Below are 115,343 nucleotides of genomic sequence, written 5' to 3' on the forward strand. Positions count from 1 at the left end.
CTTGAAATGCAAAACGCCACGGCTGGATCAGCCGTGGCGTTTTCGTTTGCAGCGCGGGTGACGCTCAGAGCAGCGTGAAGCTCTGCTCCTTCACGTTGTCCGAATCCAGGCCGACGTAGACCTTGAACTCGCCCGGCTCCGAGGCGTAGCGCAGCTGGCTGTCGTAGAAGCGCAGGTCTTCCTCGCGGATCGGGAACTGCACCACCTTCGACTCGCCCGGCTTGAGCAGGATCTTCTCGAAGCCCTTGAGCTCCTTGACCGGACGGCTGATGGAGGCGGCGACGTCGCGCAGGTAGAGCTGCACGGTGGTCTCGCCAGCGACCTTGCCGGTGTTCTTCACGGTAACGCTGGCGGTGAGCTGGTCACCCTTCTTCAGCCTGCTGGCCGACAGCTTCACGTCCGAGACACTGAAGTCGGTGTAGCTCAGGCCATAGCCGAAGGGGTACAGCGGGCCGTTCTCCGAGTCGAAGTAGCGCGAGGTGTACTTGTTCGGGTGCTCGTGGTCGAACGGACGGCCGGTGTTCAGGTGGTTGTAGTAGATCGGCACCTGGCCCACCGAGCGCGGGAAGGTCATGGTCAGCTTGCCCGACGGGTTGTAGTCGCCGAACAGCACATCGGCGATGGCGTTGCCGCCTTCGGTACCGCTGAACCAGGTTTCCAGCACGGCGTCGGCGTTGGCACTTTCCCAGCGCAGGTCCATCGGTCGGCCGTTCATCAGCACCAGCACCAGCGGCTTGCCGGTGGCCTTGAGGGCCTTGAGCAGCTCGATCTGGCTCTGCGCGATGTGCAGATTGGTCTTGCTCGACGCTTCGTGGGCCATGCCCTGGGATTCGCCGACCACCGCCACCACCACGTCCGCCTGCTTCGCCTTCTCGACGGCTTCGTCGATCATGGCCTGCGGGCTGCGCGAGTCGACCTTGACGTCTTCGCTGTATTCGTTGAGGTATTTGACGATCTGCGGATCGTCGGTGACGTTGGCGCCCTTGGCGTAGAGCAGCGCAGCGTGGCCACGGGTGGCGGTGCCCATGCCTTCGAGCACGGTCACGGCCTGGAAGGCCTTGCCGGCGGCGGACCAGCTGCCCATGACGTCGCGCTTGCTGTCGGCCAGCGGGCCGATCAGGACGATCACGCCGTCACGCTTGAGCGGCAGCACGCCGCCTTCGTTCTTCAGCAGGACCATGCCCTTGCGCGCGATCTCACGGGCGTCGGCGCGGTGCAGACGGTCCTCGGCGTCGGTGTCCACCGGGTCCTGGCCCTGCAGGTAGCGGTACGGGTCCTGGAACAGGCCCATGTCCCACTTGGCGGCGAGCACGTCACGGCAGGCACGGTCGATCTCGTCCTGGCTGATCAGCCCAGCCTTGAGCAGCTCGGGCATGTGCTTGCCGTAGAGGTCGTCGTTCATGTTCATTTCGACGCCGGCGTTGATCGCCGCCTGGGTGGCGTCGCGCTCGGTGGCGGCCACGCCGTGCTTGATCAGCTCCAGCACCGCGCCGTGGTCGCTCAGGGTCAGGCCCTTGTAGCCCCACTGCTTGCGCAGCAAGTCCTGCAGCAGCCACTTGTTGGCAGTGGCCGGCACGCCGTTGATGCTGTTGAGCGAAACCATCACCGCGCCGGCGCCGGCGTCGATGGCCGCGCGGTACGGCGGCAGGTAGTCCTGGAACATGCGCTGCGGGCTCATGTCCACGGTGTTGTAGTCGCGGCCGCCTTCGCCGGCGCCGTACAGGGCGAAGTGCTTGACCCCGGCCATGATGGTTTCCGGCTGGTTCAGGCCCTTGCCCTGGTAACCCTTGACCACCGCGGCGGCGACCTTGCTGGTCAGCCAGGCGTCTTCGCCGAAGCCTTCGGAGACCCGGCCCCAACGCGGATCGCGGGCGATGTCGACGGTGGGCGAATAGGTCAGGTTGAGGCCATCGGCGCTGGCCTCGATGGCCGAGACGCGGGCGCTGCGCTCGATGGCGGCCAGGTCCCAGCTCGCCGCCAGGCCCAGGCCGATGGGGAATACGGTGCGGTGGCCGTGAACCACGTCATAGGCGAAGAACAGCGGAATCTTCAGCCGGCTCTTCATCGCCGCATCCTGCAGGTCGCGGATGCCCGGCCGGACCACGGTGTTGAACACCGCGCCGGTGGTGCCCTCGGCGATTTCCTTCAGCAGTACCGGCTTGGGATGATCCGGGCCGACGCTGACCAGGCGCAGCTGGCCGATCTTCTCTTCCAGCGTCATGCGCTGCATCAGGCTGTCGAGGAAGGCTTCCTTGGACTGCCCGGCCAGCGGCACGGCGGGAGCGGCGTCAGGCGCCTGGGCGGCGGAAAGCGAAGCGCTGCCAAGGCCCAGCAGGAGGCCGAGCCAGCAGATACGGCTGATTGGAGTTCTTTTCATATGGGTACTCAGCGACCTGCGCGAGGCGCCGGGCCACTGTGGATTGTTATCGAGGGTCGTCGAAGGGACGGGGATTCCGGCTGCTCCCCCGGGTGTAGCGGCCGGCGCCTTTCGAACGCGGCACATAAGGTCGTCGCGCCGGAGGCGGAAGTCAATCACCGAACGGCTGGAAAACCTCGGGCAGATGCGCCAAAGCCTGGGTTCAATGGTCGCGATTGCGCGCGTTGAACTCCATTTCCTCGAGCATGGCTTCGCGCAGGGCGCGCTCTTCGTCCCACTCTTCCTCGGCGGGCGTGGGCTCGGGGGCCGGTGGCGGCGGAACGGGCTCCGGCTGCGCTTCGACGGATTCCTCGGACTCGACCTCGGGCAGCGCATGAACGCCGCTGAAATCGGCGTCCACCCCGCTGTCCTCGTCGTCGCTCGGCGGACGGTCGATCAGGTCGTCGAAGTCGGTCTTCAGGCCCTGCTCCATCTCGTCCAGCTCGGCGAGCAGGCTGCGGAAGCTGGTTTCCTCCTTCGGCTCTTCCGGCGGCGCAGGCTCCGGCTCCTCACCAGCATCGCGCACGGCCTGGTCCGCCAGGGCCTGCAGGGACGGCGGCACGTAGTCCTCGTCGTATTCCTCGGGGCTCGGCAGGCTGGCCACCGGCGCCATGTCCTCGAGGATCGGCTGTGGCTCGGGCTCCATCAGTTTCAGCTCGGCCAGCGGCGGCAGGTCTTCCAGGCTTTTCAGGTTGAAGTAGTCGAGGAAAGTGCGGGTGGTGGCGAGCATCGCCGGGCGGCCGGGGACTTCGCGGTAGCCGACGATGCGGATCCACTCGCGCTCCATCAGCGTCTTGACGATCTGGGTGTTCACCGCGACGCCACGGATTTCCTCGATCTCGCCACGGGTGATGGGCTGGCGGTAGGCGATCAGCGCCAAGGTCTCCAGCAGCGCACGGGAGTAGCGCTGCGGACGCTCCTCCCAGAGCCGGCCGACCCAGGAGGCGAACTTCTCGCGCACCTGCAGGCGGTAGCCGGTGGCGACCTCCTTGAGCTCGAAGGCCCGCCCGGAGCAGGACAGGCTCAGCACCGCCAGCGCATCGCGGAACTGCTGCGGCTCGGGGCGCTCGGCCTCCTCGAACAGCTCGCCGAGGCGCTCCAGCGACATGGGCTTGCCGGCAGCCAGGAGGATGCCTTCGAGCAGGGTCGCCAGTTCTTGCGGGTCGGAGAGATTCATCGGGGGCTCGGGTCAGGGTGAGAGGTCGGCTGGACAGCAATCGTCGTTCAGGCGGGAAAGCTACTCAAAGCGCGGCGCCAGGGCAACGCTGGCGGCTCAGAACAGGCTCTCTTCAGGATCGGCCTCAGGATCGGCTGCGGGGGCGTCGCCAGGCTCGGCACCTTCGGGCTCATCGAAGTGGCCATCCTCGAAGGTCAGCTCGGCCGGCGCTTCTTCGCGGGGTTCGAAGACGTCCTCGTCGCCCTCTTCCAGCCCTTCTTCCGCCACTTCGCCGAAGCGCGCAGCGCCTTCCTGCACTTCCGTTCGGGCACGGACGTGGATGGGGGCAAAGGCTTCGTTCTGCACCAGTTCCACCAGCTGTTCCTTGACCAGCTCCAGCACCGCCATGAAGGTCACCACCACGCCGAGCTTGCCTTCCTCGACGCGGAACAGCGAAATGAAGGGCACGAAGCCCTCGCCCTTCAGGCGTTCGAGAATCTCGGTCATGCGCTCGCGGGTGGAGAGCATCTCGCGGGTGACCTGGTGGCTTTCGAACAGGTCGGCGCGGCGCAGCACCTCGGCCATGCACAGCATCAGCTCCTGCATGTCCACTTCCGGCAGCAGCCGCCGCGCACGCGCATCCGGCGCGGCGACGGTGGGTACCACGTAGTCGCGGCCCAGGCGCGGCAGCTCGTCGAGGTCCTCGGCGGCCTTCTTGAAGCGCTCGTATTCCTGCAGGCGGCGGATCAGCTCGGCGCGCGGGTCTTCCTCTTCTTCCTCAGCCTCCGCCGAGCGCGGCAGCAGCATGCGCGACTTGATCTCGGCGAGCATGGCGGCCATCACCAGGTACTCGGCGGCCAGCTCCAGGCGCACCGACTTCATCAGCTCGACATAGCCCATGTACTGGCGGGTGATCTCCGCCACGGGGATGTCGAGGATGTTGATGTTCTGCTTGCGGATCAGGTAGAGCAGCAGGTCCAGCGGGCCTTCGAAGGCTTCGAGGAAGACCTCCAGGGCGTCCGGCGGGATGTACAGGTCCTGCGGCATCTCCGTCAGGGCCTCGCCGTAGACGAGCGCCAGCTGCACCGGAATCTGGTATTCAGGGGCGGCGGAAGGGGCTTCCGGCTCGGTCAGGTCACTCATCGGCCACTCGTCAGGGGCTGGGGTTCGAAGGCGGCATTATCCCTGCTTTTGCCGGCGGCGGGAGGGGCTTTTGGCGGATTTGCGCGCGCTACCCCTTTACCTGCGCGTAGGAGCGGACTCCGTCCGCGATGGACCCGCATCGCGCCGGATGCCGCTCGCGGACAAAGTCCGCTCCTACAAGATCAGCCCTGGCTGCGCGCCCCGCTCCTCAAGCGGGAGAGGGGACCGTTCGGTGCAGGATGAAACCACAGTGTCAGTCGGCACAATCTGCCCCCTCTCCCTCAGGGAGAGGGTTGGGGTGAGGGCAAGCACGAGCACCAATGGTCGGACAGCGACCGTCAGCGGTACGACAACCCCATGGCATGCCGCACCTCCGCCAGCGTCTCCCGCGCCGCCTCGCGGGCGCGCTCGGCGCCTTCGGCGAGGATGCTGCGCACCAGCTCGGGGTTGTCCTCGTAGTCCAGTGCGCGCTCCTGGATCGGCGCCAGTTCCTGGAGGATCGATTCGATCAGCGGTCGCTTGCAGTCCAGGCAGCCGATCCCGGCGCTGCGGCAACCTTCCTGCACCCACTGGCGGCAGCCGTCGTCGGAGTAGATCAGGTGCCACTGCCACACCGGGCAACGCTCCGGGTCGCCCGGATCGCGGCGGTGTACGCGCGCCGGGTCGGTGGGCATGCGCGCGATCTTTTCCTCGATCTCCGCCGGGCTGTCGCGCAGGGCGATGGCGTTGTGGTGCGACTTGGACATCTTCTGCCCATCCAGCCCCGGCATCTTCGGCGCGTGGCTGATCAGCGTCTGCGGCTCGGGCAGGAGCATGCGGCTGCTGCCTTCGAGGTAGCCGAACAGCCGGTCGCGGTCGCCCAGGGTCAGGCTCTGCTGCTCCATGAGCAGCGCGCGGGCGGTTTCCAGCGCAGCGGCGTCGCCCTGCTCCTGCCAGGCACGGCGCAGGTTGCTGTAGAGCTTGCCGGTCTTCTTGCCCAGGCGGGCGATGGCGGTCTGCGCACGGTCTTCGAAGTCCACCTCGCCGCCGTACAGGTGGTTGAAGCGGCGGGCGATCTCGCGGGTGAATTCGACGTGGGCGAACTGGTCCGAGCCCACCGGCACCAGGCCGGCACGGTAGATCAGGATGTCCGCCGCCTGCAGTAACGGATAGCCGAGGAATCCGAAGGTATCGAGGTCCTTGTGGACCATTCTCTCCTGCAGTTCCTTGTAGGTCGGCACGCGCTCCAGCCAGGACAGCGGGCAGATCATCGACAGCAGCAGGTGCAGCTCGGCGTGCTCGGGGACCTGGGACTGGATGAACAGCGTCGCCGCGCTGGGGCTGACGCCCACCGCCAGCCAGTCGATGGCCATGTCACGCACGTGCTGGCGGATGCTCGCGGTCTCGTCGTACTCGGTGGTCAGGGCGTGCCAGTCGACGATGGAGAAGTAGCACTCGTACTCGTGCTGCAGTTTCACCCAGTTCTGCAGCACACCGTGGTAATGCCCCAGGTGCAGGCGCCCGGTGGGGCGCATGCCGGACAGCACACGGCGCAGGGATTCGACGCTGGTCAAGCGGTCAACCTCGCGGCTTCGGCGATGGAACGAGGGAGTATAGCCAGCACGCCGGGAGCGTTCAGGCGTTGACCAGGAAGGGTTCCGGGTCGCCGCAGCCGACGCGCACCACCACCGGGTCCTCGTCGGTCAGGGCGATCACCGTGGAGGCCTCGCCGCCACCGAAACCGCCGTCGATGATCAGGTCCACCGCGTGCTCCAGCAGGTCGCGCATCTCGTAGGGGTCATTCAGCGGCTCGCTCTGGCCGGGCAGGATCAGGCTCACGCTCATCAGCGGCTCACCCAGCTCTTCCAGCAGCGCCAGGGCGATCGGGCAGGCCGGCACGCGCAGGCCGATGGTGCGGCGCTTGGGGTGCAGCAGCATGCGCGGCACTTCGCGGGTGGCGTTGAGGATGAAGGTGTAGGGGCCGGGCGTGTGCGCCTTGAGCAGGCGGAACAGGCCGGTGTCGACCTTGGCGTAGAGGCCCAGCTCGGACAGGTCGCGGCAGACCAGGGTGAAGTTGTGCTTGTCGTCCAGCCGGCGAATGTGACGGATGCGCTCCACCGCCGACTTCTCGCCGATGCGGCAGCCCAGGGCGTAGGAGGAGTCGGTGGGATAGGCGATCACGCCACCCTGGCGGATGATCTCCACGGCCTGCTTGATCAGGCGCGCCTGGGGATTTTCCGGGTGGATCTGAAAGAACTGGCTCATGGCGTCTCCTGGGTCCCAAGGGCGTTCTCGGCGCTGGCGAAGCGCGGCCAGAGTGGCGGCAGGTCTTCCGGAACGCTCCGGTAGAGGCCCAGCTCCGACCAGTCGCTGGGGCCGTGGAAATCGCTGCCGGCGGTGACCATCAGGCCGAATTCGCGGGCGAGGATGCTCAGCACACCGACCTGCTCGGCCGGTTGCGGGCCATTGCAGACTTCCAGCGCGTGGCCGCCGGCGGCGAGGAAGTCGGCCACCAGCTTGCGCCGCTTGGTGCGGGTGAAATCGTACTGGTAGGGATGCGCCAGGCTGATCCAGGCGCCCGCCGCGCGCAGCGTGCCGACCGCGTCGGCGAGGCTCGGCCAGTGCTGCTTGACGTCGCCCAGCTTGCCGGCGCCCAGCCACTTGCGGAAGGCCTCGCCACGGTCCTTGACATGCCCCTGGCGCAGCAGGAATTCGGCGAAGTGTGGGCGCGCCGGAGCGTTCTCGCTGTCGCCCAGCTCGGCCTGGATCGCCCGCGCGCCCTCGAAGGCGCCGGGCATGCCCTTGGCTTCGAGGCGCCGGCCGATCTCTTCGGCGCGGGTCCAGCGGGCGCGGTGCAGGTCATCCAGCGCCTTCACCAGCGGCTCGGCAGTGGCATCGAAGCCATAACCCAGCACGTGGATGGTCGCCCCGCCCCAGGTGCAGGACACTTCGACACCATCCACCAGTTCCATGCCCAGCGCCTGGGCGGCGCGGCGCGCCTCGGGCAGGCCATCGAGGGTGTCGTGGTCGGTCAGCGCCAGCACGCGCACGCCGCGCCCGTGGGCGCGCTCGACCAGGGCCGTCGGGCTGAGCTGTCCGTCGGACGCGGTGCTGTGGCAGTGCAGGTCGACTCGCATGGGGCTTCCAGGGGCAATACAGGGATAACGTTCTGTATAGACGTTTCTGTGCCAACGCTCCCGCGGCAACGGGTTGAAACCATGATCTGCCGCAGCGTTGGGCGGATGACGCTTTCAGTTCATCCACAGCTTGGTATTATGCCGGCTCTACTGGGCTGTGGCTGCCGTAATGAAGCAATTCATCGATTTCATTCCCCTGATTCTCTTCTTCATCGTCTACAAGCTCGATCCGCGCAACGTCGAACTCGCTGGCCAGAGCTTCTCGCTCGGCGGCATCTACAGCGCCACGGCCGTGCTGATCGCCGCCTCGGTGGTGGTCTACGGCGCCCTGCTGATCAAGCAGCGCGAGCTCGACAAGGGCCAGTGGGTGACCCTGGCCGCCTGCCTGGTATTCGGCGGCATGACCCTGGCCTTCCACAGCGAAACCTTCCTCAAGTGGAAGGCGCCGGTGGTGAACTGGCTGTTCGCCCTGGCCTTCGCCGGCAGCCACTTCATCGGTGGCCAGCCGCTGATCCAGCGGATCATGGGCCACGCGGTGCACCTCTCCGATTCCCTCTGGGCGAAGCTGAACATCGCCTGGGTGCTGTTCTTCCTGATCTGCGGCTGTGTCCAGCTGTTCGTCGCCTTCACCTTCCAGGACTACTGGGTGGACTTCAAGGTGTTCGGCAGCCTGGGCATGACCCTGCTGTTCCTGATCGGCCAGGGCGTGTTCCTGGCCCGCCACATGCACGATGAGCCTACCGGCGAAAAACCCAAGGACTGACATGCTCTACGCGATCATTGCCCGTGATATCACCGCCTCCCAAGAACGCCGCCTGGCCGCCCGCCCCGCGCATATCGCCCGCCTGGAGCAGTTGAAGGAAGAAGGCCGCCTGGTGCTGGCCGGCCCGCACCCGGCCATCGACAGCAACGATCCGGGCGCCGCCGGCTTCACCGGCAGCCTGATCGTCGCCGAATTCGACTCCCTGGCCGCGGCGCAAGCCTGGGCCGACGCCGACCCGTACCGCGCCGCCGGCGTCTATGCCGACGTCGTGGTCAAGCCGTTCAAGAAAGTCCTGCCGTAACCAACGCCACCGTCGCCACCCCGGAGCACGGAAGCGGGGGATGCGCAGTCGAAACGCCGGCCCGCCAGGGCCGGCGCTGGATCATCGAACAAGGAATCGCGATGCATCGTCTGCCCCTGCTGCTCTGTCTCCTCCTGCCGCTGGCCGCCCTGGCCGAAGAACCCGGCGCGGAACCAACCCCGTCGGCACTGTCCAACCCTGAGCCCGGCGCGCTGCCCGACAATGCCCCGAGCAACGAGGCCGATGCCGTACAGGAAGCCGACGAGCGCATCCGCGCGCTGGAAAGCCGGCTGGCGGACAGCGAACAGCAGCGCCAGGCCCTGGCCGCGCAGCTGGCCGCACCACCCGCCGTTGCGGACAACAGCCAGGACGAAGCCCGCATCACCCGCCTGACCCAGGAAAACCAGCGGCTCAAGCTGCAGCTGCGCGAGGCCCAGGCCAACCAGCCCGCGCGCCTGCTCAGCGAACAGCAGACCTGGTACGTGGCTGGCGCCGGTACCGCGCTGCTGGCCTTCCTGCTCGGCATGCTGGGCCGCGGCCGGCGACGTTCGCGGCGCGAATGGATCAACTGAAAGAAGCGTCTTCATGAGTGAACTGCTGCTGATCGACGACGATGTCGAACTCTGCGAACTGCTGAGCACCTGGCTGGCCCAGGAAGGCTTCAGCATCCGCGCCGCCCACGATGGCGCCCAGGCCCGCGCCGCCCTGGCCAGCCGTGCGCCGGACGCGGTGGTGCTCGATGTCATGCTGCCCGACGGCAGCGGCCTGGAACTGCTCAAGGCCCTGCGCAGCAACCACCCGGACCTGCCGGTGCTGATGCTCTCCGCCCGCGGAGAGCCGCTGGACCGCATCCTTGGCCTGGAACTGGGCGCCGACGACTACCTGGCCAAGCCCTGCGATCCCCGCGAGCTGACCGCCCGCCTGCGCGCCGTGCTGCGCCGCAGCCACCCGGCGCAGCCGGCGGCGCAGCTGGAGCTGGGCGACCTGGCGCTGAACCTGTCGCGTGGCGTGGTCAGCGTCGGCGCCGAAGAGATCAGCCTGACCCTGTCCGAGAGCCGCATCCTCGAGGCGCTGCTGCGCCAACCGGGCGAACCGCTGGACAAGCAGGCCCTGGCGCAGCTGGCGCTGGGCCGCAAGCTGACCCTCTACGACCGCAGCCTGGACATGCACGTCAGCAACCTGCGCAAGAAGCTCGGCGGCCACCCCGACGGCCGCCCGCGCATCCTCGCCCTGCGCGGACGGGGCTATTTCTACGCGCCCTGAGGCAGGCGGCGGGCCGCTCTGGCACGGGCTTCGTAAAGTTTCCAGCAGGGCTTCACGTAATCTTTACCGAAGCTTTACGTGGCCCTGACCGCCCTTGACCTTGCCATCCCTAGACTGGGCTCATCCGGTAACGACCGGTCCCTGAAAGGAGAAACACCATGCGCAAGACCCTGACCGCCCTGCTGATCGCTGCCGCCCTGCCGACCGTCGCGCTGGCGGCCACTCCGGCGCCGACCGACGCTCCGCCGCCCGCCCCGTTCATGAAAGACCATGGCCCGGGCATGCATGGCCCGCGTGGCGAACACGGCGGCCCGTTCCGCGATCTGAACCTGACCCAGGACCAGCGCCAGCAAGTCGGCAAGCTGATGGGCGACTCGATGAAGGATCGCCGCGCGATCACCGAGAAGTACTGGAACAAGCTGCCCGAGTCCGACCGCAAGGCCATGCAGGAAGAACTCAAGGCCAACCGCGAGAAGTCCGAGGCCAGCATCCGCGGCATCCTCACTCCGGAACAGCAGAAGAAGTTCGACGAGCTGAAGAAGCAGCGTGAACAGCGCAAGGCCGAGTGGGCGGAATTCCAGACCTGGAAGGCCCAGAAAGACGGCACCAAGACCAACTGATCGCTCCAGCAAGTGCAGGCGCCGGGTTATCCCGGCGTCTTGCCGTTGGGCCCTGACAACGGATAGACCATGCGGCTGAACAGGAAGACCATGCGCTCACTCTTCTGGCGGATCCTCGCCGCCTTCTGGCTCGCCCTGCTGCTGGTGGCCGGACTGTCGATCCTGCTGGGCCGCGCCCTGAACCAGGACACCTGGGTGATCGCCCGTTATCCCGGCCTGCATGACATCGCCAAGCAATGGACCCTGCTCTACGAGACCCAGGGCCCGGCCGCCGCGCAACAGCTGCTGGAAAGCCGCCGGCAGCAATACGAACTCTCGGTACAGGTGCTCGACGAGACCGGCCAGCGCCTGGTCAACGGCACCTACCTGCCGCGCCCACCGCGTCCGCGCGACAACAATTTCGACCGCCAGGACCTGCCCCGCTTCCCCTGGCGCCAGCTGAGCCAGGAATACACCAGCAGCCGCACCGACCAGACCTACCTGTTCATCTACCGTATTCCGCACCCGACGCTGCAGGCCTGGCACCGCAGCAGCCTGCTCTGGCCGCTCAGCGCGCTGGGCATCGCCCTGGTGGTGCTGACCGTGTTCAGCCTGCTGCTGACGCTGTCCATCACCCGCCCGCTGAACCGCCTGCGCCGCGCCGTGCACGACCTCGGCCAGACCAGTTATCAACAGGACAGCCTCGCCCGCCTCGCCCGCCGCGGCGACGAACTGGGCGTGCTGGCCCGCGACTTCAACCGCATGGGCGCGCGCCTGCAAGGATTGATCGGCAGCCAGCGCCAATTGCTGCGCGACGTTTCCCACGAGCTGCGCTCACCGCTGGCCCGGCTGAAAATTGCCCTGGCCCTGGCCGAACGCGCCAGCCCCGAGCAGCGCGCCGCCATGTGGCCGCGCCTGGAGCAGGAATGCGACCGCCTGGAAGCACTGATCAGCGAAATCCTCGCCCTCGCCCGCCTCGATGCCGACCCCGGCCCGACCAGCCGCATCGACCTGCTGCCGCTGTTCGAACGCCTGCGCAACGACGCGCACCTGCTGCACCCGGAACAGAACATCCAGCTCGACGTCGCGCCGCAGCTGGCCGTCGACGGCTGGCCCGACATGCTCGAACGCGCCCTCGACAACCTGCTGCGCAACGCCTCGCGCTTCAACCCGGCCGAACAGCCGCTGGAAGTCCAGGCTCGTATCCACGACGAACGCCTGCACATCAGTATCCGTGACCACGGCCCCGGCATCGGCGAGGAACACCTGGCGCAACTGGGCGAACCCTTCTTCCGCGCGCCCAACCAGAACAGCCCCGGCCATGGCCTGGGCCTGGCCATCGCCCGCCGCGCCATCGAGCGTCATCACGGACGGCTGCGCCTGAGCAACCATCCCGACGGCGGTTTCCTGGCCAGCATCGACCTGCCGCTGCGCCGCCAGCCCGCCTGAACCGCGCGTACCTTCGGAGAGCCACCATGAGCCTTCCCGCCTTCGCTACCCCGATCCCCGCCCTGCAACGGCCGCTGCCGCCAGCCGCCCTGCTGCGCAGCGAACCCCGTGACGATCCGCAGTACCTGGTGCTGGCGGTGGAACTGGCGCGCCTTGCCGCGCAGTGGCGCAAGCGCTGGCCCGGCCTGCGCCTGAGCCTGCCGCAGAGCGGCACCTGGCCGCTGGAAAGCTGGCCGGATGCGCTGGGCGATGCACTGGATGCTGTGCTGGAAGCGGCGCTGAAGCGCCAACCGTACGCGGTACTGGAACTGTCGCTCGGTTCAGCGCACGGTGAGTTGCGCCTGGACCTGCAGGGCCATGACCCGCGAGCGCGGGCCTGGCTGCCGGCAGCCCTGCCGCCGGCGCGAAGACTGGTTGCCTGGCAGGGCGGCCAGCTGATCTGGCATGCCCCGCGGCTGAACCATCATGGCGGCGCCTGGAAAGTGCGCCTGGAACTGCCGCTCAGCCCCGCCAGGCGCTGACGAACTCGGCCGGCTCCAGCGGCGCCGGGCGGCGCAGCTCGCCGACCGGCGTGCCGAGGTAGATGAAACCGACGATGCGCTCGTTCGCGGCAAGGCCCAGGCCTTCGCGCACCAGCGGATCGAACGCCATGGCGCCGGTGCGCCACATCGCTCCCAACCCTTCTACGTAAGCCGCCTGGACGATGCCGTGGGCGGCGCAACCGGCGGCCAGCCACTGCTCGATCTCAGGCACCTTGGGGTGCTCCTGCAGGCGCGCCACGGCCACCACCAGCAGCGGCGCACGCAGCGGCATGGCGCGGGCCTTGTCCAGCGCCTCGGGCTTGCCGTCCGGCTCGTTGGCCGCCACGGCGCGGGCGAACAACTCACCCAGCTCCTTGCGCGCTTCGCCTGCCACGGTAATGAAACGCCAGGGGCGCAGTTGGCCATGATCCGGCGCACGCAGCGCCGAGCGGAACAGGCGGTCCAGTTGCTCGGCGGACGGTGCCGGCTCGCTCAGACGGGCGTGGGACACACGGTTGAGCAACGCGTCGAGAGCCTCCATGGGCTGCCTCCAGTCAATCTCGAAAGCCGCCATTGTAGACGCAAAGGGTTCGCATTTGCCCGGGAAACACAGTGCTCTCCCTCGCTGCCCTTCTTGTAAAGGGGAACGGCGTCACGCGGTTTACTCTCGGCAGGCGGCAGGTAAAATGGCCGATTCCCAGTAGATTCAGACCTCAGCGCATGGCCCTGCCGACACTACGCACCCTCGGATTCATCATCGGCATCTTCGTGATCACGCTGGCGGTCGCCATGCTGGTGCCCATGGCCACGCTGCTCTACTACGGCCGTGCCAACGAACTGCACCCGTTCATCTGGTCGGCGATCATCACCTTCACCTGCGGGCTGGGCATGGTCATTCCCGGCCGCCCGGAGCACGTGCACCTGCGCCCGCGGGACATGTACATGCTCACCGTGTCGAGCTGGGTGATCGTCTGCTTCTTCTCTTCCCTGCCCTTCATGTTCGCCCGGCACATCAGCTTCACCGATGCGATCTTCGAGAGCATGTCAGGCATCACCGCCACCGGCTCGACCATCCTCAGCGGGCTGGACAAGATGTCCCCGGGCATCCTCATCTGGCGCTCGCTGCTGCACTGGCTGGGTGGCATCGGCTTCATCGCCATGGCGGTGGCGATCCTGCCGATGCTGCGCATCGGCGGCATGCGCCTGTTCCAGACCGAATCCTCGGACCGTTCCGACAAGGTCATGCCGCGCTCACACATGGTGGCCAAGTACATAGTCGGGGTGTACGTCAGCATCACCATCCTCGGCACCCTGGCCTTCTGGTGGGCCGGCATGGGCCTGTTCGACTCGCTCAACCACGCCATGTCGGCGATCTCCACCGGCGGCTTCTCCACCTCCGACCAGTCCCTGGCCAAGTGGCACCAGCCGGCCGTGCACTGGGTCGCGGTGGTGGTGATGATCCTGGGCAGCATCCCCTTCGTGCTCTACGTCTCGACCCTGCGCGGCAACCGCAGGGCGCTGCTGCGCGACCATCAGGTGCACGGCTTCCTCGGCCTGCTGCTGTTCACCTGGCTGGTGATGGGCACCTGGTACTCGGTGACCTCCAGCCTGCCCTGGCTGGACGCCTTCCGCATCGTCGCGGTGAACGTCACCTCGGTGGTCACCACCACCGGCTTCGCCCTGGGCGACTACAGCCTGTGGGGGCACTTCTCGATCATGCTGTTCTTCTACCTGGGCTTCATCGGCGGCTGCTCCGGCTCCACCGCCGGCGGCATCAAGATCTTCCGCTTCCAGGTGGCCTACACCCTGCTGCGCGCCAGCCTGTACCAGCTGATCCACCCGCGCGCGGTGATCCGCCAGAGCTACAACGGCCACCGGCTGGACGAGGAGATCGTGCGCTCGATCCTGACCTTCTCGTTCTTCTTCGGCGCCACCGTCGGCGGCCTGGCCCTGGGCCTGTCGTTCCTCGGCCTGGACTGGATGACCTCACTCACCGGCGCGGCCAGCACCGTGGCCGGCGTCGGCCCAGGCATGGGACCGATCATCGGCCCCTCGGGCAACTTCGCCTCGCTGCCGGACGCCGCCAAGTGGCTGCTGTGCGGCGGCATGCTGCTGGGCCGCCTGGAGATCATCACCGTGCTGGTGCTGTTCACCCCGGCTTTCTGGCGGCACTGATCGTCCCACGGCCAAGCGACGTATGAGTCACTGGCCGGCTCGAGGCTCGAGACAATCCATCGCGGACAAAGTCCGCTCCTACGCACGGCAATTGGTGCCGAGCTTACTCCTGCAAAAACCTCGCGGCAGCCGGCTGGTGTAGGAGCGGACTCCGTCCGCGATCGGCATCCGGCGAGCAGCGGATGAATCACAATTCTTCGCGGTACTCGCCGGGCGTCTTGCCGAACCAGCGGCGGAACGCGCGGAAGAAGTTGCTCGGCTCGGAGAACCCCAGCAGGTAGGCGATTTCCAGCAGCGTCATGCGCGGCGTGGCGAGGTACTGCTGGGCCAGCTCGCGGCGGGTGTCGTCGAGCAGTTGCTGGTAGCTGGTGCCCTCCTCCTGCAGGCGCCGCTGCAGGGTGCGCTCGGACAGGTTGAGCGCCTGCGCCACGCTTTCGCGCTTGGGCTCGCCCTGGGGCAGCAGGCGGCACAGCACCTGGCGGGTCTGGTGGCTGAAGCGGCTGCTGACGAAGCGCGCCAGGTATTCCCCGGCGAAGCGGTCGTGCAGGCGCGCCAGTTCCTCGTTGGCGGTGGGCAGCGGCGCGGCCATGTCCTCGTGGGAAAACAGCATCGCGCAGTCGGCGTGGCCGAAGCTCAGCGGCGCCTGGAACAGCTCGCGGTAAGGCTCCACGTCCTGTGGCGGGTCGCCGGCCAGGCGCACTTCCAGCGGCCGGATGGCCCGTCCGGTGATCCAGCGCAGCATGGCGATCAGGCTGGCGATCGAGCACTCGGCACTCTGCCGCGGCACCGGCAGGCGGTCGCCATGCACCACGATGCGGAACAGGCAGCCTTCGGGCAGGCGGCGGAAGCTCAGGTCGGCGCCCTCGGCGATGATCCGCTGGTAGCGCTCCAGGCGCTCGAAGCCCTCGCCCAGGTTGCGGCTGGACATCAGCGCATAACCCACCACAGGGAACGCCGGGGTGTGCACGCGGGCGATGTTCAGGCCGATCGCCGGGTTGCCGGACAGCTCCACGGCGCGGCTCCACAGGCGGCTGAGCGAATCCTGGGGGAAGCGCGCGTCGGGGTCATCGAGGGCGGCGAAATCCAGTCCCAGTTCGCTGAACAGCCGGCGGCCATCGAGGCCTTCCAGCTCCAGCGACTGGACGATTCCACGCACCCAGCTCGACAGGGTTGTACGCTCAGGCATGCATATTCTTCTGGTTATGGTGGCGATCCGCGCCGACCGCTTCGACGCGGGCGGCGCAGGGGGATACTAAACTGGTCCCCCATGACATCCGCAAGTCCGAGGGCGCCAGCCTACACTGGCGCCATCACAACAACAGGAGGTGCGCCATGAGCACCCAGACCGCCGATCGATTCCAGAGCTTCGCCGAGTTCTACCCGTATTACCTGCAGGAACACAGCAACGCCGTGTGTCGCCGCCTGCACTACGTGGGCAGCCTGCTGGTGCTGTCGATCCTCGCCTACGCCATTTTCAGCGGCCACCTGCTGTGGCTGCTGGCCATTCCGCTGGCCGGCTACGGCTTCGCCTGGGTCGGCCACTTCGTGTTCGAGAAGAACCGCCCCGCCACCTTCAAGTACCCGCTGTGGTCGCTGATGGGCGACTGGGTGATGCTCAAGGATGCCTTCACCGGGCGCATTCGTTTCTGACGTAGGGCGCTTCTGACGTAGCGTCCTGTCAGCGCGCGGCGTTGCGCTGCGTCGTGCGCTCGAAGAGGATCGCCTGCACCTCGCCACCCGCATGCTGCGCCACCCGCCGCCAAGTGGCCGGCACGTCGGGAATCTCCTGGTCGTTATAGCGGCTCATCACCAGCCACACGCGCCCATCATCCCGCGGCAGGTCCGCCAGGCGATCGACGAAGGCGTGCTGACGGTCGTCGATCAGCGAGCCGAAGCCGTAGCGCCCCGGCCGCCCCGAGCTGCCATCCGCCGCCGGCGCGGTGTACAGCAGCGGCTCCTGCCCGGTGCGGTTGTAGTAGCGGAAGGTCAGGTACCAGAGGATATCGTCCACCACCACCCGATCGCCGGCGCGGTAATGGGCGTTGACGAAATTCGCCATGCCGTCGAACTGCTCGTCCGGGTCGACCGCGATGGCCCGCTCGACCCCGATGCTTTGCAAGCCCAGCAGCGTGACCAACAGCAACGCCCCCAGCGCCCGCCGCTCCTCCAGCAGGCGATCCAGCGCCAGCGCCAGCAGCAGCGGCAAGGCCAGGGCGAAGGCGGTGAGATAGCGCTCGACGAACACCGGGGAAATGAACGACACGCCGTACAGCAACAGCAGCGGCAGGCCGCTATACAGCGCCAGCAGCAGGCCGCCGTGCTGGCGGCTGCGATCTGCGCGCAGCACCAGCCCAGCCGCCGCAACCAGTAGCAGCGGCAGGCCCAGCAGCACCGGCCAGGGCAAATCGTTGCCATCGGACTGCGCCAGCCACTGCCAGAGCATCGACGGCAGCGAGCGCGCATCCACCGGCGGCTGCCAGCCGACATCGCCACCGGCTTCGAGCACCGCCATGTGGCGGATCAGCTGCAGCAGCCCCGGCAACCAGGGCAGGAACAGCACGGCGATGGCCAGGTTGGCCAGCCACCAGTCGCGGCGCCACAGCGGGCGGCTGGGCAGTGTCGCCAGCCAGAGCCACTGCACCAGGGCGCCGAACAGGCTGAAATAGTGGGTATAGAAGGCTGCCGTCATCAGCCCGAGGTAGGCCAGCAGATACCGTCGCCGCCCCGTCTCCAGCCAGTAGAGCAAGGCCAGGGTCGCCGCCAGCAGCCAGCAACCGAGCAGCGAGTACATGCGCACTTCCTGGCTGTAGCGCACCGCCGTGGGCAGCAGCGCCAGCAACAGCACGGCGAGCAGGGTGGCCCGTGGCGAAGCGAGGCGCCACACCAGCCAGCCGCCGAGGAATACCGCGAGCGTACCGAACACCGCGCTGAACGAGCGCAGCGCGAGAACGCCCTCGCCCACTCCCTGGACCCACAGGTGCAGGAGCAGGAAGTACAGCGGCGGGTGCACGTCCCGGGCCGCATGCTGCCAGAGCTGCCACGGCGAATAGCGGGCGAGGAACAGGCTGGAGGTCTCGTCACCCCACAGCACAGCATCGGCCAGGCCATACAGGCGCAGGCACAGGGCGAGCGCCAGCAGCGGCAGGAACCACCACTGGCGCAACAGGGCAGGCAGATTCGGCGACTCGCGGGACAGCATCACACCCTCGCAGGACAGCGTTGCGTGCCGCAGAGTGTAAGCCAGCCTTGAGCGGATCAGTGACGGATCAGCAGTTCCCGTGCCCGCGCCTGCTCCTCGGGCGCCAGTTCGCCGAACAGCTCGACCTCACCGGCAATCAGCGCACCCACCGGCACGCCGTCACGGTAAAGCACCCTGTTGCCGCTCAGCGCCGGCACCTTGCGCCCCGGCAGCAGCGTGCCGACGAGATTGAGCGGATCGACCGCCGAGACCACCAGCCACTCCCCGTTCGCCTCGCGGCGGCGTACCTCGCGCAGCAGGCCGACGGCTTCGGGCAGGGCGAACTGCTCGCCGGTCAGACCGGCGACGAACCGCCCGCCGCGGATTTCCCCGCGCGCTTCCAGGCGATGGTAGACCCGCAGCAGGTCGCGCCAGGGCGGCAGCCAGTCGGCCTCGCGGTCCAGCAGGCGCCAGCAGACCACGCCATAGCGGCGCAGCAAGGTCATCGCCACATGTTCAAGGACCTCCGCTGGCAGGCGTGCGCCCGGTTCCAGCGTGGCGCGGCGCAGCAGCGCCCAGCGTCCGGCGTCGGCCATGCCGAACAGCGGCGTGCGCGAGCGCCGTGACGGCTGCCGCCTGGCCGCCGGCATCAGCAGCGCGCGCAGGCCGGCGAAACTGTCGGCGTTCACCCGCCCCGCCGCCACCAGCTCGCCGAGCACGCTTTCCAGCTCGGTGCGCAGCAGGTGGCTGTCGCTGGCCAGTTCTTCGAAGAAACTGGCGCCGTGCTGCTGGAGCACCTCCAGCACCTTGCCGGCCTTGGCGGACAGCTCGGTATCCGCCTGCCCCGGGCTCAAGACGCTCCAGTGCGCCAACTGCGCGCGTGGCAACAGCACGATCGGCGTGCTCTTCAGCGGGCCGCCGCGACCCTTGCCAGCGCTGCGGCCCGGCAGGCGCGTCCAGACGATGCGGCCGGCGCGGCAGAGGTCGTCCAGCCAGTTGATCCCGTAGTCGGCCACGCGGCCGGGCAGGATGTCGCTTTCCCAGGCGCTGGCGGCTGCCTGGAAACCTTCCAGCTGGCTGAGCACGCCGGCCAGTGACTCGGCGCCGCGCACCCGCGATGCCGCGGAAACGCGCTGCCAGTCGAACAGGAAACGCATGAAATCCGCCCGCGCCACCGGCTCGATCTCCCGGCGCAGGCGCTTGACCGTGTAGCGGTGGATGCGCGCCAGCAGGTGCCGCTCGCACCACTCCTCCTCGCTCGCCCCTGGCGTGAAGCGACCACGCAGGACGTAGCCCTCGCGCTCCAGGTTGGCCAGGGCGACAGCGGCATCGCCGGTGGACAAGCCCAGGTCCTCGGCCAGCTCGCGCAACAGCCGCGGGCCGAAGCCGGTCAGGCGCGCGCGCACCAGTTCGACTTGCGCTTCGTCCGCCGCACAGGGCTCGCGCAACGCCGGAGGCAGGTCCAGCAGCGGCTTCATCACGACCTGCGGATGCAGCGCCAGCCATTGGCTGAGCCGTTCGGCTGCCACCCACACGGCGCCTGCCTGAAGCTCCAGCCGCGTCGCGCGGCCCGCCCTGGCCAGCGACTTGAGCAGCAAGGGCCAACCTTCGTTGCCTTGCGCTTCGCTGTCGCGCAGGCCGCCCAGGGCGCACAGTGCCTCATGCATTTCGTCGGCATCGCGGGCTTCCGGCCAGGCCTCGGCGCGCACCGCGGCGATGGCTTCGGCATCCAGCGCGCCGAGGTCGTCGGCGCTTTCCGGGTCGGTCCAGCGGCGGCTCTGCACGGCCTGGGTGCGGCGCTCCTCCAGCGGTGCGTCGTCGAGGAAGGCATACGGGCTGGCGGACAGCACCTCCGCCGCCAGCGGCGAAGGCGCCGGCAGGTCGCGCGCCAGCAGGGTCACCTCGCCGTTTTCCATGCGCCGCAGCAGGTCGAGCCAGCCTTCGCTGTCCATGGCCTCGTGCAGGCAGTCGTCAAGGGTCTGCGCCACCAGCGGGTGATCGGGAATCTCGCGCTCGCCGACGAGGTTCTCCAGGCACGCGACCTGGTCGGGGAACACCGCGGCCAGCAGGTCTTCGCTGCGCATGCGCTGCAGCTGCGGCGCCACCTTGCGGCCGCCGGCAAAGCGCGGCAGGGCCAGCGCGGTGGTGGCGTTCCAGCGCCAGCGCACGCCGAACAGCGGCGCGTCGAGCAGCGCCTGGATCAGCACGTGCTCGGCGCTGTTGGAGTGCAGGTAGCGCCAGACCTCGTCCAGCGCGAAGCTGTGGCTGGTGGACAGCGAAAGGATGATCGCGTCCTCGGTGGCAGCGGCCTGCAGCTCGAAGTTGAAGGTGCGACAGAAGCGCTTGCGCAGCGCCAGGCCCCAGGCGCGGTTGATGCGGCTGCCGTAGGGCGAATGGATGACCAGCTGCATGCCGCCGGATTCGTCGAAGAAGCGTTCGAGGATCAGCGTGTCCTGCGTCGGCAGCGCACCCAGGGCGTGGCGCGCGCGGGCCAGGTATTCCACCAGTTGCCGCGCCGCCGCATCGCTCAGCCCGAGGCTGCCGACCAGCCAGTCGATGGCGCGGGCCAGGGGCTGCGGGTCGTTCTCGCCTTGGGCCAGCAGCTCGTCCAGCTGCCCGCGCAGGCGCGCCACGCTGATCGACAACTCGTCGCTGCGCCCAGGCGCCTCGCCGAGCCAGAAGGGAATATTCGGCGGCTGGCCCTGGGCGTCCTCGACGCGCACCCGCCCCGGCTCCACGCGCAGGATGCGGTAGGAAATATTGCCCAGCTGGAACACGTCGCCCGCCAGGCTTTCCACCGCGAAGTCCTCGTTCACCGTACCCACCGACAGGCCCTGGGGCTCCAGCAGCACGGCGTAGTCGCCGGTGTCGGGGATGGTCCCGCCGGAAGTCACCGCGGTGAGCCTGGCGCCACGGCGCCCGCGCAGGCGCTGGTGCACGGCGTCGCGATGCAGGTAGGCGCCGCGCTGGCCATTGCTGCCGGCATAGCCCTCGGCCAGGGTGCGCAGCACGCTGTCGAACTGTTCACGGCTCAGCCCGGCGTAGGGCGAGGCTGTGGTGAACAGCTCGAACAGCGCATCTTCCTGCCATTCGCGGCAGGCCACTTCGGCGACCATCGCCTGGGCCAGCACGTCCAGCGGCGCGCGGGGAATGCTCAGCGTATCCAGCTCGTTGCGCCGCACGCTGTCGAGCAGCGCCACGCACTCGCTCAGGTCATCCCGCGAGGTGGGGAACAGACGGCCCTTGGGCGTACCGCCGACGCTGTGCCCGGAGCGGCCGACGCGCTGCAGGAAGGCGGCGATGGAGCGCGGCGAGCCGATCTGGCAGACCAGGTCGACGTCGCCGATATCGATGCCCAGCTCCAGCGAAGCGGTAGCCACCAGCACTTTCAGCTGCCCGGCCTTGAGCCGCTGTTCGGCACCCAGGCGCAGCTCCCTGGACAGGCTGCCATGGTGCGCCGCCACCCAGCCGGCGCCCAGGCGCTCGGCCAGGTGGCGGGTGACCCGTTCGGAGAGTCGCCGGGTATTGACGAACACCAGGGTGGTGCGGTGCTCGCCGGCCAGTTCGGCGAGGCGGTCGTAGAGCTTGTCCCAGACATCGTGGGACATCACCGCCTCCAGCGGCGCCGCCGGGACCTCCAGGTTCAGGTCGCGCTGGCGACTGTAGCCGATGTCGACGATGCGGCAGGCCGGGCGCCGGCCCACCAGGAAGGCGGCCACCGCCTCGATGGGCTTCTGCGTGGCAGACAGGCCGATGCGCACCAGCGGCGCCTCGCACAGCGCCTGTAGGCGCTCCAGCGACAAGGCCAGGTGGCTGCCACGCTTGCCCGCCGCCAGCGCATGGATCTCGTCGACGATCACGCTGCGGGCGCCGGCCAGCATGGCGCGTCCGGAGTCCGAGCCGAGCAGCACGTGGAGCGATTCCGGCGTGGTCACCAGGATGTGCGGCACCTGGCGGCGCATCGCCTGGCGCTCGCGCTGGCTGGTGTCGCCGGTGCGCACGGCGGTGCGGATGTCCACCTGCGGCAGGCCCATGTCGCGCAACGCCTCGCGGATGCCGGCCAGGGGTTCCTCGAGGTTGATGCGGATGTCGTTGGACAGCGCCTTGAGCGGCGACACGTAGACTACGGTGGTGCGGTCCGGCAGCGCGCCGCCGTTCGCCAGTCCTTCCCGGACCAGCGCATCGATGGCGGCCAGGAAGGCCGTCAGGGTCTTGCCCGAGCCGGTGGGCGCCGCCACCAGCGTCGACTCGCCAGCCTGGATCGCCGGCCAGGCCTGCACCTGCGCCGGCGTCGGGGCCGCGAAGTGGGCGCGGAACCAGCCGGCCACCGCCGGGTGGAAGGCGGACAGCCGATCGGCTGGCGGGGCGCGGGAGGGGGTTCGCGAAGCAGTCATGCCGACCAATATGGTGCTGCGCGAACGCCGTCACAAGGGCCGCTGATCGCGCCTCGCCGCGGGCCGCGCCAGCCGTTACGCTGCACTCCTCCAGCAGCGGACGGACAACCGATGAGCGAGCGTGATCGCGATTACTACTGGCAACAGGTCAGGCAGCAGAACCAGCAGAAGCCCCCCGAAGACCCGCAGCGGAATTGGCGGATGCTGGTGAAGCCATTGCTGTGGTTGCTCATCCCCCTGCTGATCCTCGCCGCTGGCACCGCCCTGTGGCGCCAGCCGACCAGCCAGCTGTGGCTGCACGAGCGCTGGGTAGTGCTGCAGGCGCGCCTGGGTCTCGCCCCTGCCGGCGTCGCCCCGGCGCCGCCGGCTTCGCCCTACAGCGACAGCCCGCGCAAGCTGGCGGAATGCATCAAGCCGGGGAATGTGATCGACGATGAAGTGCGCGCCTGCGTGAAAGGCTATCGGCCCAGGACCTGGTGACGGAACCGGCACTGTCAACTCCTGGCGGAAGCCTTGGAGGGCGGCGAAGCTCCGCCTCTCGGCAGCGGGACAGGAGGCCGCCGGGCAGGCCTGAACAGCGCAGAAGAGCCGCTCCGCACACGCGCACAATCCGCTGAGCGGGCACGAAACCGCAGCACCTCCCGACACGCCCATCCAATACGCCTGCCGCACATCTGTCCGATATTCCGAAGCCAATGACCGGCAGCGGCCAGGCGCCGCTCCTAGACTGGCTCCATTCCCGCCAGCCGCCGGAACCACCCGCGGAGGACAAGATGAATTACCTGCTTTCCCTGGCCATCGGCATCGCCGTGGGCCTCGCCTACCACTTCCTCGACTTCCGCTCACCGGCGCCGCCGCTGGTGGCGCTGGTCGGCCTGCTGGGCATGCAGATCGGCGAGAACGCCCTGCCGCTGCTGACCCGTTGGCTGCACTGATCACCTCTCCCACTTCTGCCAAGGACCCGTGCCATGAAAGCCCTGCAATTCGACCGCACCGGCGACCTCGCCGCCCTGCGCTTCACCGAGATCGCCGATCCGCTGCCCGCCGCCGACGAAGTGCTGGTGGAAGTCCATGCCGCCGGCCTGAACCCCAGCGACGTGAAGAACGTCCTCGGCCGCTTCCCCTACACCACCCTGCCCCGCGTGCCCGGTCGCGATTTCGCCGGCACGGTGGTCAAGGGTCCTGCCGAGCTGCTGGGCAGATCCGTCTGGGGGACCGGCAAAGGCCTGGGCTTCACCCGCGACGGCAGCCATGCCCAGCTGATGAGCGTGCCGGTGGGAGGCGTGGCGCTGATGCCCGAGCGCCTGAGCTTCGCCCAGGCCGCCAGCTGTGGCGTGCCCTTCACCACCGCCTGGGACGCGCTGGAGCGCAGCCAGGTGGGTACCGGCACCCGCCTGCTGGTGATCGGCTCCGGCGCCGTCGGCGCGGCGGCGATTTCCCTGGCCAAGGCCCGTGGCGCCCAGGTGCTGGGCGCGGTGCGTCGCGCCGAATCGCAGGTCGAACTGCAGGCCCAGGGCGTGCCGAGCATCCTGCTGGGCAGCGCCGAAACCCTGGCGGCGCAAGTGGAGGAACATTTTGCCGGCGGCGCCGAGGTGATCTTCGACACCACCGGATTCTGGCTGCCGGCGGCGGTGGCGGCCCTGGCCACCTTCGGCCGCATCGCCATCATCGCCGCGCCGGTGGACGGCCACGTGCAGCTACCGGCCCTGGCGCTGTACCGCCGTGGCGGTTCGGTGGTGGGGGTGAACTCGCTGCTGTACGACACCATTGCCTGCGCCGCCATGCTGCGCCAGTTCGGCCAGTGGTTCGACGACGGCAGGCTGCCGCTGCCGACCGGCCTGCGTGAAGTACCGCTGAGCGAAGGGGTGCAGCGCTATCACGAGATCAACGAGGGCAGCAGCGAGAAGATCATTCTCGTGCCCTGAGGGTGATTTCCGGGGACTGAAGAGCCCCTCACCCCAGCCCTCTCCCCGAGGGAGAGGGAGCTGTCCGCAGTTGGCCGGGGAGCTTTTCATCATCCTGAGGCCACTGAGAACTTGCTTTGCCGAACGCCGAACTCCAGCTATCGCGACAATCTGCCCCCTCCCCCAAATGGAGAGGGAGTCGTCCGTAGCAGGACGACATGAGCGCCATCAACCTTGAACCGCTGGAAGTGCTGCCGGCGAGCACTGAGCCCAATCCATCACACCGATCAGCCCCCTCTCCCCCCGGGAGAGGGTTGGGGTGAGGGCGATGCCCCACACCAACGGCAGGGCGAGACCTCGATCTACCCCACCACCTGCATCGGCCCCCGCCGCGCGCCGCCCTGCGCCTGCTCCAGCGCCAGGCAGTGGTCGAGGAACATGCGCATGTAGCCGTAGCTCTTGCAGATCGCCTCGCGCAGGGCCAGCACCCGTGGCACCGGCAGTTGCGGGCCGCAGAGGGTGCAGATGATCTCCAGGGCTTCCCAGGGGTGATCGTCGTCGTAGCGGGCGTGCATCTTCAGCCAGCGCATGGCGTCCTTGCGGGTGCCGGCCGGCAGGGTGCGTTCGTAGGTGTCGGTGGAGCAGACCAACGCCGACCAGTCGCCGGTGGCGCCTTCGATGGCGTAGTTGGTCGCCGCCATGGCCAGCGCCAGTTCCTCGGTGGCGCAGCTGTGCCAGCACCAGTGGCCCAGGGCATGCAGTTCGGCGGGCACCAGTTGGGCCTTGAGCTCAGCCAGGGTCACGCCATAGGCCGCGGCCCAGCGGACCCAGTAGTCGGCGTGGTTGAGCTCGACGCGGATGTTGCGCATCAGCCAGCGCCGCGCCATGTCTTCACCGGGGCTGCGACCGAAGCGGGTCTTGAGCAGATTGTGGGACATGTACAGGGGGAACTGCTCGACCACCTGCCAGCCGCCGATGAGGAAGGCGCGCATCGTCTGGCGACTCAGCTGGCCGTCGCGCATTCGCCCGTAGAGCGGATGCCCGACCACCGCCAGGCGGCTGGTCTCGCACTCCTGCACCAGGCGCTGCGCCCAGTGCGGGTAACTGGAAAGCTCCTTGAGCGGCCCACTGCGAACAAAGCTGTCGTTCATCCTGGACTCCGTTGCTGGTCGATCCATGCAAGCACCGGTAACTCTGGGCTCAGGTTAGACCCGTCCTGGCCCGCCGTCACCGTCCGGAGGTTGTGTCCGCCCCAACGGTCGCGAAAGCCGCCTCGCGCAGGAAATTCCGGTTGAACGGTTGCGGCCGCGCCAGGCCGTAGCCCTGGGCATAGTCGATGCCGATCTCGCGCAGCACTTCGAGGATTTCCTGGCTCTCGACGAACTCCGCCACGGTGCGCTTGCCCATCACGTGGCCGATCTGGTTGATCACCTGGACCATGGCGCGGTCGATGGGGTCCTCGAGCATGTCCTTGATGAAGCTGCCGTCGATCTTCAGGTAGTCCACCGGCAGGTGCTTGAGGTAGACGAAGGACGACATGCCGGCGCAGAAATCGTCCAGGGAGAAGCGGTAGCCCAGCGCCTTGAGTTCCTGGATGAAGCGCGTGGCGTTGACCAGGTTGGCGATGGCGCTGGTTTCGGTGATCTCGAAGCACACGCTGGCCGGCTCGATGCCGTAGCGCGGCTGCACCTCGCGGAGGAAGTCGAGGAAGGTGTCGTCGCCGATGGTCGCACCGGAGAGGTTGATGGCGCAGGTGTGGATCGGTTCATAGCCGCCGTCGGCGCGGCGCATGGCGAGGGTCTCGAAGGCATGGGTAACCACCCAGCGATCGATTTCCGGCATCAGCCCGTAGCGTTCGGCAGCGGGAATGAAGTTGATCGGCGCCACCAGGCGCCCGCACTCGTCGTTCAGGCGCAGCAGCAGTTCGACATGGGCGCCTTCCATGGCACGTTCGTCGACCGGGAAGATCGACTGCGCGTAGAGGCAGAAGCGCTGTTCCTCCAGGGCCAGGCGGATGCGCTGGACCCAGGCCATCTCGCCGACCCGGTTGGACAGCTCGGTGTCGTCCGGGCGGAACACCTGGGCGCGGTTGCGGCCCTTTTCCTTGGCCATGTAGCAGGCCATGTCGGCGCAGCGCAGCGCTTCCTCCACCGATACCAGCAGCGCGGAAATATGCACCACGCCGATGCTCACGGTGATGTTGAAGCCGCGTCCTTCCCACATGAAATGCAGGGCCTGGACGGTCAGGCGGATGCGCTCGGCGATCTGCACCGCCAGGTCCGGTGGGCAGTTCTCCAGGAGGATGCCGAATTCGTCGCCGCCCAGCCGTGCCAGGGTGTCACCCTCGCGCAGGCACTGCTGCAGCACCGAGCAGACCTGGCGCAGCAATTCGTCGCCGGCGGCATGGCCGCAGGTGTCGTTGACCAGCTTGAACTGGTCCAGGTCCAGGTACATCAGCGAGTGCTGGCCCTGGGTATCCATCGAGCTTTCCAGCGCATGCTTCAAGCGGAATTCGAACTCGCGGCGGTTGGTCAGGCCGGTGAGCGCGTCGTGGGTCGCCTGCCAGGACAGGCTGGCCATGTACTGGCGCTCGCGGGTCATGTCGTGGAGCACCAGTACCACCCCGGCAACCCGTCCTTCGGCGTGGATCGGCGTGGCCACCAGGGTCACCGCCACGCTGGTGCCATCCAGGCGCTGGATCAGCTTGCTGGTCTCGCTGCCGCCCTCCACCTCGCCGCGCAGGATCTGTCCCACCAGCGGCAGGCCCTCCTCCTGGGAGGTCTCGTCGAGCACCCGCAGCAGCGAGCGCAACGGCAGGCCGACGGCCATGGAGTTGTCCCAGCCGATCAGGCGTTCGGCAGCCGGGTTGAAATAGGCGATGCACTCGTACTCGTCGAGGGTCACCACGCCGTCGCCGATGGCCGCCAGGGTGGTCTGCGCGCGCTCCTTCTCGGTGTCCAGGGCGCTTTCGAAGGCGCGTTGCTGGTGCAGCAGCTTGCGCGTGCGCCACACCGCCAGGAGGATCAGCGACAGGCCGATCAGCCCGTTGGCCACCAGCAGCACCCACATGAGCATCCGCGAGCCCTGGCCGAGGGCGGCGGAGAAGGCCATGGCGGCGGGCGTGACGCCGTCGTTGATGGCCTGGATGCGGCTGTCCCAGTAGCTGACGTCGCCGGCACGGACGTCATCGACGCGGATCTTCGCGTGCATCTCGTCGGCCAGCTGCTCGAGCTGGTCGAGGTAGGCGTCGCCGACGATCCACTTCTTCACCGCTTCGTCGAAGTAGCTGTACTCGTGGAAGTAGCGGTACAGCCAGATCAGCGCTCCGACGTCGTCAGGGTGGTTGCCGCCCTGCAGCGCGCCGGCGCGGGCCAGCCCCAGGTCGGGCTCGGCCAGGTCGAGGGCGGCGCGGAAGGTACGGTCGCCCTGGGGAATGGCCATGGCCGTGCGGTAGCGCTCGTAGTCCTCGGCGTCGCGGCTCTGGCTGTAGATCCGCAGGTAGTGGATGGCGTCCTTCTGGCCCTTGGACCAGAGGCTTTCGCCGCCGACGTAGGCGCGCACTCCGGACAGGATGTACAGGCTGCCGCCGCCGATCAGCGCCTGCAGCAGTACCACGACCATGAATGGCCAGACCAGTTTCAGCAGGCGCGTGGTACGCCGGGTCGGCAACAGTCCCATTGCATCCATAACCGGTATCGGAATCCTTCTCAATGTCCCTGGCAGCCGTTCCACGTGGGGACTTCATCTGTCAGGCCACCCCTTCTTAACTTCTAGCCGATCGCTGGAATTCCTCAAACCGCCGAGCATGACGCTTGGTCGGCTGGCGATGCGCCAGCCGGCAGAAAACGGCTAGCAAAGTGCCTGGATACACCTTTCGTCGGCATCCGTCGCGAGGGGCGCTCGCCGACCGTTAGTGGCCTTGCGACAGCAACGGCCATGTGCCATACCTGATGACGTCGTGCAAATTGCAACCAGACGGGATCAGCCCGATCGGCGCCGCCAGACAGGCGCCTCGGCACCTCAGGAAAACGGCCATGGATGAGCGTCCACCCCGCAATCCCCCCTCGCATCCGCAAGCGCTCAGCGAAGCCATCGAGCAACTCGAACGGCAACTGCAACAGCTCAAGCAGGGCGATGCCGAGGTCGCGGCGCTGGTCGCTGCCGCCCTGCCGGCCAGCGAGCCGCCGCACGTGCTGCCCTTCCCCCGGCGGCGCGAACGGCCGATGGGCGAAGGCGCCGGCAACGCGGTGCTGATGGACTATCTCTACGGCATCGACAGCACCCTGCGCTCGCTGCTGCCGGACGGCCCCACCGACCAGCTGTTCCGCTACGCCAGCTCCGCCCCGGCTTCCCGCGCATTGCGCTCGCGACGGCAATTGCTCGCCCGCGAGATCGACCGCAGTTGCGAGCTGCTCAACGGCCACGCCCGCATCCTCTGCCTGGGCAGCGGCCACCTGCGCGAGGCCGAACTGGCGCGCTCGCTGCGCCACGGCCACTACCGCGACTTCATCGCCCTCGATGCCCAGGAGCAATCGCTGCGCACGGTGGAGTCCTGCTATGCGGCGATGGGCATCCGCACCGAGCTGTGCAGCCTGGACGAGCTGTTCTACGGCCGTGCCGACCTCTGCCACTTCGACCTGATCTACTCCGCCGGCCTGTTCGAGGTGCTGGACGACCACGACGCCCGCGACCTGACGCGCAACCTGTTCGCCCGCCTGCTGCCCGGCGGGCGCCTGCTGATGGGCAACTTCCTGCCCGGCGTGCCGGAGATCAGCTACCTGGAGCGCCTGCTCGACTGGCGCCCGCACTACCGCAGCGACGCGGCGCTGCTCGACCTGCTGCTGGGGATTCCCTACAACGACATCGGCGGCGCGCGGGTCTTCCACGACCTGGGCGATTGCGTGGGCTTCCTCGAAATCACCCGCTACGGCTGATCAGCCCTGCTGCAGGTGACCGTAGAGGCGCGCGTAGAGACCGCCCTCGGCGATCAGTTGCTGGTGGTCGCCGTCCTCGGCGATGCGCCCGCCGTCGAACACCAGCACGCGGTCGGCCTGTTTCACCGCGGACAGGCGGTGGGCGATGATCAGCGTGGTACGGCCTTCGAGGAAACGCTCCAGGGCCTGGTGCAGCGCGTATTCGGTGGCGGCGTCGAGGGCGGAAGTCGCCTCGTCGAGGATCACCACCTTCGGCTCGGCGAGCACCATGCGGGCGATTGCCAGGCGCTGCCGCTGGCCGCCGGAAAGACGCACGCCGGAGCGCCCGACCACGCTGTCCAGCCCCTGCGGCAGGGCGCGGATGGTGTCCGCCAGCTGCGCCACTTCCAGCGCGCGCCAGCAGGCTTCGTCAGCGCGCTCGCGGCCCATGGTCAGGTTGGCGCGCACGGTGTCGTTGAACAGCGCCGGATGCTGCAGCACCACGGCGACATGCTCGCGCACGCAATCCAGGCCGATCTCTTCCAGCGCCGCGCCGCCGTAGCGGATGCTGCCCGCCTGCGGCTGGTAGAGCCCCAGCAGGAGTTGCACCAGGGTGCTCTTGCCGCCGCCACTGGCGCCGACGATGGCGACCTTCTCGCCGGGAGCGATGTCCAGGTCGAGGCCATCCAGCACGCGTTCGTCGCGGTAGGCGAAGCTCAGGTCGCGCACCTGGATGCCGACGCTGGTCTGCCCGGCGAAGGGATCGCGGCGATGCTCGTAATGCGGCTCGTCGGCACGCGCCAGCAGCTCGTTGATACGGGTCAGCGCGCCACCGGCGGCGTAATAGGCGTACTGCAGGCTGAGCAGTTGTTCCACCGGGCCGATCATGAACCACAGGTAGCTGAACACCGCCAGCATCTGGCCGATGGACAGGTCGGAGAACAGCACGGTGAGCATCGCCGCGGCGCGGAACAGGTCGATGCCGAACTGGAACAGCAGCCCGCTGGCGCGCCCGGCGGCGTCGCTCTTCCACTGCGAGGCGACGGCGTAGTCGCGCACCTCGCGGGCCCGCACGCCGAGGCGGCCGAGGAAGAAGCCCTGGCGGTTGCCGGCGCGCACTTCCTGGATGGCTTCCAGGGTCTCGGTCAGCGCCTGGGTGAAGCGCGAGGTGCTGTCGTTCTCCAGTTTCTTCAGGTGCTTGACGCGCTTGCCCAGCTGCACCGTGGCGAAGATCACCAGCGGGTTGAACAGCAGGATCAGCAGCGCCAGCTGCCAGTGCATCCAGATCAGGATGCCGGCGGTGCCGCAGAGGGTCAGCAGCGCCACCAGGAAGCGGCTCAGGGTATCGCCGACGAACTTGTCGAGGGTGTCGAGATCGGTCACCAGGTGCGCGCTCACCGAGCCGCCGCCGAGGGTTTCGTACTCGCCCAGGGCGATGCGTTTCAGGCGTTCGATCAGGCGCAGGCGGATGCGGTACACCACGTCCTTGGACAGCCGCGCGAACAGCCTGGCCTGCAGCACGTTGAACACCAGCGCGCAGCTGCGCAGCACCAGGGTCACGGCCAGCATCAGGCCGATGTAGCCGACGGGCTTGTGCCAGTCAGCGGGTAGCCAGTGGTTCATCACCTGCAGGGCGGCGTCGCCCTTGCCCAGCAGCACTTCGTCCACCAGCAGCGGCAGCAGCAGCGGGATCGGTACGCTGCAGGCGGTGGCCAGGACAGCAACGAGATTGGCGAGGAACAGGGCCTTGCGGTGGCGGAAGGCGAGCCGGCGAATTTCCGCCCAGCTCAGGCGGTCAGCGGCCAGCTCAGGCATGCCGCCCGCGCTCCAGCCAGCGTTCCAGCAGCGGCGCGAGTTCGTCCAGCGGCTGGTAGCCGTTGGTCAGCAGGGCCAGTTGGCCGTCGCGCTCGGCCAGCAGCGTGGGGAAGCCGGCGATGCCCAGGTCGCGGGCCCAGGAAAAGTCGGCCAGGGTCGCCAGGTGGTTGTCCTGGCTGTCGAAGGCTTCGGCGAATTCGATGCGCGGCAGGCCGACGCGTTCGGCCAGCTCGGTGAGCACGCTGGCCTGGGTGACGTCGCGGCCCTCGGCGTAGAAGGCACGCTGGATTTCGCCGAGCAGCGCCCAGGCGCAGTCCTCGTCCAGGCGGCGCGCAGTGACGATGGCGCGGCAGGCCGGTTCGGTGTCGTAGACGAAGCCGTCGGGCAGCGCATCCTCGAAGCGGAACGGCTGGCCGGTGGCGCGGTGCACAGCCTCCCAGTGCTCGAGGATGTAGCGTTTGGTGGTCGGCTCCAGTGCAGCGCCCTGCCCCGTGCGCAGGCCGCCCATCACCAGCGCCAGCGGCACCCCCGCGGCGCGGGCCTGCTCAACCAGCGCCTGGGCCACCGGGGCGAACCCCCAGCACCAGGAGCACATCGGGTCCATCACGTAGAGCAGGCGGCTGGTCATGGATCAGTTCTCCGCGCGGGGATCACGGCCAATGGGGTGTGGCTGGTTGCGCTCGCGTGCCAGCTCGATCTGCTTCTGCCGCTCTCGGGCGCTGGCGCGGGTCTTCTCCGACAGCGAGTCCCAGCAATGCGGGCAACTGATGCCCGGTGCGTAGTGCTCGGAGGTGCGATCCTCGACGGAGATCGGGTTGCGGCAGGCATGGCACTGATCGTAGTCGCCCTCGGTGAGGTCATGGCGCACGGTCACGCGGTTGTCGAACACGAAGCAGTCGCCGCGCCAGAGGGTTTCGGCCTCGGGCACTTCTTCCAGGTACTTGAGGATGCCGCCCTTGAGGTGGAAGACCTCTTCGAAGCCTTCGCTGAGCATGTAGCTCGAGGCCTTCTCGCAGCGGATACCGCCGGTGCAGAACATCGCGACCTTCTTGTGTTTGGCCGGGTCGTAGTGCTCGCGGATGTAGTCGGGGAATTCGCGGAACGACTTGGTCTTCGGGTCGATGGCGCCCTCGAAGGTGCCGATGGCCACTTCGTAGTCGTTGCGGGTGTCGATCAGCAGCACTTCCGGATCGGAGATCAGTGCGTTCCAGTCCTGGGGTTCGACGTAAGTGCCGACCTGGGCGTTGGGGTCCACGCCCGGCACGCCGAGGGTGACGATTTCCTTCTTCAGCTTGACCTTGGTGCGGTAGAAGGGTTGCTCGTCGCAGTAGGACTCCTTGTGGTCGACATCGGCCAGGCGCGGATCATTGCGCAGCCAGGCCAGCAGGCCGTCGATGCCGGCGCGGGTGCCGGAGACGGTGCCGTTGATGCCTTCCTCGGCGAGCAGCAGGGTGCCCTTGACGCCGTTGTCCAGCAGGGTCTGCAGCAGGGGTTCGCGCAGGGCGACGTAGTCGGGCAGGGAGACGAACTTGTACAACGCCGCGACGACGATTCTTTCGGTGGTCATGCATCACTCCAGTGGTCGCCCGCGTAAAGGGCGGACCGGGTTCTTTGGATCGACAGCTGAAACGACAGCTGAATCAGAAGCTGAAAATGACAGCGCCGGCAGAAGCCGGCGCTGGGTGTCGCATTCTACACGGAGCGGGACCAGGCCCGCACGCGCTTGGTCAGCTCGCCGATCAGTGCAGATCGTGCTTGCTGCCACCCCGGCAGGTCGGCGAATCCGGCGCCTGTCCCTGCTGCGCCCACTCCTCGGGGGTGTAGGTGTGCAGGGCCAGGGCGTGGAACTGGCCCATGAGGTCGCCGAGGGTGGCATAGACCTTCTGGTGCCGCTTCACCGCGTTCAACCCGGCGAACGCCGGGCTGACGATCACGGCCTTGTAGTGCGTTTCCTGCCCGCGGCTGTGCATGTGGCTCTCGTCCAGCACGTCGAGGTGCTGGGGCTCGAGGGCGCCCAGGGCGGTTTGGATTCGGTCACGCATGCTCATGGCGGGTCTCTGTGCGGTTCAATGAAATCAGGGCTTCTTGGCCGGAGCGGCCGGGGCCTTCACGCCCAGTTCCTTGTCCATGTCGGCCATCAGCTTGTTCACCGGCTCCACCGCGGTCTGCAGTTTGGCCTGGGTCAGCTGGGCGGATTCGGCGGTCAGGCGCGGCATCTTTTCCAGCACCTTGCGGCCCAGCGGGGACGCGTAGAAGTCGTTCAGCTGCTTGAGCTCGGACTCGCTGAAGTTGCTGGTGTAGAGCTTGACCAGCTCGGGCTTGAGCTTGTCCCAACCCACCGCGCGATCCAGTTCGGCATTGGCCTTGGCCTGGTAGCGGTCGAGCACAGCCTTCTTGCTGTCCGGCGCCTTGGCCTGGGCGAAGCGCTGGGCAAGCATCTGCTGGACTTGCGCGTAGACCGGCACGGTCAGCTTGTCGGCATGCACCTGCTTGAGGAATTTCTCCGCCTCGGCGTTGGCGTCGGCCAGAGCCACGGAGCTGAAGCCGACCAGAAGAGCGGCAGTGCAGAGGGAACGAAGAACGGTCATGGGGCGGTCCTGTCAGTCTGAAGGGTGTCCGGGTGGGACCCGCCATTCTGCGCCTAAGTTCGGAATGCGCTCAAGAGACTGCCAAATGGCCGGGAAGTGACGGGCTTCTCTTGTCGGACAGTTCCCGAAGCGGCATGCTGCGGCGCGTTGCCACATGGATGTGACCGATGAACTCCCTCTCCCACCCGCCGACGTCCGTCGCCGCGCCGCCCCTGTGCGATGCGCGCGGCCGCCTGAACGCCGCGGCGGTGGGCTGGTCGACACGGCCGCAGACGGTCTGCCGGCTGTCCGGCAACGCCGGCCGGCGCAAGCGCTGGAATCACTGGTGCATCAACGCGCCGGGCTGGATGCTCTCGATCACCATCGCCGACCTCGACTACCTGGGCTACGGCGCCGTGTATTTCCTCGACCTGGAAACCGGCCAGTCGGTGCACCGCACCCAGTTCAGCCCCTTCGGCCTGGGCTGCCACCTGCCGGACATGCCCAACCAGAGCCATCGCTTCGAGCACGGTCAGCTGTGCCTGGGCTTCGACGAGCAGCCCGGCCAGCTGCGCATCACCGCCTGCGCGCCGAACCTGGGCGGCCAGCCGCTGAACCTGTCCCTGGAGGTGCAGCGCCCGGCGCACCTGGAGTCGGTCAACCTGGTGGTGCCCATGGACGGCAAGTGCTTTCACGCCTGCAGCCGGCAGATGGGCCTGCCGATCAGCGGCAGCCTGAGACTGGGCCACAAGACCTACCGCTGCAGCGAGGGGCAGAGCTTCGCCGCGCTGGACTTCGGCCGTGGCGTCTGGCCCTTCCGGACCCGCTGGACCCGCGCCGCCTTCGCCGCACCCGGCGGCATCGCCGGCAACTTCGGCGCCGGCTGGACGGAAAACAGTCCCCTCAGCGAGAACGCGCTGTGGTTCGGCGGCGAGCTGCAGGCACTGGATGGCCCTGTGGATATCCGCCAGGTGCCGCACGATCCGCTCTCGCCCTGGCAACTGCGCGGCAGCGATGAGCGCGTCGAGCTCACCTTCACCCCGCGCAAGCTGCACCGTGCCTGTCCGCGCCTGGGCCCACTGTTCGCCGAGACCAGCCAGTGGTTCGGCCACTTCGACGGCGCCCTGCGCAGTGCCGAGGGCGACCTGGTGCCCGTCACCGGCGCGCTCGGCTGGATCGGCGCCACGCACGCCCGCTGGTGATGGCTTTCAGTTGACCTGCAAGCGCTCTATCACGGCCATTGAGCCAGAGCGGAACCCGGAAGCGCCGTAGCGGCCTAAACTGGCCGAGACCCTTTTCCGGAGACCGCACCATGAGCCGCACCGAAACCGACAGCCTCGGCCCCATCGAAGTCCCCGAGGACGCCTACTGGGGCGCGCTGACCCAGCGCTCGCTGGAGAACTTCGCCATCGGCGGGCAGCGCATGCCGCTGGCCGTGGTCCACGCCCTGGCGCTGATCAAGAAGGCCGCCGCGCGGGTCAACGCGCAGCTGGGCGAACTGCCGGAGAACATCACCAGCCTGATCGAGGAAGCCGCCGACGAAGTGCTGGCGGGCGAGCACGACGACCAGTTCCCGCTGGTGGTCTGGCAGACCGGCAGCGGCACCCAGAGCAACATGAACGTCAACGAGGTGATCGCCGGGCGCGCCAACGAGATCGCCGGCAACGGCCGTGGCGGCAAGAAGCCGGTGCACCCCAACGACCACGTCAACCGCGCGCAGAGTTCCAACGACAGCTTCCCCACCGCCATGCACATCGCCGCCGTGCAGGCGGTGCAGAACGACCTGCTGCCGGCCATCGCCGAACTCAGCGGCGGCCTCGCCCAGCAGGCCGCGCGCCATGCCAACCTGGTGAAGACCGGGCGCACCCACCTGATGGACGCCACCCCGGTCACCTTCGGCCAGGAACTCTCGGCCTTCGTCGCCCAACTGGACTATGCCGAACGCGCCCTGCGGGCGGCGCTGCCGGCGGTCTACGAACTGGCCCAGGGCGGCACCGCCGTGGGCACCGGGCTGAATGCGCCGAAGGAATTCGCCGAGGCCATCGCCGCCGAACTGGCCGACCTTTCCGGCCTGCCCTTCGTCTCCGCGCCGAACAAGTTCGCCGCCCTCGCCGGCCACGAACCGCTGGTGACCCTCGCCGGCGCCCTGAAGACCCTCGCCGTGGCGCTGATGAAGATCGCCAACGACCTGCGCCTGCTCGGTTCAGGTCCCCGCGCGGGCTTCGCCGAGGTGAAGCTGCCGGCCAACGAGCCGGGCTCCTCGATCATGCCCGGCAAGGTCAACCCGACCCAGTGCGAGGCGCTGTCGATGCTCGCCTGCCAGGTCTTCGGCAACGACGCCGCGATCACCTTCGCCGCCAGCCAGGGCCACCTGCAGCTCAACGTCTACAAGCCGGTGATCATCCACAACCTGCTGGAATCCGCGCGCCTGCTGGCCGACGGCTGCCGCAACTTCAATACCCACTGCATCGCCGGCATGCAGCCGGACGCAGCGAAGATGCGCGAGCACCTGGATCGCGGCCTGATGCTGGTGACCGCGCTGAACCCGCACATCGGCTACGACAAGGCCGCCGAGATCGCCAAGAAGGCCTACGGCGAAGGCAAGACCCTGCGCGAAGCCGCGCTGGAACTGGGCTATCTGACCGACGCCGAGTTCGACCAGTGGGTGCGTCCGGAAACCATGCTGGAGGCCGGGCAGAATGGTTGAAGCGGCCAAGCATGGCGCCACGCCCCTGGAGGGCGACGGCAAGCGCGTGCTGCTGGTGCTGGGCTCGCCCAAGCCCGGCGGCTTCTGCCATGCGCTGGCCGAAGCCTACGCCAACGGCGCCCGCGCCAAGGGCCACGTGGTGCACACGCTCAAGCTCGGCGAGATGAACTTCGACCCGGTGCTGCGCGGTGGCTACGAACAGAGCCAGGGCCTGGAGCCGGACGTGCTCGAAGCCCAGCGACAGATCCACTGGGCGCAGCACCTGGTGTTTGTCTACCCGATCTGGTGGGGCGGCCTGCCGGCGCTGCTGCAGGGCTTCTTCGACCGCGTGCTGCAGCCGGGCTTCGCCTTCCGCTACCGCTCGGTGGAGTCCCGCGAGTTCGAGCCGCTGCTGGGCGGGCGCAGCGCCGACCTGCTGGTCAGCCACGACCAGACCCACTGGCACTACCGCCTGCGCCAGGGGGCCCCGGCCCATCGGCAGATGACCCGCTGCATCCTCGCGCCCTGCGGCATCGCCCTGCACCACCTGGAGGAATTCAGCCCGCTGCGCGGCTCCGCCGAGGAACAGCGCCAGGCCTGGCTGCGGCGGGCGGAGCAATTGGGGACACAAGTCTGAAGAACAGTTCGCCCTTGTAGGAGCGAGCTTGCTCGCGAACCGACCCAGCGCAGAAGCCGCCGGGAAATCCGTTCGCGAGCAAGCTCGCTCCTACACGAAGAGAAAAAGCCGATCCGCTGGAGGTCGCTGGGTGGGCACTTCTCCATGTCGCCACCTTCAGAACATTCCACGCCCCAGCCAGAATCCACCTACTCCGCGTCCCCAAGCGACTTCCCTAGCATGCGCAGGCCCGAATTACGGGTCTCTTCTTGCCCCTGGAGGCAGCATGCTTCGCAAACTCTCCGCCGAAATGATCGGCACGTTCTGGCTGGTGTTCGGTGGTTGCGGCAGCGCCATCTTCGCCGCCCACGCCATCGGCGTGCTGGGTGTCTCCCTGGCCTTCGGCCTGACCGTGGTAACCATGGCCTACGCCATCGGGCCGATCTCCGGTTGCCACCTGAACCCCGCTGTCAGCCTCGGCCTGTGGGCCGGCGGTCGCTTCAACGGCCGTGACCTGATCCCCTACATCATCGCCCAGTGCATCGGCGGCATCCTCGCTGGTGGCGCGCTGTACCTGATCGCCACCGGCAAGTCCGGCTTCGATCCGCTGGCGGGCTTTGCCGCCAACGGTTATGCCGAAGGTTCGCCCAATGGCTACAACCTGCAGTCGGCGCTGATGATCGAGGTCCTGCTGACCGCGTTCTTCCTGTTCGTGATCATGGGCGCCACCGATATCCGCGCGCCGATCGGCTTCGCTCCGCTGGCCATCGGCCTGACCCTGGCGCTGATCCACCTGATCAGCATCCCGGTCACCAACACCTCGGTGAACCCGGCACGCAGCCTGGGCGTGGCGATCTTCGCCGACCCGCTGTTCATGAAGCAGCTCTGGCTGTTCTGGGTCGGCCCGCTGGTGGGCGGCGTGATCGGTGCGCTGGTCTATCGCCTGGTGCGTCCGGCCAACGCCTGAGTCCATCGCTGAACTGAAAACGGGCGCCCTATGGCGCCCGTTTTCGTTGGTGCTCGACCCGAGCCTCCGTCTCTGCAGGAGCGAGCCTGCTCGCGAACCCGCCCAGCTTCCGAGCTGCCGGGTAACTCGTTCGCGAGCAAGCTCGCTCCTACACGCCGGCCTGATCGTAGGGCGCATAACGCCAGCGGCGTTATCCGCCGTCGGCCGATCTTCGAGGAGACCCCGGCGGATAAAGCGTGCCGCTTTATGCGCCCTACAGGGCTGCCGGCATCGGCTCAGAAGTACTGGGTCAGACTGAACTTGGCGTTGCGGCCCTGGCTGTACACGCTGTCGCCGGCCAGTGCCGGGTGGTAGTCGCGGTTGAACAGGTTGTCCACGGTGAAGTTCAGCTCGGTGTTCTCCAGGCCCAGGCGGCGCGGCTTCCAGCTGGCGAACACGCGGTGGGTGTCGTAGCTGTCGTTGACCGTCTGGTCCCAGAAGATGTCGCCGACGCTGGTGCCCATGCCGCCGGAATACTTGTCGCTGGGCAGGCGGTCGGTCTTGCGGACGAACTCGCCCTGCCAGCCGATCTGCGCATCCCAGGACGGGATCTTGGTGCCCAGGGTGGCGACCCACTTGGCCGGCGGCACGTCGCGCGCCCACACGTTCGGACCCCAGGGGTTGCTGTAGGCGCCGTCGTGCTTGCCGGTCACCCAGGAGTACGACAGCCCGCCGAACAGCCAGGGGCTGTCGTAGAAGCTCTCGATCTCGAAGCCCTTGTAGGTCACGCCCGGCAGGTTGCGGTAGTTGGACAGCGGCAGGTAGTCGCCGCAGCTGCCGGAGATGGTGCCGTTGTCGATGGCCTGCTGCTCGCAGCCGACGCTGCGGGTGCGGAAGATTTCGTCCTTGATCTTGTTCTGGAACAGCGTGGTGCGCACCTGCAGGTTGTCGCCGTTGATGAACAGGTCCGGCAGGTTGACCAGCGAACCGAAGCGCAGCGCGTGGATGCGCTCGGGGTCGAGGTCGCGGCTGGTGGCGCTGACCGTGCTGCTGTTCTGCACCTCGTACATCTCGTCGATCACCGGCGCACGCCAGGTGCGGCTGTAGTCGGCGAAGAAGCCCAGGCGCTCGGTGGCGGTCCAGAACAGCGACAGGCGCGGCGACCAGCCGCTGTAGGTCTGCGAGCTGTAGTCGTGGCCCTGGGCGACGTTGTTGTAGATCGGCGCGTCGTTGTCCTTGCCCTGGTTGCGCACCTGGTCGAAGCGCAGCGACGGGGTGATGGTCACGCTGCCCAGGGTCAGCGCGTCCTGGAGGTAGGCGCTGTTGGTGTTCTGCTTGCCGCTGGGCATGAAGGTCGGCTGGAAGTGCCCGTAGTTGTAGCGCGCGGTGTTGTAGGTGGAACCGGGGATGAACATGTCGGTGGTGCGGGTGTGGCGGTGGAACTGCGTGCCCACGGTGAAGGCATGCTGCACCGGACCGGTGTCGAACAGGCTGGTGTTGCGCAGCTCCAGCACCTTGTCCTTGTAGTCGGTGTCCATCTTGCGGCCACCGGTGGCGACCTGGAAGAAGGCGTCCGGATTGCGCTCGTCGGTCTGGTCGATGTGCGACTCGGAGTACTGCACCATCAGGTCGATCAACGGGTTATCCACAGGGTGGTATTCGTACTTGCCCGACCAGGTGGTGTCAGTGGTGTCGCGGTGCGCCAGCAGGCGCTTGAGCGCGGCCTCGTAGCCGTAGCGGTCGATGCTCGACTGGGTCGGCGGCGTCGGGTAGGAGGCCGAGGAGAACGGCGTCCAGCGGGTGCTGTGGGAGCGGCTGTAGGCCAGGCTGATGTCGTTGTCGAGGTTGGGGTGCAGGTTCAGCTTGAACAGCCCGGCGTCCAGGTCCTGGGCGCTGTTGGGCAGACGGCTGGGGTTGATCGGGTAGTTGTTGTTCGGATCGGGAATGTGCCCGGCGAGCTTGATGTCGCGGCCATCGCGGGTGGTCAGGTAGGCCAGGGCGTCGACCTTGCGATCCTCGGTGCGGCCATAGACCGCGCCGCTGTAGATCTGCTGCTGGTCGTTGGAGTGGTAGCCGTACTTGAGCATGGCGCCGACGTTCTGGTCGTCACGCAGCATGTCCGGGGCGTCCTTGGTCTCCATGTGCACGGTGCCGCCGAAGCCGCCGTTGCCGTTGAAGACCGAGTGCGGGCCCTTCTCCACCTCGATGCGCTTGATCAGCTCCGGCTCGATGAACACGGTGCCCTGCTGGTAGCGCTCGAAGCCGCTCTTGGGTGCGCCGTCGAGGGTGAAGGGCACGTCCTCGGCATCGCCCAGGCCCCAGATGTTGACGGTCTGCCCGCCCGGCTTGGGCGAGCCGCCCATGGTCACGCCGGGCAGGGTCTGCAGCAGGCTGGGAATGTTGTCGGCCTGGATGCGCTCGATGTCCTTGCGCGTCAGGGTCGAACGGCCGACGTTGCTGGAATCCACCGACAGGCCGCTGCCGACGATGGTCTGCGAGTCCAGTTCGATGGCGTTGTCGCTGAACTTGTCGACCTTGCCCGAACGGCGCACGACGAAGCCGTCGCCCGCCTCCACCAACTCCAGGGACGAACCCTTGAGCAGTTGCTCCAGCGCTTCACGCACGCTGTAGCGGCCGCTCACCGCCGGTGCCTTGAGGCCGTCCAGCTGGGACGCGTCGTAGAGCACCTGCACGCCGGCCTGCTGCGACAGACTGCCGATGGACTCGCTGAGCGGCTGCGCCGGCAGGTTCACCTGCCAGTCGGCGGCGCGACTGTACTCGGCCATCATCAGGCTGCCGAGCAGCACGGCGCAGCCCAGCGGACGCGCGAACGGGAAGTTGAAACGAGACTGCATGCAAGGCCCTCCCCAGGGTCGAAAAGCGCTGCGCGTTTCGCAGCGAATGACGGGGAAGACCCTCATTCGAGAAAAACCCACACCTGCAAATAAAAATATTTCTCAAAAAGACGTGAGAGCCAGATCTCCTGCCCGAAATCCGTGCTGACGCTTCCCCCTCACCCCAGCCCTCTCCCTCAGGGAGAGGGAGCAGGTCGTGCCGGCTGATACCCAGGTTTCAACCTGCTCCGATCCATCCCCTCTTCCTTCGGAGCGGGGCGCGTAGCCAGGTTTGAGTAAGGGGCTCTTGTAGGAGCGGACTCCGTCCGCGATGGCTTCCGGCGCGTTGCGGACCTATCGCGGACGGAGTCCGCTCCTACGAATGGGCGAGCCATGGGAGATACCTGTAGGAGCGAGGGGCGATCAGCGCGGCAGGATCACCGCGCTGCCATCGGCCTTGCGCTGCACGCGCACATCCAGCAGCACCGGCAGGGCCGCGAGGAAGTCGTCCGGGCGGGCCAGGCGCACGTTGCCGGAGATCGGCTTCTGTGCCAGGCGCTCGTCGCCCAGGCGGATGGGTGCGGCGCGGTATTGCGACAGCTCGTCCACCAGCGCGCCCAGCGGCTGGTTGTGGAAGGCGAGCATGCCGTCGCGCCAGCCGGCGATGGAGGCGATCGGTACACGCTCGACCTGCGCCGTCCCTGCCCCGGCGAGCAGCTGCGCACGGTCGCCGGCAAGCAGGGTCTGCTCGCTCGGTGCAGCGATCTGCGCCTGCAACGCCACCTTGCCGTGGCGCACGGCAACGGTCAGCGCGCCGTCCTCGCGGTGCACGTCGAAGCCGGTGCCAAGGACCCGCACCCGGCTGTCGCCAGCGGTCACACGGAAGGGTCGGTCGGCGTCGTGGGTCACTTCGAAATAGGCCTCGCCGCGCAGCAACTGCACATCGCGGAAGCCGCTGGAGTAATCCACCCGCAGCGCCGAATCCGCCGCCAGGAATACCCGCGTGCCATCGACCAGCGTCACCTCGCGCTGCTCGCCCGGCGCCGTGGTTTGCACCTGTTGCGGATCGGCCAGGCGGCCGCCGCTGAAGTCATTGGCCAGCAGCAACGCCGCGCAGAACACGCTGGCCGCAGCGAGCCCGCGCCAGGGCAGGTTGGAGCGGCGACGCGGCGCAAGAGCCGGCCGGCGCACCTGGTCGAGATCGCTCCACAGCTGTTCGATCTCGCGGAAGGCGGATGCGTGCGCCGGGTCTTCCGCCAGCCAGTCGGCGAAGGCCTGGCGCTCGCGCGTATCCCAGGAGCCCGCGCGCTGGCGGCTGAACCACTTGGCGGCCAGTTCGTCGATCACCTGCTGGCGCTCCTCTTGCGGCGTCATGCTTCGCCCTCTCCCTGAACGTGCCGCTTGCAGTGCAACAGCGCACTGGCGACGTGCTTCTCCACCATGCTCAGTGAAATCCCCATGCGCCGCGCTACTTCGGGCTGCGAAAGTCCGTCGAACTTGTGCAGGACGAAGGCCTCGCGGCGCCGTGGCGGCAGGCTGTCGAGCGCCTGGGAAAGCTGTCGAAGATAACGTTGTCGCTCGAACTGCACCACGGGTTCGCCCCCTTCGGCGGCCGGTTGCTGGTCGGTGTCGCCGGACTCTTCAGGCTCACTGGCGAAGCGCCGGGAGCGCTGCCAGTGATCGCGCAGCAGGTTGCGCGCGATCTGGAAGAGGAAGGCGCGCGGCTGCTCCACCTGCTGCCGCGAAGAGGACTTCAGCCACTGGGCGAAGGCGTCCTGGGCCAGGTCGGCGGCGTCCGCCGAACTGCCCAGCTGCTTGCGCAGGAAGCGCAGCAGTTCGCCATGGAAGGAGCGATAGGCCTGGGATACCGAACGGGAAAAGCGCTCATCCATCGACGCACGCCTCCCGGCGTCGCCGCCCTGCCCCACGCTTGCCCACTGCCACATCGCCCCCTGACCGAGGCACGGGGCCATCGGCAACTATCGAATTACACAAATGATAATACATATCATTTGCGAATTTGAAGCCGCATGAGCGCAGGGATAGCAAAAGGCCGCCTTGCGGCGGCCCTGGGTTGACTCAGACGTTGGCGATGCGCGCCCTTCTCGCCCGGTAACTGCGCAGCAGCGAAGGCGCCAGCGCGGTGAGCGCCGAACCGCTGACGACCAGCAAGGCACCGACGTAGGCCAGGCCATTGAGGTCTCCGGGCAGCACGAACTCCGGCCACAGCGAGGCCGCGAGGGCCACCGAAGCGAAGGTCACCAGCGGGGTGATCGCCAGGGTCGCGCTGACCCGCGAAGCCTCCCAGTGCGCCAGTGCCTCGGCGAAGGCGCCGTAGGCCACCAGGGTGTTCAGGCAGCAGGCCAGCAGCAGCCAGCCCTGCAGCGGCGACAGGTCCAGCGCCTCAAGCGGATGAGCCCAGGGCGTGAGCAGTGCGCCGCAGCCCAGGTAGATCACCATCATCACCTGCACCGAGGTCCACTGGGTCAGCAGTTGCTTCTGCGCCAGGCCGTAGAAGGTCCAGATGAAGGCGGCGAAGACCACGATCAGCACGCCGGTGGTGTATTCGCCGAAGGAGCCGAACAGCTCGGCCAGGCGCTGGTTGAAGAACAGCCCGAAGCCGCAGATCAACACGGCGAGGCCCAGCGCCTGGCCGACGCTGAAGCTCTCCTTGAAGACGAACAGGCTGCCCAGCAGCAGCAGGATCGGCGCGATCTGGATCACCAGTTGCGTGGTGCCCGGCGTGAGCAGGCGCAGGCCGATCAGGTAGCAGACGTAGTTGCCGGTCAGCCCCAGGATGGCCACCAGCACCAGGCCCTTGCCGCGCTTGCCCAGCGGCGCAAAGCGCGGCAGCTGGCGGGTGAAACCCAGGTAGATGAGCAGCAGGCCACCGGACACCACCAGGCGAAACCAGGTGACGGTGATCGGGTCCATGACCTTCAGGACTTCCTTGAGCTTGATCGGCAGGATGCCCCAGAGGACGGCGGTGACCAGGGCCAGGAACAGGCCGAACTGCCAGCGGCCGGATGAAACGTGCATGAGTGCCTCGACGCGTGTGCGGTCCGCCATGCTAAGTCATGGCGGGTTCGCCCCATAGGAACAGTTGCGCGGGGCAACTGTTCCGGTCGTCCGTCGACAACGCCGCGTCGCTGGCAGTCAGATCAGGGTGGAGAGGCGCAGCAACCACCAGATCAGGATGATCAGCTGGACGAAGAAGGCGGCGAAGCGAACCCACACCGCCAGTGCCGAGGTGCTGATCAGGTGCACCACCGACTGGACGATGCGCGCCACCAGCAGGGTTGGCGCCAGCGGGTCGGTGATCAGCGTCTGCTGGGTGACCATGGCGTAGAGCAGCACGGCGCAGAACAGCGGCACATTCTCCACGCAGTTGGCGTGGGCACGGGCCAGGCGCTGGCCGAAGGCGCCGGGGGTGTTGCTGCCGTCAGCGGCGAAGGCGTTGACTCTCATGCGGCCGGCCATCACCAGCAGGCCGCGCTGGTTGACCAGCAGGATCACCAGCAGCACGGTCCAGGCGACCAGGCCGAGCAGTGCGAAAGCAGAGGGACTCAGGGACATGCGGGACTCCGTTCTCTTGTTGGTTTGAGCGGAGTCTAGGGGAAGTAGAGCAATTGCTCTAGCGGGGATTTCCACCCGCTCGGAGCATGAGGTTTCGTAGGAGCGGACTCCGTCCGCGAGGTGCCACCGGCCAGCTCGGGACCGCCGGAAATCGATCGCGGACGAAGTCCGCTCCTACGCGCGCCGGTAGGGTCTGCGCCAATACCTGGCCTGCTTTTGTAGGAGCGAGCTTGCTCGCGAACCCGCCCAGCTTCGGAGCCGACTGGAAATTCGTTCGCGAGCAAGCTCGCTCCTACAGGGGCCACCCCGGCACATACCCGAAACGAAAACGGGCAGCCCGTCGCCGGACTGCCCGCCCTCTTCCAGCGCCGCACTCACAGCTTGGCGATGGAGACCTCGGTGGATTTCACGAAGGCGATCACTTCGCTGCCGATAGCCAGCTCCAGCTCCTTCACGGAACGGGTGGTGATCACCGAGGTGACGATGCCGGCGGCGGTCTGCACGTCGATTTCCGACAGCACGTCGCCTTCGACGATTTCCTTGATGGTGCCTTTGAACTGGTTGCGGACGTTGATGGCTTTGATGGTCATGGCGTAGCTCCTTGGGAGAATGGGGTCTTCACGAACGTTGGATCAGAGCGCCCAGCGCAGTTGCGTGGGCAGTGGGGAAACCGGTTCCGGCTCGGGCGGCTGGGCCGGCAGCGAGAGCACGCGTTCGAGCACTTCGGCTTCCAGCGCGGCCAGGCGTGCCGAACCACGGGCGCGCGGCCGGTGCAGTTCGACGTTGAGGTCCAGGCCGATCTCGCCGTCCTCGATGAGGATCACCCGGTCGGCGATGGCCACGGCCTCGGCGACGTCGTGGGTGACCAGCAGCACGGTGAAGCCATGCTGCTGCCAGAGGTTCTCGATCAGCTGCTGCATCTCGATGCGGGTCAGCGCATCCAGCGCGCCCAGCGGCTCGTCGAGCAGCAGCAGACGCGGCTGGTGAATCAGTGCGCGGGCCAGGGCCACGCGCTGCTTCTGCCCGCCGGACAGACCCGCCGGCCATTCGTTGGCGCGGTCGGACAGGCCCACCGCCGCCAGCGCTTCCAGCGCCTTGGGACGCCAGTCGCCTTTCAGGCCCAGGCCGACGTTGTCGATCACCCGCTTCCACGGCAGCAGCCGCGAGTCCTGGAACATCAGGCGGGTTTCCTCGCGGGCGCTTTCCAGCGGCGCGGAGCCGGCCAGCAGCTGGCCGTCGCTGGCCTCGTCGAGCCCGGCCAACAGGCGCAGCAGGGTGCTCTTGCCGCAACCGCTGCGGCCGACGATGGCGACGAACTGGCCGGCGGGAATCCGCAGGTCGATGCCCTTGAGCACCTCGCGTTCGCCGAAGCGTTTGCGCACGTTCTCCAGCGCCAGCGGGATGCCTTTCTTGAGTTGTTGCGGTAACTGATTGACTGCGTTCATGCCGCACCTCCCTTGACCTGGTAGGCCGGGTGCCAGCGCAGCCAGATGCGTTCCAGGCCGCGGGCGGCGAGGTCGGCCAGCTTGCCGAGCACGGCGTAGAGCAGGATCGCCAGCACTACCACGTCGGTCTGCAGGAACTCCCGGGCGTTCATCGCCAGGTAGCCGATGCCGGAGTTGGCGGAAATGGTCTCGGCGACGATCAGAGTCAGCCACATGAAGCCCAGGGCAAAGCGCACGCCCACCAGGATCGAGGGCAGCGCGCCGGGCAGGATCACCTGGCGGAACAGCGCGAAACCGGAGAGGCCATAGCTGCGCGACATTTCCAGCAGGCCCGGATCGATGTTGCGGATGCCGTGGTAGGTGTTGAGGTAGATCGGGAACAGCGTGCCGAGGGCGACCAGGAAGATCTTCGCCGACTCGTCGATGCCGAACCACAGGATCACCAGCGGGATCAGCGCCAGGTGCGGCACGTTGCGGATCATCTGCACGGAACTGTCGAGGAAGCGCTCGCCCCACTTCGACAGGCCGGTGATCAGGCCCAGCACCAGGCCGATGCTGCCGCCGATGACGAAACCGACGGCGGCGCGCCAGGTGCTGATCGCCAGGTGCTGCCAGAGCTCGCCGCTGACCACCAGGTGGTAGCCGGCCTCGGCCACCGCGCTGGGCGCCGGCAGGATGCGGCTGGACAGCCAGCCGAACTCCACCGCCAGCTGCCAGATGACCACCAGCCCCACCGGCAGGGCCCAGGGCGCGAGGCGCTGGGCAAGGTTGTTGGAAACACTCATCTCTTCTCTCCGGATTCTTCGTCGCTACGTAGGGCGCATAACGCGCCAGCGTTATCCGCCATGGCGGATGAAGCGTTCCGCTTCATGCGCCCTACGGCTATCAGCTCGCCGAGGCAGCCTTGGGCAGGATGTCGTTGGCGACCATCTCGCCGAACGGGCTGACGTAGCCACGCGCCTGCGGCTGCTGGGGCTGGGCCAGGTCCAGGTGCGGGAAGAGCAGTTCGGCCACCCGGTAGGACTCTTCCAGGTGCGGGTAGCCGGAGAAGATGAAGGTGTCGATGCCCAGGTCCGCGTACTCCTTCACGCGAGCCGCCACGGTCGGGCCGTCGCCCACCAGCGCGGTACCGGCGCCGCCGCGCACCAGGCCGACGCCGGCCCAGAGGTTGGGGCTGACTTCCAGCTTGTCCTTGCTGCCGCCGTGCAGGGCGGCCATGCGTTGCTGGCCGACGGAGTCGAAGCGCGCCAGCGAAGCCTGGGCGCGGTCGATGGTGTCCTGGTCCAGGTGGGAGATCAGGCGGTCAGCGGCCTGCCAGGCTTCGTCGTTGGTCTCGCGGACGATCACGTGCAGGCGGATGCCGAAGCGCACGCTGCGACCCTGCTTGGCGGCCTTCTCGCGCACCTGGGCGATCTTCTCGGCGACGGCGGCCGGCGGCTCGCCCCAGGTCAGGTACAGCTCGACCTGTTCGGCGGCGAGGTCCTGGGCGGCGTCGGAGGAGCCACCGAAATACAGCGGCGGACGCGGCTGCTGGATCGGCGGATAGAGCAGCTTGGCACCCTTCACCTGCAGGTGCTTGCCGTCGTAGTCGACGGTCTCGCCTTCCAGCACGCGGCGCCAGATACGGGTGAACTCCACCGACGCTTCGTAGCGCTCGGCGTGGCTCAGGTGCAGGCCGTCGCCGGCCAGTTCGTCCGGGTCGCCGCCGGTCACCAGGTTGAACAGCGCACGGCCATTGGACAGGCGATCAAGGGTGGCGGCCTGGCGGGCGGCCACGGTCGGGGAAATGATGCCCGGGCGCAGGGCGACCAGGAACTTCAGGCGCTGGGTCACCGGGATCAGCGAGGCGGCGACCAGCCAGGAGTCCTCGCAGGAGCGGCCGGTGGGGATCAGCACGCCGCCGAAACCGAGACGGTCGGCAGCCTGGGCGACCTGTTGCAGATAACCGTGGTCCACGGCGCGGGCGCCTTCGGCGGTGCCCAGGTAGTGGCCGTCGCCGTGGGTCGGCAGGAACCAGAAGATGTTCAGACTCATCGCAGTAACTCCAGATAAGCGCGCCGGCGTGGCGTAGCCGCGCGATGATGGGATTCGGGTGTACGTCGTGCTGCTGTTCTTCGTAGGAGCGGACTCCGTCCGCGATGTGCCACCGGCCAGCTCGGAGCTGTCGGAAATCGATCGCGGACGAAGTCCGCTCCTACGCGAGGTTCATTGGGCGGTAGCGACCTTGGCCGGCGCCGTCCACACCACGTCCTTGATGCTCAGCTGCTTGGGAATCAGCTTCAGCTGGGTGAAGGTGTCGGCGATCTTCTGCTGCGCGGCGGTGACTTCCGGGGTGATCGGCTGGGCACCGTAGCCCTGGCGTTTCACCGCGGTGAAGGTGATGTCCGCCGGCAGGCCGAGCAGCGGCGCGACCTGGTCGGTGACCTGCTGCGGGTTCTGCTGCGACCACTCGCCCACCGAGCGCACTTCGTCGATCAGGGTGGTGATCACCTGCGGGTGGTTGTTCGCATAGGGGCGGGTCGCCAGGTAGAACTGGTGGTTATCCACAAGGCCGCTGCCATCCACCAGGGTGCGGGCGGAGAGCTGCTTCTCGGCGGCGGCCTGGTACGGGTCCCAGATCACCCAGGCATCCACGCTGCCGCGCTCGAAGGCGGCGCGGGCGTCGGCCGGCGGCAGGTACACGGGCTGGATGTCGCTGTATTTCAGGCCGGCCTTCTCCAGGGCGCGCACCAGCAGGTAGTGCACGTTGGAGCCCTTGTTCAGGGCGACCTTCTTGCCCTTGAGCTCGGCGACGGATTTGATCGGCGAATCTTTCGGCAGGAGGATCGCCTCGCTGGTCGGCGCCGGCGGTTCGTGAGCGACGTAGACCAGATCGGCACCAGCGGCCTGGGCGAACACCGGCGGGGTTTCGCCGGTGACGCCGAAGTCGATGCTGCCGACATTCAGGCCTTCGAGCAGCTGCGGGCCGCCGGGGAATTCGGTCCATTGCACCTTGACGCCCTGCTCGGCCAGGCGCTTCTCCAGCGTGCCACGGGCCTTGAGCAGCACCAGGGTGCCGTACTTCTGGTAGCCGATACGCAGGGTACCGGGTTGTTCGTCTGCCTGGGCGTTGTAGGACAGGGCTGCGATCAGCAGGGCCGCCAGTCCACTACGCAAAGTGAGGGTCCGCATGGGAGTGCTCCTTTATCGAGTGTGCTTGCCGGACCTGCGGTCCCGTTGTCGGGACGGTGAGGGCCTTTCATGTTGTTCAAGAGTCGCCACCTGCCCGATCGGGGCTCAGCCTGCGCTCTTGCTTTTACCTGTAGCTTGCAGCCTGTCGCCTGCAGCCGCTCTTCTTCAAATGCTCCAGCGGGCGTTGATCAGCCGTTCGTTGAGCAGGTTCGGGTCGATGGGTTTCGGTCGGCGCGCGAGGGCGCCGTGGAACTGTTCCAGGGATTCCAGCAGTCGATGTTCGAGGGTCGACTCCAGGCGCGCCGGGGTATTGCCCTCGGGGTATTGCACCTGGCTCTCCTCGGCGAACACACCGTGCAGGGTTTCCTGGGCCTTCAACGCGGCGAGGACCGGCTTGAGCGCGTAGTCCACCGCCAGCATGTGAGCGTTGCTGCCGCCGGTGGCCAGGGGCAGCACCACCTTGTGCGCCAGCGCCCGCTCCGGCAGCAGGTCGAGGATGACCTTCAGCGCACCGGCGATGGACGCCTTGTACACCGGGGTGGAAATCACCAGGCCGTCGGCGCGCAGCACCTGTTCGATCAGCTCGACCACCCGCGGGCTGTCGAAGCGCGCATGCAGCAGGTCTTCCGCCGGGAAGTCGTGCACGCTGTAGGAGCGCACCTCGGCGCCGTGGGCGTGCAGCCAGCTCCGCGCGATGTCCAGCAGGACACCGGAGCGGGAACGCTGGCTGGGGCTGCCGGCAAGGGTGACTACATACATCTGCACATTTCCTTATAACGATCAGGACGCTTCTGATAGCGACCTGCTAACCAATGTGCATAGACCTTAACAGCCCTTCGTATATTCCAATAAATGGTATTTATTCATTTAGTTATGCGATTTGGTTTTTACTGTAGGAGCGAGCTTGCTCGCGAACCTTTTCAGGCGGGGCTCGTAGGATGGGTGGAGCGCAGCGATACCCATGCTGCCAGCCGGCGCGCTCGGATCGATGGGTATCGCTACGCTCCACGCCATCCTACGCAGAGCGAAGGCTCAAATGACGTGGGACTGGTGCAGCTCGGTCAGCGCTTCGCCGCGCAGGAAGGCCAGCTCCACGGCGCGACGGTCACGCGGGCGCGGCAGCGGCACGGGGAATTCGCGGCGCAGGCGGCTGGGTGTGCCGCCCAGCAGCAGGACGCGATCGCTGAGGTAGAAGGCTTCGTCGAGGTCGTGGGTGACCAGCAGGATGCTGATGTCGTATTCCAGCGCCAGTTGCTGGATCAGGTCCTGCAGGCGGATGCGGGTGAAGGCGTCCACCGCGCTGAAGGGCTCATCCAGCAGCAGCACCTGCGGCCGGCCATAGAGGCCACGGGCGATGGCCGCGCGTTGGGCCATGCCACCGGAGAGCTGCTTGGGCAGCAGCTCGCCCTTGCCTTCCAGCCCCACGTCGCGCAACAGGTGCTCGATGCGCTGGTCGTCGGCCAGCCAGCCGTCGGCGAAGCCGATGTTCTGTGCGACGGTCAGCCAGGGCAGCAGGCGCGGCTCCTGGAACACCACGCCGATGCCACCGCCGCCCCGACCGCTGTCACCATCCGGGCCGAAGCCGAGCAGCGGGTTGCGCTCCAGCGAGCCGGCGAACTCATCGTCCAGCCCGGCGGCAATGCGCAGCAGGGTACTTTTTCCACAACCACTGGGACCCAGCAGGCTGACCACTTCGCCCGGCGCCAGGCTCAGGCTGACGTCGTCCAGCACGCGCACGCCGGAGAAGCTCTTGCGGATATCGCGCAGTTGCAGCAAGGCGCTCATGGAGCCTCTCCCAGGAAGGTATCGCGCCAGGCCAGCGCACGCTGCTCCAGCGCCTTGAGCAGGCTGTCGCTGAGCTTGCCGAGCACCGCCAGCACCAGGATGGCGGCAATGACGATGTCCGGACGCGAGGTCTCCCGGCCGTCGCTGAGCAGGTAGCCCAGGCCACGGGTGGCGGCGATCAGTTCGGCGGCGACGAGGAACATCCAGCTCAGGCTCAGCGCGCCGCGCAGACCGGTGAACAGGCTCGGCAGCGCCGCCGGCAGGAGGATGCGCCGCACCAGAGCGAAGGGCGACAGGTGATACAGCCGGCCCAGTTCCACCCACTTGCGGTCGACGTTGCGCACGCCAGCCACCAGCGACAGGTAAACGGGGAAGAAGGCGCCAAGGGCGATCAGCACGATCTTCGGGGTTTCGTCGATGCCCAGCCAGAGCAGCAGCAAGGGCACCCAGGCCAGGCTGGGAATGGCCCGCAGCGCCTGGAAGGTAGGCTCCAGATAAGCCTCGGCGCGCTGGCTGAGGCCGACCCAGGTGCCGATCAGCACCGCGGCCGCCGCGCCGATGAAGAAGCCGGCGGCGACCCGCGCCAGGCTCGCGGCAACATGCTTCCAGAGCTCGCCCTGAGCCAGTTGCCAGAGCGTCAGCGCGACACTGCTGGGCGCCGGCATCTGATGTTCGGCCAACCAGCCGACGCGCACTGACAACTCCAGCGCGCCGCACAGCAACAGCGGCACCAGCCAGGCGCGCCAGCTCAGCCGTGGCCAGCGCAGTTTCACTGTGCGGCGCTGGCGGGCCAGACGCAGGCTCTGGGTGGGCATGGATTATTGCTCCGCCTTGGCAACAGCACCGGCCTTGCCCATCACTTCACCGGCCAGTTGCGGCGCGATCAGCTGATCGACCACGGCGGTGACATCGGTCCCCGGACGCACCAGTTGCTCGTCCAGCAGGATCGGCGCGGCGGCCTTCAGCGCGGCAACCTGCTCGGCTCCCGGCAGCGGCTTGCTGAAGTCGGTGCGCGAGAGTTGCAACTTCGCCACTTCCAGCGGCAGCTTGGCTTCCTCAGCGAGCAGCTTGGCGGTTTCTTCCGGGTGCGCCACGGCCCACTGGCGCGCCTCTTCATAGGCGGCGATGACCTGCTTGATCAGCTCCGGCTGCTCCTTCTCGAATTTCTCGGTGACGCTGAGTACGCCGTAGCTGTTGAAGTCGACGTTGCGGTAAAGCAGACGCGAGCCGGCCTGCAGCTCGCTGGCGGCCATGTGCGGATCGAGGCCGGCCCAGGCGTCCACCCTGCCCTGCTCCAGCGCGGCGCGGCCGTCCGGATGCTGCAGGTGGACGATCTCTACGTCGTTCTTGTCCAGCCCGGCCTGTTGCAGGCTGCGCAGCAGGAACAGGTAGGGGTCGGTGCCCTTGGTGGCGGCGATCTTCTTGCCCTTGAGGTCCGCAACGGACTTCAGCGGCGAATCCTTGGGCACCACCAGCGCGGTCCACTCCGGGCGGCTGGCGATGTACACGGTCTTCAGCGGGCTGCCGTTGGCGCGGCTGAGCACGGCAGCCAACCCCGCCGTGGAGGCAAAGTCGGTGCTGCCGGCATTGAGGTATTCCAGCGAGCGGTTGCTGCCCTGGCTGAACACCCAGCGCACCTGCGTGCCCTGCGGCTTGAGGGCTTTTTCGAGATAGCCGAAATGCTTGAGTACCAGGCTGGTGGGCGCGTAGTAGGCGTAGTCCAGGCGCACTTCTTTCGGTGCGTCTGCGGCTTGGGCGGGGCTGTTGTAGGCGCCGATCGGCAGGCTCGCGAGAAGAGCGACGGCCAGGCTGCGGCGCCAGGTGGAATGACCCATGGTCGTTCTCCTTGGCGTGGGCTTGCGTCTTCTTCCCGTTTGGCGGGCAAGTCAGGACAGGGATACAGCGAATAAAAAAGCGCGGCGTGGTCCGCGCATGAAGGATAAAAAATGGGCCGGCGAACCGGCCCTATTTCCGCTCGAGGTTTGCTCGTGCAGTGACTCCCCGGATGGGGGGCGGAGAGTCACTTGTTGGGTTGAGGAGTCAGTCGCAGGTAGGGCTTGATGGCGCGATAGCCCTTGGGGAAACGCTGCTTGATCTCTTCCTCGTCCTTGAGCGAGGGCACGATCACCACGTCGTCGCCGTCCTGCCAGTTGCCGGGCGTGGCGACCTTGTGGTTGTCGGTGAGCTGCAGCGAGTCGATGACGCGCAGGATCTCGTTGAAGTTGCGCCCGGTGCTCGCCGGGTAGGTGATGGTCAGGCGCACCTTCTTGTTCGGGTCGATGACGAACAGCGAACGCACGGTGAGGGTGTCATTGGCGTTCGGGTGGATCAGGTCGTACAGCTCGGAGACCTTGCGGTCGGCGTCGGCGATGATCGGGAAGTTGACCACGGTGTTCTGGGTCTCGTTGATGTCGTCGATCCACTTCACGTGGGAGTCCACCGGGTCGACGGACAGCGCGATGACCTTCACGCCCTTGGCGGCGAACTGGTCCTTGAGCTTGGCGGTCAGGCCCAGCTCGGTGGTGCACACCGGGGTGAAGTCGGCCGGGTGGGAGAACAGCACGCCCCAGCTGTTGCCCAGCCATTCATGGAAACGGATGCGGCCTTCGCTGGATTCCTGTTCGAAGTCGGGGGCGATGTCGCCGAGTCGCAAGCTCATGGGGTCTCTCCTTGTTCGTGTTGGTAGCCACTATGCACAAGGTCTTTACGCATTAAAAAGAATATATTTTGATTTTCTTATAACCAAAAACAACAATCTTTCTTGACCCTGTTCGACGACGACCGTCGCCGGACACTGAGCATAGACAAGCTTCAGCCAACGCCCGGAAGACACGGTGTTTCATCCATGAGACAAACCCTCACCGTTCGTCGCCATCCGCCTGTAGCCCCTGTACGGCGGGGCTTTGCGGCATACACTCGGATGAATTAATCCTTTTGTTCGGGAGGTCAGCATATGTTGGGACAACGCGTCGGCGACGGCCAGGCGGCCACCCATTACCGCAGCGACCGGATCAGTTCGGTCAACGGCCAGTACTTCTTCTCCACCCGCGAGGGAACCCTGGAAGGTCCCTACTTCACCCGCTTCGATGCCGAACGCGAAATCGTCCAGTACATCAGCCGCATGCAGCAGGCGGCGGGATTGATGGCGCGCGTGACGCAGTGATCACCGGCTGATCTAGTGCAAACGAAAAACCCCGGCCTGGTGCCGGGGTTTTCTTTTGTCCGCGACGGACAATCATCGCGACTCAGGCAATGCTCGCCAGGCGGCCGATGTGTGGCTGCTCACGATGCTGGGCCTGCCACAGATCGTAATCCGCCTGTACGCCAAGCCAGGTGCGTGCGCTGCCAATACCAGCCAGCTCCAGCCGCCAGGCCAGATCAGGGCTGATCGGGGCATGACCATGCAGCACGCGTGACAGGGTTTCTCGCGCATATCCCAGGTGTCGGGCCAACGCGGCCACGCTCAACCCCAGTTCGGGGAGCACGTCCTCCAGAAGCGTTTCACCTGGATGTGGGGGATTGGCCATGGCCATGAATGCGCCCTCCTCTCAGGAGCCGGTAGTTTCAGTGGTAGTCCAGATAGTCGACCAGCTCCACGTCGCTACCCAGGAAGCGAAAGATCATCCGCCAGTTGCCACTGACGGTCAGCGACCAGAAGCCATCCAGTGATCCCTTCAACGGGTGCAGTCGCCAACCGGGAATAGCCACATCAGCAGGACTTGCGGCGTTGTTCAGGAACGGCAGCATGCGCGCCAGGCGGCGAGCATGGTCGGAGCGAATCCCGCGGGTCGTACCCGTTTCGTAGAAGGCCTGCAGGCCCTTGTGGCGGAAACTGATGATCATCACCAGAGTGTGATGAAAAACATCACGCATTAGCGATCATACCATTCCCGCCTCGGATGTCGACCAAGCCGCATGGCTTGCGGGAAACGTCCGCCAAAGAAAACCCCCGGCGTCACCGCCGGGGGTTCTTCAATGCCGGGCCGCTTGCGTGGAGCAGCCGGCGCTGACCGGGCAAGGGCGTGCGCCCTCGCCCGTGGTGCTCAGCGAACGGCCTCGAACAGGCCGGTGGCGCCCATGCCGCCGCCCACGCACATGGTGACGATGCCGTAGCGCAGGTTGCGCCGCTGCAGTTCGCGCACCAGGTGGCCGACCTGGCGCGAGCCGGTCATGCCGAAGGGGTGGCCGATGGAGATGGAGCCGCCGTTGACGTTGTACTTCTCGTTGTCGATCCCCAGGCGATCGCGGGCATACAGGCACTGCGAGGCGAAGGCTTCGTTGAGTTCCCAGAGGTCGATGTCGGCGACCTGCAGGCCCTTGGCCTTGAGCAGCTTGGGCACCGAGAACACCGGGCCGATGCCCATCTCGTCGGGCTCGCAGCCGGCCACGGTGAAGCCGCGGAAGAACGCCTTGGGCTTGAGGCCCAGCTCCAGGGCCTTGTCCAGGCTCATCACCAGGGTCATGGAGGCGCCGTCGGAGAGCTGCGAGGCGTTGCCGGCGGTGACCGAGCCGTCTTCGGCGAATACCGGTTTCAGCGAGTTCAGGCCTTCCAGGGTGGTCTCCGGGCGGTTGCAGTCGTCGCGCTCGACCACGCCGTCGAGGACTTTCTTCTCGCCGGTGGCCTTGTCTTCCACCAGGTACTTCACCTGCATCGGCGCGATCTCGTCGTCGAACAGGCCTTCGGCCTGGGCGCGGGCGGTGCGCTGCTGGCTCTGCAGCGAGTAGAGGTCCTGCTGCTCGCGGGTGACGTTGTAGCGGCGGGCGACGATCTCGGCGGTCTGGCCCATGGGGTAGTAGATACCGGGGAAATCCGACTCCAGGCGCGGGTTGACGAAGTTGTCACGGTTCATCTTGCCCGCGGTCATGCTGATGGACTCGACGCCGCCGGCCACCAGGATGTCGCTGCAGCCCGAGGCCACCTGGTTGGCGGCAATCGCGATGGCCTGCAGGCCGGAGGAGCAGTAGCGGTTGAGGGTCATGCCGGCGACATGGGTGCCCAGGCGCGACAGCACGGCGGCGTTGCGGCCGATGTTGTGGCCCTGGGCGCCCTCGTTGGAGCCGGCGCCGACCACGCAGTCGTCCACCAGCAGCGGATCGAGGTTGTTGCGCGCCAGCAGCACGTCGATGCAATGGGCGACCATGTCGTCCGGACGGGTCATGTTGAATTTGCCCCGGAAGGACTTGGCCAGGCCGGTACGGACGCTGTCGACGATCACCACTTCGCGCATGGGAAACCTCGTTGCTTGTTGTTGGACTGAGGAAAGGTGTGCGGCGAGCATAAGCGCCGCTGAGGACGCACGGCGACGATCATTCACCAGCCGTATAGGCCTGCCCCCACCCTCGTTGGGCGGGGTGGAACGAAACCGCCGCCCGGAGGCGGCGGTTTCCACCGGCGTTGCGCCGGTCAGACGGTGTCGGTCTTGATCGCGTGATCGCCCAGCAGGCCGTTGAGCACGGTGTGGGTATCCCCGGCCGAGAGCACGCCATTGCCGACATGCCCGGCGTACTTGGCGGAGAGATCGACGTTGGCCAGGTCGATGGTCTGGGTCGCTGTGCCACCACTGGTGGGGCTGACCGCAATGCTGGTAGTCCCCGAGCTGACCGAGAAGGTCAGGTAGTGGGCCAGCGAGTCGGCGGTGGGCAGCGCACCCTGCAGCAGGTCGGCGAGGTTCAGGGTATCGCCCTCGCTGATGCTGAAGTCCTTGATCACGTCATGGCCGGTATCGCCCGACTTCCAGATGAACTCGTCGGCACCGGTACCGCCGTACATGATGTCGTCGCCCGGCCCGCCGATCAGCTTGTCGTTGCCGCCCTGGCCGAACATCAGGTCATTGCCGGCGCCGCCCTCGAGGATGTCGTTGCCGCCGCGGGTATCGCCGGCGACATTGAACTGGTCCGCGTGCTGGACGATGTAGTTGGTGATCTGGCTGACGCTGGGCGCACTGCCGTTGGTGGCGGTCAGGTAGTCCACCAGGGCCTGGAAGCCCTGGCCGTTGTGGGTGCCGGCGGCGTGCCCGGCCCAGGACAGTGCGTCGGTGTTGATCACGTCGCCGAAGAGGATGTCGTTGCCCGCACCACCGACCAGGTGGTCGTTGCCCACGGTCACCGGCGTGCTGGTGCTGAAGCCCTCCTGCAGCGCCGCCTGCAGTTGCTCGGCGGTGTTGATGATCTGCGGTTCGCCGACGCTGGCGGTGATGGTCTTGCCGTCCAGGGTCACCGAACCGTTGCCGGTGGTATCGGTGTTGTCGAAGAACTTCAGGTAGTTGCTGTTGATGCCGTTGCCGATACCGATGGCATTGACGTCCACCGCGTTGTCGCCGGTGAGGGCGCCAGCGTGGTGCAGCATGTCGTTGCCGGAGGTGAGCGCGGCATTGATGTCGTTGTAGTTGGTGGTGTCGCCGCTGCCGCTGTTGCCGTTGTAGACAGTCGGGTTGCCGTCGGTGAGGAAGAACGCCAGGTTGACGTAGCCGTGCGCCGCATCGGCATGGTTGGTGCCGACCTGGGTGTTGAACCAAGCCGAGGCGGCCTTCATGGCATCGTCGTAGTTGGTCGCACCGTTGGCGCTGAGCGTATTGATGGCGGCAATCAGCGCGGCAACGTTGGCGGTGGTCAGGCCGTTGAAGGTGGTGACGTGCGAGTTGTCGCTGAAGGACACCAGGCTGACGTTGATCACCCCGTCGTGGCCCTTGATCGCGTTGACCAGGTTGATCAGTGCGTTCTTCGCCAGCGCCATGCGGCTCAGCCCGGCGGTGCCGGAGGCGTCGCCCATGCTGCCGGAGGTGTCGACGATCAGCGAGATGTTGTAGTTCTTGCCCGGCTGGGTATAGACCGACACGCCGCCGGCATCGCCGATCAGCACGTCGTTGCCGCCGTTGCCGGTGATCTGCCCGGCCTTGTCCGCATCCAGCGGGCTGGGGACGGTGTGCAGGACCGACGAGCCATCGACGTCACCGGCATTGCTGCCCACCACCAGGATCGGCTGGCCGTACTTCAGGCAGATGTTGAGGTTGGCCGAAGCGGTGTCGCCATCGCCGTCGACGATGGTGTACTTGAACACCTCGCTGATCTGCCCGCTCTCCGGGAAGGCCACGCCGGCCTTGGAGGCGTAGGTGTAGTCGCCGGCATGGTGCCCCGCGACATCCTTGAGGTACACCGTCAGGGTGCCGCTGGTGGTCTGGATGGTCAGCAGGCCGGTGCTGGCGTTGTAGCTGCCGGTGGCGCTGGTGGCATTGGGGTTGACGTTGGTGAAGCCGCCCGAGGCGTCCACGGCGAATTTCTCGCCGCCGAACTCGACCTGGGTGATGCGCACCGTGCCGTCGGCGCTCACCGGGACATCGTTGGCCAGCAGGTTGCCGCTGACCGAGTCGATGGTCACCAGGTTCTGCAGGGTGGCGGTGAGGTCGCTGGGCTGGGTGACGATGATCGGCGAGCCCTTGCCGTCGATTCCCACCAGGTCGGCGTTGGTGATCGAGGTGCCCAGGCCCACGGCATACGCATCGACGTGGTTGGTGGCGTCGTTGTTGTCACCGTCGGGATTGGCCAGGAAGGCCTTCCACTGGGTGATCGCCGTGCTGGTGTTGCCCTCGTTGGGCTGGCCGTCGGAGATGAAGTACACGCGGTTGATCGCTGCAGGATCGGCGCCGCTGGCATTGATGTCGGCGGTGACGTTGGCCTTGGCCAGGTTGAGCGCGACCTGGTAGTTGGTGTTGTCCTCGGTCTGCAGGCCGTTGATCTTGTTCACCAGCGAGGTGAACTGGGCATCGGAGTTGCTGGAGAAGTTGAAGTCGCCCAGATCCTTGGCGCTGCTGGCGAAGCTCAGCAGCGAGACGTGGATGGCGATGCCCATGGCCGCGTACTGCTGCACCAGGTTGACCAGCGCCGCCTTGGCGTTGATCAGCTTGCTGCCGTCCATGCTGCCGGAGACGTCCACCACCAGGGTCAGGTTGACCGCCGGCGGCGCCTGCTGCACCAGGCAGCGCGGGTTGTCGTCCACCGCCGTCGGGCCGTCGTCGAGGAAGGTCAGCTTGCTGCCCAGGTCGATGCTCGCCGACTTCGAATCGCCGTCGCCATCGGTCACCGTGGCGGTCAGGCCGAGCTTGCCGCTGGCCAGGCTCAGCGCGTCGTTCGGATCACTGGCATTGGGGTGCTTGAGCGCCAGCTGCTGGTCGAGCTTGACCACGCCGGTATTGCCGTCGAGGGTGACGGTGAAGGCTGTAGCGCCGCTGGTGCTGCCCACGTGCCCTTCGACCTGGGTCGCACTGACCCTGACCAGCACGATGTTCTGCCCATCGGTGGTCTGCAGGCCACTCTGGGTGCCGGTGGTAGCCGTCAGGCTGTAGGTGGTGCTGCCGCCGTCGGCGCCGACGGTGGCGCTGAAGGCCGTGCTGAAGTTGGCGCTGGCGTCGACGCTCAGGTTGCTTTCATCCACCGTCAGGGTCGGCACGTGGCTGTTGTCCACGCTGATGGTCGGGCCATCGTCGTGGAAGCTCAGCTTGCTGCCCAGGTCCAGGCTGGCGGACTTGGAGTCGCCATCGCCGTCGGTGATGGTGGCGACCAGGGCGATCTTGCCACTGGCGATGCTCAGCGCATCGTTCGGGTCGGTCGCGTCCGGGTGCCTGAAGGCCATCTGCTGGTCGAGGGTGACGCTGCCGTTGTTCACCGTCAGGGTGAAGGCGATGGCGCCATTGGCACCGCCGACCCGACCGACTACGCCGCCGCTCTCGTTGAACAGGTAGATTTTGTCGCCGTTGGTGACGCGCAGGCCGCTGTCGCTGCCATCGACGCCAGCCACCACCTTGTAGACCAGCGAGCCGGCACCGTCGGCGCCGTAGTTGCTGGTGAACAGGCTGGTCACGTTGGCGCTGGCGTCGACGCCCAGGTTGCTCTCGTCCACCACCAGGGCGGGCGCGCCCTGGGCACTGGCGGTGATGCTCGGGCCGTCGTCGTGGAAGCTCAGCTGGCTGCCCAGCTCGACGCTGGCGCTGTGGGAGTCGCCATCGCCATCGGTGATGGTTGCGGTGAGGGCGATCTTGCCGCTGGCGATGCTCAGCGCGTCGTCCGGGTTGCTGCCGTCCGGGTGCTTGAGCGCCATCTGCTGGTCAAGGGTGACAGTGCCGTTGTTCACCGTCAGGGTGAAGGCGATGGCGCCATTGGCGCCGCCGACCCGGCCGACCACGCCGCCGTTTTCATTGAACAGGAAGATCTTGTCGCCATTGGTGACGCGCAGGCCGCTGTCGCCGCCCTCGGTGCTGGCGACCACCTTGTAGACCAGCGAGCCGGCACCGTCGGCGCCGTAATTGCTGGTGAACAGACTGGTGACGCTGGCGCTGGCATTGATGCCCAGGTTGCTCTCGTCCACCACCAGCGCCGGGCCGTTGGCCTGGTTGGCGACGATGCTCGGGCCATCGTCGTAGAACACCAGCTTGCTGCCCAGGTCGATGTGGGCACTGGCGCTGTCGCCGTCACCATCGGTGACGGTGGCGGTAAGGGTGATCTTGCCGCTGGCCAGGCTCAGCCCTTCATCGTCGTTGTGGGTATCCGGATGCACGAAGGCGATGCGCTGGTCGAGGGTCAGCGCCCCGCCATCGGGCCGCACCACGAAGGCAATGGTGTTGCTGCCTTCGACCTTGCCGACCACGCCGTTGCCATCGTTGAACAGCAGGATGCGTGCGCCATCGGCGCTTGCACGCAGGCCACTGTCGGTGCCGTCCACAGCCACGCTGACCTTGTAGGTGACGCTGCCCGCGCCGTCGGCGCCGAAGTGCGCATCGAACAGTTGCGAGACCAGGCTGGCCTCGACACGGGCGTTGTTGCTCAGGTCGGACTCGTCCACCTCCAGGCGGATGTCGGCATCGGTGCAGGGCTGGATGCTCGGGCCATCGTCGAGGAAGGTCAGCTTGCCGCCCAGGTCGACGCTGGCCGAAGCATGGTCGCCGTCGCCATCGGTGATGGTCGCGGTAAGGGTGATCTTGTCGGAACCGATGCTCAGCGGATCATTGGCATCGGTGGTGAGCGGATGCACCAGGGCGCGCTGCTGGTCGAGGGTGATGGCGCCGTTGTGCTGGGTCACGCTGAAGGCCACCAGGTTGGTGCCCTCCACGCGGCCCTCCACACCATTGGCGGTGTTGAAGAGGAAGATCCTGCTGCCGGTGGCAGTGTCCTTCAGGCCGCTGTCGGTGCCGTCGGTGGTGGTGAGCTTGTAGGTGATGCCGCCGGCGCCGTCATTGCCGAAGTGGCTGCTGAACAGCGCCGCCACATCGCTGGCCGGGGCGCTGGCGGAAGCAACGGCGCCCAAGCCCAGCTGGGTCTCGTCCACCGTCAGCTTGATGTCCGCCGTGGTGCACGGCTCGATGCTCGGGCCATCGTCGTAGAACACCATCTTGCTGCCCAGGTCGACGTAGGCCGAGGCGTGGTCGCCGTCGCCATCGGTGATGGTTGCGGTGAGGGTGATCTTGCCGGTGTCCAGGCGCAGCGGTTCGTCCGAGTCGTTGGGGTTGCCGTGGACCAGCGCCAGGCGCTGGTCGAGCATCAGCGCGCCGTTGTCCTCGCTGACCACGAAGGCGATGGCGTTGCTGTGCTCGACGCGGCCGACCACCGTGCCGTTCTCGTTGTAGAGGAAGATACGATCGCCGCTGGCGGTCTCGCGCAGGCCGCTGTCGGTGCCGTCCACGGTGCTCACCTTGCAGGTGATGCTGCCCGGACCATCGGCGCCGAAGTGCGACTCGAACAACAGCGATACCAGGCTGGATTCGACGCGCGCGTCGTTGCCCAGGTTGGACTCGTCCACTTCCAGGCTGATGTCGTACTGGGTGGCCGGCTGGATGCACGGGCCGTCATCGAGGAAGGTCAGCTTGCTGCCCAGGTCGATGCTCGCCGAAGCATGGTCGCCGTCACCATCGGTGATGGTCGCGGTCAGGCTGACCTGGCCGGCCAGGTGCAGGGCGTCATTGGGATTGCTGGCATCCGGATGCGCCATCGCCCGCAGTTGTTCCAGGGTGACCTTGCCGTCCGGATCGATGCTCACGCGGAAGGCCACGGTGCTGCTGCCTTCCAGGCGGCCCTCGACACCACTGGCGGTGTTGTAGAGGAAGATCTTCTCGCCGGTGGCGGTGTCCTTCAGACCACTGTCAGTGTTGTCGGCGGCGCTCAGCTTGTACTCGATGCTGCCGGCGCCATCGGCGCCGTAGTGGGCGTTGAACAGGTCGGCGACGTTCAGGCTGCTGGTGTCGGGCTGGCCGAGGTGGGTCTCGTCCACCGTCAGCTTGATGTCGGCATCCTGGCACGGCTGGATGCTCGGACCGTCGTCGAGGAAGGTCAGCTTGCTGCCCAGGTCGAGGCTCGCCGAAGCATGGTCACCGTCGCCGTCCGTGATGGTGGCGGTGAGCGTGAGGGTGTTCGGGTCGAGGCTGACACCATCGTTCGCATCGCTGGCGTTGGGGTGAACCACCGCACGCAGCTGCTCCAGGGTGACCTTGCCATCGGCGTCGAGGGTCACGCGGAAGGCCACGTCAGAGCCGGTTCCGACCCGTCCTTCCACACCATTGGCTGTGTTGTAGAGGAAGATCTTCTCGCCGCTGGCGGTGTCCTTCAGCCCACTGTCGGTGCCATCGGTGGTGCCGACCTTGTAGGTGATCGAACCGGCACCATCGGCGCCGAAATGCGCGTTGAACAGGTCGGCCACGCTGGCGCTGCTGGTGTCACCGACGCCCAGGTGGGTCTCGTCCACCGTCAGGCGGATGTCGGCATCCTGGCACGGCTCGATGCTCGGGCCGTCGTCGAGGAAGCTCAGCTTGCCGCCCAGGTCGATGTGCGCGGTGGCGCTGTCGCCGTCCTTGTCGGTGATGGTAGCGCTGAGGTCGATCTTGCCGGCCAGGCTCAGCGAATCATTGGGGTCGTTCGGATCACCGTGCACCAGCGCGCGCAGTTGTTCCAGGGTCACCTTGCCGTCGCTGTCGATGCTCACGCGGAAGGCAACGGTGCTGGTGCCTTCCAGACGACCCTCGACACCGTTGGCGGTGTTGTAGAGGAATATCTTCTCGCCGGTGGCGGTGTCCTTCAGGCCACTGTCGGTGTTATCGGCGGCTTCGAGCTTGTAGGTGATCGAGCCCGCGCCGTCGGCGCCGTACTGGCCATTGAACAGGTCGGCGACCGAGTTGCTGGTGGCCGGTACGCCCAACTGGGTCTCGTCCACGGTCAGGTGCAGGCCTTCGGTGCTGCCCACGGAAATGCTCGGGCCGTCGTCGAGGAAGGTCAGCTTGCTGCCCAGGTCGAGGCTGGCGCTCTGGTGGTCGCCATCGGCGTCGGTCACGGTGGCGGTCAGGCTGATCTTGCCTTCGCCCAGGCTCAACGGATCATTGGAATCCGTGGAGTCCGGGTGAACCAGTGCACGGACCTGATCGAGGGTGATCTTGCCGTCAGAGCCCAGGGTGACGCGGAACGCGACTGCACCATCCGCACCGCCTACGCGGCCTTCAACGCCGTTGGCAGTGTTGAACAGGAAAATCCTGTCGCCAGTGGCGGTGTCCTTCACGCCGCTGTCGGTGTTGTCGGTGGTGGACACCTTGTAGGTGATCGAGCCGGCGCCATCGGCGCCGTACTGGGAGTTGAACAGGCTGCTCGCTGCCACGCTGCTGGTGGCGTCGGTGCCCAGGGCGGATTCGTCCACCGTCAGGTGCAGGCCTTCGGTGTTGCCGACGGAAATACTCGGGCCGTCATCGGTGAAGCTCACGCGGCCACCCAGGTCGAGGGAGCTGCTGGAGGTGACGCTGTCGCCATCGCGGTCGGTGACCGTGAGGTTGCCCTGCAGTTGTATCAGGCCGGAATCCAGAGCGATGGTCTGGCCGGCAAAACCGCTCTCGCTGCCCGGCAGCGGATGATCGATGGCGCTGTACTGGGTCAGGGTGACGACCCCGGTGTTGCCGTTTACCGACAGCGAGAACACGGTGTTCTCGCCGGTGATGCCGGCCGCGCTGGAGGCGGTGGAAGCGACGATGGCGCCGCCCACGCTGTACAGGTAGATAGTTGCGCCGCCGCTGGTCAGGCCCGAATTGGCGCCATTGCCGGCGACCAGGTTCAGGCCGTAGCTCAGCTCGGTGCTGCCGGCGCCGTCGCCGCCGTAGTTGGCAGTGACCTTGAACGCCGCGCTGTAATCGGCGGTGGAGGTGTCGAAGGCCGCCCCGGCGGTGTTGGCGTCATGGGTCTGCAGCAGCACGTCCACGCCATTGTCGGCGGACAGGCTGGCCTGCGGCGCATCGTCGACGATCCCCACGTTCACCGAACCGTTGGCCGAAGTGCCGTTGCCGTCGGTGATGGTGTAGGGAATGTCGAAGTTCAGGGTGTCCTCGGAGCCTTTCACCGGGTGGTCCACCGGTTGCAGCAGGGTGACCTCGAAGGCGCCGGTATTGATGTTGGTGAGGGTCACGGTGAACACCGGCGTGCCATTGGCGCTGCCGGTGAGCACATGGCCGTCGGGGCTGACGCTGTAGGTGATGGCGACACCGCCGGAAGTCAGGCTGGGCAGCCCGGTCGTGCCCCAGGTGAAGCTGCCGACACCGTCGCTGCCGAAGTTGTAGCCCAGGTTGCCGGAGAAGGTCGCACCCTCCCCCGCACCATCGGGAATACCGCCGGGCAGGCCGGCCTCGAATACGTTGGCCAGGCCCGGGCCGTTGGGGCCGGCGCTCGGCTGGCCGTCCACCGGCGGTTGTTCCGGTGGCGTCACGGCGGCGACATCGGGTTGGGCGGTACCGTCGAACTCGCGCAGGGGCAGCGGGCCCGAGCCGATCGGGCCGGTGGGGAATCCGATGGTCGGATCGATATGGCCGCCGACCTCGGTCAGCAGCACGAAGGAGTGTCCACCACCGGGCTTGTTGTTGGCGGCGCCGGCGGCGGTGGGTCCCGCGGCGGTGGCTTCGGCCTGCTGGGTCGGGTCGGCGCCGGCGGCGATGGCGGCCTGCAGGGCCTTGACGTCGGTGACGTCCTGCTGCGACGGCGTGGCCGGCTGCTGTTGCTGGGCAACGGCCTGATCACCCTGGTCCGCCTGGTGCGCGGCGGCAAGCATCTGCGAGGTCATCGGCAGCGAGCTGTCACGCCCCAGCGTGATCTCGCCACCACCGGCGACTTTCACCGCCACCGCGCCATTGGCGCCGGTGACCAGTTGCTCGCCGACAAATACCTTGTCTCCCTGCTCCAAAGGACGACGCGATCCATCGGCGGCTACCGCAAACACTTCGCCGATAACCTTGCTGACGACACCCATCAAAGTAGCCATGAGTCCTTCCTCCGCTCCACTGCACCGCGGCCGAGTCCATCGGCGCGCAAGTAACCGAATAAGGCCATGGCAGGCTTGTATCGGATGCTGCGAAGAAAGCTGCGAAGGGAGCAGAACAGGACTGGTAGCGCTTGTGTATCAAAAAGCCAGCGACAATTTTCTGTCATGCTGGCCACGCGTTTTCTTGTCCTTCTGCGGTGGTCCCCGCCCTAACTGCTACAAACCGTACCTGGCTTCGTGTGCAAGCGCCCTATCCGGCCCATACCCAGGAAACACGAGGGCTTGCAGGTTCAAACAATGTGCGGTTTTTCACATGACTCATAAGATTTTTTCCGAATAACCCTTGTGAAAAATTCTTCTGAGGTTTTCGAAAAGTTGTTCTTAGCTCTGATGTTACAGGCGTGAAACGCTTGATAAGAGAAAAAAGCCAATAAATTGGCGATTCAAGGGCATCGAAGTACAGAACACCAGGAGCAAAGCCATGCGCAGTCGTAACGCGGCACTATGGAGCGGTGTATTTTTGGCGGTGTCGGGGACTCATGGGCAAGCCATGACGCTGACCGAAGCTATACAAAGCACGCTGCAGTACCACCCGGAAATCAGTCAGAGCGTGAACAGCCGCCTGACTGCGGATGAAGAACTCAAGTTTGCCAGGGGAGGATATCTGCCAACCGTCGATCTCGTGGCCGGTTACGGCCGGGAGAACACCGACAGCCCGACGACCCGCGCGTCAGGCAACCACAACGATGAAACCTTGACCCGCGGCGACGCGGAAATCCGTCTGCGGCAGATGCTGTTCGACGGTTTCGGCACGCCCAACGAGGTCAAGCGCAACGAAGCCAACGTCAACTCCAAGGCCTTCCGTATCCTCGGCACCTCGGAGACCGCCGCCCTGCGCACCGTCGAGGTCTACCTCGAAGTACTGAAGCGTCGCGAGATGGTGACCCTGGCGAAGAACAATCTGCAGGCCCACGAACGCATCGGCGACCAGATTCGCCTGCGCAGCGAGCGCGGCGTCGGCAGCACCGCCGACAACGACCAGGCCATTGCCCGTCTGGCCCTGGCGCAGAACAACCTCTACACAGAAGAAGTCAACCTGGCCGACGCCGAGGCGAACTTCTACAGCGCCACCGGCAAGATGCCCGACCAGCTGGAGATGCCCTCCACGGTCAAGGCCGAAGTGCCGCCCGACCTGCTGGCTGCCCGCCAGGGCATGCTCAACGACAACCCGCTGCTGAAATCGGCGCAGGCCGACGTCAACGCCGCCGAGTCGCAGTACGAGGCCGCCAAGGCGCCCTTCTACCCGCGCTTCGACGCCGAGCTGGCCAAGGCCGCCAACAACAACGTCGACGGTGACGAAGGCCACTACAACAGCTGGGAAGCCCAGGTGGTGATGCGCTACAACCTGTTCAACGGGATGCGCGACAAGGCCCACCTGAACGCCACCTCGCACCAGATCAACGAGGCCCAGGACGTGCGCAACAACGCACTGCGCCTGCTCAACGAGAACCTCTCGCTGGCCTGGGACGCGATGGAGAACTCGCGCAAGCAGACCCAGCCGGCCCGCGAGTACGCCGACTACACCCGCAAGGTACGCGAGGCCTACCAGCAGCAGTTCACCCTCGGCCAGCGCACCCTGCTCGACCTGCTGGACAGCGAGAACGAACTGTTCACCGCCAACCGCCGCTACACCGAAGTGCGCTACACCGAGGAATACTCGATGTACCGCGTGCTCGGCAGCATGGGTTCGCTGCTGCGCACCCAGCACGTGGTCGCACCCCACGAGTCGGTGGCGCTTTCGGATGTGAAGAACGAGGCACGCCTGCCTGACCTGAAATAAGAAAGTCGCTCGCGGCCGCCATCCTGCCCCGCGCCTCCCGGTGTCGGGGCGATGGCCGTGAAGCGATACGACAGGGCACGGAAAATCCAGCGTCCGGCGCAGACCGGCGGGCACCTGCGGGTGCTCGCCGGGGACGTCCGGCGCGGAGCGTCCCGGCCCGGGAGGAAGTAGCGTGACCATGATCATCCAGGAGCGCGGCGCACCCGCGCCGGGCGATCCGCGCCTGAGCCATGACGATCCCCTGCTCGACGGACTGCTGATCCTCTGCCGCCTGCACGGCTGCGCGGTCAGCCGCAACAGCCTGGCCGCCGGCCTGCCGCTGCCCGACCAGCGCCTCTCCGCCAGCCTGCTGCCGCGTGCCGCGGCCCGCGCCGGGCTGCAGGGGCGCCTGCTGCGCCGCGAGCTGAAAAGCATCTCCAGCCTCAACCTGCCAGTCCTGCTGCTGCTCAACGACGGCCGCAGCGCCGTGCTGCGCCAATGGCGCGACGACGGCCAGGCGCTGATCCTGCCCTGCGAGACCGATGGCGGCGAACAGGCCGTCAGCGCCGAAGAGCTTGCCGCCCAGTACAGCGGCCAGGCCCTGTTCGCCCGCCCACGCCACGAACTGGAAGCAGCGCGCAAGCCGCTGGTACCGCGCGTCGAGGCCTGGTTCCGCGACACCCTCAAGCTGTCGCGCTGGCTCTACACCGACGCCCTGGTCGCCAGCCTGCTGATCAACCTGCTGGGCATGCTGGTGCCGCTGTTCGTCATGCAGACCTACGACCGCGTGGTGCCCAACCAGGCGCTGTCGACCCTCTGGGTGCTGGCCGCCGGCCTGCTGCTGGGGACCATGTTCGAGCTGCTGCTGCGGGTGCTGCGCTCCAACCTGCTGGACATGGCCGGCAAGAAGACCGACGTGGTGCTCTCCGCCACCCTGTTCGAACGCATCACCGGCATGTCGCTCAAGGCCAAGCCGGAAACCGTCGGCGGCTTCGCCCAGAGCATCCATGACTTCCAGGGCCTGCGCGAATTCCTCACCGCGCTGACCCTGACCAGCCTGATCGACCTGCCCTTCTCGATCCTGATGATCCTGGTCATCGGCCTGCTCGGCGGCTGGCTGGTGGCCGTGCCGCTGCTGGCCTTCCCGATCACCATCGTGTTCGCCCTGATCATCCAGAGCCGCCTGCGCGACACCGTGCAGAAGAGCCTGACCCTGGGCGCCGAACGCCAGGCCCTGCTGATCGAGACCCTCGGCGGCCTGGAAACCCTCAAGGCCTGCGGCGCCGAAAGCGAGCGCCAGTACCGCTGGGAATCCACCCACGGCGCCCTGGCGCGGCTCGACAACCACGCGCGCTTCCTCTCTGCCCTGGCCACCAACGGCACCCTGTTCCTCCAGCAGTTCGCCGGCCTGGCAATGATCTGCGCGGGGGTCTACAGCATCCTCGACGGCAACCTCAGCGTCGGTGCGCTGGTCGCCAGCTACATGCTCAACAGCCGCGTGCTCGCCCCGCTGGGGCAGATCGCCGGGCTGATCACCCGCTACCAGCAGGCGCGCCTGACCATGAAGAGCACCGACGCGCTGATGGAGCTGCCGCAGGAGCGCCAGGCCCGCCAGCGCCCGCTGGAACGCACCCAGCTGCACGGCGCGCTGGAAGTGCGCCAGCTGAGCTTCAGCTATCCCGAGCAGACCATCCCCGCGCTCAACCACATCAGCCTGCGCCTGGCCCCCGGCGAGAAGATCGGCATCATCGGCAAGAGCGGCTCGGGCAAGAGCACCTTCGGCCGCCTGCTGATGGGCTTCTACCACCCCGAGGAAGGGCAGATCCTGCTCGACGGCCTGGACCTGCGGCAGATCGACGTTTCCGACCTGCGCCAGCAGATCGGCTACGTCGCCCATGACCTGCCGCTGCTGGCCGGCAGCCTGCGCGACAACCTGACCCTGGGCGCGCGCTACGTCAGCGATGCGCGGATGCTCGAAGTGGCCGAGCTGACCGGCGTCAGCGAACTGGCCCGGCAGCATCCGGCGGGCTTCGACCGCCCGGTGGGCGAGCGCGGCCAACTGCTCTCCGGCGGCCAGCGCCAGGCCGTGCTGATGGCCCGCGCACTGCTGCTCGACCCGCCGATCCTGCTGCTGGACGAACCCACCAGCGCCATGGACAACAGCAGCGAGGAAGTCCTGCGCAAGCGCCTGCACGAGGCCTGCCGCGATAAGACCCTGCTGCTGGTCACCCACCGCACCTCGATGCTCAGCCTGGTCGACCGCCTGCTGGTGCTCGACAGCGGCCGCATCGTCGCCGACGGCCCGAAAGACGCGGTCATCGAAGCATTGCGCAAGGGCCACGTCGGCCCGGCAGCGGGGTAATCGCCATGCAGTTCTCCCAATCGATCCGTGGCTACATCTGCGGCAGCGGCGCCCGCGACACCGAGTTCATGCCCGAGGTGCAGGGCACCCTGCTGGAAGACTCGCCCAACGCCACCCGCATCACCCTCTGGGCGGCCCTGGCGCTGCTGGTGGTGGCGGTAACCTGGGCCTACTTCGCCGACATCGAGGAAGTCACCAAGGGCGAAGGCAAGGCCATCCCCTCTTCCAAGGTGCAGACCATCCAGAACCTGGAAGGCGGCATCGTCTCGGAAATCTTCGTCCGCGAAGGCCAGGTGGTGGACAAGGGCCAGCCGCTGCTGCGCCTGGACGACACCCGCTTCACCTCCAACAAGGGCGAGACCGAGGCCGACCGCAACTCCCTGGAAGCCCGCGTCGAACGCCTCAGCGCAGAAGCCGACGGCCGCGCCCCGGCCTTCACCGATGACCTGAAGAAGGACGCGCCGCAGGTGGTGGAAGACCAGCTGGCGCTCTACCAGACCCGCATGCAACGGCAGAACAGCGAGCTGAACATCCTCCAGGAACAGCTGCGGCAGAAAGGCCAGGAACTCCAGGAATTCCGCGCCAAGGTCCAGCAGTACCGCTCCAGCCTCGGGCTGGTGCAGCAGGAGATCAACATGTCCGAGCCGCTGGTGAAGGCCGGCGCGGTGTCCCCGGTGGAGCTGCTGCGCCTGCGCCGCAGCGCCGTGGAGATCAGCGGCGACCTCAACGCCACCAACCTCGCCATCCCGCGCGCCGAGGCGGCGGTGAACGAAATCCAGCGCAAAGTCGAGGAATCCAAGCTGGGCTTTCGCAGCGACGCGTTGAAGGAACTCAACGACGTACGCACCGACCTCAACAAGCTCACCGCCACCAGCCGCGCCATCGACGACAAGGTCAACCGTACCCTGGTGGTCGCGCCGCTGCGCGGCATCGTCAAGCAGCTCAAGGTCAACACCATCGGCGGCGTGGTGCAGCCGGGCAGCGACATGGTAGAAATCGTCCCGCTGGAGGACAACCTGCTGGTGGAAGCCCGCGTACGCCCGCAGGACATCGCCTTCCTCCACCCGGGGCAAAGCGCCACGGTGAAGTTCACCGCCTACGACTACACCATCTACGGCGGGCTCAAGGCCAAGCTGGAGCTGATCAGCGCCGACACCATCACCGACGACAAGGGCAACAGCTTCTACCTGATCCAGGTGCGCACCGACAAGAACCACCTGGGCACCGACGCCAAGCCCCTGCTGATCATCCCCGGCATGGTGGCGACGGTGGACATCATCACCGGCGAGAAGAGCGTGCTGGACTACATCCTCAAGCCGGTGCTGAAGGCGCGGTGGGAGGCTTTGCGGGAGCGCTGAGTTTTTCGGCAAGCCCCGCAGCTGGGGTTTGCCCTCACCCCAGCCCTCTCCCAGAGGGAGAGGGGGCAGTCTGTGCCGCCGGCAAGGATGCTCCTCCCTGTGCCCAAGGTATCCGGCAAACTCCGTTGAAGCGCTTTACTCCGGACGGTCCCCTCTCCCTCTGGGAGAGGGTTAGGGTGAGGGGCTCTTCAACTCTTCAGCGCTTACGCTGTGAACACTTGAACCATCCCAGCTCACTCCCCCCGCCAATGCGCCCCCGGCCCCTCCTCCGCCAACCGGTCCCCCGGATTGCGCAGCGGGCAGGCCTCCATCGACAGGCAGCCGCAACCGATACAGCCATCGAGCTGATCGCGCAGCAGCAGCAACTTCTCGATGCGCTCGTTCAGGTCATCCCGCCAGCGCGCCGACAGTCGCGCCCAGTCGGCCGCCGTCGGGTTGTGCCCGCTGGGCAATGAGCCCAGCGCCTCGGCGATCTCGCCCAGGGGGATGCCGACCCGCTGCGCGACCTTGATCACCGCCACCCGGCGCAAGGTGTCGCGCGAATAGCGGCGCTGGTTGCCGGCATTGCGCGTGCTGCCGATCAGCCCCTTGGCTTCGTAGAAGTGCAGAGCGGACACCGCCACACCAGCGCGCTTGGCCAGTTCGCCGACGCTCAGGTCGCGGTGCAGGGAGCAGGAGGAAGTTTTCTTCATGGGCTATTGACCTCAACTTAAGTTGAGGTTTTACCCTCGCCAGGCATTCGGTTCAAGACAGGGAGCCCAGGAACATGACCCAACCCGCCCCGATCACCGCTCAGGCCTGCGTGGACAACCCGCACTTCATCCTGCAGATCGAGATCGACGTGACACCCCAACAACGCCCGCACATCGCCGCCCGCCTGTGCGATTACCTGACGCACCTGCAGGAGCTGTTCTACCGGCGCCCCGGCTACCTCGCCAGCGAACTGCACGCCGAAGGCGAACCGCAGCGCCTGGTCGGCCGCCTGCACTGGCGCCGCCAGGAAGACTGGGAAGCCGCCTGGGACTGCCGCCAGACCGCCAGCGACCTGTTCGCCGACAGCCTGCTCAAGCTGGGCGCGCGGAGCATCCGCTTCGGCAGCGGCGAGACCGAGCACAACCCAGCGTAATGCCAGTTAACCGCCGCCCTTGCAGGAGTCCACCCGACAAGGACTCGACTCCACTCAAAGGCTGGGGCTGGCACCTTGTAGGATGGGTGGAGCTTGCGATACCCATCAGGGCTCGCTGGACGGCTGCGATGGGTATCGCTTCGCTCCACGCCATCCTACAAACGCGTTTACGCCAGGCTCATGTGCAGCAGCGGAAACGGCCGCCCTTCCCCATCGGTGGGCGAACGCCCGGTCTGGATGAAGCCGTAGTGCAGATAAAAACCTACCGCCTGAGGATTCTGTTCGTTGACGTCGACACTCAAGGTTCCGCGCGCTTCGCGCACGAAGTCCAGTAGCGCGCGGCCAAGGCCGCGCCCCCGACAGTCCGGATCGATGAAGAGCATTTCCACATGGGCGTCGTTGAGCCCGATGAAACCCAGCGGGCGATCGTCATCGTCCACCGCCACCCACACCTCGACGGCAGGCAGGTAGAGGTCACGGACCTGGGGCAGCAGGTCGTCGATATCCGACGCCTGGAGGAAGTGGTGGGTCGCGCGTACGGCGCCCAGCCAGATAGCGAGCAGCCGCGGATTGTCCGCAGCGATGCGTTGGCGAATGAGCATGAATTCATCCTGATTCAGCAGATCACAAAGGGATAGCGCGCCACGCAAAGTGACGGCCGTTGGAGCGTCGGCAGCATGAATGTCCGCTTCGCGAATCAACGCCTGGGCGGAGCACGGCAGAGGCAGCCGGAAAGAGAGGGAGGTCGATCCTACCCAGCCCTTCCCGGCCGGTAAAGCCTCAGGCGAGGCTCCAGCGCCAGCCGTCCCGCGCGCACTCCAGGCGCGCCTCCAGCGCCAGCCGGGCCAGGAACGCCTCGTCGTGGGACACCACCAGCAGCGCGCCACGGTACTGCCGCAGCAGTTCCTCCAGCGCCTCGCGGGAGGGCAGGTCGAGGTGGTTGTCCGGCTCGTCCAGCAGCAGCAACTGCGCTGGCTGCTGCGCGTAGAGTTCACAGGCCAGCGCCGCCTTCAACCGTTCGCCACCACTGAGCAGCGCGCTGGGCAACTCGATCCGCGTCGCCGGCAACCCAAGCTGTGCCAGGCGTGTGCGCAGCACCGATTGCTCCGCCACAGGATTGCGCCTGTGCAGCAGCTGCAATACCGAACACTCGGGCAGCAACCCCTCCAGGTGCTGATCCAGATAAGCGCTGCGCACCTTCACCTCGCACGATCCAGCCACCGGGCCCAGCTGTCCCGCAATCACCTTGAGCAGCGTCGACTTGCCGCTGCCATTGCGTCCGCTGATCGCCACGCGGCGCGGGCCGACCAGCTGCAGATCGAGTGCCGCAGCATTGCCGAACGGCAGGCGCAACGCCTCCAGCAGCAACACGCCGCGCTGCTCGGGCAAGGCGCAAGCGGGCGCATTCAGGTGGATCGCCGGATCGTCGCGCAGCTGCGCGAAGGCCTCCTGCACCCCACGCGAAAGCTGCTCGCGGCGCTCGCCATGCTGCGTGGCCAGACGCGCGATGCTGGTCTGGCTGCGCTCCTTCTGCCGGTCAACCAGGATCTTCGCCTGATTGGCCGTCTTCGCCTCCTGGCGCCCCTTCGCCTGCCGGTGCTCCTGGCGCTCGCGCTGCTCCTGCATGGCGTGCTGCTGGCGGTCGCGCTGCAGCTTGCGCCGCTGCAACTCACGCTGGGCGGTGTCCTGCTCCTGCTGGCGCACCTCGCGGTAGAAGGCATAGCCGCCGGCGTAGCTGCGCAGGCCGGTGGAAGACAGTTCGACGATGCGCTGCATGTCGTCCAGCAGCAGACGGTCGTGGCTGATCAGGATCAGCCCGCCGCGCCAGCGCTGCAGCTGCTCGCGCAGGGCTTCGCGGCCCGCGCGGTCGAGGTGGTTGCTCGGCTCGTCGAGGACCAGCCAGTCCGCCTCGCTGAACCAGGCGCCGAGCAGCGCCACTCGCGTGCACTCGCCGCCGCTCAGGGTTGCCGCAGGCGTGTCCGGCATCAGGTGTGCGAGCCCGGCGGCAGCCAGCTCGGCCTCCAGGCGTGCGCGCAGGTCCCAGTGCCCGTCGAGCAGCTCGAAGTCCGCAGGATCGACACCACCCACCTCGACCCGCGCCAGTGCCTCCAGCAGCGGCTGTACACCGGCCAGGTCGGCAACGCTCCGATAGGCCTGTGGTTCGATGCGCTGCGGCAGGTAATGCACCGGCCCGGAGCGCAACACGCGCCCGGCGGCGGGCTGCAATTCGCCGACAATGATCCGCGCCAGCACGGATTTGCCGACGCCATTGCGCCCCACCAGCGCGGTGCGGCGTTCGTCGAAGGTTTCATCGAGGTCGCTCAGCAGCGGCTCGCCGCTGGGCAATTGGAAAGAGACGCCTTGCAGCGCCAGGGTGAACGGGCTCGTCATGCGCAATACCAGATTGATGCCGGAAATCCCCCGGAACGGGCCAGGGAAGGAAACGGGCCGTGAAACCACGGCGGCATCAATTGCGCATCGGACGAACACCTCGCGAAGGGGAATGAGCGGCGCAGTATAACCGCAGCTGCAGGGCAAACGCGGCCATCGGGCAGAAACCGCGACGGCGAGCGAGCTTCACAGCGCCGCCCGGAACAGGCGAAACTGCCCCTTCCAGCGCACCAGGAGTCATCAGGACATGGAATGCTTCAACCATCCCGGCGCCAGCGCCGTTGCCCTGTGCCGCGGCTGCGGCAAAGGCATCTGCCGCAGCTGTGCGCTCCCGGTCAGCCGCGGGCTGGTCTGCTCGGAAGACTGCCGCACCTTCAGCGAAGCCCTGCACCAGGTGCAGGTCACGACCATCCGCAGCAACGGCATGATCTCCTCCGCGCGCCTGGTGCAACCACTGCTTGCGCTCATCCTCATCGCCGGTGGCTGGTACGCCCAGCACACGGTGCCACGAGAGGTCCGGTTCATGGGCTGGATCCTGCTGCTGATGGGCTGCGCGGTGGGGCTGTCGGCGCTGCTCACCCAGCTCAAGCGCCTGCGCAGCAAAGTCTGAGGCTCGCTGCGATGCTCCCTTCACTCCCCGAGTTGTTCCACGAAGAACCCCTGCAGTGGGGCCTGCGCGGCGATCCCTACCTGTGGCGGGAAATGGCCGAGCACCTCGCCCACACCCCCTGGCCCGCCAGCGAAGCCGCGCTGGCACAACTGCTCAGGCAACTGTTCGAACAGTTGGCCGGCATCTGCCTGGATGATCCCCGACCCGTGCACCTGCCACGCCATGCCCACGGCGGCATGTCCAGTGGAATGGTCAGCAGTGAATTCTGGCGCGAGCGGGCCATTCCGCTGCTGGTGGAGCGCTACCGGGGGCAGTCCGGGCAAGCGTAGATATCCACAGGACATGCTCGGCGCTCCCCCCATCCTGCAGGTGCGTTATCTGAGCGTCGGGGTGCAGGCAGATCAGCTACGCGGCCCGTGGTTGCGCAGGAAGGTCTCCTCGCCCATCGCCGCGATCTGCCCTTCGATCAGCGCATCGAACGGGCGCAGCAACTCGGCATGGGACTGCGGCGCATCCAGCGCGTCAAGGGCATGCACCACCGCCTCGATGGTGGACAGCGCGCCTTCGGCAGGCGCCTTGCGCAAGCGATAGCGCGAGGTCAGTCCGTCAGGGAGAACGACCCGTGGCAGCGCCGCCAGGTTCGGGTTCAGATGCAGCAGCTTGCGCGCCTTGCGCCAGGTGCCATCGGGCACCACCAGCAGGCGTGGTTTATCCACAGGCCGGGCGGCCAGATCGGCCAGGGCCACGGCGGCTTCGCCGGGGAACAGCAGCCAGGCATCCCAGGCGGACAGATCGAGGTCGCTGAAATCCTCACCCACCCTCAACTGCGCATTGGCCAGCCTCAGCGCCGCCAGGCGCGCGGTGTTCAGCGCATGGCCGACTTCGCTGGGGTGCTGCAGCAGGAGCACGCGGGTGCGGTTGTCCAGGCGCGGGATCAGCGCGCACAGGCAGTGGTTCAGCAGGCGCTCGCAGCGCGGGCAGCGGGCGCGAGTCATGCGGCATTCGGCTGCGTACGCAGCAGGTCGCGGAAGTTCTGGATCAGCGGCTCGCGGGAGCGGCCGCGGCGCAGGATCAGCGAGAACGGCGCCTGGTAGCCGAAGGTCGCCGGCAGCAGTGCGCGCAGGCGGCCCTGCTCCACCCAGGGGTGCGCGTAATGTTCGGGCAGGTAGCCGATGTAGCCGCCGGAGAGGATCAGGATCAGCTGCGCCTCCATACTCTCCACGGTGCCGGCGCTGTGCTTGAAGCCGTGCCGCGCCAGTTCCGCCTGGCTCCAGTAGCCACGGCCGACCATGCGCTGCTGGGTGATCAGCTCGGCGGGAATGCGCCGGCCGTCGAACAGCGGGTGGCGGTCGCTGCAGTACAGCCAGTGCTGCTCTCTATAGAGCGGCTGGTAGACCAGGCCGTTCATCCGGCTGAAGAAGGAGCCGATGGCCAGGTCCAGGCGGTTGTCCAGCACCGCCAGTTGCAGCTCGTAGGGACTCTGCACCTGCAGGTGCAGGTGCACCGCCGGGTGCAGGCTGCTGAAGGAGCCGATGACGTCGGCCAGCGGCAGCGCCGGGTCGCTCACGGTGGAGTCCAGCACACCGAGGTTGAGGGTGCCGCGCAGCTCGCCCTTGAGGGTCGCCGCGTAGCGCTCGAAGCCTTCCAGCTCGCCAAGGATGCGCAGGGTTTCCTGGTGGAACAGCTCGCCCTTGCTGGTCAGCCCGAAGCCGCCCCGCCCGCGGTGGCAGAGCACGATGCCCAGCTGGTTCTCCAGCTGGCTCATGTAGGTGCTGATCGCCGAGGTCGACAGGTTGAGTTCCTGCTGGGCGGCGGCGAAGCCCTGGCTGCGCACCACGCAGGCGAAAATCCGCAGCAGTTTGACGTCGGGCAGTGCGCTCGCGCTCATGGGGACTCCGCAAAACCGCGGCCGGGCCGCTCTAGTTCAGTACTTTCTGTACCTGAAAAATGGATGATAGCAAGCCAGCTATCTATTCAGGAACCACAGGCCACAGGCCCGGCAAGCCGTCTACTGCGGCAAGGTGGCGCAGTCTAGCCGCGCTGATTAGTTTAGAAAACTCTGAAGTGATTATTTGTAGCCAGCGATTTTTTCCACTACCGCCCGTGACCAGAATCGACCCCTAGTGTTCAACAAGCCTGTTTCCACGAAGACAGCGATCAGCCTGAGGCCCTCCCCATGGACAAGAAACTTCACCAGCCCCTGGGCGGTAACGAAATGCCGCGTTTCGGCGGCATCGCCACCATGATGCGCCTGCCGCATATCCAGTCCCCCGAAGAGCTCAACGAGCTCGATGCCGCCTTCGTCGGCGTGCCCCTGGACATCGGCACCTCCCTGCGCTCCGGCACCCGTTTCGGGCCGCGCGAAATCCGCGCCGAATCGGTGATGATCCGTCCGTACAACATGGCCACCGGCGCTGCGCCGTTCGATTCGCTGAACATCGCCGACATCGGCGACGTGGCAATCAACACCTTCAACCTGATGGAAGCCGTACGCATCATCGAAGAGGCGTACGACAAGATCCTCGACCACGGCATCCTCCCGCTGACCCTGGGCGGCGACCACACCATCACCCTGCCGATCCTGCGGGCCATCCACAAGAAGCATGGCAAGGTCGGCCTGGTCCACATCGACGCCCACGCCGATGTGAACGACCACATGTTCGGCGAGAAGATCGCCCACGGCACCACCTTCCGCCGCGCGGTGGAAGAAGGCCTGCTGGACTGCGACCGCGTGGTGCAGATCGGCCTGCGTGCGCAGGGCTACACCGCCGAAGATTTCAACTGGAGCCGCAAGCAGGGCTTCCGCGTGGTGCAGGCCGAAGAGTGCTGGCACAAGTCGCTGGAACCGCTGATGGCCGAAGTCCGCGAGAAAGTCGGCGGCGGCCCGGTCTACCTGTCCTTCGACATCGACGGCATCGACCCAGCCTGGGCGCCCGGTACCGGCACCCCGGAAATCGGCGGCCTGACCACCATCCAGGCGATCGAGATCGTCCGTGGCTGCCAGGGCCTGGACATCATCGGCTGCGACCTGGTCGAGGTCTCTCCGCCCTACGACACCACCGGCAACACCTCGTTGCTCGGCGCCAACCTGCTGTACGAAATGCTCTGCATCCTCCCGGGCGTAGAGCGCCGCTAAGCGCGCACGAGCAAACACCATGAACAACGACGCCTGCGTAGCACAGGTGCTGGAGGCTGCCCGCGAGCTCGTGGCAGCCTTTGCGCGCACCGACACCGAAGCCTACTTCGCCGCCTTCAGCGAAGACGCCTCCTTCATTTTCCACACCTGGCCGCAGCCGCTGCTGTCGCGCGCGGCCTACCGCGAAGTGTGGGAAGGCTGGCTGCGTGACGACGGCTTCGAAGTCCTTGACTGCCTTTCGAGCAACACCTTTGTCAGCCTGCAAGGCGAAGACGTGGCCGTGTTCTGCCACGACGTCGCCACACGGCTGCGCATCCAGGGAGAGGAAAGCCTGAACCACGAACGGGAGACCATCGTCTTCCGCCGTGATCCGAACCAGGGCCGCTGGCTGGCCACACACGAGCACCTGTCACCGTCGCCGACGCCATAAAGACAGGGCTCACCCGGGAGGAAGTCATGGATAACAAGAACAACGCACACGCAATCACCACCATCGAGACATTCGGGGTCGAACAGATCCCGGACAGCGAACGCAACGCCACGCCCACCGACCTGTTCCGCATGATCTTCGGCGGCGCCAACACCTTCGCCACCGCCGTGCTGGGCAGCTTCCCGGTGCTGTTCGGCCTGTCGTTCCAGGCCGGCGTCTGGGCCATCGTCCTCGGCGTGCTGGTCGGTTCGATCATCCTCGCGCCGATGGGCCTGTTCGGCCCGCTCAACGGCACCAACAACGCGGTCTCCTCGGGCGCCCACTTCGGCGTGCACGGGCGGATCGTCGGTTCGTTCCTCTCGCTGCTCACCGCCGTCGCGTTCTTCTCCCTCTCGGTGTGGAGCTCGGGCGATGCACTGATCGGCGGCGCCAAGCGCCTGTTCGACCTGCCGGAAACCGACCTGACCCTGGGCCTGGCCTACGGCCTGTTCGCCGTGCTGGTGCTGATCGTCTGCATCTACGGCTTCCGCTTCATGCTGATGGTCAACAAGATCGCCGTGTGGGCCGCGAGCCTGCTGTTCCTGCTCGGCCTGTTCGCCTTCGCCGGCCCGTTCGACGCTGGCTACGCCGGCACCGTGCAGATGGGCAGCGAAGGTTTCTGGGCCGCCTTCATCGGCGCCGCCCTGCTGGCCATGAGCAACCCGGTTTCGTTCGGCGCCTTCCTCGGTGACTGGGCGCGCTACATCCCGCGCGAGACCTCGCAGAAGCGCATCATGCTGGCGGTTATCTGCGCCCAGCTGGCGACCCTGATCCCGTTCCTGTTCGGCCTGGCTACCGCGACCATCGTGGCGGTCAACGCGCCGGACTACATCGCGCAGAACAACTACGTCGGCGGCCTGCTGGCCGTGTCGCCGAGCTGGTTCTTCCTGCCGGTGTGCCTGATCGCGGTGATCGGCGGCATGTCCACCGGTACCACCTCGCTGTACGGCACCGGCCTGGACATGTCCAGCGTGTTCCCGCGCCTGCTCAACCGCGTGCAGGCCACCCTGCTGATCGGCCTGCTGTCGATTGCCTTCATCTTCATCGGTCGCTTCGCCGCCAACCTGGTGCAGAGCGTGTCCACCTTCGCCGTGCTGATCATCACCTGCACCAGCCCGTGGATGGTGATCATGATCCTCGGCCTGATCATCCGCCGTGGCTTCTACCACGCCGATGACCTGCAGGTGTTCACCCGCGGCCAGGAAGGCGGCGCCTACTGGTTCCACAACGGCTGGAACTGGCGTGGCATGGGTGCGTGGATCCCCAGCGCGGCCATGGGCCTGTGCTTCGTCAACCTGCCGGGGCAGTTCGTCGGCCCGCTCGGCAACCTGGCCGGCAGTATCGACATCAGCCTGCCGGTGACCCTGGGCATGGCCGCCCTGCTCTACGTCGCCCTGCTGCGCACCTTCCCGGAACCCGCCGGCGTCTACGGCCCCAAGGGCCCGCGCTGGGTCGCCAGCCATGACCGGCCGATCCGCAGCATCAGCGAGCCCTCGGCCTGATCCAGGCTTCGCGACCTGACGCGAAGCGTTCTACCCGAAAGCCCTCCATCGGGCCGGTTGCCACCGGTCCGATGGCCCACCGCACGCCACAAGCGCGCGGCAACAATGACAATGCAAGTGTGAGGAGCCGACCATGGCGTTAGATCTGATCGTCGTACTGATATATGCCGCTGGCATGTTGTGGCTGGGCTGGTACGGCATGCGCCGCGCCAAGACCCACGAAGACTACCTCGTGGCCGGCCGCAACCTCGGCCCGGCGTTCTACATGGGCACCATGGCCGCCACCGTACTGGGCGGCGCCTCCACCGTGGGCACCGTGCGCCTGGGCTACGTCCATGGCATCTCCGGCTTCTGGCTGTGCGCCGCCCTGGGCGCCGGCATCATTGCGCTGAACCTGTTCCTGGCCAAGCCGCTGCTCAAGCTGCGCATCTTCACCGTCACCCAGGTCCTGGAGCGTCGCTACAACCCGATGGCCCGCCAGGCCTCGGCGGTGATCATGTTCGCCTACGCGCTGATGATCGGCGTAGTCTCCACCCTGGCCATCGGCACCGTGATGCAGGTCCTCTTCGGCCTGCCGTTCTGGGTGTCCGTGCTGCTGGGCGGCGGCGTCGTGGTGATCTACTCCACCATCGGCGGCATGTGGTCGCTGACCCTGACCGACATCGTGCAGTTCATCATCAAGACCGTCGGCCTGATGTTCATCCTGCTGCCGATCTGCCTGCACCGTGTAGGCGGCTGGGACGAGCTGGTAGCCAAGCTGCCGGCCACCGCGTTCAGCTTCCACACCATCGGCTACGACACCATCATCACCTACTTCCTGATCTACTTCTTCGGCATCCTGATCGGCCAGGACATCTGGCAGCGCGTGTTCACCGCCCGCGACGACAAGGTCACCAAGTACGCCGGCACCGCCGCTGGCATCTACTGCGTGATCTACGGCCTGGTCGGTGCGCTGATCGGCATGTGCGCCAAGGTCCTGCTGCCTGACCTGGACAACGTCAACAACGCCTTCGCCGCCATCGTCCAGGCTTCGCTGCCGGACGGCATCCGTGGCCTGGTGATCGCCGCCGCCCTGGCCGCGATGATGTCCACCGCCAGCGCCGGCCTGCTCGCCGCCTCCACCACCATCACCGAGGACCTGCTGCCGATCGTCACCGGCCAGCGCTCCACCCGCCTGAGCCTGAACCGCATCTGCACCCTGCTGACCGGCCTGCTGGTTCTGGCCATCGCCCTGGTGGTCAACGACGTGATCAGCGCCCTGACCCTGGCGTACAACCTGCTGGTGGGCGGCATGCTGATTCCGCTGATCGGCGCCATCTACTGGAAGCGCGCCACCACCGCCGGCGCCATCACCAGCATGGCCCTGGGCTTCATCACCGCGCTGGTGTTCATGCTCAAGGATGGCTTCGACGCCAACACCCCGATCTACTACAGCCTGGCCATCGGCCTGGTCAGCTTCATCGTCGTCAGCCTGCTGTCGCCCCGCCCGGCAGCGGTCGCCGACGCGGCCTGATCAGGACTTGCGCTAGGCAAGAGGGCGCGGCGAGCTGATCTCCGCGCCCTTTTGCTTTATGACAACGACCTCACTCACGAACAGTAAGGAACTGCCATGACCACCTGCGGCGAATTCCTCGTCAAGCAACTCGAAGCCTGGGGCGTGGATACCGTCTTCGGCATCCCCGGCGTGCACACCGTCGAGCTGTACCGCGGCCTGCCCCACAGCGGCATCCGCCACATCACCCCGCGCCACGAACAGGGCGCCGGCTTCATGGCCGACGGCTACGCGCGCGTCACCGGCAAGCCGGGTACCTGCTTCATCATCACCGGCCCGGGCATGACCAACATCCTCACCGCCATGGGCCAGGCCTACGCCGACTCCATCCCCATGCTGGTGATCAGCAGCGTCAACGAACGATCGCGCCTGGCCCACGGCAACGGCTACCTGCACGAGCTGCCGAACCAGCGCGCCATGGTTGCCGGCGTCAGCGCCTTCAGCCACACCCTGATGAGCGTCGACGAGCTGCCGGCAGTGCTGGCCCGCGCCTTCGCCGTGTTCGACAGCGAGCGTCCGCGCCCGGTGCACATCGAGCTGCCGCTGGACATCATCACCGCCCCGGCCGACCACATGCAGGTGCGCCCGCGCGTCCAGCTGGCCCGCCCTGCACCGGCCCGCTCGCCGCTGCAGGAAGCCGCCGCCAAGCTGGCCAAGGCGCAGAAGCCACTGCTGCTGCTCGGTGGCGGCTGCGTCGCCGCCCAGGCCGAAGCCCGCGCCCTGGCGATCGCCCTGGATGCGCCGACCGCACAGACCATCAACGCCAAGGGCCTGCTGCAGCCCGACCACCCGCTGCTGATCGGCAGCAACCAGTCGCTGATCCCGGTGCGTGAGCTGGCGCTGGAAGCCGACGTGGTGCTGGCCATCGGCACCGAGCTGGGCGAGACCGACTACGACGTGGTGTTCGACGGCAACTTCAAGATCGGTGGCGAGCTGATCCGCATCGACATCGATCCGCAGCAGCTGATGCGCAACCAGACCCCGAGCATCGCCATCCACAGCGACGCCCGCACCGCCATGCGCGCCCTGCTGGAACTGCTGCCGGCCCGCCAGGCCGATGCCGCCAGCCCCGGCGCCCAGCGCGCGGCCAAGGTGCGCGCACAACTGGCCGAGGACTTCAGCGGCTGGGCGCACTACCGCACCCTGTTCGACAAGATCCTTGAAGTGCTGCCCGACGCGCGCTTCGTCGGCGACTCGACCCAGACTGTCTACAGCGGCAACCACCTGGTGGAACTGGACGGCGGCCGCCGCTGGTTCAACGCCTCCACCGGCTATGGCACCCTGGGCTACGGCCTGCCAGCGGCCATCGGCGCCAAGCTCGGCGAGCCGGGCCGTCCGGTGATCAGCCTGATGGGCGATGGTGGCCTGCAGTTCACCATGACCGAACTGGCCAGCGCCGTGGAAGCCAAGGTGGGCATCGTCGTGCTGCTGTGGAACAACCACGGCTACGGCGAGATCAAGCGCTACATGGAACGCCGCGACATCACCCCGCTGGGCGTGGACATCTACACCCCGGACTTCCTCACCATCGCCAGGGGCTTCGGCTGCGCCGCCGAACGCGCCCGCGATCACGAGCACCTGCAGGAGCTGCTGCGCAACGCGCCGAGCGATCGCCCGCTGATCGTGGAAGTGATGGAAGCGGCGCCCTTCGCGCCGTAAGCGTCATCGCCCGGGGCCCTGCCCCGGCAAAACGCAGAAAGCAAAACGCCCCGGCAAGCGGGGCGTTTTTCATCGGGCGGCGGATCAGGCCGCGCGCATGGCCTGGTGCGTGTCGATCAGGTGTTGCACCACACCCGGATCGGCCAGGGTGGAGATATCACCCAGGGTGTCGTACTCGGCCGTGGCGATCTTGCGCAGGATGCGGCGCATGATCTTGCCCGAACGGGTCTTCGGCAGGCCGGGCGCCCACTGGATCACGTCCGGCGTGGCGATCGGGCCGATTTCCTTGCGCACCCAGGCGCGCAGTTCCTGGCGCAGTTGCTCGTTGGATTCCTCACCGGCATTCAGGGTGACGTAGACGTAGATGCCCTGCCCCTTGATGTCGTGCGGTACGCCAACCACCGCGGCCTCGGCCACTTTCGGGTGGGCAACCAGGGCGCTCTCGATCTCGGCGGTGCCCATGCGGTGGCCGGAGACGTTGAGCACGTCATCCACGCGGCCGGTGATCCAGTAGTAGCCGTCCTCGTCGCGACGGGCGCCGTCGCCGGTGAAGTACATGCCCTTGAAGGTCTTGAAGTAGGTGTCCACGTAGCGGTCGTGGTCGCCGTACAGGGTGCGTGCCTGGCCCGGCCAGGAATCGAGGATCACCAGGTTGCCCTCGGTGGCCCCTTCCAGGATGTTGCCCAGGTTGTCCACCAGCGCCGGCACCACGCCGAAGAACGGCTTGGCCGCGGAGCCCGGCTTCAGGCCATGGGCGCCCGGCAGCGGGGTCATCAGGCAGGCGCCGGTCTCGGTCTGCCACCAGGTGTCGACGATCGGGCAGCGCGACTGGCCGACGGTCTCGTAGTACCACTGCCAGGCTTCCGGGTTGATCGGCTCGCCGACCGAACCCAGCAGGCGCAGGCTGGAGCCGTCGGCGCCTTCGACCGCGGCCTTGCCCTCGGCCATCATGGCGCGGATGGCGGTCGGCGCGGTGTAGAGGATGTTGACCTTGTGCTTGTCGACGATCTTCTGCACGCGGGTGATGTCCGGGTAGTTCGGCACGCCCTCGAACAGCACGGTGGTCGCGCCGTTGGCCAGCGGGCCGTAGACCACGTAGGTGTGGCCGGTGACCCAGCCGATGTCGGCGGTGCACCAGAAGACTTCGCCGGGACGGTAGTCGAACACCCGCTCATGGGTCAGCGAGGCGTAGACCAGGTAGCCACCGGTGGTGTGCAGCACGCCCTTGGGTTTGCCGGTGGAGCCGGAGGTGTAGAGGATGAACAGCGGGTCCTCGGCGCCCATTTCCTTCGGCGCGCAGGTGGTGCCGGCGACCTTCATCAGGTCCTCGAACCACACGTCGCGGTGCTGGTTCCACTTGATCGGCGAGCCGGTGCGCTTGCAGACGATGATCTTCTGCACGCTGCGGGTTTCCGGGTTGGTCAGGGCGTCGTCGACGTTGGCCTTGAGCGGGGTCTTCTTGCCGCCACGCAGGCCTTCGTCGGCAGTGATCACCACCTTGGACTGGCAATCGATGATGCGTCCGGCCAGGGCTTCGGGGGAGAAGCCGCCGAACACCACGGAGTGGATCGCACCGATGCGGGCGCAGGCCAGCATGGCGACCACGGCTTCCGGGATCATCGGCATGTAGATGGTCACCACGTCGCCACGGTGCACGTCCTGGCCACGCAGGGCGTTGGCGAACTTGCAGACCTGCTCGTGCAGCTCGCGGTAGGTGATTTCCTTGTGCTCGGAAGGATCATCGCCTTCCCAGATGATGGCGAGCTGGTCGCCGCGCTCGACCAGGTGGCGGTCGAGGCAGTTGTAGGAGAGGTTCAGGGTGCCGTCGGCGAACCACTTGATGTCCACGTGGTGATCGTCGAAGGAGGTCTGCTTGACCTTGGTGAACGGCTTGATCCAGTCGATGCGCTGGGCCTGTTCGCGCCAGAAGCCGTCGGGGTTGACCACCGACTGCTGGTACAGCTTCTTGTAGGTGGCCTCGTCGGTCAGAGTGGTCGCGGCCACTTCGGGACGCACGGGGTACACGGATGCCGCTGTCATGGCGTTCTACCTCGGTGAAGAGTGTTGTTTTTGTTGCCATCAGTTGTAACGGCGACACCCTTCCCGGAACCATACGACCATGGTCTTACCAATCCTTAGTCGTAGTGATGGGCCCCATAAGCCGTTGTTTTGACAGCAGGCTCATGGGGCCGCGACAACCTGTCACATGCCCCCTGTCACATGCCCAGCGCGTGGGGCAGCGCCAGCGAGATGTAGGGCACGTAGGTCACCAGGATCAGGAACAGCAGCAGGATCATCAGCCACGGCAGCGCCGCGCGGATGGTCGCGCCCAGCGGCAGGCCGGTGACCGCCGAGGTGACGAACAGGTTAAGGCCCACCGGCGGGTGCACCAGGCCGATCTCCATGTTCACCACCATGACTATCCCCAGGTGGATCGGGTCGATCCCCAGGCGCATGGCGATGGGGAAGAAGATCGGCGCCAGGATCAGCACGATGGCCGACGGCTCCATGAAGCTGCCGGCCACCAGCAGCACGATGTTGACCATCAGCAGGAAGCCGATCGGCGTCAGGCCTTCCTGCATCACCCACTCGGTAATCTGCTGGGGAATCTGCTCGGTGGTCAGCACGTGGGCGAAGAGCATGGCGTTGGCGATGATGAACATCAGCATGATGCTCAGCCGCCCGGACTCCACCAGCACCTTGGGGCAATCGCGCAGACGCATGTCCTTGTAGACGAACAGCGCGACGAAGGCCGAGTAGACCGCCGCCACCGCCGCTGCCTCGGTGGGCGTGAACAGCCCGGAGTAGATGCCGCCGAGGATGATCACCAGCAACAGCAATCCCCAACCGGCGCGACGTGCAGCAGCCAGCCATTCGCGCAGGCTGGCGCGCGGTTGCGCCGGCAGCTTCTTCACCCGCGCGACGATGTAGATCACCACCATCAGGATCACGCCCAGCAGCAGGCCCGGTACCACGCCGGCAACGAACAGCTTGCCCACCGAGGTCTCGGTGGCGGCGGAGTACACCACCATCACAATCGACGGCGGAATCAGGATGCCCAGGGTGCCGGCGTTACAGATGATCCCGGCGCCGAATTCGCGCGGGTAGCCCGAGCGCACCATGCCGGCCACGGCAATCGAACCCACCGCCGCCACGGTCGCCGGCGAGGAGCCGGATAGCGCGGCGAACAGCATGCACGCCAGCACCGCGGCGATCGCCAGGCCGCCGCGGATGTGGCCGACGCAGGCATTGGCGAAGTCGATCAGCCGGCGCGCTACACCACCGGTGGTCATGAAGGCGCCGGAGAGCAGGAAGAACGGGATCGCCAGCAGCGTGTAGGCCTCGGAGGTCTCGAACAGCTTGATCGCCAGCGAGCGCACCGAGTCCGGGCTGAAGAACAGGATCGTCAGGGCGCCGGACAGGCCCAGGGAAATGGCGATGGGCACGCCGATGAACATGAAGAGGAACAGCAGCAGGAACAGGATCATCACGGTCATGGACGCATCTCCCCGGACTCTTCACCGGCCAGCTTGGTGGCTTCTGCTGCCTCGTCGGCCAGGCCCAGACCGAGCTGGCGGCCGCGCAGCAGGTTGATGAGGATCTCCAGGTAACGCAGGACCACCAGACCGAAGCCGATGGGCACGATCACTGCGATGTAGGCCTGGAGGATGCCGAAGTGGTCGAGGTCCTCGGCGCCGATGCCGGCGATGAACAGGGTCTTCACCCAGTCGAAGCTGGCGACCATGAACAGCCCGGCGTAGCCCAGGCAGCAGAGGCAGGCGAGCACGCCGATGCAGCGCTGCAGCGGCCGTGGCGCCAGCCGCACCAGCGCGTCCACCCCCAGGTGGCCGGCGGTGCGCACGCCGTAGGCGATGCCGAAGAAGATCAGCCAGCCGAACAGCGCCTTGGTCAGCGCGTTGCTCCAGGACATGTCCTGGGCGACGCCGAGGATCGCGTCGCCGATGGCGTAGAAGAAGCCCTGCAGCGACGGCAGGCGGTCGCCCAGGTCATAGAACAGGGTGAAGACGTTGGTCATCACCACGTAGACGAAGGTCACCAGCGTCATGGCCGCCAGCAGGAAGGCGATGGCGCCCTCCTCGAAGTGGTTCCAGACGCGCACGAGTCGGTTCATGGCAAAGGCTCCAGAAAGCCCCGCCATCCAGCGGGGCCGGACGGATCAATGGGGTCGGTTGGAGGCTTCGGCGGCCTGGAGGAAATCGGCGCCGACGTTGTCGCGGAATTTCTGCCACACCGGCTGCATTGCCTCGCGCCAGTCGGCACGTTGCTGAGCGGTGAGCGGATGGATCTCGCTGGTGCCGCTGGCGAGGATGCGCTGGCGCGCGTCGCGGTTCAGCCGCTCGGCCTCCTGGTTCACCTGCACGGTGACCTCGGCCATGATCTTTTCCAGCTCGGCGCGCAGGTCCGGCGGCAGGCCGTTCCAGAACTTCGCGTTGGTGATCACCATGTAGTCCACCAGCCCGTGGTTGGACTCGGTGAAGTACTTCTGCACCTCGTTGACCTTCTGGCTCTCGTAGTTCGACCAGGTGTTCTCGGTGCCATTCACCACGCCGGTCTGCAGGCCCTGGTAGACCTCGGCGAAGGACATCTTGCGAGAGATCGCGCGCAGCTCGCGGAACTGCTCGTTGAGCACATCAGAAGCCTGCACGCGGAACTTCAGCCCGCGCGCATCGCCTGGTTCCTGCAGCAGGCGGTTGGCCGACAGCTGCTTCATCCCGTTGTGCCAGTAGGCCAGGCCGAGGATGCCCTTGCCCTGCATGCTGGTCAGCAGGCTCTGGCCCTGCGGGCTGCGCTGGAAGTTGTCGACGGCGCTGATGTCGTCGAAGAGGAATGGCAGGTCGAAGATCTGCACCTTCTTGGTGTACTGCTCGAACTTGGCCAGGGACGGCGCGAGCATCTGCACGTCGCCCAGCAGCAGCGCTTCCATTTCCTTGCCGTCGCCGAACAGCGAGGAGTTCGGGTAGACCTCGACCCGCACCCGGCCCGGCAGGCGCTGTTCGGCCAGGCGCTTGAACATCAGCGCGCCCTGCCCCTTGGGCGTGTTTTCCGCGACCACGTGGGCGAACTTGATCACGATGGGTTCATTGATAGTCGGTTGACTGGCAGCCTGCGGTTCATCGGCAGCCTGACTGACAGAAGCGCAGGCCAACGCCAGGACGGCGAGCAACGCCCGCCCCATGGTTCTAAACATCGCGTCACCCTCAATTTGTTCTTGTGCTTGCGAGGTGAGCCTGGCGGCAGGCTCGCGAGGAGACTGACGCAAATGTCGGCGTTCGGAGAATTCGTCTTTTCCCAAAGCGGCGTTCGTCGCATCTGAACGCCGGGCACGAAAAAACGCACCCGGCCAAGGCCGGGTGCAGGTCAGTCAACGGAGTGTCAGCGCCTCCCGGAGGCGCAGGGAGCAGCGTCTCAGCCGGGCGCTCGCGTGCGGTGTTCGAGCATCATCCGCTCGTGCTCCTCGAGCATGCCGGGCACGCAGTCACGAAGGAATTCCACCCAGGTGCGGATCTTCGCGTCGAGGTACTGGCGCGAGGGATACAGCGCATAGACGTTGAGGTGGAACAGGCTGTAGTCGGGCAGCACGCGGACCAGGCTGCCATCCTTCAGGCCCTGCACGGCGGAGTACACCGGCAGCGCGCCGATGCCCATGCCGGCGCGCACCGCCTCGGTCATCGCATCGGCGGTGTTGACCTGGAAGTGCGTCTGGTTGATGCCGACCATCTCCTGGCCGGCGGGGCCATCGAACAGCCACTTGTCCAGCGACATCACCGAGTTCACCAGGCGCAGGCAGCGGTGCTCGGTCAGCTCGGCGAGCTGTTTCGGCATGCCATGCCGCGCCACGTACTCGGGCGAGGCGCAGAGCACGCTGTAGGTCTTGCCGATGCGCTTGGAGACGAAGCCCGAATCGGGCAGCTCCTGGGCGATGACCACGGAAATGTCGTAGCCCTCGTCGAGGATGTCGGTGATGCGGTTGGCCAGGGTCAGGTCGAAGGTGACCTCCGGGTAGATCTCGCAGTACTGCGAGATCGCGCGGATCAGGTAGTGCTGGCCGATGCCGGTCATCGCATGCACCTTCACCTTGCCGTGGGGCCGGGCGTGGGCGTCGCCGGCCTCGGCCTCGGCTTCCTCGATGTAGCCGAGTATCTGCTGGCAGCGCTGCAGGTAGCGCTGGCCGGCTTCGGTGAGGGCGATGCGGCGGGTGGTGCGGTGCAGCAGGCGGGTGCGCAGGTGCGCTTCGAGTTTGGCCACCGTCCGCGAGACGTACGCGGTGGTGAGGTCCATGCGCTGGGCGGCGGCGGTGAAGCTGCCGGTCTCGGCGACACAGACGAAAGCACGCATGTTGTGCAGCAGGTCCATCATTTCTCCGTAAGAGCCTGTCCACGCCACGGCGGGCGGCCTCTGCAACGCGGTTCGGGCGGGTAACGCCTTGTTACAGATTCATGACAGGCGGCGAATTGTCGCACAAGAGCCAGCCCACGATTATTGTACTTTCAGGTAACAATAATTCGCCCATCCGTCAGCTTATCCCGCCTCCCCCGCCCTCCTAGAATCGCCCTCCCCAACGCGGTCAACCGCGACACCCCAGGATTCGCCCCCGTGCTCCGCCTTACGTGCAACGTGCTGCCACTGCTTCGTTCCGCATTCGAACCACAAGGTCACCAGAACCCATCCCAGCCTGCCCACCGCCTGCCGAGATAAGCCCGATGAGCAGTCTGTCCGTGCGCCTGCCCAAGGCCGCCGCGGTGCGCTTCGCCCTGTCCGACTGGGCGCACACCGATGGCGTCACCTGGATGTTCATCCTCAAGACGCTGGTCACCGCTTTCACCGCCCTGTGGCTGGCCTACCGCCTGGAGCTGCCGCAGCCCAACACCGTGTTGGTGAGCGCCTTCATCGTGCTGCAACCGCAGAGCGGCCAGGTGCTGGCGAAGAGTTTCTACCGCATCCTCGGCACGCTGGCCGGGCTGACGGTGATGGTCACCTTCATTGCGCTGTTCGCCCAGGAGCGCGTGCTGTTCCTGCTCTGCGTGGCGATCTGGGTCGGCCTGTGCACCGCGGGTGCGGCGCGCTACCGGGATTTTCGCGCCTACGCCTGCCTGCTCGCCGGCTACACCGCGGTGATGATCGGCATTCCCGCCACGCTGCACCCCGAAGGCGCGTTCATGCAGGCGCTGTGGCGGGTGATCGAGATCAGCCTGGGGATTCTCTGCACCGGTGTGGTCAGCGCCGTGGTGCTGCCGCAGACCAGCACCGCCGCCCTGCGCAACGCGCTGAACACCCGCTTCGGTGACTTCGCCGGCCTGGCCAGCGCGGGCCTCGACGGCACGCTGGAGCGCGAGCGCTTCGAACAGTCCAGTGCGCGCCTCGCCGCCGAAGTGGTGGGTCTGGAGAGCCTGCGCAACGTCACCGCCTTCGAAGACCCGCACATGCGTTTGCGCAGCGGCCGTCTGGCGCGCCTGAACAGCGAGTTCATGCAGCTGACCACGCGCTTCCATGCCCTGCAGCGCCTGCTCGACCGCCTGCGCGAGCGCCAGGCCAGCAATGTACTGGAAGTGCTGATGCCGTGCCTGATCGACGTCAGCGAACTGCTCGCCAGCTGGCACGGCCGGCCACTGAGCGAAGCGGACGCCGAGCGCCTGAGCGTGCAGCTGGAGCTGTGCAAGCACCACCTGATGCCGCGCATCCGCGAAGCTCGCGCCAGCCTCGGCCACACCTGCCCGCGCGAGGCCGACCAGTTGGATTTCGAGACCGCCGCCGAGCTGCTCTACCGCTTCGCCGACGACCTGCACAACTACGCCCAGACCCACGCCTCGCTGGCCGCGCACAAGCACGAGCGCGAGCAGTGGAAGGAGCGCTTCACGCCCAAGGCCAACGCCCTGGCCGCCGCCGTCGCGGGCTTCCGTTGCGCACTGCTGGTGCTGGTCGGCGGGGTGTTCTGGATCGCCACCTCGTGGCTCAGCGGCGCTACCTTCGCGCTGACTTCGGTGCTGATCGCCGCGCTCTCATCCGCCTCGCCCAACCCCAAGCGCCTGTCGCTACAGCTGACCCTGGGCACGCTGCTGGGCGCCACGCTCGGTTTCATCCTGACCTTCCGCGTGCTGCCGCACATCGACGGCTTCCCGCTGCTGTGCTTTGTGCTTTCGCCGGTGTTCGCCCTCGGCGCCTTCCTGATCACCCGGCCGCAATGGAGCGGCTACGGCGTCGGCCTGCTGGTGTGGTTCTGCATCGCCTCGCTGCCGGCCAACGTGGCGCGCTATGACGCCTACACCTTCATCAACGAGTACCTGGCGATGTTGCTGTCGATGGGCATGGCGGTGGTCGCGGCGATCGTTATCCTGCCGCCGAACCGGCCGTGGCTGTGGGAGCGCCTGGAAGCCGAGTTGCGCCTGCGCGTGGTGCGGGTGATCAGTGATCCGCTGAAGGGCCTGTCATCGAATTTCGAAAGCGGCACCCGCGACCTGCTGAACCAGGCCTACGGGTTATCCACCGGCCGCCCGGACGTGCAGCGCCGGCTGCTGCGCTGGACCTTCCAGGTGCAGGAGATCGGCCTGTCGATCATCGAGCTGCGCCGCGAGCAGGAGGCCCTGCCGAAGGAGCCCTGGTACGCCGAGCGCATGCCCTGGCGTCGGGCGATCCGCGCGCTGGGCCGGGCGCTGATCCGGTTGTTCATCCAGCCCAGCGAGAGCAACCGCCAGCGCGCCCTGGCGGCGGTAGAACACGCCATCCATGCGACGCGCTCCACCGATGACCGCCGTCCGCCGCACTTCGATTCCTCGCCGCTGCGGCGGGTGTGCAGCTACCTGCACTTCATCCGCACTTCGCTGCTCGATCCGCAATCGCCGCTGCGCGATTGAGCTCTGCTGCTTCGGCAGGTTCGCGAGCAAGCTCGCTCCTACAGTTGCGGCGTGTGCCGGAGTGCTTTTCGTAGGAGCGAGCTTGCTCGCGAACCGCACGGCACAGACTTCCAATTCTGCGTAGGAGCGGACTCCGTCCGCGATGATCTCCGGCGCGCCGCGGACCTATCGCGGACGCAGTCCGCTCCTACGACAGCCCATGCATCGCGAATCCGCACTCGCCTGCGACCGCCCGCCGCAACAACACCCCTGCAACCCGCATCATTCCTGGATTGTTGCCTCTGAGTACGAAGTCTTGTTGGCTCCTGGATATATGACTCAGGTCAGGCAAATCCTATTATTTCCGTGCTGTTACAGCGCGCGCCGCAACACCAAACCAGACCCGAAATTCATTTCCCCAACGCTTCCCGATGCAGCCATCCGCTGAACGTCACGGACCCGTCACGTCCGGACACCGGGAACAAGGCAGGTAAATTCATGAAAGCTGTAGTCATCCTGGCCATGCTGGGCTTCTCTTCGCTCGCCCTCGCCGAGCAGGTGAACGCCGCCGACCAGGCGCCAAGCGCGGCCGTGGAGCAGTACACCTACGACATGAAACTGGACGTCGCCCACGTGGTTTCGACCACCGACGTATCCAACGAATGCGGCATCGTGCCGGCACGCATGACCTACGACGACTCCAACGGTCAGCGCCACACCGTCGAATACCAGGTGTGGGGCAACGGCTGCTCCGGCGGCTAAGCGTCTTGCGCAGTTGCGCCGGGGCCCACGCAGCCCCGGTGCAAATGCCAACCCGCTCTACGGCTGCAGGGCCGCCTTCGCGATATTGCGACTGTGCGCACCGAAGTGCCGGATCAACTGCAGAATCTGCTCATCCAACGCTTCATCGTGGCGGAACGCCTGCGGTGAATTCCCCGCGCTGAAATCCCCCGCCGGCACCTTCTCGTTGTCCAGCCAGTGACCGATCGCCGCGTCGAACGCCGCCGCATGGGCATGGGACTCGCTGGCCACCACCTCGCGCAGATACTCCGTGGAATACGGTGGATAACTGCCATCGCTGCTCACATCGGCATAGGCCGCCAGCAACGGCGACTGCCCGCCCAGGCGCAGCGTCTCGCGCAGCCAGTCCACCTGATACCGCTCAACACCCGTATGCCGGTCCGCCACGCGCTGGATCGCTGCCTGCTTGTCGGCATCGAAACCGGCCATGGACTTGCCCGCCGTCCACAGCATGCTGGCGGTGGTCTCCCCCGGCAGCGGCGTCGAATGATAGGGCTGGGTCATGTCCTGGATGTAGTGCATCGCCCAGCCGAGGAAACGGTAGCCCCAGTACGGATGGCCTTTCTCGAAGGCGAAGCGCGCCAGGCCGTAGAACTGATACGCGCGCCATTCCGGCCAGTTGCGTTCCAGGTACGGCGCGCCGGTGAAGATGATCGCATCCTCGTGGTAGAAGCCCATGTGGAACGGCGCCTGGGAGCTGAACTCGTAGCGCGGGTCGCCGAACGGCTGGGGGCCGAAGCCATAGCGCTGGCCGGCCTGGCCGGGGTTGTCGCTGAACAGGTTGATGTCGTGGCCGAAGTCCGGCTCGTCGGCGGCGCTGGCCAGCACGTCGATGGCGGGAATCTTCTCGCCGGCCTGCAGCTGCACGAAGCGCCACTGGTTCCAGCCCGACAGGTTGCGGAACACCAGCACCTCCGCCGGCTGCAAGGTGGAATGATTGGGCAGCTCGCCACCGGGCGGCGGCTGCACGGCGGTGGCCAGCTTGATCTCCGGGTTCAGGCGCAGCGCCATGAGGAAGGCCTGGCGCAGGTCGTCGCGGCCGTCCTCGGTCAGGCGCAGGTCGTCCGGGCGCGGCGGGTACTGGCGGAAGTGTTCGCGGGCGTAGGCTTCCTGTTCGTCGAGCAGCTGCACCAGGCCGGCGCGCTGCTGGCTGATGAAGCTTTCCAGCGGCTCCACCTCGACCTCCGGCGCCTGGGCAACCGCGGGTAATTGCTGCAGGGCGATGTAGCTGCCCAGGGTGTGATTGGACCAGGCCCAGAGGCTTTGCGGCAGGGCCAGCAGCCCCGCCAGCAGGCAGGTGGAAAGACGCTTCATCGGCTTTTCGCTCTTATTTGCCAGTGCAGTTATTTGCCAGCGTAATGCGGAAAATTCCGACGCAGCCTAACAATCCGCAGCCATGCCGGCACTGTCGAAGCTTGCCACGATAAGTCACCGATAACGCCATGGCTGACCATCATCAATGGCACGAACCGCCCCAGCCACTACACTTGCCCGGCATGGAAAGGCACCGGTTACGCGCGCGTGCCGGCCACTCGCAATAAGGGTTTCCCCATGCTGCAGTCCGTTTCACCCAAGCAGGACCTTCCCCTCCAGCCCGATCCAGCCGAATCCCGCAGCGGCGTCCTCGCCCCCTTCAGCATCGCCGCGTTCCGCATCATCTGGATCTGCAACCTGTTCGCCAACCTGGGCACCTGGGCGCAGTCGGTGGCCGCCGCCTGGGTAGTCACCGAGGCCCATGCGAGCCCCTTGATGGTGGCGATGATCCAGGTCGCCTCGGCGCTGCCGCTGGTGCTGCTGTCGATCATGTCCGGCGTGCTGGCCGACAACCACGACCGCCGCAAGATCATGCTGGTGGGCCTGACCGTGGAGCTCTCCGGTGCCGCCCTGGTGACGGCGCTGGCGTTCATGGGCTACCTGGACCCGATCATGCTGATCGTGTCGATCCTCTGGCTGTCCCTGGGCAGCTCGATCACCATCCCCGCCTGGCAGGCAGCGGTGAACGAACAGGTGCCGCCACGCATGCTCGGCGACGCGGTGCTGCTCAACAGCGTCAACTACAACGTCGCCCGCGCCGTCGGCCCGGCCATCGGAGGCCTGCTGCTGTCGGCCACCGGCGCCTCCTGGGTGTTCCTGTTCAACTGCATCTGCTACGCCGCGCTGATCTGGGCGATCTGGCAATGGCGCCGCGACGTGCCCAAGCGCACCCTGCCGCCGGAGCACATCTTCGAAGGCGTGATTGCCGCGCTGCGCTTCACCCAGTATTCCAGCGTCACCCGCCTGGTGATGCTGCGCTCGGCGGTGTTCGGCCTCTCGGCCAGCGCCATCTGGGCCCTCCTGCCATTGCTGGCGCACCGCAATCCGGACGGCAGCGCTTCCGTGTACGGCTACATGCTCGGCGCCCTGGGCCTGGGCGCCATCGTCGCCAGCACCGTGGTGAGCAAGGCGCGGCAGTGGCTGGGCAGCAGCCGGCTGATCAGCTTCGCCGCCGCCACGCTCGCGGTGGTCATGCTCATCCTCGGCTGGATCGACAACCTCTGGGTGATCTTCCCCGCGCTGGTGCTGGGCGGCGCCTGCTGGATCGCCGCGGTCGCCACCTACAACTCCGCCGTGCAGATTCTCGTGCCGGACTGGGTCAAGGCCCGCGCCCTGGCGCTGTACCAGACCGCAATCTACGGCGGGCTGGCGGCGGGCTCGTTCCTCTGGGGTCACTTCGCCGAGACCATGGGCGTGCAGGGCGCGCTGATCGCTGCCGGTTGCCTGCTGCTGGTTTCCGTGGCGCTGCTGTACAACTCGCGGCTGCCGGAACTGAACTCCGCCAGCATCGCCCGCGCGCCGGGTGGCATGCCGGGGCAACCGACCTTCGTCTTCAACCCTGAGCGCGGCTCGGTGCTGGTGTCCATCGAGTACCGCATTCCCGCCGAGCGCACCCGCGACTTCGTCCGCGCCGCCAAGCCGCTGCGTCGCCTGCGCCTGCGCAACGGCGCGGAGCGCTGGGCGCTGTACCGCGACGTGAGCAACCCGGAGGTCTGGCAGGAGCTGTTCCTGGTGGACAACTGGATCGGCCACCTGCGCATGCTCGACCGCCTGACCATCGAGGACAAGACCATCATCGACAACGTCACCAGCCTGCACGTGGGCGACGCGCCGCCGGTGATCCGCCACGGGGTGAGCTACGAGTCGGGCAGCTACGAAGCGCCGCCGGAGACCCTGGGCTAGCGGCGCACGAACAAAAACGCCTCCCGGTCAGGGGAGGCGTTTCAGGTGCCGCGAAAGGTTTATTCCGCCGCCGGCTTCTTGCGCTTGAGCGGCGCCAGGCCATCCTGGCTCACGACCTTCGAGGGGCCGGACTTCGGTCTGGCAGCGGGCTTCTTCTTCGCCGCCGACTTGCTGCCAGTTTTCTTCGCGTCATCCTTTTTCTTCTTGGTGCCAGCCGCCTTGCCCGAGGCCTTCACCTTCTTCGGCCCTTTGTAGGTGGCCTTGAGCTCACTGATGACACGCAGCTCGAAGCGCAGCTTGAGGTAGCGCTCGATGCTCGACATCAGGTTCCAGTCGCCATGGCCCACCAGCGAGATCGCGGTGCCACCGGCACCGGCACGGCCGGTGCGGCCGATACGGTGTACGTACTCGTCGCCGCGACGCGGGATATCGAAGTTGATCACCAGGTCGAGGCTGTCGACGTCCAGGCCACGGGCGGCGACATCGGTGGCGACGAGGATCTTCACCGCGCCCTGCTTCAGGCGCTCGATGGCCAGCTTGCGGTCCTTCTGGTCCTTCTCACCGTGCAGCACGAAAACCTTGTGCCCGGCGGCGATCAGACGGCCGGTGAGGCGGTCGGCGGCGACACGGGTGTTGGTGAAGACGATGGCCTTCTCGTAGGTCTCGTTGGTCAGCAACCACTGCAGCAGTTGCTCCTTGTGGCCAACGTGGTCGGTCAGGATCACCTGCTGGCTGACGTCCTCGTTCAGCTCGCTGACACGGTTGAGCTGCAGGTTTTCCGGATCGCGCAGGACCTTCTCGACCATGTCGTGCAGGCCGCTGCCGCTGGTGGCGGAGAACAGCAGGGTCTGGCGCTCGGCCGGGCACTGCGCAGCGAGCTTGAGCACGTCTTCGGAGAAGCCCATGTCGAGCATGCGGTCGGCTTCGTCGAGGATCAGCACTTCGACGTCACCCAGCGGCAGGTTGCCGGCGTTGAACTGCTCGTTCAGGCGACCCGGCGTGCCGATGATGATTTCCGGGTTCTTGCGCAGGCGCGCGCCCTGCACCTTGAAGTCTTCGCCGCCGGTGATCAGGCAGGCCTTGATGTAGGTGAACTGGGCGAAGCGCTCCACTTCCTTGAGGGTCTGCTGGGCCAGCTCGCGGGTCGGCAGCAGGATCAGCGCGCGGGCGCCGCTCTTGGGCTTGAGGTCAGCCAGCAGACGATTCAGCAGCGGCAGCAGGAAGGCGGCGGTCTTGCCGCTGCCGGTCTGCGCCGTCACCCGCAGGTCGCGCCCTTCCAGGGCCTTCGGAATGGCCGCGGCCTGGACCGGCGTCGGCTCGGTGAAGGACAACGAATCGAGCGCCTTGAGCAGGCGTTCGTGGAGGGCGAATTGGGAGAACAAGGCAGACCTCGATATCACGTAAAGACCAAATAGCTGCATAGCGTAACCGATGCGCGGGTTTTATTCGCCGGTCGCAATCGGTACGTCGTGGGTCGCGTGCGGGACAGCCGTGCCCCGGAGCCGCTCCCAGACTGGCCGCAAAGCCCGCCGCAGAGCACAAGGAACGCCGCCATGACGCACCGCCCGACCGCCGCCGAACGCCTTGAGCGCCTGCCGCTGAGCCCCTACCACCGACTGATCTTCGTGATCATCGCCCTGGCGTTCTTCTTCGACTCCATGGACCTGGCGATGATGACCTTCCTACTCGGCTCGATCAAAGCCGAGTTCGGCCTGTCCAGCGCCCAGGCCGGGCTGCTGGCCAGTTCCAGCTTCGTCGGCATGGTGATCGGCGCGGCGCTCTCGGGCCTGCTCGCCGACCGCTTCGGGCGCAAGCCGGTGTTCCAGTGGAGCATCGTGCTCTGGGGCATCGCCAGCTACCTGTGCTCCACCGCCGGCGATGTCCAGCAACTGACGCTGTACCGTGTGCTGCTGGGGATCGGCATGGGCATGGAGTTCCCCATCGCCCAGTCGCTGCTCTCGGAAATGATCCCGGCGCACAAGCGCGGCAAGTACATCGCCCTGATGGACGGCTTCTGGCCGTTGGGCTTCATCGCCGCTGGCTGCCTGTCCTACTTCATCCTGCCGAGTGCGGGCTGGCGCAGCCTGTTCCTGTTGCTGGCCTTCCCGGCGGTCTTCGTCCTGGCCATCCGCCTGCTGATCCCGGAGTCGCCGCGCTGGCTGGAACAGGCCGGCCTGCAGGACAAGGCCGAGCGCTCCCTGGCCCGCATCGAGGCACGGGTGATGAAGTCGCTGAAGCTGAGCAGCCTGCCCGAGCCGCGTCCGCTGGCGCGTCCGGAGCCCAGCACACCGGGCTTCTTCCGCGCCTTCGGCGAACTCTGGTCGCCGGCCTACCGGCGCCGCACGCTGACCGTCTGGAGCCTGTGGTTCTTCGCCCTGCTGGGCTTCTACGGGCTGACCTCCTGGCTCAGCGCGCTGCTGCAGCAATCGGGCTTCGCCGTCACCCAGTCGGTCTACTACACCGTGCTGATTTCCCTGGCCGGGATTCCCGGCTTCCTCTGCGCGGCCTGGCTGGTCGAGCGCTGGGGGCGCAAACCGAGCTGCGTGCTGATGCTGCTGGGCGGCGGCGCGATGGCCTATGCCTACGGGCAGACCGCGGTATTCGGCGCCAGCCTCGGCCTGCTGATCGGCTTCGGCCTGGCCATGCAGTTCTTCCTGTTCGGCATGTGGGCGGTGCTCTACACCTATACCCCGGAGCTCTATCCGACCTCCGCGCGGGCCACCGGCTCGGGCTTCGCCTCGGCGGTGGGCCGGGTCGGCTCGCTGCTCGGCCCCACCGTCAGCGGCCTGGTGCTGCCGATCGCCGGCCAGGGCGGCGTGTTCACCCTGGGCGCGCTGTGCTTCCTGGTCGCCGCCGGAGTGGTCTGGGCGTTCGGCATCGAAACCCGCGGGCGCACCCTGGAGGAGCTGGCCGGCTGATCCGCGACGCGTCAAGAATCGGACAAACGCGCGGGCAGCCCCGCAGGAGCGATGCCATGCTCTGATGGGCCTTCAAAAAAGGAGAATCCGGGTGCCTGCGACTCTCATCTATTACGTGGCCGCCAGCCTCGACGGCTACATCGCCCGTCCCGATGGCAGCATGGACTGGCTGCAGGGTTACGGCAGCGAGACCGACGACCACGGCTACAGCGCCTTCTACGCCAGCATCGATGGCCTGCTCATGGGCCGTGCCACCTACCTGTTCTGCCTGGACCAGGGCGACTGGCCCTACCCGGACAAGCCCGCCCTGGTCATGACCCGCTCCAACCACCTGCCCAAGGCCGCCGCGCAGGTCGAACTGGAGCACTACGCGCCGGTGGACGCCCTCGCCTCCCTGGAAGCTCGCGGTTGCGAGCGCATCTGGCTGGTGGGCGGCGGCAGCCTGGCGGGCAATTTCCTCGCCGCAGGCTTGCTCGACGAGGTGATCGTCAGCATCATTCCGCACCTGCTCGGGGCCGGCATACCGCTGTTCAGCATCGGCCTCGAACAGCGCCTGCAGCTGCTGGAGCAGCGCAGCTTCCCCAGCGGCATCGTGCAGATGCGCTACCAGGTCCTCAAGGAAACCCCCGCACCATGACCCAAGCCACGCTCCGTATCGCCGCCGCCTGCCTGCTGGACGAAGCCGGACGACTGCTGCTGGTGCGCAAGCGCGGCACCCAGGCCTTCATGCTGCCCGGTGGCAAGTACGAGGCGGGCGAAACGGCAGTCCAGGCGCTGCTGCGCGAATTGCAGGAGGAGCTCGACCTGCAACTGCCGCCGGCCGCCCTCACCCCGCTCGGCCACTTCCAGGCCGACGCCGCCAACGAGCCCGACACGCGTGTCGCGGCGCAGGTCTTCGTCGCCGCCCTGCCCCACGCCGTCCAGCCCGCCGCCGAGCTGGAAGAGCTGGCCTGGCTGGAATCCTCGGGTGACCTGCCGCCCAACCTCGCACCCTTGCTGCGCGAACAGGTTCTTCCCGCTCTGCTTGCCCATCTGGGCTGATTCGTTCAGCTCAATAACCTGCATTTCGTCGGGTTTTTCCTTAAGAAGCCTTAAGCGTCTGGCTTTTGGCCAGTAGTCCGCCGGTATTCCGTCGCCTAGCTGAAAGCCCCGTTTTATAGGGCTTCCGGCTATAAGGTCAGGCTGTGACTGATGCGTCAGAGCACATGTCACGCTCCGCCCTGCAAGTCACAGCGCAATTGTCAGAATCGACAGACGGTACGAACTGTCATGAAAAGTCGTTCAGAATGCGTGGAATTTTTGAGCGGACCAAGGGAAACCACGCCGATAACAAGGGCGATCCAGCGGAGTCTGGGCGACATCAACCAGCAAGAAGACATGCCGAATGCGAAGTACCCTTTTGACATGCCTTTCCATAGGCTTGGCGACTTTCTTAGCCGCCACTGAGGCAACCGCCTCCTCCAAGATTACCCGCACCTATCAGCCCGCCCCGGTTGATCTGCGCGTCCCGGTCCAGGGCAGTGCCCTGCTGACCTTCAATGCCAAGCCGGTCAAGCAGACCAAGAGCGAGGCGCACCAGGTAACCCAGCGCGCCTACAGCATGATCGGCACGCCTTACCGCTGGGGCGGCACTTCGCCCAAGCGCGGCTTCGATTGCAGCGGCCTGGTGAACTACGTGTTCCAGAACGTCGACGAAGTCGACCTGCCGCGCACCGCGCAGCAGATGTTCAGCATGCGCGGCAACTCGAAAGTCGCCCGTGGCGACCTGCAGCCGGGCGACCTGGTGTTCTTCCGTATCCACAACCGCCGCAATGTCGACCACGTCGGCATCTACGTCGGCGACAACCAGTTCGTCCACGCGCCGCGTCGCGGCCAGAAGGTCCGCGTCTCCGACCTTAGTGGCGACTACTGGAAGAAGCATTACACCGCCGCCCGCCGCATCCTGCCGGAAACCCTGGCCAAGGCCGACGTCGGCAGCCGCTTCGATTGACCCTGAACGCTCTCCCGTCGTGGGAGAGCGTTACTCGATCGCTTACAAGCCGCGACGCGCCTGTCGGCGCAGCAGTCGCGCGCTATCCCAACCGGTCAGCAGCACGGCGATCCAGATCGGCCCGTAGGTCCAGATCTGCGCCGGATTGAACGCCTCGCCCAGGAACAGCACGGCGATGGCGAACAGCAGCACCGGCTCGACGTAGCTCAGAATCCCGAACAGCCCCATGGGCAGCAGCCGGCTGGCCGCCATCATGGCGCCGAACGCCAGCGCGCTGATCAACCCCAGGACTGGCAGCAGCGCCCACAGGCGCGGCACCTCTTCGAGCACCTTGCCGCTATCGGTTATCCACAGGGTCGCCAGGGCGAACGGCAGCAGCACGAGCATCTCGAAGACAAACCCCGACAGCGAATCCACCGCCATCTTGCGCCGCAGCATGAAGTACGGCGGATAGCCCAGCGCGGTGATCAGGGTGAACCAGGAGAATGCCCGGGTCAGCCACAGCTCGTGCAGCACGCCGGCCAGCGCGAAGGCCACGGCGATGCCCTGCAGCGTGGTCAGCCGCTCGCCATAGAACACCCGGCCGCAGAGCACCATGGTCAGCGGCAGCAGGAAGTAGCCCAGCGACAGCTCCAGCGTGCGTCCGACCATGGGCGCCCAGATGAACACTCCCCACTGCACCAGCATCATCGCCGCCGTCAGCGGGAAGCACGCCAGCAGCCACGGCTCGCGCAGCAACCGCCGGCCCGCATCGCGCAGCACGCCACCCTGGCGAGTGAACAGCACCAGCAGCAGGACCATGGGAATCGACCAGACCACCCGGTGCGCGATCACCTGGATGCTGGTCAGCGGCTCCAGCGAGTGGATGTAACCCGGCAGAGTCACGAACAGCACGGAAGACGCCAGGGACAGCGCTACGCCACGTCCGGAGATATTCATGCAAAGCGCTCCTTGCGCAGGCGCAGACCGAATCGGTTCACCCCCAGCGACGCCACGATCACCGCCCCACCCAGCGCCAGGCGCGGCAGGTCGGCGGCTTCGTTCCAGATCAGCAGGTTGATCAGCAGCCCCACCGGCACATGCAGGTTGTTCATCACCGCCAGGGTGCCGGCATCCACCATCGTGCCGCCCTTGTTCCACCAGAACTGCCCCAGCGCGGTGGCCAGCAGGCCCATCCACACCAGCACGCCCCATTGCAGTTCGGTACTCGGCAGCTTCTGCGGATTGCCGAACAGCAGCCAGCCCGGCAACGCGATCAGCAGCGCACCGACGAAGAAATAGCCGAAGCGGCGGTACTGCGGGATATCCGAGGGATAGCGCTGCACCAGGTGCTTATAGAATACCTGCCCGGCGGCGAAGGTTGCGTTGGCCAGTTGCAGCAGCAGGAAGCCCTGGATGTAGTCGCCGCTGACGCCGTCGTAACGGATGATCCCGGCGCCCAGCACCGCCACGGCGGCGGCCAGCAGCGCCCAGGCGTTGAAGCGGCGGTTCAGCGCATCATCGATCAGCGCCACATGCAGCGGCGTCAGCACGGTGAACAGCAGCACCTCCGGCACCGTCAGCACCCGGAAGCTCTGGTACAGGCAGACATAGGTAATGCCGAACTGCAGCGCCCCGGCCAGCATCACGCCGGCGATGAAGCGCGGCTCGACGCCGCGCCAGCGGGTCAGCGGCAGGAACACCAGGCCGGCCAGCACCACGCGGGTCAACACGGCGAAATAGCTGTCGACCTGCCCGGCAAGGTACTCGCCGATCAGGCTGAAGGAGAACGCCCAGAGGACGGTGACGAAAAGCAGATAAGGCATGGAAAGGCGACCGGAACGGGGCAGGCAAGATAGCGTCAGTCTCAGCGTAGGAAAAGCACTGCGCGCCCGCGCCCTGGGAAAGGCAGAAACGAAAAAGGGCGACCGAAGTCGCCCTTTTCCTTGGATGGTAAATCAGGGATTAGCCCTGGTTCTCCATCTGAGCACGGATCAGATCACCGATGGTGGTCGGACCAGTGTTTTCTACGTCTTGCTTGGTGCGCAGTTCTTTCATCGCATCCTTCTCGTCATCGACGTCTTTCGACTTGATGGAGAGGGAGATGACGCGGCTCTTACGGTCGATGCTGATGATCTTGGCTTCGACTTCTTCGCCTTCTTTCAGAACGTTGCGAGCGTCTTCAACGCGGTCACGGCTGATTTCGGAGGCTTTCAGGATGCCTTCGATTTCGCCGCCCAGGCTGATAACAGCGCCTTTGGCGTCCACTTCTTTCACGGTGCCGCGAACGATGGTGCCTTTCTCGTTGAGCGAGGCGTAGTTGGAGAACGGATCGTCTTCCAGCTGCTTGATGCCCAGGGAGATGCGCTCGCGCTCCGGATCAACGGAGAGGATGACGGTTTCCAGCTCGTCGCCCTTCTTGAAGCGGCGAACGGCTTCTTCGCCAACTTCGTTCCAGGAGATGTCGGACAGGTGAACCAGACCGTCGATGCCGCCTTCCAGGCCGATGAAGATACCGAAATCGGTGATCGACTTGATGGTGCCGGAGATCTTGTCGCCCTTGTTGAAGCGGCTGGAGAAGTCTTCCCACGGGTTGGACTTGCACTGCTTGATGCCCAGGGAGATACGACGACGCTCTTCGTCGATGTCCAGAACCTGAACTTCCACTTCGTCGCCAACCTGAACGACTTTCGACGGGTGGATGTTCTTGTTGGTCCAGTCCATTTCGGAGACGTGTACCAGGCCTTCCACGCCCTCTTCCAGCTCGGCGAAGCAGCCGTAGTCGGTGAGGTTGGTGACGCGCGCGGTAACGCGGGTGCCTTCCGGGTAACGGGCTTTGATGGCAACCCATGGGTCTTCGCCCAGTTGCTTCAGGCCCAGGGATACGCGGTTGCGCTCGCGGTCGAACTTCAGAACCTTGACATCGATCTCGTCGCCAACGTTGACGATTTCCGACGGATGCTTGATACGCTTCCAGGCCATGTCGGTGATGTGCAGCAGACCATCGACGCCGCCCAGGTCAACGAACGCACCGTAGTCGGTGAGGTTCTTGACGATACCTTTGACCTGCTGGCCTTCCTGCAGCGATTCCAGCAGAGCTTCGCGCTCGGCGCTGTTTTCGGCTTCCAGGACGCTGCGACGGGAAACGACAACGTTGTTGCGCTTCTGGTCCAGCTTGATGACCTTGAACTCGAGCTCTTTGCCTTCCAGGTGAGTGGTGTCACGCACCGGACGCACGTCGACCAGCGAACCCGGCAGGAACGCGCGGATGCCGTTGACGTCGACGGTGAAGCCACCCTTGACCTTGCCGTTGATGACGCCTTTGACCACTTCGTCGGCAGAGAAAGCAGCTTCCAGAACGATCCAGCTCTCGGCACGCTTGGCTTTTTCGCGGGACAGCTTGGTTTCACCAAAGCCGTCTTCTACCGCGTCCAGCGCAACGTGGACTTCGTCACCCACATTGATGGTCAGCTCGCCCTGTTCGTTGTAGAACTGCTCGACCGGGATGACGCCCTCGGATTTCAGACCGGCATGGACGGTGACCCAGTCACCATCGATGTCGACCACGATGCCGGTGATGATGGCACCCGGCTGCATGTCGAGGGATTTCAGACTTTCTTCAAAGAGTTCTGCGAAGCTTTCGCTCATGTCTATACCTGTAGTCAAAGGCTTGTAAGCCCGATTCCGCGCCACCAGCAGACACGGTCAAGTGATGAAAAAGAAGCCAGCAGGATCAAGACTGGTATCCCGCCGGCCCCCTGTTGCATCCGCGAAATACGGATGCTCCACATTCAGATTTTGGGGGAACGTTTCGCTCAATAGGGGCGAAACCCTCCCGATACAAGGTCTGGAATGGTAGCAATGGATGCAGCCCGCGTCAATCCACGGGCCCGGCCAACCAAGCGTTTCGCGCGAAGGCGAACTCCAGCCTGGGCTGGGTATTTTCGCTCAGAGTTGGCCGAAGGGATGCGCCGCCTGTCTGGCAACGCCAGACTGCTGGGCAGGCGAGCCCTGGAAACATCAGCTCCGCCCTTCCCGCTCCATCAGCCGTGCCGCATCAGCAAAGCGCAGCCATAACCGCCCTTGCCAGTCCAGCAGCGCAATCTGCTGGCCCTGCACCTCACGGAAACGATGGCGCGGTAGTAGAAGGCAGTCCTGCTGCGCCGCACGCAGCGCCGGCACCACCTCGTTGCTCAGCCATTGCCGTAGGCTGCGATTCTCCGGGTGATAGAGGTGCAACATTAGCAGCGCATACACGCCGCTTTCGCTCACCAGCCACTCATCTTCCGTCGCTCCCACCAATCGCTCCCGACGCGACTGGTCCGGCTCAAGCTTGCGCACCAACTCCACGCCTCGCTTGCTGGCCGTCAGCTTCGTCAGGTCGCGCAGTGCGAACCACGGCTGCTGGTCCAACAGCACGCCGCGCAGTGGACGGTTGTAACGCATGAAGGCTTGGGTAATAAGGCCGTCGCCAGATGGAAAAGACATCGAAGTGCTCATGCAGTCGCTCCTTGCTCAAGTCAGGAAGCCGCCGCCCGAGATATCCAAAAAGGGAGGCGGACCGTGCAAGGGTGGAAAACCGGCTACCGAGAACAACCGTTAGAACCGGCCGGACCTGAGTCCGCCTCACACGGCCCACCATAGACAGCCAGAGACGACCGGCCCCAGGGGACCGGTCGATTGCTACTACAGCGTTTCTCGGTAAATTCAGGTTTCCACACCTGACCACGGCTGTTCCGTGGCGGAGAAAACGCTAAGCAGCAGGCTTGTAGGAGCGCAACGCCATCGATAGGTCAGGCGGTTCCTGAAGAAGGCTTTGCGCCCTACAGAGTGAGATGAGGACTGGGATAAATGCCCAGGAAAGGATGGCGAGGGTGACAGGTCAAAAGGTTCGGGTATGTCAGCCGATTCGCCTGTAGCTATAGGAGGCTGGAAAACAGCGCGCGTTAATTGCCCCACATCGGTTGCGGAGCCCGAAATTCACCGGTGGCAGACCTCATCCGAGCCACCCTTGCCCGGACGAGGTTTCCGACTTAATCAGCCAGGCCCAGCCGCGCAACCTCGGCGAGGATGCTCTCCACCACCTCCTCGATGCTCATCGAAGTGGAATCCACCAGGATCGCGCCGACGGCGGGCTTGAGCGGGGCGACGGCGCGTTGGCTGTCGCGTTCGTCGCGGGCGCTGATTTCTTCGGCCAGTTGGGCCTGGTCGCTGTCGATGCCCTTGCCCTTGAGCTGCAGGTAGCGACGACGGGCGCGCTCCTCGGCGGAAGCGGTGAGGAAGATCTTCAGCGGGGCGCTGGGGAAGACCACGGTGCCCATGTCACGGCCATCGGCGACCAGACCCGGTGCTTCGAGGAAGGCGCGCTGGCGTTGCAGCAGCGCATCGCGCACTGCCGGCAGCGCGGCGACCTGGGAGGCGCCGGCGCCGACCTGTTCGGTACGGATGACGTCGGTGACGTCTTCGCCTTCGAGGATGATGTGCTGGCCCTGCCCGCCCTTGGCGTGGGTGAACTGCACGTCCAGGTGCGCGGCCAGGACCTTGAGGGCTTCCTCATTGGTCAGGTCGATACCGTGGTTACCGGCGGCGAACGCCAGCAGGCGATACAGCGCGCCGGAGTCCAGCAGGTTCCAGCCCAGGCGCTTGGCCAGCAGGCCGGCGACGGTGCCCTTGCCCGAGCCGCTGGGGCCGTCGATGGCGAGGACAGGCCATTCGCCGTTCATCAGTTGTTCTCCTCGGCGACGCGGATGCCCGCGCCGGACGCCAGCCCGAGGAAGTTCGGGAAGGAGGTCGCGACGTTGGCGCAGTCGTGGATGCGGATCGGCGCGCCAGCACGCAGGGAGGCCACGCTGAAGGACATGGCGATGCGGTGGTCGCCGTGGCTCCAGACTTCGCCGCCGCCGTAGCTGCCGCCGTCGATGATGATGCCGTCCGGGGTCGGTTCGCACTTCACGCCCAGGGCCAGCAGGCCGTCGGCCATGACCTGGATGCGGTCGGATTCCTTCACCCGCAGCTCTTCCGCGCCGCGCAGGACGGTACGGCCAGTGGCGTTGGCGGCAGCGACGAAGAGCACCGGGAACTCGTCGATGGCCAGCGGCACCAGGTCTTCGGGGATGTCGATGCCTTTCAGCTGGGCCGAACGCACGCGGATGTCGGCGACCGGCTCGCCCCCCACTTCACGCTGGTTCTCCAGGGTGATGTCGGCGCCCATGAGCTTGAGGATGTCGATGATGCCGGTGCGGGTCGGGTTGATGCCGACGTGCTCCAGGGTCAGGTCGGAACCTTCGGCGATGCTCGCGGCGACCAGGAAGAAGGCTGCCGAGGAGATGTCGGCCGGCACTTCGATGGCGGTGGCAGTGAGCTTGTGGCCGGACTCGACGCGGGCGGTGGCACCTTCGACGTCGACCGGGTAGCCGAAGCCGCGCAGCATGCGCTCGGTGTGATCGCGGGTCGGCGCCGGCTCGGTGGTGGAGGTTTCACCTGCGGCATACAGGCCGGCGAGCAGCAGGCAGGATTTCACCTGGGCGCTGGCCATCGGCATGTCGTAGTGCATGCCGGTGAGCTTCTGGCCACCGCGGATGGTCAGCGGCGGACGGCCTTCGGGGCCGGTCTCGATCACCGCGCCCATTTCCCGCAGCGGCTTGGCGACGCGGTTCATCGGGCGCTTGGACAGCGAGGCGTCGCCGGTCAGGGTGGTGTCGAACGGCTGGGCGGCGAGCAGGCCGCTGAGCAGGCGCATGGAGGTGCCGGAGTTGCCCAGGTAGATCGGGCCGGGCGGGGTCTTCAGGCCGTGCAGGCCGACGCCGTGAACGGTCACGCGGCCGTGGTGCGGGCCTTCGATGACCACGCCCATGTCGCGGAACGCCTGGATGGTGGCGAGGGCGTCTTCACCCTCGAGGAAACCTTGCACCTCGGTCGTGCCTTCGGCGAGGGAGCCGAGCATGATCGAGCGGTGGGAAATGGACTTGTCGCCCGGTACGCGTACGCGTCCGGAGAGGCGGCCACCCGGCTGGGCCAGGAAAATCAGGTCATTGTTGTGCATGGCGTCCACATAGGCCCGGCGGGCCAGGATTTTGCTGAAATGCTCGCGGGCAACCCGGGCGCGGGTGAAGACGCCCATCAGTTGTTGCCCGTCCCCTTTATCGACGGCCTCGCGCAGGTCGTCGAGGTCGTCACGGAATACGTCGAGGATGCGCAGCACCGCCTCGCGGTTGGCGAGGAAGATGTCGTGCCACATCACCGGGTCGCTGCCGGCGATCCGCGTGAAGTCGCGGAAACCGCCAGCGGCATAACGGAAGATTTCCAGATTTTCGCTGCGTTTGGCCAGCGAGTCGACCAGCGTGAAAGCCAGCAGGTGCGGCAGGTGGCTGGTGGCGGCGAGGACCTCATCGTGGTGCTCGACAGCCATCTGCTCGACATCCGCACCCAGCTCGCGCCAGAGGCTTTCGACGCACTGGATGGCGTCCGCGTCGGCATTATCCAGCGGCGTGAGGATGACTTTATGACGGCGGAACAATTTCGCATTGGCCGCCTCCACCCCGCTCTGCTCGGAACCGGCGATCGGGTGACCGGGGACGAAGCGCGCCGGCATGCCGCCGAATACCGCTTGCGCGGCGCGGACCACGTTGCCCTTGGCGCTGCCTACGTCGGTGAGGATTGCGTTACCGATGTCGAGGCCGGCGAGTTCGCCGAGGACCTTCTCCATGGCCAGGATCGGTACGGCGAGCTGGATCACATCGGCCTCGCGGCAACCGGCAGCGAGGCTTTCCTCGCAGCGGTCGACCACGCCCAGCTCCACCGCCAGGCGGCGGGTCTGCGGATCACGGTCGACGCCGACCACTTCCTCGAACAGGCCCTTCTCGCGGATGCCCTTGGCAAAGGAGCCGCCGATCAGGCCGAGCCCCACCACGACGAGGCGGCGGAGCTTGTGCGGCTGGACATCAGGCACGGGCGAGCACCTTGGCCAGCGCTTCGAGGAAGCGGGCATTCTCGGCCGGCAGGCCGATGGAGATGCGCAGGTGCTGCGGCATGCCGTAGCCGCCGACCGGACGGACGATCACGCCTTCGGCGAGCAGGGCCTGGTAGACCGGGCCGGCGTCACGCTTGAGGTCCACGGCGATGAAGTTGCCCTTGGAGGGAATCCATTGCAGGTCCAGGGCGCGCAGGCCGCTTTCCAGCTGGGCCATGCCTTGGTCGTTGATGCGCTTGCCTTCAGCCAGATACTCGGCGTCATCCAGCGCCGCGCAGGCAGCGGCCAGGGCCAGGCTGTTGACGTTGAACGGCTGGCGTACGCGGTTGAGCACGTCGGCAACCTGCGCCGAGGAGATCGCATAGCCAACGCGCAGGGACGCCAGGCCATAGGCCTTGGAGAAGGTGCGCGAGACCAGCAGGTTCGGGTAGCGCGCCAGATACTTCAGGCCGTCCGGCAGCTCTTCGCCTTCGGCGTACTCGATGTACGCCTCGTCGAGCACCACCAGCACGTTCTGCGGCACCTGCGAGAGGAAGCGCTCCAGCGCTTCCGGGCCGAACCAGGTACCGGTGGGGTTGTTCGGGTTGGCGATGAAGACCACGCGGGTGTTGGCGTCGATGGCCGCCAGCATGGCTTCCAGGTCATGTCCCCAGTCCTTCGCCGGCACGACCTTGCCCTGGGCGCCGACGGCCTGGGTGGAGATCGGGTAGACGGCGAAGGCGTACTGGCTGAACACGGCGTTCAGGCCTGGGGCCAGATAGGCACGGGCCACCAGGTCGAGAATGTCGTTGGAACCGTTGCCCAGGGTGACCTGCGCAGTCTCGACGCCGCAACGAGCGGCCAGTCGGGACTTCAGCTCGAAGCCGTTGCCGTCGGGATAGCGGGTCAGTTCGGCCAGTTCGGCACGAATGGCCTCGAGGACCTTCGGGCTCGGGCCCAGCGGGTTCTCGTTGCTGGCCAGCTTGACGATGCCGGCGGGGTCGAGCTTCAGCTCGCGGGCCAGTTCATCGACCGGCTTGCCGGGCACGTAGGGGGAAAGCTTCTGCACGCCCGGTTGGGCCAGGGCAAGGAAATCACAGGACATATCGGGGCCTCAGGCTGCAGGCCTCAGGCTGCAGGCACTAGACGCTCTCGCCTGTGGCCTGAAGCCTGCAGCCTGTCGCCGCAATCAAAGTACCGCTTTGGGATACGAGCCCAGCACCTTCAGGGCAACGGCTTCGCTGTTGATCTTTTCCAGCACGTCCTTGATCAGCGGGTCCTTGTGGTGGCCGACGAAGTCGATGAAGAACACGTAGGTCCACTTGCCGCTGCGCGACGGGCGGGTCTCGATGCGGGTCAGGTCGATGCCGTTGTTGTGGAACGGCACCAGCAGCTCGTGCAGAGCGCCCGGCTTGTTGCGCATGGAGACGATGATGGAAGTCTTGTCGTCGCCGGTGGGTGGCACTTCCTGGTTGCCGATCATGAGGAAGCGCGTGGAGTTGTCCGGGCGGTCCTCGATCTTCTCGTGCAGCTTGTCCAGGCCATACAGGCTGGCGGCCATGTCGCCGGCAATCGCCGCGCTGTTCCACTCGCTCTTCACCCGCTTGGCGGCGTCGGCGTTGCTGGAGACCGCCACGCGCTCGACGTTCGGGTAGTGCGCGTCCAGCCACTTGCGGCACTGGGCCAGGGACTGGGCGTGGGAATAGATGCGGGTGATGTTGCTGGTCTTGGTGTTCTCGCCCACCAGCAGGTGGTGGTGGATGCGCAGCTCCACCTCGCCGCAGATCACCATGTCGTGTTCGAGGAAGCTGTCGAGGGTGTGGTTGACCGCGCCCTCGGTGGAGTTTTCCACCGGCACCACGCCGAAGTTCACCGCACCGGCGGCGACTTCGCGGAACACTTCGTCGATGGCCGCCATCGGCGTGCTGATCACCGCGTGGCCGAAGTGCTTGAGCGCGGCGGCCTGGGTGAAAGTGCCTTCCGGGCCGAGGTAGGCCACTTTCAGCGGCTGTTCCAGGGCCAGGCAGGAGGACATGATCTCGCGGAACAGACGCGCGACTTCCTCGTTGTCCAGCGGGCCCTTGTTCAGCTCCATGATGTGCTTGAGCACCCAGGCCTCGCGCTCGGGCCGGTAGAACACCGGCTTCTCGCCTTCGGGCAGGGCGGCCATCTTCACCCGCGCCACGTCGGTGGCGCAGCGGGCACGTTCGCTGATCAGCTCGAGGATCTTCTCGTCGAGGCTGTCGATACGTACGCGCAAAGCCTTGAGCTGGTCAGCGTCGCTCATCAGCCGTGCTCCTTCTCGAACTCGGCCATGTAGCCGACCAGGGCTTCGATGGCGTCCAGGCCCAGGGCGTTATAGATGGAGGCACGCATGCCGCCCACCGAACGGTGGCCTTTCAGGTTGAGCAGGCCGCGCGCGTCGGCGCCTTCGAGGAAGGCCTTGTCGAGCTTCTCGTCGGCCAGGCGGAACGGCACGTTCATCCAGGAGCGGGCGCTGGGCTGGATCGGGTTGGTGTAGAAGTCGCTGCTGTCGATGAAGCCGTACAGCATGTCCTTCTTGGCGCGGTTGCGCTGCTCCATGGCATCGACGCCGCCCTGCTCCTTCAGCCACTCGAAGACCAGGCCGGAGAGGTACCAGGAGTAGGTCGCCGGGGTGTTGTACATGGAGCCGTTATCGGCGGCGACCTTGTAGTTGAGCATGGTCGGGCAGCTGCTGCGCGCGCGGCCCAGCAGGTCTTCACGGACGATGACAACGACCAGGCCGGAGGGACCGATATTCTTCTGCGCGCCGGCATAGATCAGGCCGAACTTCGAGACATCAGTCGGACGCGAGAGGATGTCCGAGGACATGTCCACCACCAGCGGGACGTCGCCGACTTGCGGAATCCAGTCGAACTCCAGGCCGCCGATGGTCTCGTTGGACGCGTAGTGCAGGTAGGCGGCGTCCTTGGACAGGTTCCACTCGTTCTGCCCGGGGATGGCGAAGTAGTCATACTTGGATGCGCTGGCAACCACGTTGACGTTGCCGTAGCGGCGAGCCTCTTCGATGGCCTTCTTCGACCAGATGCCGGTTTCCACGTAGTCCGCCACGCCATCTTCGGGCAGCAGGTTCAGCGGGATCTCGGCGAACTGCTGGCTGGCGCCACCCTGCAGGAACAGCACCTTGTAGTTCGACGGCACGTTCATCAGGTCGCGCAGGTCCTGCTCGGCCTTCTCGGCGATGGCCACGTAGTCGTCGCTACGGTGGCTCATTTCCATGACCGACAGGCCCTTGCCCTGCCAATCCAGCAGTTCGGCGCGGGCGCGCTCCAGCACCGCGGTGGGAAGCGCCGCGGGACCGGCGCAGAAGTTAAAGGCTCGCTTGCTCACATCCACTCTCGCTATCAGTCTTCGCTGGCCTGAGGGGCTTCTTCAGCCGCGTCTTCGCCTGCTTCTGGGTTCTCTTGCGCCACTTCGCCGTCGACGATCTCGCCGTCGATGACGTCGTCTTCGTCGTCCACCACGGTCGGCTCCTGCACCCGCTCCAGGCCCACGACGGTCTCGTCGGCAGCCAGCTTGATGAGGATCACGCCCTGGGTGTTACGGCCGGCGCCGCGGACTTCGTCGACACGGGTACGCACCAGGGTGCCCTGGTCGGAAATCAGCATGATTTCCTCGCCATCCAGCACCTGCACGGCGCCCACCAGGTTGCCGTTACGCTCGTTGATCACCATGGCGATCACGCCCTGGCCACCACGACCGCGACGCGGGTAGTCGGCCAGCGGGGTGCGCTTGCCATAGCCGCGCTCGGAGGCGCTGAGGATCTGCGCTTCGCGGCACTCGGGGATCAGCATGGAGATGATGCGCTGGCCTTCGGCCAGGCGCATGCCGCGCACGCCACGGGCGTTACGGCCCATGATGCGCACCTTGCTTTCCTTGAAGCGGATGACCTTGCCGGCGTCGGAGAACATCATCACGTCCTTCGAACCGTCGGTGATGGCGGCGGCGATCAGCGAGTCGCCCTCTTCCAGCTTCAGGGCGATCAGGCCGTTGGAACGTGGCTTGGTGAACTGGATCAGCGGGGTCTTCTTCACGGTGCCTTTCATGGTGGCCATGAAGATGTACGCGCCGGTCGGCTCGTCCTGGCTGAAGTCGGCGTCGTCGCCCTCTTCGGCCTCTTCGGCTTCCACCACTTCGGCGACCTGCTCGGCGACCACGTCGTCGTCATCGTTGTCGTCACCGGCGAACTGGGCGCGCACGGCTTCCAGATCGATCTGCAGCATCGCGGTGATGCGCTCGCCTTCGTCCAGCGGCAGCAGGTTCACCAGCGGACGGCCACGGGCGGTACGCGAGGCTTCCGGGATCTCGAAGGTGCGCAGCCAGTAGACCTTGCCCTTGCTGGAAAACAGCAGCAGGGTGGCGTGGCTGTTGGCGACCAGCAGGTGTTCGATGTAGTCCTCATCCTTCACGCCACTGGCGGACTTGCCCTTGCCACCGCGACGCTGGGCCTCGTAGGCGGCCAGCGGCTGGGACTTGGCGTAGCCGCCGTGGGAGATGGTCACCACGCGCTCTTCTTCGGTGATCAGGTCGGCGATGGTCAGGTCCATCTGCGACGCGACGATCTCGGTGCGGCGGGCGTCGCCGAACTCGGCCTTGACCTTCTCCAGTTCCTCGCGGATGACTTCCATCAGGCGCTCGGGGTTGGTCAGGATGCGGATCAGCTCGCCGATCAGGGTGAGGATTTCCTGGTACTCGGACAGGAGCTTCTCGTGCTCCAGGCCGGTCAGGCGGTGCAGGCGCAGTTCCAGGATGGCCTGGGCCTGTTCCGGCGACAGGTAGTACTTGCCTTCGCGCAGGCCGTACTGCTCGTCCAGGTCTTCCGGACGGCAGGAATCGGCGCCGGCGCGCTCGACCATGGCTTCCACGGCGCTGGATTCCCAGGCGGTGGCGATCAGGCGCTCCTTGGCTTCGGCCGGGGTCGGCGAGGACTTGATCAGCTCGATCACCGGGTCGATGTTCGACAGGGCGACGGCCTGGCCTTCGAGGATGTGGCCGCGCTCGCGGGCCTTGCGCAGCTCGTAGACGGTGCGGCGGGTCACCACTTCACGGCGGTGACGGATGAACACCTCGAGCATGTCCTTGAGGTTCATCGTGCGCGGCTGGCCGTCGACCAGGGCCACCACGTTGATGCCGAAGACGCTCTGCAGCTGGGTCTGGGCGTAGAGGTTGTTGAGCACGACCTCGCCCACTTCGCCGCGGCGCAGCTCGATGACGACACGCATGCCGTCCTTGTCGGACTCGTCGCGCAGCTCGGTGATGCCTTCGATCTTCTTCTCTTTCACCAGCTCGGCGATCTTCTCGATCAGGCGGGCCTTGTTCAGCTGGTAGGGCAGCTCGGTGATGATGATCTGCTGGCGGTTGCCGCCCTTCTCCATGTCCTCGATGGTGGCGCGGGCACGGATATAGACGCGGCCACGGCCGGTGCGATAGGCCTCGATGATGCCCGCACGGCCGTTGATGATGCCTGCGGTCGGGAAGTCCGGACCGGGGATGTACTGCATCAGGTCATCGATGGACAGCTCGGGGTTATCCATCAGCGCCAGGCAGCCGTCGATCACCTCGGTGAGGTTGTGCGGCGGGATGTTGGTCGCCATGCCCACGGCGATACCGCTGGAACCGTTGACCAGCAGGTTGGGGATCTTGGTCGGCATGACCGCCGGGATCTGCTCGGTGCCGTCGTAGTTGGGCACCCAGTCGACGGTTTCCTTGTCCAGGTCCGCCAGCAGCTCATGGGCGAGCTTGGACATGCGCACTTCGGTGTATCGCATGGCCGCGGCGTTGTCGCCGTCCACCGAACCGAAGTTGCCCTGGCCGTCGACCAGCATGTAGCGCAGCGAGAAGGGCTGGGCCATGCGCACGATGGTGTCGTACACCGCGGTGTCGCCGTGCGGGTGGTACTTACCGATCACGTCGCCGACCACACGGGCAGACTTCTTGTAGGGCTTGTTCCAGTCGTTGCCCAGTTCGCTCATGGCGTACAGGACGCGCCGGTGCACGGGCTTCAAGCCATCGCGTGCATCGGGCAGGGCACGACCGACGATCACGCTCATGGCGTAATCGAGGTAGGACTGTCGGAGTTCGTCTTCGATGTTGACCGGGAGGATTTCTTTGGCCAGTTCGCCCATGAGAAGCCTGGTTCCTTTTTCAAATGTGACTCCACCCGGCCCGTCCTGAGCCCGGCGGAGCGCGGTGCGCCATCAAAGCGCCACCGACTCTCTACAAATCAACGACTTGGCCGTTGATCCGCGATGCTGTGGGGGGCGCAAAAAAGCCCCATCAAGAACCGTCGGAGCTTACCACAAGCCCAGGTCAAACCCTACCCTCGGCCAAGCCCCTCGATGAATTGCTGCAGGCCGCGTCAATGCAGGCGCTTGCGGCTCATCAGCTGGGCCATGCGCTCGGTGTCCGGACGTTCGACAACGCCGCGTTCGGTCACGATGGCGTCGATCAGGTCGGCCGGGGTCACATCGAACACCGGATTGAAGGCTTCCACGTCAGCGGCGATACGTTTGCCGCCGATTTCCAGGAGTTCGCGACCGTCACGCTCCTCGATCGGGATGTCCTCGCCGCTTTCCAGGCCCATGTCGATGGTCGAACTGGGCGCCACCACCATGAAGC

93 protein-coding genes and 2 pseudogenes (1 of these 95 only partly in view) are annotated in these 115,343 nt (G+C 66.5%); 36 read left to right on the plus strand and 59 right to left on the minus strand.

Annotated elements, in window-relative coordinates:
• Window positions 1-64 precede the first annotated feature (64 nt).
• From bglX to HNP46_RS12670, 6 genes and pseudogenes are all read right to left on the minus strand, one after another.
• Window positions 65-2,362 carry a beta-glucosidase BglX gene (gene bglX, locus HNP46_RS12645; RefSeq protein WP_311771806.1) on the minus strand — a complete coding sequence of 766 codons (2,298 nt, stop codon included), beginning with the start codon at window positions 2,360-2,362 and terminating at the stop codon, window positions 65-67.
• Between the two features lie 217 nt (window positions 2,363-2,579).
• Window positions 2,580-3,593, minus strand: a complete 1,014-nt coding sequence (gene scpB / locus HNP46_RS12650) for an SMC-Scp complex subunit ScpB (protein WP_184589352.1) — start codon at window positions 3,591-3,593, stop codon at window positions 2,580-2,582.
• Between the two features lie 234 nt (window positions 3,594-3,827).
• A pseudogene (locus tag HNP46_RS12655) lies at window positions 3,828-4,586 on the minus strand (segregation and condensation protein A); the annotation flags it as partial.
• 467 nt (window positions 4,587-5,053) lie between these two features.
• Window positions 5,054-6,268, minus strand: coding sequence for a tryptophan--tRNA ligase (locus tag HNP46_RS12660; RefSeq protein WP_184589354.1), 1,215 nt, complete (start codon window positions 6,266-6,268; stop codon window positions 5,054-5,056).
• Window positions 6,269-6,329: 61 nt separating this feature from the next.
• On the minus strand, window positions 6,330-6,959 hold the full coding sequence (locus tag HNP46_RS12665) for an L-threonylcarbamoyladenylate synthase (protein WP_184589356.1): 630 nt from the start codon (window positions 6,957-6,959) through the stop codon (window positions 6,330-6,332).
• A complete protein-coding gene (locus tag HNP46_RS12670) occupies window positions 6,956-7,831 on the minus strand; it encodes a PHP domain-containing protein (RefSeq protein WP_184589358.1) in 876 nt (291 codons plus the stop codon). The genes HNP46_RS12665 and HNP46_RS12670 overlap by 4 nt, the downstream gene beginning before the upstream one ends.
• Before the next feature lie 169 nt (window positions 7,832-8,000).
• On the opposite strand from HNP46_RS12670, the gene HNP46_RS12675 reads away from it, so the two are divergent.
• The 7 genes from HNP46_RS12675 (at window position 8,001) to HNP46_RS12705 (ending at window position 12,727) form a co-directional block, all read left to right on the plus strand.
• Complete coding sequence (locus tag HNP46_RS12675; protein WP_184589360.1) at window positions 8,001-8,594, plus strand: septation protein A; 594 nt, start codon at window positions 8,001-8,003, stop codon at window positions 8,592-8,594.
• 1 nt (window position 8,595) lies between these two features.
• Entirely contained in the window at window positions 8,596-8,895 is a 300-nt protein-coding gene (locus HNP46_RS12680) for a YciI family protein (protein WP_045210143.1), read from the plus strand.
• Window positions 8,896-8,996: 101 nt separating this feature from the next.
• On the plus strand, window positions 8,997-9,467 hold the full coding sequence (locus HNP46_RS12685) for a translation initiation factor 2 (IF-2, GTPase) (protein WP_184589361.1): 471 nt from the start codon (window positions 8,997-8,999) through the stop codon (window positions 9,465-9,467).
• Window positions 9,468-9,480: 13 nt separating this feature from the next.
• A complete protein-coding gene (locus HNP46_RS12690; protein ID WP_184589362.1) occupies window positions 9,481-10,158 on the plus strand; it encodes a response regulator transcription factor in 678 nt (225 codons plus the stop codon).
• Window positions 10,159-10,316: 158 nt separating this feature from the next.
• Entirely contained in the window at window positions 10,317-10,778 is a 462-nt protein-coding gene (locus HNP46_RS12695; RefSeq protein WP_184589363.1) for a Spy/CpxP family protein refolding chaperone, read from the plus strand.
• A 90-nt stretch (window positions 10,779-10,868) separates the two neighbouring features.
• Window positions 10,869-12,206 (plus strand): sensor histidine kinase, encoded by a 1,338-nt coding sequence (locus HNP46_RS12700; RefSeq protein ID WP_184589364.1) that lies wholly within the window; start codon window positions 10,869-10,871, stop codon window positions 12,204-12,206.
• Between the two features lie 26 nt (window positions 12,207-12,232).
• Window positions 12,233-12,727 (plus strand): hypothetical protein, encoded by a 495-nt coding sequence (locus HNP46_RS12705; protein ID WP_184589365.1) that lies wholly within the window; start codon window positions 12,233-12,235, stop codon window positions 12,725-12,727.
• Here the strand turns inward: HNP46_RS12705 and HNP46_RS12710 are convergent.
• Complete coding sequence (locus HNP46_RS12710) at window positions 12,708-13,268, minus strand: nitroreductase family protein (protein ID WP_184589366.1); 561 nt, start codon at window positions 13,266-13,268, stop codon at window positions 12,708-12,710. The genes HNP46_RS12705 and HNP46_RS12710 overlap by 20 nt on opposite strands.
• Window positions 13,269-13,447: 179 nt before the next feature.
• Here HNP46_RS12710 and HNP46_RS12715 point away from each other — a divergent pair, with 179 nt between their 5' ends.
• Window positions 13,448-14,902 (plus strand): TrkH family potassium uptake protein, encoded by a 1,455-nt coding sequence (locus HNP46_RS12715; protein ID WP_184589367.1) that lies wholly within the window; start codon window positions 13,448-13,450, stop codon window positions 14,900-14,902.
• 187 nt (window positions 14,903-15,089) lie between these two features.
• Here HNP46_RS12715 and HNP46_RS12720 read toward each other — a convergent pair whose 3' ends face one another.
• Window positions 15,090-16,088 carry an AraC family transcriptional regulator gene (locus HNP46_RS12720; protein WP_184589369.1) on the minus strand — a complete coding sequence of 333 codons (999 nt, stop codon included), beginning with the start codon at window positions 16,086-16,088 and terminating at the stop codon, window positions 15,090-15,092.
• Window positions 16,089-16,234: 146 nt separating this feature from the next.
• Here HNP46_RS12720 and HNP46_RS12725 point away from each other — a divergent pair, with 146 nt between their 5' ends.
• Complete coding sequence (locus tag HNP46_RS12725) at window positions 16,235-16,552, plus strand: Mpo1-like protein (protein WP_184589371.1); 318 nt, start codon at window positions 16,235-16,237, stop codon at window positions 16,550-16,552.
• A 28-nt stretch (window positions 16,553-16,580) separates the two neighbouring features.
• On the opposite strand, the gene HNP46_RS12730 is transcribed toward HNP46_RS12725, so the two are convergent.
• Together HNP46_RS12730 and HNP46_RS12735 are read right to left on the minus strand one after the other, a co-directional pair.
• Entirely contained in the window at window positions 16,581-18,101 is a 1,521-nt protein-coding gene (locus tag HNP46_RS12730; protein WP_184589373.1) for a glycosyltransferase family 39 protein, read from the minus strand.
• A 56-nt stretch (window positions 18,102-18,157) separates the two neighbouring features.
• Complete coding sequence (locus HNP46_RS12735; protein WP_184589375.1) at window positions 18,158-22,474, minus strand: DEAD/DEAH box helicase; 4,317 nt, start codon at window positions 22,472-22,474, stop codon at window positions 18,158-18,160.
• 111 nt (window positions 22,475-22,585) lie between these two features.
• Here HNP46_RS12735 and HNP46_RS12740 point away from each other — a divergent pair, with 111 nt between their 5' ends.
• From HNP46_RS12740 to HNP46_RS12750, 3 genes are all read left to right on the plus strand, one after another.
• Window positions 22,586-22,954: a hypothetical protein gene (locus HNP46_RS12740; protein WP_184589377.1), complete on the plus strand. Its 369-nt coding sequence runs from the start codon at window positions 22,586-22,588 to the stop codon at window positions 22,952-22,954.
• Window positions 22,955-23,247: 293 nt separating this feature from the next.
• On the plus strand, window positions 23,248-23,409 hold the full coding sequence (locus HNP46_RS12745) for a DUF1427 family protein (protein ID WP_184589379.1): 162 nt from the start codon (window positions 23,248-23,250) through the stop codon (window positions 23,407-23,409).
• A gap of 33 nt (window positions 23,410-23,442) precedes the next feature.
• Window positions 23,443-24,399 carry a quinone oxidoreductase family protein gene (locus HNP46_RS12750; RefSeq protein WP_184589381.1) on the plus strand — a complete coding sequence of 319 codons (957 nt, stop codon included), beginning with the start codon at window positions 23,443-23,445 and terminating at the stop codon, window positions 24,397-24,399.
• Between the two features lie 341 nt (window positions 24,400-24,740).
• Here the strand turns inward: HNP46_RS12750 and HNP46_RS12755 are convergent, their stop codons facing one another.
• On the minus strand, window positions 24,741-25,529 hold the full coding sequence (locus tag HNP46_RS12755; protein WP_184589383.1) for a TenA family transcriptional regulator: 789 nt from the start codon (window positions 25,527-25,529) through the stop codon (window positions 24,741-24,743).
• A 76-nt stretch (window positions 25,530-25,605) separates the two neighbouring features.
• The gene (locus tag HNP46_RS12760; protein ID WP_184589532.1) at window positions 25,606-28,056 is read right to left on the minus strand and encodes an EAL domain-containing protein; all 2,451 of its coding nucleotides are present in this window, start codon (window positions 28,054-28,056) and stop codon (window positions 25,606-25,608) included.
• 356 nt (window positions 28,057-28,412) lie between these two features.
• On the opposite strand from HNP46_RS12760, the gene HNP46_RS12765 reads away from it, so the two are divergent.
• On the plus strand, window positions 28,413-29,312 hold the full coding sequence (locus tag HNP46_RS12765; protein WP_184589385.1) for an SAM-dependent methyltransferase: 900 nt from the start codon (window positions 28,413-28,415) through the stop codon (window positions 29,310-29,312).
• On the opposite strand, the gene HNP46_RS12770 is transcribed toward HNP46_RS12765, so the two are convergent.
• From HNP46_RS12770 to HNP46_RS12790, 5 genes and pseudogenes are all read right to left on the minus strand, one after another.
• The gene (locus tag HNP46_RS12770) at window positions 29,313-31,106 is read right to left on the minus strand and encodes an ABC transporter ATP-binding protein (RefSeq protein WP_184589387.1); all 1,794 of its coding nucleotides are present in this window, start codon (window positions 31,104-31,106) and stop codon (window positions 29,313-29,315) included.
• Complete coding sequence (locus tag HNP46_RS12775; RefSeq protein WP_184589534.1) at window positions 31,099-31,701, minus strand: DsbA family protein; 603 nt, start codon at window positions 31,699-31,701, stop codon at window positions 31,099-31,101. Before HNP46_RS12775 ends, HNP46_RS12770 begins: the two co-directional genes overlap by 8 nt.
• A gap of 36 nt (window positions 31,702-31,737) precedes the next feature.
• Window positions 31,738-32,673, minus strand: coding sequence for a rhodanese-related sulfurtransferase (locus tag HNP46_RS12780; protein ID WP_184589389.1), 936 nt, complete (start codon window positions 32,671-32,673; stop codon window positions 31,738-31,740).
• A gap of 172 nt (window positions 32,674-32,845) precedes the next feature.
• Complete coding sequence (locus HNP46_RS12785) at window positions 32,846-33,154, minus strand: BolA family protein (RefSeq protein WP_184589391.1); 309 nt, start codon at window positions 33,152-33,154, stop codon at window positions 32,846-32,848.
• A 27-nt stretch (window positions 33,155-33,181) separates the two neighbouring features.
• A pseudogene (locus tag HNP46_RS12790) lies at window positions 33,182-33,740 on the minus strand (DUF2059 domain-containing protein).
• A 121-nt stretch (window positions 33,741-33,861) separates the two neighbouring features.
• Here HNP46_RS12790 and HNP46_RS12795 point away from each other — a divergent pair.
• The 4 genes from HNP46_RS12795 to aqpZ all read left to right on the plus strand — a co-directional run bounded on the left by HNP46_RS12795 (window position 33,862) and on the right by aqpZ (window position 37,942).
• Window positions 33,862-34,875: a DUF2804 domain-containing protein gene (locus HNP46_RS12795; protein ID WP_184589393.1), complete on the plus strand. Its 1,014-nt coding sequence runs from the start codon at window positions 33,862-33,864 to the stop codon at window positions 34,873-34,875.
• 110 nt (window positions 34,876-34,985) lie between these two features.
• A complete protein-coding gene (locus tag HNP46_RS12800; protein WP_184589395.1) occupies window positions 34,986-36,380 on the plus strand; it encodes a class II fumarate hydratase in 1,395 nt (464 codons plus the stop codon).
• Window positions 36,373-36,996, plus strand: a complete 624-nt coding sequence (locus tag HNP46_RS12805; protein ID WP_184589397.1) for an NAD(P)H-dependent oxidoreductase — start codon at window positions 36,373-36,375, stop codon at window positions 36,994-36,996. The genes HNP46_RS12800 and HNP46_RS12805 overlap by 8 nt, the downstream gene beginning before the upstream one ends.
• A gap of 265 nt (window positions 36,997-37,261) precedes the next feature.
• The gene (gene aqpZ / locus HNP46_RS12810) at window positions 37,262-37,942 is read left to right on the plus strand and encodes an aquaporin Z (protein ID WP_184589399.1); all 681 of its coding nucleotides are present in this window, start codon (window positions 37,262-37,264) and stop codon (window positions 37,940-37,942) included.
• A 275-nt stretch (window positions 37,943-38,217) separates the two neighbouring features.
• Here aqpZ and HNP46_RS12815 read toward each other — a convergent pair whose 3' ends face one another.
• The 15 genes from HNP46_RS12815 to HNP46_RS12885 all read right to left on the minus strand — a co-directional run bounded on the left by HNP46_RS12815 (window position 38,218) and on the right by HNP46_RS12885 (window position 53,391).
• Window positions 38,218-40,776, minus strand: a complete 2,559-nt coding sequence (locus tag HNP46_RS12815; RefSeq protein ID WP_184589401.1) for a TonB-dependent receptor — start codon at window positions 40,774-40,776, stop codon at window positions 38,218-38,220.
• A 402-nt stretch (window positions 40,777-41,178) separates the two neighbouring features.
• Window positions 41,179-42,129 (minus strand): FecR family protein, encoded by a 951-nt coding sequence (locus HNP46_RS12820; protein ID WP_184589403.1) that lies wholly within the window; start codon window positions 42,127-42,129, stop codon window positions 41,179-41,181.
• A complete protein-coding gene (locus HNP46_RS12825) occupies window positions 42,126-42,647 on the minus strand; it encodes a sigma-70 family RNA polymerase sigma factor (protein WP_184589405.1) in 522 nt (173 codons plus the stop codon). The genes HNP46_RS12820 and HNP46_RS12825 overlap by 4 nt, the downstream gene beginning before the upstream one ends.
• A 187-nt stretch (window positions 42,648-42,834) precedes the next feature.
• A complete protein-coding gene (locus HNP46_RS12830) occupies window positions 42,835-43,794 on the minus strand; it encodes a DMT family transporter (protein WP_184589407.1) in 960 nt (319 codons plus the stop codon).
• 117 nt (window positions 43,795-43,911) lie between these two features.
• Window positions 43,912-44,331 (minus strand): MAPEG family protein, encoded by a 420-nt coding sequence (locus HNP46_RS12835; RefSeq protein WP_184589409.1) that lies wholly within the window; start codon window positions 44,329-44,331, stop codon window positions 43,912-43,914.
• A 374-nt stretch (window positions 44,332-44,705) separates the two neighbouring features.
• On the minus strand, window positions 44,706-44,921 hold the full coding sequence (locus HNP46_RS12840; protein ID WP_017517652.1) for a TOBE domain-containing protein: 216 nt from the start codon (window positions 44,919-44,921) through the stop codon (window positions 44,706-44,708).
• Window positions 44,922-44,963: 42 nt separating this feature from the next.
• Window positions 44,964-45,776, minus strand: coding sequence for an aliphatic sulfonates ABC transporter ATP-binding protein (gene ssuB / locus HNP46_RS12845; protein ID WP_184589411.1), 813 nt, complete (start codon window positions 45,774-45,776; stop codon window positions 44,964-44,966).
• Entirely contained in the window at window positions 45,773-46,561 is a 789-nt protein-coding gene (ssuC, locus tag HNP46_RS12850; protein ID WP_138520445.1) for an aliphatic sulfonate ABC transporter permease SsuC, read from the minus strand. Before ssuC ends, ssuB begins: the two co-directional genes overlap by 4 nt.
• A gap of 100 nt (window positions 46,562-46,661) precedes the next feature.
• Window positions 46,662-47,810, minus strand: coding sequence for an FMNH2-dependent alkanesulfonate monooxygenase (gene ssuD / locus HNP46_RS12855; RefSeq protein WP_184589413.1), 1,149 nt, complete (start codon window positions 47,808-47,810; stop codon window positions 46,662-46,664).
• Between the two features lie 171 nt (window positions 47,811-47,981).
• Window positions 47,982-48,947 (minus strand): sulfonate ABC transporter substrate-binding protein, encoded by a 966-nt coding sequence (locus HNP46_RS12860; RefSeq protein ID WP_184589416.1) that lies wholly within the window; start codon window positions 48,945-48,947, stop codon window positions 47,982-47,984.
• 165 nt (window positions 48,948-49,112) lie between these two features.
• On the minus strand, window positions 49,113-49,706 hold the full coding sequence (ssuE, locus tag HNP46_RS12865; protein ID WP_184589418.1) for an NADPH-dependent FMN reductase: 594 nt from the start codon (window positions 49,704-49,706) through the stop codon (window positions 49,113-49,115).
• A 273-nt stretch (window positions 49,707-49,979) separates the two neighbouring features.
• Complete coding sequence (locus tag HNP46_RS12870) at window positions 49,980-50,732, minus strand: ABC transporter ATP-binding protein (RefSeq protein ID WP_184589421.1); 753 nt, start codon at window positions 50,730-50,732, stop codon at window positions 49,980-49,982.
• Window positions 50,729-51,547, minus strand: a complete 819-nt coding sequence (locus HNP46_RS12875) for an ABC transporter permease (protein WP_184589423.1) — start codon at window positions 51,545-51,547, stop codon at window positions 50,729-50,731. The genes HNP46_RS12870 and HNP46_RS12875 overlap by 4 nt, the downstream gene beginning before the upstream one ends.
• Before the next feature lie 3 nt (window positions 51,548-51,550).
• A complete protein-coding gene (locus HNP46_RS12880; protein WP_184589425.1) occupies window positions 51,551-52,567 on the minus strand; it encodes an aliphatic sulfonate ABC transporter substrate-binding protein in 1,017 nt (338 codons plus the stop codon).
• Between the two features lie 185 nt (window positions 52,568-52,752).
• The gene (locus tag HNP46_RS12885; RefSeq protein ID WP_184589427.1) at window positions 52,753-53,391 is read right to left on the minus strand and encodes a peroxiredoxin; all 639 of its coding nucleotides are present in this window, start codon (window positions 53,389-53,391) and stop codon (window positions 52,753-52,755) included.
• Between the two features lie 294 nt (window positions 53,392-53,685).
• Here HNP46_RS12885 and HNP46_RS12890 point away from each other — a divergent pair, with 294 nt between their 5' ends.
• Window positions 53,686-53,895, plus strand: coding sequence for a DUF6316 family protein (locus tag HNP46_RS12890; protein ID WP_184589429.1), 210 nt, complete (start codon window positions 53,686-53,688; stop codon window positions 53,893-53,895).
• Between the two features lie 82 nt (window positions 53,896-53,977).
• Here the strand turns inward: HNP46_RS12890 and HNP46_RS12895 are convergent, their stop codons facing one another.
• The 4 genes from HNP46_RS12895 to HNP46_RS12910 form a co-directional block, all read right to left on the minus strand.
• Complete coding sequence (locus HNP46_RS12895; protein WP_184589431.1) at window positions 53,978-54,265, minus strand: HigA family addiction module antitoxin; 288 nt, start codon at window positions 54,263-54,265, stop codon at window positions 53,978-53,980.
• Between the two features lie 31 nt (window positions 54,266-54,296).
• Window positions 54,297-54,575: a type II toxin-antitoxin system RelE/ParE family toxin gene (locus HNP46_RS12900; RefSeq protein ID WP_184589536.1), complete on the minus strand. Its 279-nt coding sequence runs from the start codon at window positions 54,573-54,575 to the stop codon at window positions 54,297-54,299.
• A gap of 200 nt (window positions 54,576-54,775) precedes the next feature.
• Window positions 54,776-55,960 carry a thiolase family protein gene (locus HNP46_RS12905; protein WP_184589433.1) on the minus strand — a complete coding sequence of 395 codons (1,185 nt, stop codon included), beginning with the start codon at window positions 55,958-55,960 and terminating at the stop codon, window positions 54,776-54,778.
• A gap of 176 nt (window positions 55,961-56,136) precedes the next feature.
• Window positions 56,137-64,998: a retention module-containing protein gene (locus HNP46_RS12910; RefSeq protein ID WP_184589435.1), complete on the minus strand. Its 8,862-nt coding sequence runs from the start codon at window positions 64,996-64,998 to the stop codon at window positions 56,137-56,139.
• Window positions 64,999-65,548: 550 nt separating this feature from the next.
• On the opposite strand from HNP46_RS12910, the gene HNP46_RS12915 reads away from it, so the two are divergent.
• The 3 genes from HNP46_RS12915 to HNP46_RS12925 all read left to right on the plus strand — a co-directional run bounded on the left by HNP46_RS12915 (window position 65,549) and on the right by HNP46_RS12925 (window position 70,537).
• Window positions 65,549-66,838 (plus strand): TolC family outer membrane protein, encoded by a 1,290-nt coding sequence (locus HNP46_RS12915; protein ID WP_409372434.1) that lies wholly within the window; start codon window positions 65,549-65,551, stop codon window positions 66,836-66,838.
• 178 nt (window positions 66,839-67,016) lie between these two features.
• Window positions 67,017-69,179, plus strand: a complete 2,163-nt coding sequence (locus tag HNP46_RS12920) for a type I secretion system permease/ATPase (protein ID WP_184589538.1) — start codon at window positions 67,017-67,019, stop codon at window positions 69,177-69,179.
• A gap of 5 nt (window positions 69,180-69,184) precedes the next feature.
• The gene (locus HNP46_RS12925; RefSeq protein WP_184589439.1) at window positions 69,185-70,537 is read left to right on the plus strand and encodes an HlyD family type I secretion periplasmic adaptor subunit; all 1,353 of its coding nucleotides are present in this window, start codon (window positions 69,185-69,187) and stop codon (window positions 70,535-70,537) included.
• A gap of 233 nt (window positions 70,538-70,770) precedes the next feature.
• Here HNP46_RS12925 and soxR read toward each other — a convergent pair whose 3' ends face one another.
• Complete coding sequence (gene soxR / locus HNP46_RS12930; RefSeq protein WP_184589441.1) at window positions 70,771-71,229, minus strand: redox-sensitive transcriptional activator SoxR; 459 nt, start codon at window positions 71,227-71,229, stop codon at window positions 70,771-70,773.
• A 74-nt stretch (window positions 71,230-71,303) separates the two neighbouring features.
• Between soxR and HNP46_RS12935 the strand changes: the two genes are divergently transcribed.
• Window positions 71,304-71,663 carry an antibiotic biosynthesis monooxygenase gene (locus HNP46_RS12935; RefSeq protein WP_184589443.1) on the plus strand — a complete coding sequence of 120 codons (360 nt, stop codon included), beginning with the start codon at window positions 71,304-71,306 and terminating at the stop codon, window positions 71,661-71,663.
• A gap of 167 nt (window positions 71,664-71,830) precedes the next feature.
• Here HNP46_RS12935 and HNP46_RS12940 read toward each other — a convergent pair whose 3' ends face one another.
• Window positions 71,831-72,265: an acetyltransferase gene (locus HNP46_RS12940; RefSeq protein WP_184589445.1), complete on the minus strand. Its 435-nt coding sequence runs from the start codon at window positions 72,263-72,265 to the stop codon at window positions 71,831-71,833.
• Window positions 72,266-72,443: 178 nt separating this feature from the next.
• The gene (locus tag HNP46_RS12945; protein ID WP_184589447.1) at window positions 72,444-74,054 is read right to left on the minus strand and encodes an ABC-F family ATP-binding cassette domain-containing protein; all 1,611 of its coding nucleotides are present in this window, start codon (window positions 74,052-74,054) and stop codon (window positions 72,444-72,446) included.
• 247 nt (window positions 74,055-74,301) lie between these two features.
• Here HNP46_RS12945 and HNP46_RS12950 point away from each other — a divergent pair, with 247 nt between their 5' ends.
• Together HNP46_RS12950 and HNP46_RS12955 are read left to right on the plus strand one after the other, a co-directional pair.
• On the plus strand, window positions 74,302-74,664 hold the full coding sequence (locus tag HNP46_RS12950) for a hypothetical protein (protein ID WP_184589449.1): 363 nt from the start codon (window positions 74,302-74,304) through the stop codon (window positions 74,662-74,664).
• A gap of 11 nt (window positions 74,665-74,675) precedes the next feature.
• Window positions 74,676-74,993, plus strand: coding sequence for a hypothetical protein (locus HNP46_RS12955; RefSeq protein WP_184589451.1), 318 nt, complete (start codon window positions 74,676-74,678; stop codon window positions 74,991-74,993).
• 72 nt (window positions 74,994-75,065) lie between these two features.
• Here HNP46_RS12955 and HNP46_RS12960 read toward each other — a convergent pair whose 3' ends face one another.
• Both HNP46_RS12960 and HNP46_RS12965 read right to left on the minus strand, forming a co-directional pair.
• Complete coding sequence (locus HNP46_RS12960; protein WP_184589453.1) at window positions 75,066-75,659, minus strand: tRNA-uridine aminocarboxypropyltransferase; 594 nt, start codon at window positions 75,657-75,659, stop codon at window positions 75,066-75,068.
• The gene (locus HNP46_RS12965) at window positions 75,656-76,552 is read right to left on the minus strand and encodes a LysR family transcriptional regulator (protein WP_184589455.1); all 897 of its coding nucleotides are present in this window, start codon (window positions 76,550-76,552) and stop codon (window positions 75,656-75,658) included. Before HNP46_RS12965 ends, HNP46_RS12960 begins: the two co-directional genes overlap by 4 nt.
• Window positions 76,553-76,840: 288 nt before the next feature.
• Between HNP46_RS12965 and speB the strand changes: the two genes are divergently transcribed.
• The 5 genes from speB (at window position 76,841) to HNP46_RS12990 (ending at window position 82,982) form a co-directional block, all read left to right on the plus strand.
• Complete coding sequence (gene speB / locus HNP46_RS12970; protein WP_015476374.1) at window positions 76,841-77,800, plus strand: agmatinase; 960 nt, start codon at window positions 76,841-76,843, stop codon at window positions 77,798-77,800.
• Window positions 77,801-77,819: 19 nt separating this feature from the next.
• Window positions 77,820-78,230 carry a YybH family protein gene (locus HNP46_RS12975; protein ID WP_184589457.1) on the plus strand — a complete coding sequence of 137 codons (411 nt, stop codon included), beginning with the start codon at window positions 77,820-77,822 and terminating at the stop codon, window positions 78,228-78,230.
• 26 nt (window positions 78,231-78,256) lie between these two features.
• Window positions 78,257-79,771: a purine-cytosine permease family protein gene (locus tag HNP46_RS12980; RefSeq protein WP_184589459.1), complete on the plus strand. Its 1,515-nt coding sequence runs from the start codon at window positions 78,257-78,259 to the stop codon at window positions 79,769-79,771.
• Between the two features lie 133 nt (window positions 79,772-79,904).
• Window positions 79,905-81,284 carry a sodium:solute symporter gene (locus tag HNP46_RS12985; protein ID WP_184589461.1) on the plus strand — a complete coding sequence of 460 codons (1,380 nt, stop codon included), beginning with the start codon at window positions 79,905-79,907 and terminating at the stop codon, window positions 81,282-81,284.
• A gap of 96 nt (window positions 81,285-81,380) precedes the next feature.
• Window positions 81,381-82,982 (plus strand): 5-guanidino-2-oxopentanoate decarboxylase, encoded by a 1,602-nt coding sequence (locus HNP46_RS12990; protein WP_184589463.1) that lies wholly within the window; start codon window positions 81,381-81,383, stop codon window positions 82,980-82,982.
• Window positions 82,983-83,066: 84 nt separating this feature from the next.
• Here the strand turns inward: HNP46_RS12990 and acs are convergent, their stop codons facing one another.
• From acs to HNP46_RS13015, 5 genes are all read right to left on the minus strand, one after another.
• The gene (gene acs / locus HNP46_RS12995; protein ID WP_184589465.1) at window positions 83,067-85,022 is read right to left on the minus strand and encodes an acetate--CoA ligase; all 1,956 of its coding nucleotides are present in this window, start codon (window positions 85,020-85,022) and stop codon (window positions 83,067-83,069) included.
• Between the two features lie 176 nt (window positions 85,023-85,198).
• Entirely contained in the window at window positions 85,199-86,479 is a 1,281-nt protein-coding gene (gene dctM, locus HNP46_RS13000; protein WP_184589467.1) for a C4-dicarboxylate TRAP transporter large permease protein DctM, read from the minus strand.
• Window positions 86,476-87,114, minus strand: a complete 639-nt coding sequence (locus tag HNP46_RS13005) for a TRAP transporter small permease (protein WP_184589469.1) — start codon at window positions 87,112-87,114, stop codon at window positions 86,476-86,478. Before HNP46_RS13005 ends, dctM begins: the two co-directional genes overlap by 4 nt.
• 45 nt (window positions 87,115-87,159) lie before the next feature.
• Complete coding sequence (locus HNP46_RS13010; RefSeq protein WP_184589470.1) at window positions 87,160-88,191, minus strand: TRAP transporter substrate-binding protein; 1,032 nt, start codon at window positions 88,189-88,191, stop codon at window positions 87,160-87,162.
• A gap of 218 nt (window positions 88,192-88,409) precedes the next feature.
• The gene (locus HNP46_RS13015; RefSeq protein ID WP_184589472.1) at window positions 88,410-89,357 is read right to left on the minus strand and encodes a LysR family transcriptional regulator; all 948 of its coding nucleotides are present in this window, start codon (window positions 89,355-89,357) and stop codon (window positions 88,410-88,412) included.
• Between the two features lie 347 nt (window positions 89,358-89,704).
• Between HNP46_RS13015 and HNP46_RS13020 the strand changes: the two genes are divergently transcribed.
• The gene (locus HNP46_RS13020) at window positions 89,705-91,852 is read left to right on the plus strand and encodes an FUSC family protein (protein ID WP_184589474.1); all 2,148 of its coding nucleotides are present in this window, start codon (window positions 89,705-89,707) and stop codon (window positions 91,850-91,852) included.
• A 477-nt stretch (window positions 91,853-92,329) separates the two neighbouring features.
• Entirely contained in the window at window positions 92,330-92,593 is a 264-nt protein-coding gene (locus tag HNP46_RS13025) for a DUF2790 domain-containing protein (protein ID WP_184589476.1), read from the plus strand.
• 57 nt (window positions 92,594-92,650) lie between these two features.
• On the opposite strand, the gene HNP46_RS13030 is transcribed toward HNP46_RS13025, so the two are convergent.
• Complete coding sequence (locus HNP46_RS13030) at window positions 92,651-93,946, minus strand: phospholipase (protein WP_184589478.1); 1,296 nt, start codon at window positions 93,944-93,946, stop codon at window positions 92,651-92,653.
• Between the two features lie 237 nt (window positions 93,947-94,183).
• On the opposite strand from HNP46_RS13030, the gene HNP46_RS13035 reads away from it, so the two are divergent.
• A complete protein-coding gene (locus HNP46_RS13035) occupies window positions 94,184-95,848 on the plus strand; it encodes an MFS transporter (protein ID WP_184589480.1) in 1,665 nt (554 codons plus the stop codon).
• Between the two features lie 59 nt (window positions 95,849-95,907).
• Here the strand turns inward: HNP46_RS13035 and HNP46_RS13040 are convergent, their stop codons facing one another.
• On the minus strand, window positions 95,908-97,245 hold the full coding sequence (locus tag HNP46_RS13040) for a DEAD/DEAH box helicase (RefSeq protein ID WP_184589540.1): 1,338 nt from the start codon (window positions 97,243-97,245) through the stop codon (window positions 95,908-95,910).
• Between the two features lie 156 nt (window positions 97,246-97,401).
• On the opposite strand from HNP46_RS13040, the gene HNP46_RS13045 reads away from it, so the two are divergent.
• From HNP46_RS13045 to HNP46_RS13060, 4 genes are all read left to right on the plus strand, one after another.
• Window positions 97,402-98,766 carry an MFS transporter gene (locus HNP46_RS13045; RefSeq protein ID WP_184589482.1) on the plus strand — a complete coding sequence of 455 codons (1,365 nt, stop codon included), beginning with the start codon at window positions 97,402-97,404 and terminating at the stop codon, window positions 98,764-98,766.
• Window positions 98,767-98,830: 64 nt separating this feature from the next.
• Window positions 98,831-99,403, plus strand: a complete 573-nt coding sequence (locus tag HNP46_RS13050) for a dihydrofolate reductase family protein (protein WP_221454946.1) — start codon at window positions 98,831-98,833, stop codon at window positions 99,401-99,403.
• Window positions 99,400-99,807 (plus strand): NUDIX hydrolase, encoded by a 408-nt coding sequence (locus HNP46_RS13055; RefSeq protein ID WP_184589486.1) that lies wholly within the window; start codon window positions 99,400-99,402, stop codon window positions 99,805-99,807. Before HNP46_RS13050 ends, HNP46_RS13055 begins: the two co-directional genes overlap by 4 nt.
• A 379-nt stretch (window positions 99,808-100,186) precedes the next feature.
• Window positions 100,187-100,756 carry a C40 family peptidase gene (locus HNP46_RS13060; RefSeq protein WP_409372435.1) on the plus strand — a complete coding sequence of 190 codons (570 nt, stop codon included), beginning with the start codon at window positions 100,187-100,189 and terminating at the stop codon, window positions 100,754-100,756.
• A gap of 42 nt (window positions 100,757-100,798) precedes the next feature.
• Here HNP46_RS13060 and rarD read toward each other — a convergent pair whose 3' ends face one another.
• The 11 genes from rarD to mtnA form a co-directional block, all read right to left on the minus strand.
• Entirely contained in the window at window positions 100,799-101,695 is an 897-nt protein-coding gene (gene rarD / locus HNP46_RS13065; protein ID WP_184589491.1) for an EamA family transporter RarD, read from the minus strand.
• On the minus strand, window positions 101,692-102,561 hold the full coding sequence (locus HNP46_RS13070) for a carboxylate/amino acid/amine transporter (protein WP_184589493.1): 870 nt from the start codon (window positions 102,559-102,561) through the stop codon (window positions 101,692-101,694). Before HNP46_RS13070 ends, rarD begins: the two co-directional genes overlap by 4 nt.
• 139 nt (window positions 102,562-102,700) lie before the next feature.
• Window positions 102,701-104,383, minus strand: coding sequence for a 30S ribosomal protein S1 (gene rpsA, locus HNP46_RS13075; RefSeq protein WP_184589495.1), 1,683 nt, complete (start codon window positions 104,381-104,383; stop codon window positions 102,701-102,703).
• 372 nt (window positions 104,384-104,755) lie between these two features.
• Window positions 104,756-105,235: a BRO-N domain-containing protein gene (locus tag HNP46_RS13080; RefSeq protein WP_260403160.1), complete on the minus strand. Its 480-nt coding sequence runs from the start codon at window positions 105,233-105,235 to the stop codon at window positions 104,756-104,758.
• A gap of 533 nt (window positions 105,236-105,768) precedes the next feature.
• Window positions 105,769-106,458, minus strand: coding sequence for a (d)CMP kinase (gene cmk, locus HNP46_RS13085; RefSeq protein ID WP_184589497.1), 690 nt, complete (start codon window positions 106,456-106,458; stop codon window positions 105,769-105,771).
• Window positions 106,458-108,683, minus strand: a complete 2,226-nt coding sequence (locus HNP46_RS13090; protein ID WP_311771805.1) for a bifunctional prephenate dehydrogenase/3-phosphoshikimate 1-carboxyvinyltransferase — start codon at window positions 108,681-108,683, stop codon at window positions 106,458-106,460. The genes cmk and HNP46_RS13090 overlap by 1 nt, the downstream gene beginning before the upstream one ends.
• Window positions 108,676-109,788 (minus strand): histidinol-phosphate transaminase, encoded by a 1,113-nt coding sequence (hisC, locus tag HNP46_RS13095; protein ID WP_184589501.1) that lies wholly within the window; start codon window positions 109,786-109,788, stop codon window positions 108,676-108,678. Before hisC ends, HNP46_RS13090 begins: the two co-directional genes overlap by 8 nt.
• 84 nt (window positions 109,789-109,872) lie before the next feature.
• A complete protein-coding gene (pheA, locus tag HNP46_RS13100; RefSeq protein WP_015478144.1) occupies window positions 109,873-110,970 on the minus strand; it encodes a prephenate dehydratase in 1,098 nt (365 codons plus the stop codon).
• A complete protein-coding gene (gene serC, locus HNP46_RS13105) occupies window positions 110,970-112,055 on the minus strand; it encodes a 3-phosphoserine/phosphohydroxythreonine transaminase (RefSeq protein WP_184589503.1) in 1,086 nt (361 codons plus the stop codon). Before serC ends, pheA begins: the two co-directional genes overlap by 1 nt.
• A gap of 14 nt (window positions 112,056-112,069) precedes the next feature.
• A complete protein-coding gene (gene gyrA / locus HNP46_RS13110; protein ID WP_184589505.1) occupies window positions 112,070-114,850 on the minus strand; it encodes a DNA gyrase subunit A in 2,781 nt (926 codons plus the stop codon).
• 233 nt (window positions 114,851-115,083) lie between these two features.
• A protein-coding gene (gene mtnA / locus HNP46_RS13115; protein ID WP_184589507.1) for an S-methyl-5-thioribose-1-phosphate isomerase crosses the window boundary here: on the minus strand, window positions 115,084-115,343 show its 3' portion. Its footprint extends 817 nt past the window's final position; only the last 260 of its 1,077 coding nucleotides appear in the window; its start codon lies beyond the right edge, outside the window; its stop codon occupies window positions 115,084-115,086.

Origin of the sequence: Pseudomonas nitroreducens (genome assembly GCF_014204515.1) — a bacterium.
Taxonomy (GTDB): domain Bacteria; phylum Pseudomonadota; class Gammaproteobacteria; order Pseudomonadales; family Pseudomonadaceae; genus Pseudomonas; species Pseudomonas nitritireducens_A.

Bases quoted from the DNA above. Each gene is read 5' to 3' on its own strand.
- rarD (WP_184589491.1), bottom strand. From the start codon at position 101,695: ATGAATATCTCCGGACGTGGCGTAGCGCTGTCCCTGGCGTCTTCCGTG.
- pheA (WP_015478144.1), bottom strand. From the start codon at position 110,970: ATGAGCGACGCTGACCAGCTCAAGGCTTTGCGCGTACGTATCGACAGC.
- HNP46_RS12920 (WP_184589538.1), top strand. From the start codon at position 67,017: ATGATCATCCAGGAGCGCGGCGCACCCGCGCCGGGCGATCCGCGCCTG.
- HNP46_RS12735 (WP_184589375.1), bottom strand. From the start codon at position 22,474: ATGACTGCTTCGCGAACCCCCTCCCGCGCCCCGCCAGCCGATCGGCTG.
- HNP46_RS12950 (WP_184589449.1), top strand. From the start codon at position 74,302: ATGGAATGCTTCAACCATCCCGGCGCCAGCGCCGTTGCCCTGTGCCGC.
- HNP46_RS13070 (WP_184589493.1), bottom strand. From the start codon at position 102,561: ATGCCTTATCTGCTTTTCGTCACCGTCCTCTGGGCGTTCTCCTTCAGC.
- HNP46_RS13050 (WP_221454946.1), top strand. From the start codon at position 98,831: ATGGGCCTTCAAAAAAGGAGAATCCGGGTGCCTGCGACTCTCATCTAT.
- HNP46_RS13035 (WP_184589480.1), top strand. From the start codon at position 94,184: ATGCTGCAGTCCGTTTCACCCAAGCAGGACCTTCCCCTCCAGCCCGAT.
- ssuB (WP_184589411.1), bottom strand. From the start codon at position 45,776: ATGAACGCAGTCAATCAGTTACCGCAACAACTCAAGAAAGGCATCCCG.
- HNP46_RS12710 (WP_184589366.1), bottom strand. From the start codon at position 13,268: ATGGAGGCTCTCGACGCGTTGCTCAACCGTGTGTCCCACGCCCGTCTG.
- HNP46_RS12955 (WP_184589451.1), top strand. From the start codon at position 74,676: ATGCTCCCTTCACTCCCCGAGTTGTTCCACGAAGAACCCCTGCAGTGG.
- HNP46_RS12935 (WP_184589443.1), top strand. From the start codon at position 71,304: ATGACCCAACCCGCCCCGATCACCGCTCAGGCCTGCGTGGACAACCCG.
- HNP46_RS12720 (WP_184589369.1), bottom strand. From the start codon at position 16,088: ATGCCTGAGCGTACAACCCTGTCGAGCTGGGTGCGTGGAATCGTCCAG.
- cmk (WP_184589497.1), bottom strand. From the start codon at position 106,458: ATGAACGGCGAATGGCCTGTCCTCGCCATCGACGGCCCCAGCGGCTCG.
- HNP46_RS12760 (WP_184589532.1), bottom strand. From the start codon at position 28,056: ATGGGACTGTTGCCGACCCGGCGTACCACGCGCCTGCTGAAACTGGTC.
- HNP46_RS12945 (WP_184589447.1), bottom strand. From the start codon at position 74,054: ATGACGAGCCCGTTCACCCTGGCGCTGCAAGGCGTCTCTTTCCAATTG.
- HNP46_RS12685 (WP_184589361.1), top strand. From the start codon at position 8,997: ATGCATCGTCTGCCCCTGCTGCTCTGTCTCCTCCTGCCGCTGGCCGCC.
- HNP46_RS12715 (WP_184589367.1), top strand. From the start codon at position 13,448: ATGGCCCTGCCGACACTACGCACCCTCGGATTCATCATCGGCATCTTC.
- HNP46_RS13015 (WP_184589472.1), bottom strand. From the start codon at position 89,357: ATGGACCTGCTGCACAACATGCGTGCTTTCGTCTGTGTCGCCGAGACC.
- HNP46_RS12765 (WP_184589385.1), top strand. From the start codon at position 28,413: ATGGATGAGCGTCCACCCCGCAATCCCCCCTCGCATCCGCAAGCGCTC.
- HNP46_RS12820 (WP_184589403.1), bottom strand. From the start codon at position 42,129: ATGACGCCGCAAGAGGAGCGCCAGCAGGTGATCGACGAACTGGCCGCC.
- HNP46_RS12895 (WP_184589431.1), bottom strand. From the start codon at position 54,265: ATGGCCATGGCCAATCCCCCACATCCAGGTGAAACGCTTCTGGAGGAC.
- hisC (WP_184589501.1), bottom strand. From the start codon at position 109,788: ATGTCCTGTGATTTCCTTGCCCTGGCCCAACCGGGCGTGCAGAAGCTT.
- HNP46_RS12755 (WP_184589383.1), bottom strand. From the start codon at position 25,529: ATGAACGACAGCTTTGTTCGCAGTGGGCCGCTCAAGGAGCTTTCCAGT.
- HNP46_RS12885 (WP_184589427.1), bottom strand. From the start codon at position 53,391: ATGAGCTTGCGACTCGGCGACATCGCCCCCGACTTCGAACAGGAATCC.
- soxR (WP_184589441.1), bottom strand. From the start codon at position 71,229: ATGAAGAAAACTTCCTCCTGCTCCCTGCACCGCGACCTGAGCGTCGGC.
- ssuD (WP_184589413.1), bottom strand. From the start codon at position 47,810: ATGAGTCTGAACATCTTCTGGTTCCTGCCGACCCACGGCGACGGCCAC.
- HNP46_RS12705 (WP_184589365.1), top strand. From the start codon at position 12,233: ATGAGCCTTCCCGCCTTCGCTACCCCGATCCCCGCCCTGCAACGGCCG.
- HNP46_RS13005 (WP_184589469.1), bottom strand. From the start codon at position 87,114: ATGAACCGACTCGTGCGCGTCTGGAACCACTTCGAGGAGGGCGCCATC.
- HNP46_RS12665 (WP_184589356.1), bottom strand. From the start codon at position 6,959: ATGAGCCAGTTCTTTCAGATCCACCCGGAAAATCCCCAGGCGCGCCTG.
- rpsA (WP_184589495.1), bottom strand. From the start codon at position 104,383: ATGAGCGAAAGCTTCGCAGAACTCTTTGAAGAAAGTCTGAAATCCCTC.
- HNP46_RS12915 (WP_409372434.1), top strand. From the start codon at position 65,549: ATGACGCTGACCGAAGCTATACAAAGCACGCTGCAGTACCACCCGGAA.
- HNP46_RS12990 (WP_184589463.1), top strand. From the start codon at position 81,381: ATGACCACCTGCGGCGAATTCCTCGTCAAGCAACTCGAAGCCTGGGGC.
- HNP46_RS12800 (WP_184589395.1), top strand. From the start codon at position 34,986: ATGAGCCGCACCGAAACCGACAGCCTCGGCCCCATCGAAGTCCCCGAG.
- HNP46_RS12985 (WP_184589461.1), top strand. From the start codon at position 79,905: ATGGCGTTAGATCTGATCGTCGTACTGATATATGCCGCTGGCATGTTG.
- HNP46_RS12670 (WP_184589358.1), bottom strand. From the start codon at position 7,831: ATGCGAGTCGACCTGCACTGCCACAGCACCGCGTCCGACGGACAGCTC.
- HNP46_RS12840 (WP_017517652.1), bottom strand. From the start codon at position 44,921: ATGACCATCAAAGCCATCAACGTCCGCAACCAGTTCAAAGGCACCATC.
- HNP46_RS12750 (WP_184589381.1), top strand. From the start codon at position 23,443: ATGAAAGCCCTGCAATTCGACCGCACCGGCGACCTCGCCGCCCTGCGC.
- HNP46_RS13010 (WP_184589470.1), bottom strand. From the start codon at position 88,191: ATGTTTAGAACCATGGGGCGGGCGTTGCTCGCCGTCCTGGCGTTGGCC.
- HNP46_RS12905 (WP_184589433.1), bottom strand. From the start codon at position 55,960: ATGCGCGAAGTGGTGATCGTCGACAGCGTCCGTACCGGCCTGGCCAAG.
- HNP46_RS12835 (WP_184589409.1), bottom strand. From the start codon at position 44,331: ATGTCCCTGAGTCCCTCTGCTTTCGCACTGCTCGGCCTGGTCGCCTGG.
- HNP46_RS12785 (WP_184589391.1), bottom strand. From the start codon at position 33,154: ATGAGCATGCGTGACCGAATCCAAACCGCCCTGGGCGCCCTCGAGCCC.
- HNP46_RS12770 (WP_184589387.1), bottom strand. From the start codon at position 31,106: ATGCCTGAGCTGGCCGCTGACCGCCTGAGCTGGGCGGAAATTCGCCGG.
- HNP46_RS12965 (WP_184589455.1), bottom strand. From the start codon at position 76,552: ATGAGCGCGAGCGCACTGCCCGACGTCAAACTGCTGCGGATTTTCGCC.
- HNP46_RS12980 (WP_184589459.1), top strand. From the start codon at position 78,257: ATGGATAACAAGAACAACGCACACGCAATCACCACCATCGAGACATTC.
- HNP46_RS12890 (WP_184589429.1), top strand. From the start codon at position 53,686: ATGTTGGGACAACGCGTCGGCGACGGCCAGGCGGCCACCCATTACCGC.
- HNP46_RS12675 (WP_184589360.1), top strand. From the start codon at position 8,001: ATGAAGCAATTCATCGATTTCATTCCCCTGATTCTCTTCTTCATCGTC.
- HNP46_RS12695 (WP_184589363.1), top strand. From the start codon at position 10,317: ATGCGCAAGACCCTGACCGCCCTGCTGATCGCTGCCGCCCTGCCGACC.
- HNP46_RS12805 (WP_184589397.1), top strand. From the start codon at position 36,373: ATGGTTGAAGCGGCCAAGCATGGCGCCACGCCCCTGGAGGGCGACGGC.
- HNP46_RS12780 (WP_184589389.1), bottom strand. From the start codon at position 32,673: ATGACCACCGAAAGAATCGTCGTCGCGGCGTTGTACAAGTTCGTCTCC.
- HNP46_RS12900 (WP_184589536.1), bottom strand. From the start codon at position 54,575: ATGATCATCAGTTTCCGCCACAAGGGCCTGCAGGCCTTCTACGAAACG.
- dctM (WP_184589467.1), bottom strand. From the start codon at position 86,479: ATGACCGTGATGATCCTGTTCCTGCTGCTGTTCCTCTTCATGTTCATC.
- HNP46_RS12830 (WP_184589407.1), bottom strand. From the start codon at position 43,794: ATGCACGTTTCATCCGGCCGCTGGCAGTTCGGCCTGTTCCTGGCCCTG.
- HNP46_RS13055 (WP_184589486.1), top strand. From the start codon at position 99,400: ATGACCCAAGCCACGCTCCGTATCGCCGCCGCCTGCCTGCTGGACGAA.
- ssuE (WP_184589418.1), bottom strand. From the start codon at position 49,706: ATGTATGTAGTCACCCTTGCCGGCAGCCCCAGCCAGCGTTCCCGCTCC.
- HNP46_RS12960 (WP_184589453.1), bottom strand. From the start codon at position 75,659: ATGACTCGCGCCCGCTGCCCGCGCTGCGAGCGCCTGCTGAACCACTGC.
- HNP46_RS13020 (WP_184589474.1), top strand. From the start codon at position 89,705: ATGAGCAGTCTGTCCGTGCGCCTGCCCAAGGCCGCCGCGGTGCGCTTC.
- HNP46_RS13080 (WP_260403160.1), bottom strand. From the start codon at position 105,235: ATGAGCACTTCGATGTCTTTTCCATCTGGCGACGGCCTTATTACCCAA.
- HNP46_RS12940 (WP_184589445.1), bottom strand. From the start codon at position 72,265: ATGCTCATTCGCCAACGCATCGCTGCGGACAATCCGCGGCTGCTCGCT.
- HNP46_RS13030 (WP_184589478.1), bottom strand. From the start codon at position 93,946: ATGAAGCGTCTTTCCACCTGCCTGCTGGCGGGGCTGCTGGCCCTGCCG.
- aqpZ (WP_184589399.1), top strand. From the start codon at position 37,262: ATGCTTCGCAAACTCTCCGCCGAAATGATCGGCACGTTCTGGCTGGTG.
- HNP46_RS12740 (WP_184589377.1), top strand. From the start codon at position 22,586: ATGAGCGAGCGTGATCGCGATTACTACTGGCAACAGGTCAGGCAGCAG.
- HNP46_RS12880 (WP_184589425.1), bottom strand. From the start codon at position 52,567: ATGGGTCATTCCACCTGGCGCCGCAGCCTGGCCGTCGCTCTTCTCGCG.
- HNP46_RS12700 (WP_184589364.1), top strand. From the start codon at position 10,869: ATGCGCTCACTCTTCTGGCGGATCCTCGCCGCCTTCTGGCTCGCCCTG.
- HNP46_RS13045 (WP_184589482.1), top strand. From the start codon at position 97,402: ATGACGCACCGCCCGACCGCCGCCGAACGCCTTGAGCGCCTGCCGCTG.
- acs (WP_184589465.1), bottom strand. From the start codon at position 85,022: ATGACAGCGGCATCCGTGTACCCCGTGCGTCCCGAAGTGGCCGCGACC.
- ssuC (WP_138520445.1), bottom strand. From the start codon at position 46,561: ATGAGTGTTTCCAACAACCTTGCCCAGCGCCTCGCGCCCTGGGCCCTG.
- HNP46_RS13025 (WP_184589476.1), top strand. From the start codon at position 92,330: ATGAAAGCTGTAGTCATCCTGGCCATGCTGGGCTTCTCTTCGCTCGCC.
- HNP46_RS12875 (WP_184589423.1), bottom strand. From the start codon at position 51,547: ATGCCCACCCAGAGCCTGCGTCTGGCCCGCCAGCGCCGCACAGTGAAA.
- HNP46_RS12925 (WP_184589439.1), top strand. From the start codon at position 69,185: ATGCAGTTCTCCCAATCGATCCGTGGCTACATCTGCGGCAGCGGCGCC.
- HNP46_RS12860 (WP_184589416.1), bottom strand. From the start codon at position 48,947: ATGCGGACCCTCACTTTGCGTAGTGGACTGGCGGCCCTGCTGATCGCA.
- HNP46_RS12795 (WP_184589393.1), top strand. From the start codon at position 33,862: ATGAACTCCCTCTCCCACCCGCCGACGTCCGTCGCCGCGCCGCCCCTG.
- speB (WP_015476374.1), top strand. From the start codon at position 76,841: ATGGACAAGAAACTTCACCAGCCCCTGGGCGGTAACGAAATGCCGCGT.
- scpB (WP_184589352.1), bottom strand. From the start codon at position 3,593: ATGAATCTCTCCGACCCGCAAGAACTGGCGACCCTGCTCGAAGGCATC.
- HNP46_RS12815 (WP_184589401.1), bottom strand. From the start codon at position 40,776: ATGCAGTCTCGTTTCAACTTCCCGTTCGCGCGTCCGCTGGGCTGCGCC.
- HNP46_RS12745 (WP_184589379.1), top strand. From the start codon at position 23,248: ATGAATTACCTGCTTTCCCTGGCCATCGGCATCGCCGTGGGCCTCGCC.
- HNP46_RS12725 (WP_184589371.1), top strand. From the start codon at position 16,235: ATGAGCACCCAGACCGCCGATCGATTCCAGAGCTTCGCCGAGTTCTAC.
- HNP46_RS12775 (WP_184589534.1), bottom strand. From the start codon at position 31,701: ATGTGCTCCTGGTGCTGGGGGTTCGCCCCGGTGGCCCAGGCGCTGGTT.
- HNP46_RS12825 (WP_184589405.1), bottom strand. From the start codon at position 42,647: ATGGATGAGCGCTTTTCCCGTTCGGTATCCCAGGCCTATCGCTCCTTC.
- HNP46_RS12975 (WP_184589457.1), top strand. From the start codon at position 77,820: ATGAACAACGACGCCTGCGTAGCACAGGTGCTGGAGGCTGCCCGCGAG.
- gyrA (WP_184589505.1), bottom strand. From the start codon at position 114,850: ATGGGCGAACTGGCCAAAGAAATCCTCCCGGTCAACATCGAAGACGAA.
- HNP46_RS12680 (WP_045210143.1), top strand. From the start codon at position 8,596: ATGCTCTACGCGATCATTGCCCGTGATATCACCGCCTCCCAAGAACGC.
- HNP46_RS12870 (WP_184589421.1), bottom strand. From the start codon at position 50,732: ATGAGCGCCTTGCTGCAACTGCGCGATATCCGCAAGAGCTTCTCCGGC.
- HNP46_RS12910 (WP_184589435.1), bottom strand. From the start codon at position 64,998: ATGGCTACTTTGATGGGTGTCGTCAGCAAGGTTATCGGCGAAGTGTTT.
- HNP46_RS12730 (WP_184589373.1), bottom strand. From the start codon at position 18,101: ATGCTGTCCCGCGAGTCGCCGAATCTGCCTGCCCTGTTGCGCCAGTGG.
- HNP46_RS12690 (WP_184589362.1), top strand. From the start codon at position 9,481: ATGAGTGAACTGCTGCTGATCGACGACGATGTCGAACTCTGCGAACTG.